113 protein-coding genes and 1 tRNA gene (1 of these 114 running past the window's edge) are annotated in these 110,227 nt (G+C 70.9%); 56 read left to right on the top strand and 58 right to left on the bottom strand.

Going from position 1 to position 110,227, the window contains the following annotated elements; genetic code table 11:
* The 6 genes from ASG28_RS13735 to ASG28_RS13710 all read left to right on the top strand — a co-directional run.
* Nucleotides 1–1,053: the 3' portion of an ABC transporter substrate-binding protein gene (locus ASG28_RS13735; RefSeq protein ID WP_055976180.1), read on the top strand. The gene continues 84 nt to the left of window position 1, outside the view; only the last 1,053 of its 1,137 coding nucleotides appear in the window; its start codon lies off the left edge, out of view; its stop codon occupies nucleotides 1,051–1,053.
* Nucleotides 1,053–2,027 carry an ABC transporter permease gene (locus ASG28_RS13730; RefSeq protein ID WP_157485751.1) on the top strand — a complete coding sequence of 325 codons (975 nt, stop codon included), beginning with the start codon at nucleotides 1,053–1,055 and terminating at the stop codon, nucleotides 2,025–2,027. Before ASG28_RS13735 ends, ASG28_RS13730 begins: the two co-directional genes overlap by 1 nt.
* Nucleotides 2,024–2,893: an ABC transporter permease subunit gene (locus ASG28_RS13725; RefSeq protein WP_082454670.1), complete on the top strand. Its 870-nt coding sequence runs from the start codon at nucleotides 2,024–2,026 to the stop codon at nucleotides 2,891–2,893. The genes ASG28_RS13730 and ASG28_RS13725 overlap by 4 nt, the downstream gene beginning before the upstream one ends.
* Nucleotides 2,890–3,975: an ABC transporter ATP-binding protein gene (locus tag ASG28_RS13720; RefSeq protein WP_055976178.1), complete on the top strand. Its 1,086-nt coding sequence runs from the start codon at nucleotides 2,890–2,892 to the stop codon at nucleotides 3,973–3,975. Before ASG28_RS13725 ends, ASG28_RS13720 begins: the two co-directional genes overlap by 4 nt.
* A 67-nt stretch (nucleotides 3,976–4,042) precedes the next feature.
* Nucleotides 4,043–4,360, top strand: coding sequence for a hypothetical protein (locus ASG28_RS13715; protein WP_055976175.1), 318 nt, complete (start codon nucleotides 4,043–4,045; stop codon nucleotides 4,358–4,360).
* Between the two features lie 80 nt (nucleotides 4,361–4,440).
* The gene (locus ASG28_RS13710) at nucleotides 4,441–5,460 is read left to right on the top strand and encodes a DUF418 domain-containing protein (RefSeq protein WP_055976172.1); all 1,020 of its coding nucleotides are present in this window, start codon (nucleotides 4,441–4,443) and stop codon (nucleotides 5,458–5,460) included.
* A gap of 127 nt (nucleotides 5,461–5,587) precedes the next feature.
* Here ASG28_RS13710 and ASG28_RS13705 read toward each other — a convergent pair whose 3' ends face one another.
* Complete coding sequence (locus ASG28_RS13705) at nucleotides 5,588–5,872, bottom strand: hypothetical protein (RefSeq protein ID WP_055976169.1); 285 nt, start codon at nucleotides 5,870–5,872, stop codon at nucleotides 5,588–5,590.
* Between the two features lie 201 nt (nucleotides 5,873–6,073).
* Here ASG28_RS13705 and glsA point away from each other — a divergent pair, with 201 nt between their 5' ends.
* Entirely contained in the window at nucleotides 6,074–7,012 is a 939-nt protein-coding gene (gene glsA, locus ASG28_RS13700) for a glutaminase A (protein WP_055976165.1), read from the top strand.
* Between the two features lie 73 nt (nucleotides 7,013–7,085).
* Here glsA and ASG28_RS13695 read toward each other — a convergent pair whose 3' ends face one another.
* The 15 genes from ASG28_RS13695 to ASG28_RS13625 all read right to left on the bottom strand — a co-directional run bounded on the left by ASG28_RS13695 (nucleotide 7,086) and on the right by ASG28_RS13625 (nucleotide 16,769).
* Nucleotides 7,086–7,541, bottom strand: coding sequence for an SRPBCC family protein (locus ASG28_RS13695; RefSeq protein WP_055976162.1), 456 nt, complete (start codon nucleotides 7,539–7,541; stop codon nucleotides 7,086–7,088).
* 313 nt (nucleotides 7,542–7,854) lie between these two features.
* Nucleotides 7,855–8,310 carry an Hsp20/alpha crystallin family protein gene (locus tag ASG28_RS13690; protein WP_055976158.1) on the bottom strand — a complete coding sequence of 152 codons (456 nt, stop codon included), beginning with the start codon at nucleotides 8,308–8,310 and terminating at the stop codon, nucleotides 7,855–7,857.
* 126 nt (nucleotides 8,311–8,436) lie between these two features.
* Nucleotides 8,437–8,748 carry a hypothetical protein gene (locus ASG28_RS13685; protein ID WP_157485750.1) on the bottom strand — a complete coding sequence of 104 codons (312 nt, stop codon included), beginning with the start codon at nucleotides 8,746–8,748 and terminating at the stop codon, nucleotides 8,437–8,439.
* Nucleotides 8,745–9,341 (bottom strand): hypothetical protein, encoded by a 597-nt coding sequence (locus tag ASG28_RS13680; protein ID WP_055976152.1) that lies wholly within the window; start codon nucleotides 9,339–9,341, stop codon nucleotides 8,745–8,747. The genes ASG28_RS13685 and ASG28_RS13680 overlap by 4 nt, the downstream gene beginning before the upstream one ends.
* 1 nt (nucleotide 9,342) lies before the next feature.
* A complete protein-coding gene (locus ASG28_RS13675) occupies nucleotides 9,343–9,678 on the bottom strand; it encodes a hypothetical protein (RefSeq protein ID WP_055976149.1) in 336 nt (111 codons plus the stop codon).
* 145 nt (nucleotides 9,679–9,823) lie between these two features.
* A complete protein-coding gene (locus ASG28_RS13670; protein WP_157485748.1) occupies nucleotides 9,824–10,108 on the bottom strand; it encodes a hypothetical protein in 285 nt (94 codons plus the stop codon).
* A gap of 103 nt (nucleotides 10,109–10,211) precedes the next feature.
* Nucleotides 10,212–10,511, bottom strand: a complete 300-nt coding sequence (locus tag ASG28_RS13665; RefSeq protein ID WP_055976142.1) for a hypothetical protein — start codon at nucleotides 10,509–10,511, stop codon at nucleotides 10,212–10,214.
* Nucleotides 10,508–12,700: a glycohydrolase toxin TNT-related protein gene (locus tag ASG28_RS13660; protein WP_055976138.1), complete on the bottom strand. Its 2,193-nt coding sequence runs from the start codon at nucleotides 12,698–12,700 to the stop codon at nucleotides 10,508–10,510. The genes ASG28_RS13665 and ASG28_RS13660 overlap by 4 nt, the downstream gene beginning before the upstream one ends.
* Entirely contained in the window at nucleotides 12,697–13,089 is a 393-nt protein-coding gene (locus ASG28_RS13655; RefSeq protein ID WP_055976135.1) for a DUF6507 family protein, read from the bottom strand. The genes ASG28_RS13660 and ASG28_RS13655 overlap by 4 nt, the downstream gene beginning before the upstream one ends.
* A complete protein-coding gene (locus tag ASG28_RS16535; RefSeq protein WP_055976132.1) occupies nucleotides 13,086–13,538 on the bottom strand; it encodes a hypothetical protein in 453 nt (150 codons plus the stop codon). The genes ASG28_RS13655 and ASG28_RS16535 overlap by 4 nt, the downstream gene beginning before the upstream one ends.
* Nucleotides 13,528–14,670, bottom strand: a complete 1,143-nt coding sequence (locus ASG28_RS13645; RefSeq protein WP_055976129.1) for a DUF6177 family protein — start codon at nucleotides 14,668–14,670, stop codon at nucleotides 13,528–13,530. Before ASG28_RS13645 ends, ASG28_RS16535 begins: the two co-directional genes overlap by 11 nt.
* A gap of 157 nt (nucleotides 14,671–14,827) precedes the next feature.
* A tRNA-Gly gene (locus tag ASG28_RS13640) sits at nucleotides 14,828–14,898 on the bottom strand.
* 166 nt (nucleotides 14,899–15,064) lie between these two features.
* The gene (locus ASG28_RS13635) at nucleotides 15,065–15,568 is read right to left on the bottom strand and encodes a hypothetical protein (RefSeq protein WP_055976126.1); all 504 of its coding nucleotides are present in this window, start codon (nucleotides 15,566–15,568) and stop codon (nucleotides 15,065–15,067) included.
* Nucleotides 15,565–16,218, bottom strand: coding sequence for a hypothetical protein (locus tag ASG28_RS13630; RefSeq protein WP_055976123.1), 654 nt, complete (start codon nucleotides 16,216–16,218; stop codon nucleotides 15,565–15,567). The genes ASG28_RS13635 and ASG28_RS13630 overlap by 4 nt, the downstream gene beginning before the upstream one ends.
* Complete coding sequence (locus tag ASG28_RS13625) at nucleotides 16,215–16,769, bottom strand: RNA polymerase sigma factor (RefSeq protein WP_055976120.1); 555 nt, start codon at nucleotides 16,767–16,769, stop codon at nucleotides 16,215–16,217. The genes ASG28_RS13630 and ASG28_RS13625 overlap by 4 nt, the downstream gene beginning before the upstream one ends.
* A 241-nt stretch (nucleotides 16,770–17,010) precedes the next feature.
* Between ASG28_RS13625 and ASG28_RS13620 the strand changes: the two genes are divergently transcribed.
* From ASG28_RS13620 to ASG28_RS13600, 5 genes are read left to right on the top strand one after another with little or no spacing between them, the layout of a single operon-like run.
* Nucleotides 17,011–17,520, top strand: a complete 510-nt coding sequence (locus tag ASG28_RS13620) for an Asp23/Gls24 family envelope stress response protein (protein WP_055976117.1) — start codon at nucleotides 17,011–17,013, stop codon at nucleotides 17,518–17,520.
* The gene (locus tag ASG28_RS13615) at nucleotides 17,517–17,708 is read left to right on the top strand and encodes a DUF2273 domain-containing protein (RefSeq protein ID WP_055976113.1); all 192 of its coding nucleotides are present in this window, start codon (nucleotides 17,517–17,519) and stop codon (nucleotides 17,706–17,708) included. Before ASG28_RS13620 ends, ASG28_RS13615 begins: the two co-directional genes overlap by 4 nt.
* Entirely contained in the window at nucleotides 17,705–18,112 is a 408-nt protein-coding gene (locus ASG28_RS13610) for a hypothetical protein (protein WP_055976110.1), read from the top strand. The genes ASG28_RS13615 and ASG28_RS13610 overlap by 4 nt, the downstream gene beginning before the upstream one ends.
* Nucleotides 18,109–18,699 carry a hypothetical protein gene (locus tag ASG28_RS13605; protein ID WP_055976107.1) on the top strand — a complete coding sequence of 197 codons (591 nt, stop codon included), beginning with the start codon at nucleotides 18,109–18,111 and terminating at the stop codon, nucleotides 18,697–18,699. Before ASG28_RS13610 ends, ASG28_RS13605 begins: the two co-directional genes overlap by 4 nt.
* Complete coding sequence (locus ASG28_RS13600) at nucleotides 18,696–19,313, top strand: hypothetical protein (RefSeq protein WP_055976104.1); 618 nt, start codon at nucleotides 18,696–18,698, stop codon at nucleotides 19,311–19,313. Before ASG28_RS13605 ends, ASG28_RS13600 begins: the two co-directional genes overlap by 4 nt.
* A 98-nt stretch (nucleotides 19,314–19,411) precedes the next feature.
* Here the strand turns inward: ASG28_RS13600 and ASG28_RS13595 are convergent, their stop codons facing one another.
* Nucleotides 19,412–20,392 carry an NAD(P)H-quinone oxidoreductase gene (locus tag ASG28_RS13595; protein WP_055976101.1) on the bottom strand — a complete coding sequence of 327 codons (981 nt, stop codon included), beginning with the start codon at nucleotides 20,390–20,392 and terminating at the stop codon, nucleotides 19,412–19,414.
* Between the two features lie 49 nt (nucleotides 20,393–20,441).
* Here ASG28_RS13595 and dcd point away from each other — a divergent pair, with 49 nt between their 5' ends.
* Complete coding sequence (gene dcd, locus ASG28_RS13590) at nucleotides 20,442–21,029, top strand: dCTP deaminase (protein WP_055976097.1); 588 nt, start codon at nucleotides 20,442–20,444, stop codon at nucleotides 21,027–21,029.
* 347 nt (nucleotides 21,030–21,376) lie between these two features.
* Here dcd and ASG28_RS13585 read toward each other — a convergent pair whose 3' ends face one another.
* Nucleotides 21,377–22,426 (bottom strand): helix-turn-helix transcriptional regulator, encoded by a 1,050-nt coding sequence (locus ASG28_RS13585; protein ID WP_157485747.1) that lies wholly within the window; start codon nucleotides 22,424–22,426, stop codon nucleotides 21,377–21,379.
* 179 nt (nucleotides 22,427–22,605) lie between these two features.
* Here ASG28_RS13585 and ASG28_RS13580 point away from each other — a divergent pair, with 179 nt between their 5' ends.
* Nucleotides 22,606–23,643: an aldo/keto reductase gene (locus tag ASG28_RS13580; protein WP_055976092.1), complete on the top strand. Its 1,038-nt coding sequence runs from the start codon at nucleotides 22,606–22,608 to the stop codon at nucleotides 23,641–23,643.
* A 242-nt stretch (nucleotides 23,644–23,885) separates the two neighbouring features.
* Here ASG28_RS13580 and ASG28_RS13575 read toward each other — a convergent pair whose 3' ends face one another.
* Nucleotides 23,886–24,731: a tryptophan-rich sensory protein gene (locus ASG28_RS13575; protein ID WP_055976089.1), complete on the bottom strand. Its 846-nt coding sequence runs from the start codon at nucleotides 24,729–24,731 to the stop codon at nucleotides 23,886–23,888.
* 138 nt (nucleotides 24,732–24,869) lie between these two features.
* Nucleotides 24,870–25,331 (bottom strand): DUF3817 domain-containing protein, encoded by a 462-nt coding sequence (locus ASG28_RS13570; protein WP_235452366.1) that lies wholly within the window; start codon nucleotides 25,329–25,331, stop codon nucleotides 24,870–24,872.
* Between the two features lie 280 nt (nucleotides 25,332–25,611).
* Here ASG28_RS13570 and ASG28_RS13565 point away from each other — a divergent pair, with 280 nt between their 5' ends.
* Nucleotides 25,612–26,289 (top strand): SDR family NAD(P)-dependent oxidoreductase, encoded by a 678-nt coding sequence (locus ASG28_RS13565; RefSeq protein WP_055976084.1) that lies wholly within the window; start codon nucleotides 25,612–25,614, stop codon nucleotides 26,287–26,289.
* 237 nt (nucleotides 26,290–26,526) lie between these two features.
* Here the strand turns inward: ASG28_RS13565 and ASG28_RS13560 are convergent, their stop codons facing one another.
* Nucleotides 26,527–27,462 (bottom strand): FAD-binding oxidoreductase, encoded by a 936-nt coding sequence (locus ASG28_RS13560; RefSeq protein WP_235477803.1) that lies wholly within the window; start codon nucleotides 27,460–27,462, stop codon nucleotides 26,527–26,529.
* Nucleotides 27,459–28,037: a molybdopterin-dependent oxidoreductase gene (locus tag ASG28_RS13555; protein WP_054145060.1), complete on the bottom strand. Its 579-nt coding sequence runs from the start codon at nucleotides 28,035–28,037 to the stop codon at nucleotides 27,459–27,461. The genes ASG28_RS13560 and ASG28_RS13555 overlap by 4 nt, the downstream gene beginning before the upstream one ends.
* A 175-nt stretch (nucleotides 28,038–28,212) precedes the next feature.
* On the opposite strand from ASG28_RS13555, the gene ASG28_RS13550 reads away from it, so the two are divergent.
* From ASG28_RS13550 to ASG28_RS13535, 4 genes are all read left to right on the top strand, one after another.
* Nucleotides 28,213–28,833, top strand: a complete 621-nt coding sequence (locus ASG28_RS13550) for a superoxide dismutase (protein WP_055976080.1) — start codon at nucleotides 28,213–28,215, stop codon at nucleotides 28,831–28,833.
* 167 nt (nucleotides 28,834–29,000) lie between these two features.
* Nucleotides 29,001–30,260, top strand: a complete 1,260-nt coding sequence (locus ASG28_RS13545) for a sensor histidine kinase (RefSeq protein ID WP_055976078.1) — start codon at nucleotides 29,001–29,003, stop codon at nucleotides 30,258–30,260.
* Nucleotides 30,257–30,994: a response regulator gene (locus tag ASG28_RS13540; RefSeq protein ID WP_055976076.1), complete on the top strand. Its 738-nt coding sequence runs from the start codon at nucleotides 30,257–30,259 to the stop codon at nucleotides 30,992–30,994. The genes ASG28_RS13545 and ASG28_RS13540 overlap by 4 nt, the downstream gene beginning before the upstream one ends.
* Entirely contained in the window at nucleotides 30,991–31,986 is a 996-nt protein-coding gene (locus ASG28_RS13535; protein WP_055976073.1) for a hypothetical protein, read from the top strand. The genes ASG28_RS13540 and ASG28_RS13535 overlap by 4 nt, the downstream gene beginning before the upstream one ends.
* A gap of 44 nt (nucleotides 31,987–32,030) precedes the next feature.
* Here ASG28_RS13535 and ASG28_RS13530 read toward each other — a convergent pair whose 3' ends face one another.
* Both ASG28_RS13530 and ASG28_RS13525 read right to left on the bottom strand, forming a co-directional pair.
* Nucleotides 32,031–32,708 (bottom strand): ScbR family autoregulator-binding transcription factor, encoded by a 678-nt coding sequence (locus ASG28_RS13530; RefSeq protein ID WP_055976070.1) that lies wholly within the window; start codon nucleotides 32,706–32,708, stop codon nucleotides 32,031–32,033.
* A 316-nt stretch (nucleotides 32,709–33,024) separates the two neighbouring features.
* Nucleotides 33,025–33,975, bottom strand: a complete 951-nt coding sequence (locus ASG28_RS13525; RefSeq protein WP_055976067.1) for an EamA family transporter — start codon at nucleotides 33,973–33,975, stop codon at nucleotides 33,025–33,027.
* Between the two features lie 71 nt (nucleotides 33,976–34,046).
* On the opposite strand from ASG28_RS13525, the gene ASG28_RS13520 reads away from it, so the two are divergent.
* A complete protein-coding gene (locus ASG28_RS13520) occupies nucleotides 34,047–34,979 on the top strand; it encodes a LysR family transcriptional regulator (RefSeq protein WP_055976064.1) in 933 nt (310 codons plus the stop codon).
* 96 nt (nucleotides 34,980–35,075) lie between these two features.
* On the opposite strand, the gene ASG28_RS13515 is transcribed toward ASG28_RS13520, so the two are convergent.
* A complete protein-coding gene (locus ASG28_RS13515; protein WP_055976060.1) occupies nucleotides 35,076–36,386 on the bottom strand; it encodes a peptidoglycan DD-metalloendopeptidase family protein in 1,311 nt (436 codons plus the stop codon).
* A gap of 347 nt (nucleotides 36,387–36,733) precedes the next feature.
* On the opposite strand from ASG28_RS13515, the gene ASG28_RS13510 reads away from it, so the two are divergent.
* Complete coding sequence (locus ASG28_RS13510; RefSeq protein WP_055976058.1) at nucleotides 36,734–37,804, top strand: glycoside hydrolase family 6 protein; 1,071 nt, start codon at nucleotides 36,734–36,736, stop codon at nucleotides 37,802–37,804.
* A 10-nt stretch (nucleotides 37,805–37,814) separates the two neighbouring features.
* Here ASG28_RS13510 and ASG28_RS13505 read toward each other — a convergent pair whose 3' ends face one another.
* Nucleotides 37,815–38,321 carry a MerR family transcriptional regulator gene (locus ASG28_RS13505; RefSeq protein WP_157485745.1) on the bottom strand — a complete coding sequence of 169 codons (507 nt, stop codon included), beginning with the start codon at nucleotides 38,319–38,321 and terminating at the stop codon, nucleotides 37,815–37,817.
* A 100-nt stretch (nucleotides 38,322–38,421) separates the two neighbouring features.
* Between ASG28_RS13505 and ASG28_RS13500 the strand changes: the two genes are divergently transcribed.
* Nucleotides 38,422–40,071, top strand: coding sequence for a SulP family inorganic anion transporter (locus ASG28_RS13500; RefSeq protein WP_055976051.1), 1,650 nt, complete (start codon nucleotides 38,422–38,424; stop codon nucleotides 40,069–40,071).
* A 658-nt stretch (nucleotides 40,072–40,729) separates the two neighbouring features.
* On the opposite strand, the gene ASG28_RS13495 is transcribed toward ASG28_RS13500, so the two are convergent.
* The gene (locus ASG28_RS13495) at nucleotides 40,730–41,911 is read right to left on the bottom strand and encodes a C40 family peptidase (protein WP_157485743.1); all 1,182 of its coding nucleotides are present in this window, start codon (nucleotides 41,909–41,911) and stop codon (nucleotides 40,730–40,732) included.
* Between the two features lie 105 nt (nucleotides 41,912–42,016).
* Nucleotides 42,017–42,670 (bottom strand): J-domain-containing protein, encoded by a 654-nt coding sequence (locus ASG28_RS13490; RefSeq protein WP_082454669.1) that lies wholly within the window; start codon nucleotides 42,668–42,670, stop codon nucleotides 42,017–42,019.
* A gap of 219 nt (nucleotides 42,671–42,889) precedes the next feature.
* On the opposite strand from ASG28_RS13490, the gene ASG28_RS13485 reads away from it, so the two are divergent.
* Nucleotides 42,890–43,306, top strand: coding sequence for a hypothetical protein (locus ASG28_RS13485; RefSeq protein WP_055976045.1), 417 nt, complete (start codon nucleotides 42,890–42,892; stop codon nucleotides 43,304–43,306).
* 197 nt (nucleotides 43,307–43,503) lie between these two features.
* Here the strand turns inward: ASG28_RS13485 and ASG28_RS13480 are convergent, their stop codons facing one another.
* Nucleotides 43,504–43,995, bottom strand: coding sequence for a hypothetical protein (locus tag ASG28_RS13480; RefSeq protein ID WP_055976042.1), 492 nt, complete (start codon nucleotides 43,993–43,995; stop codon nucleotides 43,504–43,506).
* A 506-nt stretch (nucleotides 43,996–44,501) separates the two neighbouring features.
* On the opposite strand from ASG28_RS13480, the gene ASG28_RS13475 reads away from it, so the two are divergent.
* On the top strand, nucleotides 44,502–46,160 hold the full coding sequence (locus ASG28_RS13475) for an ATP-binding cassette domain-containing protein (RefSeq protein WP_055977670.1): 1,659 nt from the start codon (nucleotides 44,502–44,504) through the stop codon (nucleotides 46,158–46,160).
* 579 nt (nucleotides 46,161–46,739) lie between these two features.
* Nucleotides 46,740–48,017 carry a BMP family lipoprotein gene (locus tag ASG28_RS13470; protein WP_082454668.1) on the top strand — a complete coding sequence of 426 codons (1,278 nt, stop codon included), beginning with the start codon at nucleotides 46,740–46,742 and terminating at the stop codon, nucleotides 48,015–48,017.
* Nucleotides 48,018–48,158: 141 nt separating this feature from the next.
* On the opposite strand, the gene ASG28_RS13465 is transcribed toward ASG28_RS13470, so the two are convergent.
* Entirely contained in the window at nucleotides 48,159–50,246 is a 2,088-nt protein-coding gene (locus ASG28_RS13465; RefSeq protein ID WP_055976040.1) for a transketolase family protein, read from the bottom strand.
* A 244-nt stretch (nucleotides 50,247–50,490) separates the two neighbouring features.
* Here ASG28_RS13465 and ASG28_RS13460 point away from each other — a divergent pair, with 244 nt between their 5' ends.
* The 4 genes from ASG28_RS13460 (at nucleotide 50,491) to ASG28_RS13445 (ending at nucleotide 53,546) form a co-directional block, all read left to right on the top strand.
* Entirely contained in the window at nucleotides 50,491–51,222 is a 732-nt protein-coding gene (locus ASG28_RS13460) for a GntR family transcriptional regulator (RefSeq protein WP_043596597.1), read from the top strand.
* Between the two features lie 109 nt (nucleotides 51,223–51,331).
* Nucleotides 51,332–51,787 carry a PTS sugar transporter subunit IIA gene (locus ASG28_RS13455; RefSeq protein ID WP_152970100.1) on the top strand — a complete coding sequence of 152 codons (456 nt, stop codon included), beginning with the start codon at nucleotides 51,332–51,334 and terminating at the stop codon, nucleotides 51,785–51,787.
* On the top strand, nucleotides 51,784–52,086 hold the full coding sequence (locus ASG28_RS13450) for a PTS sugar transporter subunit IIB (protein ID WP_054145253.1): 303 nt from the start codon (nucleotides 51,784–51,786) through the stop codon (nucleotides 52,084–52,086). Before ASG28_RS13455 ends, ASG28_RS13450 begins: the two co-directional genes overlap by 4 nt.
* On the top strand, nucleotides 52,086–53,546 hold the full coding sequence (locus ASG28_RS13445) for a PTS ascorbate transporter subunit IIC (protein WP_082454665.1): 1,461 nt from the start codon (nucleotides 52,086–52,088) through the stop codon (nucleotides 53,544–53,546). Before ASG28_RS13450 ends, ASG28_RS13445 begins: the two co-directional genes overlap by 1 nt.
* A 219-nt stretch (nucleotides 53,547–53,765) precedes the next feature.
* On the opposite strand, the gene ASG28_RS16965 is transcribed toward ASG28_RS13445, so the two are convergent.
* Nucleotides 53,766–55,109, bottom strand: a complete 1,344-nt coding sequence (locus tag ASG28_RS16965; RefSeq protein WP_235477801.1) for an FAD-dependent monooxygenase — start codon at nucleotides 55,107–55,109, stop codon at nucleotides 53,766–53,768.
* Nucleotides 55,110–55,169: 60 nt separating this feature from the next.
* Between ASG28_RS16965 and ASG28_RS13435 the strand changes: the two genes are divergently transcribed.
* From ASG28_RS13435 to ASG28_RS13420, 4 genes are all read left to right on the top strand, one after another.
* Nucleotides 55,170–55,670: a MarR family winged helix-turn-helix transcriptional regulator gene (locus ASG28_RS13435; RefSeq protein ID WP_235477799.1), complete on the top strand. Its 501-nt coding sequence runs from the start codon at nucleotides 55,170–55,172 to the stop codon at nucleotides 55,668–55,670.
* A 138-nt stretch (nucleotides 55,671–55,808) separates the two neighbouring features.
* Complete coding sequence (locus ASG28_RS13430; protein WP_055976037.1) at nucleotides 55,809–56,450, top strand: GNAT family N-acetyltransferase; 642 nt, start codon at nucleotides 55,809–55,811, stop codon at nucleotides 56,448–56,450.
* 214 nt (nucleotides 56,451–56,664) lie between these two features.
* Nucleotides 56,665–57,930: a chromate efflux transporter gene (chrA, locus tag ASG28_RS13425; protein ID WP_055976034.1), complete on the top strand. Its 1,266-nt coding sequence runs from the start codon at nucleotides 56,665–56,667 to the stop codon at nucleotides 57,928–57,930.
* A gap of 205 nt (nucleotides 57,931–58,135) precedes the next feature.
* Nucleotides 58,136–59,227, top strand: coding sequence for a nuclease-related domain-containing protein (locus ASG28_RS13420; RefSeq protein WP_055976030.1), 1,092 nt, complete (start codon nucleotides 58,136–58,138; stop codon nucleotides 59,225–59,227).
* Between the two features lie 72 nt (nucleotides 59,228–59,299).
* Here ASG28_RS13420 and ASG28_RS13415 read toward each other — a convergent pair whose 3' ends face one another.
* Nucleotides 59,300–60,349, bottom strand: coding sequence for a sugar kinase (locus tag ASG28_RS13415; RefSeq protein WP_055976027.1), 1,050 nt, complete (start codon nucleotides 60,347–60,349; stop codon nucleotides 59,300–59,302).
* Entirely contained in the window at nucleotides 60,346–60,975 is a 630-nt protein-coding gene (locus ASG28_RS13410) for a bifunctional 4-hydroxy-2-oxoglutarate aldolase/2-dehydro-3-deoxy-phosphogluconate aldolase (RefSeq protein ID WP_055976024.1), read from the bottom strand. Before ASG28_RS13410 ends, ASG28_RS13415 begins: the two co-directional genes overlap by 4 nt.
* A gap of 212 nt (nucleotides 60,976–61,187) precedes the next feature.
* On the opposite strand from ASG28_RS13410, the gene ASG28_RS13405 reads away from it, so the two are divergent.
* From ASG28_RS13405 to ASG28_RS13395, 3 genes are all read left to right on the top strand, one after another.
* Nucleotides 61,188–62,492: a PP2C family protein-serine/threonine phosphatase gene (locus tag ASG28_RS13405; protein ID WP_055976021.1), complete on the top strand. Its 1,305-nt coding sequence runs from the start codon at nucleotides 61,188–61,190 to the stop codon at nucleotides 62,490–62,492.
* Between the two features lie 314 nt (nucleotides 62,493–62,806).
* Nucleotides 62,807–63,352, top strand: a complete 546-nt coding sequence (locus ASG28_RS13400) for a cysteine hydrolase family protein (RefSeq protein ID WP_055976017.1) — start codon at nucleotides 62,807–62,809, stop codon at nucleotides 63,350–63,352.
* A gap of 174 nt (nucleotides 63,353–63,526) precedes the next feature.
* Entirely contained in the window at nucleotides 63,527–64,210 is a 684-nt protein-coding gene (locus tag ASG28_RS13395; RefSeq protein ID WP_157485740.1) for a hypothetical protein, read from the top strand.
* 178 nt (nucleotides 64,211–64,388) lie between these two features.
* Here ASG28_RS13395 and ASG28_RS13390 read toward each other — a convergent pair whose 3' ends face one another.
* Entirely contained in the window at nucleotides 64,389–64,769 is a 381-nt protein-coding gene (locus tag ASG28_RS13390; protein WP_055976011.1) for a hypothetical protein, read from the bottom strand.
* Nucleotides 64,770–65,205: 436 nt separating this feature from the next.
* Between ASG28_RS13390 and ASG28_RS13385 the strand changes: the two genes are divergently transcribed.
* The gene (locus tag ASG28_RS13385; RefSeq protein WP_055976008.1) at nucleotides 65,206–66,129 is read left to right on the top strand and encodes an NmrA family NAD(P)-binding protein; all 924 of its coding nucleotides are present in this window, start codon (nucleotides 65,206–65,208) and stop codon (nucleotides 66,127–66,129) included.
* A 51-nt stretch (nucleotides 66,130–66,180) separates the two neighbouring features.
* Here ASG28_RS13385 and ASG28_RS13380 read toward each other — a convergent pair whose 3' ends face one another.
* The 5 genes from ASG28_RS13380 to ASG28_RS13360 all read right to left on the bottom strand — a co-directional run bounded on the left by ASG28_RS13380 (nucleotide 66,181) and on the right by ASG28_RS13360 (nucleotide 71,114).
* Nucleotides 66,181–66,879, bottom strand: a complete 699-nt coding sequence (locus ASG28_RS13380; RefSeq protein WP_056051197.1) for a GntR family transcriptional regulator — start codon at nucleotides 66,877–66,879, stop codon at nucleotides 66,181–66,183.
* Nucleotides 66,880–66,907: 28 nt separating this feature from the next.
* Nucleotides 66,908–67,666 (bottom strand): aspartate/glutamate racemase family protein, encoded by a 759-nt coding sequence (locus ASG28_RS13375; RefSeq protein WP_235477797.1) that lies wholly within the window; start codon nucleotides 67,664–67,666, stop codon nucleotides 66,908–66,910.
* Nucleotides 67,663–68,676 carry an ornithine cyclodeaminase family protein gene (locus tag ASG28_RS13370; protein ID WP_055976003.1) on the bottom strand — a complete coding sequence of 338 codons (1,014 nt, stop codon included), beginning with the start codon at nucleotides 68,674–68,676 and terminating at the stop codon, nucleotides 67,663–67,665. Before ASG28_RS13370 ends, ASG28_RS13375 begins: the two co-directional genes overlap by 4 nt.
* Nucleotides 68,673–69,584, bottom strand: a complete 912-nt coding sequence (locus ASG28_RS13365) for an ABC transporter substrate-binding protein (RefSeq protein WP_055976001.1) — start codon at nucleotides 69,582–69,584, stop codon at nucleotides 68,673–68,675. The genes ASG28_RS13370 and ASG28_RS13365 overlap by 4 nt, the downstream gene beginning before the upstream one ends.
* A 66-nt stretch (nucleotides 69,585–69,650) precedes the next feature.
* On the bottom strand, nucleotides 69,651–71,114 hold the full coding sequence (locus ASG28_RS13360; RefSeq protein ID WP_235477794.1) for an MFS transporter: 1,464 nt from the start codon (nucleotides 71,112–71,114) through the stop codon (nucleotides 69,651–69,653).
* A gap of 283 nt (nucleotides 71,115–71,397) precedes the next feature.
* On the opposite strand from ASG28_RS13360, the gene ASG28_RS13355 reads away from it, so the two are divergent.
* Complete coding sequence (locus tag ASG28_RS13355) at nucleotides 71,398–72,231, top strand: DUF4184 family protein (protein ID WP_055975998.1); 834 nt, start codon at nucleotides 71,398–71,400, stop codon at nucleotides 72,229–72,231.
* A 153-nt stretch (nucleotides 72,232–72,384) separates the two neighbouring features.
* Here the strand turns inward: ASG28_RS13355 and ASG28_RS13350 are convergent, their stop codons facing one another.
* From ASG28_RS13350 to ASG28_RS13340, 3 genes are all read right to left on the bottom strand, one after another.
* Complete coding sequence (locus ASG28_RS13350; RefSeq protein ID WP_055975995.1) at nucleotides 72,385–73,851, bottom strand: HAMP domain-containing sensor histidine kinase; 1,467 nt, start codon at nucleotides 73,849–73,851, stop codon at nucleotides 72,385–72,387.
* On the bottom strand, nucleotides 73,841–74,509 hold the full coding sequence (locus tag ASG28_RS13345; protein ID WP_304437830.1) for a response regulator transcription factor: 669 nt from the start codon (nucleotides 74,507–74,509) through the stop codon (nucleotides 73,841–73,843). Before ASG28_RS13345 ends, ASG28_RS13350 begins: the two co-directional genes overlap by 11 nt.
* An 89-nt stretch (nucleotides 74,510–74,598) precedes the next feature.
* A complete protein-coding gene (locus ASG28_RS13340) occupies nucleotides 74,599–75,126 on the bottom strand; it encodes an SgcJ/EcaC family oxidoreductase (protein ID WP_082454662.1) in 528 nt (175 codons plus the stop codon).
* A gap of 192 nt (nucleotides 75,127–75,318) precedes the next feature.
* Here ASG28_RS13340 and ASG28_RS13335 point away from each other — a divergent pair, with 192 nt between their 5' ends.
* Nucleotides 75,319–75,804, top strand: a complete 486-nt coding sequence (locus tag ASG28_RS13335) for a tetratricopeptide repeat protein (RefSeq protein ID WP_055975989.1) — start codon at nucleotides 75,319–75,321, stop codon at nucleotides 75,802–75,804.
* A gap of 103 nt (nucleotides 75,805–75,907) precedes the next feature.
* The gene (locus tag ASG28_RS13330; RefSeq protein ID WP_055975986.1) at nucleotides 75,908–76,663 is read left to right on the top strand and encodes a GntR family transcriptional regulator; all 756 of its coding nucleotides are present in this window, start codon (nucleotides 75,908–75,910) and stop codon (nucleotides 76,661–76,663) included.
* A gap of 66 nt (nucleotides 76,664–76,729) precedes the next feature.
* Here ASG28_RS13330 and ASG28_RS13325 read toward each other — a convergent pair whose 3' ends face one another.
* The 10 genes from ASG28_RS13325 to ASG28_RS13280 all read right to left on the bottom strand — a co-directional run bounded on the left by ASG28_RS13325 (nucleotide 76,730) and on the right by ASG28_RS13280 (nucleotide 88,049).
* Nucleotides 76,730–77,149 (bottom strand): tautomerase family protein, encoded by a 420-nt coding sequence (locus ASG28_RS13325; protein ID WP_055975982.1) that lies wholly within the window; start codon nucleotides 77,147–77,149, stop codon nucleotides 76,730–76,732.
* A gap of 125 nt (nucleotides 77,150–77,274) precedes the next feature.
* The gene (locus ASG28_RS13320; protein WP_055977653.1) at nucleotides 77,275–78,153 is read right to left on the bottom strand and encodes a sugar phosphate isomerase/epimerase family protein; all 879 of its coding nucleotides are present in this window, start codon (nucleotides 78,151–78,153) and stop codon (nucleotides 77,275–77,277) included.
* Between the two features lie 6 nt (nucleotides 78,154–78,159).
* Nucleotides 78,160–79,209 carry a Gfo/Idh/MocA family protein gene (locus ASG28_RS13315; protein ID WP_082454661.1) on the bottom strand — a complete coding sequence of 350 codons (1,050 nt, stop codon included), beginning with the start codon at nucleotides 79,207–79,209 and terminating at the stop codon, nucleotides 78,160–78,162.
* A gap of 40 nt (nucleotides 79,210–79,249) precedes the next feature.
* On the bottom strand, nucleotides 79,250–80,206 hold the full coding sequence (locus ASG28_RS13310) for a sugar phosphate isomerase/epimerase family protein (protein ID WP_055975979.1): 957 nt from the start codon (nucleotides 80,204–80,206) through the stop codon (nucleotides 79,250–79,252).
* A 44-nt stretch (nucleotides 80,207–80,250) separates the two neighbouring features.
* Nucleotides 80,251–82,149, bottom strand: a complete 1,899-nt coding sequence (iolD, locus tag ASG28_RS13305; protein WP_055975977.1) for a 3D-(3,5/4)-trihydroxycyclohexane-1,2-dione acylhydrolase (decyclizing) — start codon at nucleotides 82,147–82,149, stop codon at nucleotides 80,251–80,253.
* A complete protein-coding gene (gene iolB / locus ASG28_RS13300; RefSeq protein WP_055977647.1) occupies nucleotides 82,146–83,072 on the bottom strand; it encodes a 5-deoxy-glucuronate isomerase in 927 nt (308 codons plus the stop codon). The genes iolD and iolB overlap by 4 nt, the downstream gene beginning before the upstream one ends.
* A 74-nt stretch (nucleotides 83,073–83,146) precedes the next feature.
* Entirely contained in the window at nucleotides 83,147–84,679 is a 1,533-nt protein-coding gene (locus ASG28_RS13295; protein WP_055975974.1) for a CoA-acylating methylmalonate-semialdehyde dehydrogenase, read from the bottom strand.
* The gene (locus tag ASG28_RS13290) at nucleotides 84,676–85,599 is read right to left on the bottom strand and encodes a Cgl0159 family (beta/alpha)8-fold protein (RefSeq protein ID WP_055975971.1); all 924 of its coding nucleotides are present in this window, start codon (nucleotides 85,597–85,599) and stop codon (nucleotides 84,676–84,678) included. The genes ASG28_RS13295 and ASG28_RS13290 overlap by 4 nt, the downstream gene beginning before the upstream one ends.
* Nucleotides 85,592–86,560, bottom strand: coding sequence for a 5-dehydro-2-deoxygluconokinase (iolC, locus tag ASG28_RS13285; RefSeq protein ID WP_055975968.1), 969 nt, complete (start codon nucleotides 86,558–86,560; stop codon nucleotides 85,592–85,594). Before iolC ends, ASG28_RS13290 begins: the two co-directional genes overlap by 8 nt.
* 40 nt (nucleotides 86,561–86,600) lie before the next feature.
* Entirely contained in the window at nucleotides 86,601–88,049 is a 1,449-nt protein-coding gene (locus ASG28_RS13280; protein ID WP_255351268.1) for a sugar porter family MFS transporter, read from the bottom strand.
* Nucleotides 88,050–88,243: 194 nt separating this feature from the next.
* Here ASG28_RS13280 and ASG28_RS13275 point away from each other — a divergent pair, with 194 nt between their 5' ends.
* The gene (locus ASG28_RS13275) at nucleotides 88,244–88,879 is read left to right on the top strand and encodes a hypothetical protein (RefSeq protein ID WP_055975966.1); all 636 of its coding nucleotides are present in this window, start codon (nucleotides 88,244–88,246) and stop codon (nucleotides 88,877–88,879) included.
* 5 nt (nucleotides 88,880–88,884) lie between these two features.
* Nucleotides 88,885–90,735, top strand: coding sequence for a cation:proton antiporter (locus tag ASG28_RS13270; RefSeq protein ID WP_082454788.1), 1,851 nt, complete (start codon nucleotides 88,885–88,887; stop codon nucleotides 90,733–90,735).
* Nucleotides 90,736–90,823: 88 nt separating this feature from the next.
* On the opposite strand, the gene ASG28_RS13265 is transcribed toward ASG28_RS13270, so the two are convergent.
* Nucleotides 90,824–91,306, bottom strand: a complete 483-nt coding sequence (locus ASG28_RS13265; protein ID WP_055975961.1) for a hypothetical protein — start codon at nucleotides 91,304–91,306, stop codon at nucleotides 90,824–90,826.
* Between the two features lie 293 nt (nucleotides 91,307–91,599).
* Here ASG28_RS13265 and ASG28_RS13260 point away from each other — a divergent pair, with 293 nt between their 5' ends.
* From ASG28_RS13260 to ASG28_RS13240, 5 genes are all read left to right on the top strand, one after another.
* A complete protein-coding gene (locus ASG28_RS13260; RefSeq protein ID WP_055975958.1) occupies nucleotides 91,600–91,998 on the top strand; it encodes a phage holin family protein in 399 nt (132 codons plus the stop codon).
* 80 nt (nucleotides 91,999–92,078) lie between these two features.
* Nucleotides 92,079–92,861, top strand: a complete 783-nt coding sequence (aqpZ, locus tag ASG28_RS13255) for an aquaporin Z (RefSeq protein WP_082454659.1) — start codon at nucleotides 92,079–92,081, stop codon at nucleotides 92,859–92,861.
* 126 nt (nucleotides 92,862–92,987) lie between these two features.
* Nucleotides 92,988–93,200 (top strand): hypothetical protein, encoded by a 213-nt coding sequence (locus ASG28_RS13250; protein ID WP_055975954.1) that lies wholly within the window; start codon nucleotides 92,988–92,990, stop codon nucleotides 93,198–93,200.
* Between the two features lie 96 nt (nucleotides 93,201–93,296).
* Entirely contained in the window at nucleotides 93,297–93,608 is a 312-nt protein-coding gene (locus ASG28_RS13245; protein WP_055975951.1) for a Dabb family protein, read from the top strand.
* A 64-nt stretch (nucleotides 93,609–93,672) separates the two neighbouring features.
* Nucleotides 93,673–94,041 carry a hypothetical protein gene (locus ASG28_RS13240; RefSeq protein ID WP_157485738.1) on the top strand — a complete coding sequence of 123 codons (369 nt, stop codon included), beginning with the start codon at nucleotides 93,673–93,675 and terminating at the stop codon, nucleotides 94,039–94,041.
* Nucleotides 94,042–94,209: 168 nt separating this feature from the next.
* On the opposite strand, the gene ASG28_RS13235 is transcribed toward ASG28_RS13240, so the two are convergent.
* Nucleotides 94,210–94,479 (bottom strand): hypothetical protein, encoded by a 270-nt coding sequence (locus ASG28_RS13235; RefSeq protein ID WP_055975942.1) that lies wholly within the window; start codon nucleotides 94,477–94,479, stop codon nucleotides 94,210–94,212.
* Between the two features lie 150 nt (nucleotides 94,480–94,629).
* On the opposite strand from ASG28_RS13235, the gene ASG28_RS13230 reads away from it, so the two are divergent.
* Nucleotides 94,630–95,064 carry a hypothetical protein gene (locus ASG28_RS13230; RefSeq protein WP_055975939.1) on the top strand — a complete coding sequence of 145 codons (435 nt, stop codon included), beginning with the start codon at nucleotides 94,630–94,632 and terminating at the stop codon, nucleotides 95,062–95,064.
* 62 nt (nucleotides 95,065–95,126) lie between these two features.
* Here the strand turns inward: ASG28_RS13230 and ASG28_RS13225 are convergent, their stop codons facing one another.
* A complete protein-coding gene (locus ASG28_RS13225) occupies nucleotides 95,127–96,182 on the bottom strand; it encodes a zinc-dependent alcohol dehydrogenase (protein ID WP_055975936.1) in 1,056 nt (351 codons plus the stop codon).
* 175 nt (nucleotides 96,183–96,357) lie between these two features.
* Here ASG28_RS13225 and ASG28_RS13220 point away from each other — a divergent pair, with 175 nt between their 5' ends.
* Together ASG28_RS13220 and ASG28_RS13215 are read left to right on the top strand one after the other, a co-directional pair.
* Nucleotides 96,358–96,621: a hypothetical protein gene (locus ASG28_RS13220; protein WP_055975932.1), complete on the top strand. Its 264-nt coding sequence runs from the start codon at nucleotides 96,358–96,360 to the stop codon at nucleotides 96,619–96,621.
* A gap of 37 nt (nucleotides 96,622–96,658) precedes the next feature.
* Nucleotides 96,659–97,174, top strand: coding sequence for a PH domain-containing protein (locus tag ASG28_RS13215; protein WP_055975929.1), 516 nt, complete (start codon nucleotides 96,659–96,661; stop codon nucleotides 97,172–97,174).
* A gap of 24 nt (nucleotides 97,175–97,198) precedes the next feature.
* On the opposite strand, the gene ASG28_RS13210 is transcribed toward ASG28_RS13215, so the two are convergent.
* Nucleotides 97,199–97,552, bottom strand: coding sequence for a hypothetical protein (locus ASG28_RS13210; protein WP_055975928.1), 354 nt, complete (start codon nucleotides 97,550–97,552; stop codon nucleotides 97,199–97,201).
* 239 nt (nucleotides 97,553–97,791) lie between these two features.
* On the opposite strand from ASG28_RS13210, the gene ASG28_RS13205 reads away from it, so the two are divergent.
* From ASG28_RS13205 to ASG28_RS13185, 5 genes are all read left to right on the top strand, one after another.
* Nucleotides 97,792–99,039, top strand: a complete 1,248-nt coding sequence (locus ASG28_RS13205) for a hypothetical protein (RefSeq protein WP_200925297.1) — start codon at nucleotides 97,792–97,794, stop codon at nucleotides 99,037–99,039.
* Nucleotides 99,040–99,416: 377 nt separating this feature from the next.
* Nucleotides 99,417–100,484, top strand: coding sequence for a DUF4041 domain-containing protein (locus tag ASG28_RS13200; protein ID WP_235477792.1), 1,068 nt, complete (start codon nucleotides 99,417–99,419; stop codon nucleotides 100,482–100,484).
* Between the two features lie 242 nt (nucleotides 100,485–100,726).
* Nucleotides 100,727–101,923, top strand: coding sequence for an SAVED domain-containing protein (locus tag ASG28_RS13195; protein ID WP_157485737.1), 1,197 nt, complete (start codon nucleotides 100,727–100,729; stop codon nucleotides 101,921–101,923).
* Nucleotides 101,920–103,275, top strand: coding sequence for an SMODS domain-containing nucleotidyltransferase (locus ASG28_RS13190; protein ID WP_055975913.1), 1,356 nt, complete (start codon nucleotides 101,920–101,922; stop codon nucleotides 103,273–103,275). The genes ASG28_RS13195 and ASG28_RS13190 overlap by 4 nt, the downstream gene beginning before the upstream one ends.
* Before the next feature lie 81 nt (nucleotides 103,276–103,356).
* Nucleotides 103,357–103,761: a hypothetical protein gene (locus ASG28_RS13185; protein WP_055975910.1), complete on the top strand. Its 405-nt coding sequence runs from the start codon at nucleotides 103,357–103,359 to the stop codon at nucleotides 103,759–103,761.
* Nucleotides 103,762–104,716: 955 nt separating this feature from the next.
* Here the strand turns inward: ASG28_RS13185 and ASG28_RS16530 are convergent.
* Nucleotides 104,717–107,035, bottom strand: a complete 2,319-nt coding sequence (locus tag ASG28_RS16530) for a P-loop NTPase (protein ID WP_157485736.1) — start codon at nucleotides 107,033–107,035, stop codon at nucleotides 104,717–104,719.
* A gap of 229 nt (nucleotides 107,036–107,264) precedes the next feature.
* Here ASG28_RS16530 and ASG28_RS13180 point away from each other — a divergent pair, with 229 nt between their 5' ends.
* Nucleotides 107,265–108,203 carry an abortive infection family protein gene (locus ASG28_RS13180; RefSeq protein ID WP_162235711.1) on the top strand — a complete coding sequence of 313 codons (939 nt, stop codon included), beginning with the start codon at nucleotides 107,265–107,267 and terminating at the stop codon, nucleotides 108,201–108,203.
* A 580-nt stretch (nucleotides 108,204–108,783) separates the two neighbouring features.
* On the opposite strand, the gene ASG28_RS16525 is transcribed toward ASG28_RS13180, so the two are convergent.
* On the bottom strand, nucleotides 108,784–110,181 hold the full coding sequence (locus ASG28_RS16525; protein WP_157485735.1) for a hypothetical protein: 1,398 nt from the start codon (nucleotides 110,179–110,181) through the stop codon (nucleotides 108,784–108,786).
* Nucleotides 110,182–110,227 lie beyond the last annotated feature (46 nt).

The raw sequence follows: 110,227 nt of genomic DNA, 5'->3' as shown, positions 1-110,227 counted from the left end.
GCCGACAGCGCAGGAGGCGCGGCGAACGGCACCGACGCCGCCACCGCCACCAGCGCCGAGGCCTTCGGCGGCATGGACGCCCTCGTCAGTGCCGCCCAGGCCGAGGGAGAGCTCAACGTCATCGCCCTGCCCGACACGTGGGCGAACTACGGGAAGATCATCGACGGGTTCGAGAAGAAGTACGACATCACCGTCAACTCGGACAGCCCCGACATCTCGAGCGCCGAGGAGATCACCGCCGCCCAGAACCTGAAGGGGCAGGACACCGCCCCCGACGTGTTCGACCTCGGCTCGGCCGTGACGCTCGACAACCTCGACCAGTTCGCGCCGTACAAGGTGTCGACCTGGGACGACATCGCCGACGACCACAAGGACGCCGACGGCAAGTGGGTCTACGACTACACCGGCCTGATGTCGGTCGGCTACGACGCCGACGCCGTGCCCGCCCCCGAGAGCCTCGACGACCTGCTCGGTGGCGACTACGAGGGCAAGGTCGCGATCAACGGCGACCCGACCCAGGCCGGTGCCGCCGCCGCGGCCGTCGAGTGGGCCGCGCTGCAGTCCGGCGGCAGCGCCGACGACGTCAGCACGGGCGTCGACTACTTCTCGAAGCTGGCCGACGCGGGCAACTTCCTGCCCACCGACCCGACCCCGGCGACCATCGCCTCGGGCGAGACCCCGGTCGTCTTCGACTGGAGCTACAACAACCTGGCCGCCGCGGCCGACGCCGGCGGACGCGACTGGAAGACGGCCGTGCTGCCCGGCACCGCCCTCGGCAGCTACTACAACCAGGCGATCAACGTCGACGCACCGCACCCCGCCGCGGCCCGCCTGTGGCAGGAGTACGTCATGAGCGACGACGCGCAGAACCTGTACCTCGCGGCCGGCGCCTACCCCGTGCGCCTCGCGGCGATGACCGAGGCCGGCACCGTCGACCAGGACGCCCTCGAGAAGGTCGGCGAGCAGCCCGCCGACACCGTGCAGTTCACGGCCGAGCAGACCGAGGCCGCCTCGAAGGTCCTGGCCGACACCTGGGCCACGGCGATCGGCTGATGGTGACGACGTCGACCCGCGCGGCGGACACGACCGCCGACGTGCGGTCGGCACACGAGGGGGACGGCGGCGACCCGTCGACCCGCGCCTCCTCGTCCTCCGACGGCGTCGGCCCCTCGCGGGGTCGGCGCCGTCCGGCGGCGTGGTGGGGGCTGACCCCGTTCGCCGTCTGGGTGCTCCTCTTCCTGATCGTGCCGTGCCTGCTCGCACTCGGAACGGGCTTCGTCGACGGTGACGGCGCCCCCACGCTCGACAACCTCGCCGCACTCGGCGACCCGCTGATCGTGCGGGCCTTCGCCAGCTCGGCGGCCGTCTCGGCCGTCACGGCGGTGGCCGGGGCCGTCGTCGGAGCCGTCGTCTGCTGGGGCCTCACCTCGCTCCGCCCCGACGGAGCCGTCCGCAGCGCGATCGACGCCGCGTCGAGCGTGCTCGCGCAGTTCGGCGGCGTCATGCTGGCGTTCGCGTTCATCGCGACGATCGGCATCCAGGGCGTCGTCACGCGGCTGCTGATCGACGTCGCCGGCGTCGACCTCTACGCCGACGGGGTCTGGTTCTACCAGGTGCCCGGGCTGCTGCTGCCCTACCTGTACTTCCAGGTGCCCCTGATGGTGATCACGTTCATGCCCGCCGTCAGCGGCCTCCGCCCGCAGTGGAGCGAGGCCGTCGCCACGCTCGGCGGCACCCGGTGGCAGCACCTCGTCCGCGTGGTCGTCCCGGTGCTCGCCCCCGCGTTCGTCGGCAGCCTGCTGCTGCTCTTCGCCAACGCCTTCTCGTCGTACGCGACCGCCGCCGCCCTGATCAGCCAGGGCGCGCAGATCGTGCCGCTGCAGATCCGCGCCGCCCTGATCAGCGAGACCGTGCTCGGCCGCGAGAACGTCGCCGGCGCGCTCGCGCTCGGCATGGTCGTCGTGATGGCCGTGCTGATGATCGGCTACTCGCTGCTGCAGCGCCGCACGGAGCGGTGGCAGCGATGAGCGCCCGGACGACGAGCGCTCCCCGGACGACCAGCGCTCCGCGGTCGACGAGCGCAGGAGGCGCGGGCACGGTCGCGCGCCGCACCGCCCTGGTCGTCGTGGGAGCCCTCTTCGCGGTGCCGATCGCGGCGATGGTCGCGTTCTCGCTGCGCAGCGCCGACGGCACGGGCCACGACCTGAACCACTGGCTGGCGATCGTCGACCCCGAGAACGAGCGGATGTACCGCAACCTCGTCGAGGGAGTCACGAACTCGCTGCTGCTCGCCGTCGTCGCGGCACTGCTCGTGCTCGTGCTGCTGGTGCCGGCGATGGTGCTCGTGCACCTGCGCTACCCGCGCCTCGTGCGGCCGCTCGAGTTCGTCTGCCTCGTGCCGATCACGGTGCCGGCGATCGTGCTCGTGGTCGGCCTCGCACCGGTCTACTCGGTCGTGTCGCGGGTGGCCGGCTCGGGCGCCTGGACGCTCGCGCTCGCGTACGGCGTCACGGTGCTGCCCTACGCCTACCGCGCGGTGCAGTCCGACCTGGCGGCCACCGACCTCCGTACGCTGACCGAGGCCGCGCGCACGCTCGGCTCGAGCTGGCCCCGCACGATGGCCCTCGTCGTCGTGCCGAGCCTGCGCCGGGGCCTGCTCGCGGCGGCTTTCATCACCGTGGCCGTCGTGCTCGGCGAGTTCACCATCGCCTCGCTGCTCAACCGCGTGAACCTGCAGACCGCCCTGGTGCAGGTGTCGCGTTCCGACCCCTACGCCGCCGTGATCCTCGCCCTGATCTCGCTGGCCTTCGCCTTCGTGCTGCTGCTCGTGATCGGCCGGGTCGGAGCCCTCGGGGCCGCCCGTCCGATCCCCACCCGAAAGGCCCTCTCGTGACCGCCACGCTCCCCCGCCCCTCCGTCACGAGTCCGACCGGCGCCGGTGCGGGTGCCGCCGTGGCGTTCCACGACGTCACGAAGCAGTTCGCCGGGCACCGGGCCCTGACCGGGCTCGACCTCGAGTTGCAGCCCGGCGAGCTCGTCGCCGTGCTGGGCCCGTCGGGCTGCGGCAAGACCACCGCACTGCGCAGCCTCGCCGGGCTCGAGGACGTCACGGGCGGTCGCATCACGATCGACGGCCGCGACGTGGTCGGCGTCCCGACGCACCGCCGGGACGTCGGCATGGTGTTCCAGGCGTACTCGCTGTTCCCCCACCTGACCGTGCGGCAGAACGTCGAGTTCGGGCTGCGCATGCGTCGCGTCGACAAGGCCGCCCGGGCCGCCCGGGCGGGCGAGATGCTCGACCTGGTCGGACTCGGCGACCTCGGCGAGCGCTACGCCCACCAGCTCTCGGGCGGCCAGCAGCAGCGCGTCGCCCTGGCCCGGGCGCTGGTCACGCGACCGCGGGTGCTGCTGCTCGACGAGCCGCTCAGCGCCCTCGACGCGAAGGTGCGGGTGCAACTGCGGGACGAGATCCGCCGCATCCAGCGCGAGCTGTCGATCACGACCCTGTTCGTCACCCACGACCAGGAAGAGGCCCTGGCCGTGGCCGACCGCGTCGCCGTCATGCGTGCCGGGTCGATCGAGCAGGTGGGCACCCCGGAAGAGCTCTACTCGGCCCCCGCGACGGCGTTCGTCGCCGAGTTCGTCGGGACGAGCAACCGGGTGTCCGGCGAGGTCATCGGTGCGCTCGTCCGCCTGGCGGGCTGCCCCGAGGTGCCGGTCGTGGGCACGCCGGCCGAGGGGCCGGTCTGGGCCTACGTGCGACCCGAGGACGTGTCGTTCGTGGAGCAGGGCGGACTCGCGGGCGTCGTCGAGTCGGTGTCGTTCCTGGGGGCCGTGTGCCGCACCCGCGTGCGCGTGGACCGCGAGACCCTGCTGGTGCTCGACCACCGGGCCGACGAACGACGCGAGCCGGGGTCGTCGGTGCGCGTCTCGTTCACGCCCGCCCGCGTGGCCGTGACGACCCGCGCCTCCTGACGCGGTCGTCCGACGGTCAGCCGGGCGACGGAGGGGGCACGCCCGACCCCGCCGCTAGCCTCGGGGGATGCCCTCGGTGACCGACCCTGACGACGCGCCCCGCGCCTCCTCGGTGTGGCAGGCCGAGATCGTCACCACCCGGCGGCCGCGGCTGCTCGTTGCCGGACGGTGGCTCGTCTCGGTCCTCGCCGCGTTCTTCGTCGGCTCGTTCGACGGCGAGTGGCCGGGCTTCGACGTCGTGGTGCGCGAGCGCTCGACCGGTCGCGAGATCCACCGGCTGGCTCCCCAGGGCCTCACCGGCGCCGACGAGTCGAAGGTCGACATCGAGGCGGACCTCGACCGACTCACGTGCGACGAGTACCGCGCCGAGTGGACGCTCGTCTGACCCACATCTGATACTTCAGACGGATGCGGGCCATCACCGCGGGGGATGACCAGGAGGCGCGGGTCGGCTTGGCTGGGCACATGACCTCTGCTGCGCCCGCCGTCGACTCCCCACCCACCCCCGGCACCCGCTGGAGGTTCGTCGACTCGCTGCGCGGCTTCGCGCTGTTCGGCATCCTGCTGGTCAACACGCTCGACATCACCCACCTCGGCATCGACTACGTGATCGAGACCGCCGACCCGGTCGACGACCCGGTGCGCGACCTGCTGTACCTCACGGTGCAGACCCGGTTCGTGCCGATCTTCGTGTTCCTCTTCGGCATGAGCCTGTGGTTCGTGCTCGCCGGCGCCCGGTCGCGCTCGCCCCGACCCGGGCTCGTCATGGTGCGCCGCCTGGTCGGGCTCGTCGCGATCGGCGGGCTGCTCATGCTCGTCTACCCCGGCAACGTGCTGCTCGAGTACGGCGTCGTGGGCCTCGTCATGCTGCCGATCGTCGTCTTCGCCCCGCGCTGGGCGACCCTGGCCCTCGGTGCCGTGCTGACCGTCGCGGCCTACGCCCTGACCGGTGGCGGCCTCGTCTCGACCCCCGGCCTCATGCTGCTCGGTGCGGGCGCCGCGGCGTACGGCCTGCCCCGCGTGCTCGAGTCGGCCGGGCGCGGCGTCGCCCTGGTCTTCGCCGCGGCCGCGGTGCTCACGGTGCCGGCCCTGCTCTGGCAGACCACGACCCCGGGCGACCCGCGCTTCTCGACGCCGGGCGGCATCGCCGGGCTGGTCATGGCCGTCGCCTACGCCACCGCTCTCGCCCTGCTCTGGCGCACCCCCGCTCGCCGCGTCGTCGCCGCCGTGTTCGAGCCGCTGGGCCGCATGGCGCTGACCAACTACGTCGTCGCGGCGATCGTCGTGGCAGGCCTCGCCCTCGTGATCGACTTCGGGCACATGACGAGCGTCGTGCCGGGGGTGGGCATCAGCGTCGGGCTCATCGCCCTGCAGTCCGTGCTCAGTCGCCTCTGGCTCGCCCGGTTCGTCTACGGTCCGGTCGAGTGGGCCTGGCGGAGCGTCACCTGGTGGCGGCCGGCCGCGCTGGTGCGCCGGGCGTCCTGACCAGCGCGACCCGCGCCTCCTCGGGTCCGGCGGTCGACTGGTCGACTGGTCGACTGGTCGACTGGTCGCGGATCGTCCTTCACGCGCGCCCGGACCACGATCCGGGACCACTCGACGACCGAGACGACTAGCGGAGGCTCCACGAGGCGCGCACGACGGTGTCGAGGGCACTCGAGAGGTCGGTGCACCACCAGCGACGTCCGGGGGCCGCGGCGAGGCTGAGCTCGTAGCCCGCCTCGGTCTGGGCGACCGTGCCGAGGACAACGAGGGCGCCTCGCTCCGACCGGCGCACGTCGACGACCCGCCAGCGGCCGCGACCGACCACGTCGAGCCTCAGGTCGAGCGCGCTCGCCAGGGGGCCCCGCCCGGGCCAGGCCGTACCCGACCGGCCGCTGCCACCCTCGAAGAGCATCGTCGCCTCTCTCGCGGCCCGCCCCGATGCGGCCCGACGAGATGCACGGTAGACACGCGACCTGACAACGGGCGGGGTTGACGTCGGGAACATGACGTGCTCCTCGTCCCCCCGGCGCGTACCCCGGCCCGTACCCCGTCCTTTCGTGGGTGACTCGGCACGAGCCCGGACGCACGGGCCCCCGCCTGTCAGGGTGGAGCGATGCCGTCCCCCACCCCGTCGCCCGAAGCCGCGTCCCTCGAGGCCCTGCGCGCCTCCGTCCTGTCGACCCGAGGAGGCGCGGTGGACGACAGCATCCCCCAGCTCGCCGAAACCGACCCCGAGCTGTTCGGGGTCGCCGTGGTGCGGCCGACCGGCGAGGTGGTCGCGGCCGGCGACTCGGGTCACGCGTTCTCGATCCAGTCGGCGGTCAAGCCGTTCCTCTTCGCGCTCGCCCTCGCCGACACCGGCGGAGCGGCGCTCGACGCGGTCGGCATCGAGCCGACCGGCGAGGCGTTCGACGCGATCAAGCTCGAGGGCGGCACCGGGCGACCGCCGAACCCGATGGTCAACGCCGGAGCCCTGCTCACGGCCGACCTGGTCGACGGCGACACCTGCGACGAGCGCACGGCGCGCATTCTGGCGGGCCTGGGAGCCTTCGCGGGGCGCGAGCTCGACTACGACCGCGAGGTCAGCGAGTCCGAGCAGCTGCACGGCGACCGCAACCATGCGCTGGCACACCTGATGCGGTCGGAGGGCACGCTCGACAGCTCGGCGGACGATGCGGTCGCGCTCTACGCCCGGGCCTGCTCGGTGGTCGTCGACACGGAGGCCCTGGCCGTGATGGGCGCGACGCTCGCGTTCGGCGGTCGCAACCCGGTGACGGGCGAGCAGGTCGTCGACGCCCGCGTCGCCCGCGACGTGGTGTCGGTCATGGCGACCTGCGGCGTCTACGACGGGTCGGGCCGCTGGATGCGCGGCGTCGGCGTGCCGGCGAAGTCGAGCGTCTCGGGCGCGATCGTCCTGTCGGCGCCGAACCGGCTCGGGGCGGCGGTGTTCAGCCCGCCGATCGACGAGCAGGGGACGAGCGTCCGCGGCGCCGAGCTGAGCCGCCGGCTGAGCGAGGAACACGACCTGCACTCGTTCGGCTTCCGCGGCTGACACGATCGAGGCCCCCGGTGGGCGTCCTGGGGACAGGAGCCGACCGGGGGCCTCGACGTGTACGAGCCCGGGCTCAGGCCTGGACGTCTCCGCGCCAGGCGCCGTCGACGTTGCCCTCGCGCTCGATGAACTCCTTGAAGTTCTTGAGGTCCTTCTTGATGGCGTGGTTGTCCGCGCCGAGGGTGTTGCCGATCTTCTCGAGGAAGCCCTCGGGGGTCCAGTCGATCTGCACCGTGAGGCGCGTCACGTCGTCGCTCAGCTTGTGGAACGTGATGACGCCGGCGTGGTCGACCTCGCCGCCCGTGCTGTTCCAGGCGACGCGCTCGTCGGGGTGCTGCTCGGTGATCTCGGCTTCGAAGGTCTTCTCGACCGGTCCGACCTTGACCTTCCACACCGTGAGGGTGGGGGTGGTCTGGGTGATCGACTCGACCTCGTCGAGGAACTTCGGGAACGACTCGAACTGGGTCCACTGGTTGTAGGCGACGCTGACGGGGACGTTGACGTCGATGGTCTCGATGGCCTGTGCCATGGTGCACTCCTTGCTGACGGTGTTCAGAATTCATGGGCGGCGCCGAGTCGGCGTCGTGCCCTGTCGTGAACGGTAGGAGGCGCGGGTCGGCTTCGCCCACGTGCGGAGGCAACGGTCAGGTGGCGGGTGACGCCGCCCACCGCGGGACCGCACAGTACTCGCGTGCCGGCCGAGGAGGGGTGGAGCGGTCGAGCGGTGGTGTCGACGGAACGGGACCACCCCGCCACGACGGATCGTGACGGGGTGGTCGGGGCCGACGGGGTGACTGGGCTCGACCGCGTGGTCGGGGTCGACGGCCAGACCGTCGAGAGGGTCAGCTCGCCGTGTCGCGGGCCAGTTTTGCGTCGATCGCGTCGACGGTCTCGTGCGCCTGGCCCGAGACGACCTCGATCTTGCGCGGCTTCGCCCTCTCGCTGACCGGGATGACGAGTGACAACACGCCGTTGTCGTAGTGGGCCGTGATGCGACTCGAGTCGATGCCCTCACCCACGCTGAACTGGCGGAGGTACGAGCCGTGCGGCCGCTCCTGCGCGAGCCACTTGACGCCGCCGCGGGTGTCGGGCGTGCGGTTGGCCCGGAGGGTCAGCAGCTGACCGTCGACGTCGACGTCGACCGACCCCGGGTCGATGCCCGGCATGTCGGCGTTGAGCACGTAGCGGTCGCCGTCGCGGTAGAGGTCGACCGGCATGACCCTGGGCCCCTGTCGCATGCCCGTGAGGGCGCCGGTGAGACGGTCGAGCTCGGTGAAAGGATCGAAAGACATGGCCATGATGAAGAGTCCCCTTTCGGTTGATCGGTGTGACCCGGGACCCCGTGGCCCCGGCTCGTTGACGACACGAATGTACCTCTGACCAGCGTTTCGTACCTCAAACGCAGCTTGAACGCTGCCGAGAGATCACTGAGGACGCTGCGCCTGCCGGCGGGCGGCCCGTTGGGCGCGGATCTCTTCGATGCGGGCCAGGTTGCGCAGCAGCCGGAGGAAGTCGGCTGCGGCTGCCTCGACGTCGTCGTAGGTGCGGATGCTCTGTTCCTCGACGAGACCTCGCTCGTCGAGGAAGTAGGTGCTCCACACCTCGTCCCGTCGAGCGAGGACGAGCGCGAAGGGCTTCCCCGTCGTCGCGTCCCCGATGACGGCGTTCAGGTGGCCGAGTCCGCCGGCGTCGACCTGGGTTCGGAGGGCGGCCAGGGTGCGAGCGACCATCGTCATGACGGTTCTCCTGCTCGTCGGCGTCGGTCTCGGAGTTCGTCCCGGATCTCGAGCTTGCGATGCTGGGACCTCAGACGGTCGAGGAAGTCGGCCACGGCCGAGACCTCGTCGGGGAACGTGTGCAGGCTCCGTTCCTCCACGGCAGCTCGTTCGTCGACGTAGAAGGTGCTCCACACGCCGTCACGTCGCGCCACGGCGAGACAGTCCTGGCGCCTGAGGTACACGTCACCGAGAGCGACACGGACGCGGTTCAAGCCCTCCGCCTCCATGTGCGCAGGCAGCGACTCGAGGTCGGTCATCGACGCACGTTCGACGCGCTCGAGGTCGCGCTCCCGTTGCAGGTCGCGGAGGAGCTTCTTCAGCCGGAGCAGGACGAGGAAGTCCTCCAGGGCCTCGGACTCGCTCGGGTAGGTTCGCACGCTCCCGTCGACGACCGCCGCGCGTTCGTCGGTGGAAAAGGTCACCCAGGCATCGTCGCGTCGGGTGACGACGAGGCAGTCCGTCCTGTTCGCGTGGTCACCGTCGATGACGTGTCCTAGGTCGTCGAGTCCCTCTGCCGCCATGACAGCCTGCACCGATTCGATCGTCGCCATGTCAGGCCTTCCCCGGCCGGTCGTCTTGTGACGCCCGCCACGTCTCGTGGGCGAGCCTGTTCTTCTCCCTGATGCGCGACATGAGTGCGTCCTCGTCAGCCCTCAGCCTCATGAGACGCAGGAAGTCGTCCAGAGCGTCGGAGAGTTCCTCGTACGTGCGAACGCTGGTCTTCTCGACACCGGCACGTTCGTTGGTCGAGAACGAGGTCCAGACGCCGTCTCGCCGGGTCAGGACCAGGGCGTCCGCCGAACTACCGTGATCGTCTCCGATCACGTAGGCGAACCTGTCGAGCCCCTCGGCCTCGATCGTGGCGACCGTTTCTTGGAGCGTCGTCATCCCCTGGGCCCCTCGGCGGTCGTCGCCGAATGGGGTGAGTCACCCTTGCACTGGCGCTCCTGGAAGGCGAGTTCGTTCTCTTCACGGACGGCCTGGGTCTCGTCAAGCGCCGGCACGACGTCCGCTTCCGTCTCGCCGAGCCCGCTCAGTCAAGAGGCTCCAGGCCTGTGTCGAGGAGGGCCCGCAGCTCCTCCAACCGGGCGACGTTCTGCAACTGGGACATGAACTCCGTCACGGCAGAGCGCTCATCCGGATGCTCGACGAGTGTCAGCTCCTCGACGAGACCTCGTTCGTCGCGCAAGAACGTCACCCACACCCCGTCGATCTGCCCGACCACCTGCGCACCCGGAACGCGCAGCGAGGTGTCGCCGATGAGGAAATTCAGATGCCCGAAATCGGCCGCTTCCACTTCTGCTCGGAGTCCGTTCACGTCGCGCGCTTCGGGGACTCCAGTGTCGTCCGATCTCGTCGACGTCCGGCTTTCCGTCCGACAAACGCATGACGTAGAAAGCTCCGGCCACCGGACCAACTCGTCAACTCTGCCCAGCGGCCCGGCGGCGGGCTGCCAGCTCGGCATCGATCTCTGCGATTCGTGCCATGTTGCGCAAGAGGCGAATGAAATCGGCGCTCGCAGCCTCTTGATCACCGTAAGTCCGAACGCTCTGCTCCTCGACGAGTCCTCGCTCATCGACGAAGAACGTGGTCCAGATCTCAGCTTTCTTGGCGATGACGAGGGCATAAGGCTTGCTCGCCTCAGGATCACCGATCACGTAATTGAGGTGACCGAGCCCGAGGGCCCGCACCTGCGACTCCAGAGATTCCATGCTGCTCATGCGGACGGCACCTTCACTTCTTCGACCAGTCCAAGACGCATGAAGTCCTGGACGCTCATGGGGAGCAGGAGCTGGACCCCGCCACCACTCTGCCCGAACCCGGGAGCAATGGGCCCGCGCATGAGATGCATGTCGTCCCAGGTCTTCCGATGGTTCGACATCGACAGGTCGAACCGCTCGCGGGTCAGGGCATCGCTTCGATCGTAGGCACCGCGGATGTCTCCGAGGTCACCCTTAGTCCTGTAGACGTGCTCGATGGCTGGATCGGGCACCCAAGGCGTCGCCCGCTGCTCGTGCGTGAACGGAACGCCACTGTCAGGGACAGGTGAGACGAAGACGCCATCGGCCGACCCCGCCCTGTCGAACAAGGTGCCGTCAGGGATGTACGGATCGACCTCGACGATGGGGACCTTGTTCTCGTCGACCGCGAATCCTTTCCAAGGGATGTCCGTCCAGTCGACCTTGCCGTCTGTGCCGAGGAATCGGACGTCGGCGGGGACACGCTGGTCGGCGGGCCATGCACCGCCCTCACGGAACTCTCTGGCGGCCTCTCGGTTGATCACGTCCAGGTAGTTCGCGAGTTGCTCCCGGGTCATTCCGCTTCGATCCACTGCGCTCGGTGTGGTTGTGCCACTCGAGCCAGGGGCGTCGCCGCCCGAGCCGCCCGTTCCGGCATCGCCGTCGGCGTGACCGGGCTGGTCGGCCGCGGGGGCGTCGTCGGCGTGACCCGCGCCTCCTGCGTCGTCACGGATGGGAGGGGCGGACGCGTCGTCGGCGTGACCCGCGCCATCTGCGTCGTCACGGACAGGCGGGGCCGACGCGTCGTCGCGAACGGGCGGGGCGGCCGCGTCGTCACCGCGGATGGGCCCGGGCGTCGTGTTGGGGCCGTCGACGCGGGTGGGCGGCGGCGCGAGGCCGTCGGCGCGGACGCCGACGACGTCGTCGAGCCGGGCGACCTGCTCGTCGAAGCGCGAGGGCGCGGCGTCCGGCCCACGACCGGCCGAGCCGTGCCCTCCGGTCAGCAGACGCGTGGTCTCCGACATGGCGTTCAGGGCGTGACCCGCGTGTGTCAGGCCGATCCGCGACAGGGAACCCTCGGGGGCACGGAGCGCAGCTCGTTCCGCGGCGCCACCGAGCCGTGCGAGGCCCGTCGCCGCCTTCGTCCCGCCGACGGCTGCGCCTCCGACCGGGACGAAGAACGAGGCCACGCCGAGGGTGGCGTAGGTGCCGGCCGCGACCGGGTCCTCGTCGTACATCTCGGGCGTGCCCACGATGCCCTGCGTGACGCCCTCGATCGTGGTGCGGTACCAGTCGACGGCCGGCTGGGCGGCCGCCGGCACCGTGCCGGGAGGTGCGTACGCCAGCGCGATCGTCGCCGGACTCGTGATCGCGATGGCCCCGAGCCCCTGGAGCAGGCCGCCCCAGGCCTCGAGGCCGAACTCCTTGGTGACGCCCGTGCCGCCCTGGATGTCCCAACCCACCAGGGCACCGGCGCCGTAGGCCGCCTCGGCGATGAACATGCCGAGACCCGTGCCCATCGACTCGGAACAGGTCTTGTGCGGGTCGCCCGGGGCGCCGTAGGGCAGGTCCTTCATCGAGTCGAGCTGCTCAGCCGACAGGCCGACCTGCTCGGGGAAGCACATCGGGTCGGTGCGCAACGCGTTGATGCCGTTCTCGCACTCGGCTCGGGCCGCATCGATCTTGGCGACCTCGGCGTTCACCTCGCCGAGCAACTCGTCGTTGCGGTTGCGCGAGGGGATGTGGTCGTACCACTCGACCGTGGTCTCGTCGGGCCCGCTCGAGATGTACGAGTTGTAGCTCTCGGTGCTGTAGGTGACGCCGCCGGACACCTCGGCGGTGAAGGCCTCGGCCTCGGTGACGAGCTCCTTGAGCCGGGCGACGGGCGCGGCGACGGCCGTGGCGAGGTCGTCGAGCAACGTCGCGACCTGGCCGAACGTGTCACCGAGGGTCTGCGTGCTCGTGCCGACCGGGTCCATGGCGACGAACAACTGCTCGGCCTCGGGCGCCGCGTAGACGCCCGACAGCCCGGACCAGGAGGTGACGACGCCCGCACCCTTCTCGGCGATGGCGGTCGCCGTGCTGCGGAAGGTGGCGGCGGACGTCGAGATCGCCGCCGGGTCGATGGTGACGCCGGGGATCGCACCGGGGACGATCAGCGAGGGGCTCATCGCGGCACCCCCGGGGTCGAGACGGGCGGGATGCCGGCGGCGCTCTGCTCGCTCGCCAGCGCGGGTGCCTCGGCGGCCGCCGTCACGGCGGCGGACTGGGCGTTCGCCGCCATCTCCTCGTCGCCGGCGACGTAGGCGATGGTCGCCTCGGCGGCACCTGTGCCGCACGACTCGATGCGGTTCACGACCGACGTGAGGGTCGTCGCCTCGGACTCGATCAGCCCCAGCACCGCGTTGGCGACACCGACGAGCAGGTCGCCGACGCCACCGCTCAGCTCCTCGTGACCGGTCGCGAGGCCGCCCGCGGCCGTGCCGAGCTCGCCGGCCGAGACCTGGACGTCGGCCAGGACCGCCTGCACACCGCTGGGTGAGATCGACCACGAGCTCATGAGTGTGCCCCTTCGTTCGTGGTCGCGGGCGCGGCCGTCGCGGGCGCAGCCGTCGCGGGCGCAGCCGTCGCGGGCGCAGCCGTCGCGGGCGCAGCCGTCGCGGGCCTCGGCCCGCCCGGCACCGCCTCGACCACGACCCGCCCCCCGGTGTTGCGGACGAGCGCCTGGACGACCGCGTCCGACACCGGATCGGTGCCCGGCGCGTACGCCTCGGTCAGCCAGCTGCCCGCCTCGACGTCCACCCCGAGCAGGACGGAGGCGTCGGCCGGGTCCTCGACGTAGGTGCTGCGCACGATGGCCAGCACGAGCCCGTCGTCGGTCGCGATCTGCAGCCCGCCGCCGTTCCAGAGCTTGCCGAGGCCGAGGTACGGGTCGATCTCGGCGGCTGCGCGGGCACCGTCGACGGCGGTCACGGGCTCGGGCGTCACCACGGTGTACTCACGAGGCACGGCGCACCCCCGGCGGGGTCATCGCGGCGAGGATCTCGTCGGCACCGACGACCTCGACCGCGTCGGCGAAACGGTGCCAGCGGGCTGCGGCGGCGGCACCGTCGACAGCACCAGCACCAGCACCGGCACCGACCTCGGCGTCACCGGCCGGCCCCTCGTAGAACGACACGAGCACCGACGGCGTCCGCGACGACCCGAGCACCCGTCCACCCACCCGACGGACCAGGCCCTCGACGTCCAGCTGCATGCCCCGAACGCTCCGGGCCCCGATGACGGCGGCGAGCGGCTGCGGTGCCACCCGGTCGTGGGCGGACACCGTCGCGTCGGCTCGGCCGGACATCGACCACGCCGTGGCCAGGAAGACCTGCTGTCGACCGGCCACGTCGGCGAGGGCGTCCGCGACGACGCCCGGCGCGACGGCACCGGTCACGACGATGCGGGTCTCCTCGATCACCCCGTCGTCGCTGCGCGCGATGCGCACCCAGCCCCGGTACCTCGGCCCGGAGGCGTCGCCGCCGGCCACGTGGAACCGCGTCTCGGACGGCATGCGGCTGCGCGCGGCGGCCGTGAAGAAGTCGCGGTCCCAGGCCGTGGTGGCCGGTTCGGTCGTCCCCCACAGGGTTCGTGTGCCGGGCGCGAGCGCCTCGACGAGTCGTTCGAGCGTCCCGCCGAGTCGGGCCTCGGCCCGTGCCCGGTGGTGGGTGACGACGGCGAGCTGCGTCCACGGGACGGCGTCGGGGTCGACGGTGCGCCCCTCGTCGAGCCGGACCGCCGACGGTGCCTCGTCCTGCGGCAGCGGGTAGCCGTCCTCGGTCACGCCGAGCCCGTGCGCCGGCGAGCGCACCGGCTCGAGCGTGATCGCCCGACGCAACGAACCGTCGGAGGCGCGGGTCAGCCAGACCCCGCCGAGCACGTCGAGCAGGTGGAACAGCGAGTACGTGAGCCGTGATTCCGGGGCGGTGACGAGCGCGACGCGGGTGCCCGGCCCGGCACAGTCGACGAAGAGGGCCGAGAGGCCGCTCGACACCCCGACGACGGGCTTGCTCGACCGCGACTCGACCCAGCCGGGCCCGTGCGTGTCGAGCATCGGATGCAGCAACGAGACGGTCGTCGTGGCGTCGTCGTCGGTCATGGCTTCCCCCCGGTAGCGGCGACGTCCATCGTACGGGGACGGTGCACGCGGCCGCCGTCGGCCGAACGCCCCACGAGCGCGTACCCCGATGACGCGGGAAGAGACCTGACGGCGGTGACCAGGCCGTCAGCCCGACCGTCGCGTGAGACGAGAAGAGAGCGAGTGACGGGAATCGAACCCGCGCTATCAGCTTGGGAAGCTGAAGTTCTACCATTGAACTACACTCGCGCGGCGCCTCGAGGGCGCGTCAGACCACTATAGCGGCCCGCGCCTCCGGTGCTCCCTGTGGCCTGCCGAGCGTGTGGCACCGCCGAACGGGCGTCGCACCGCCGAAGTCGACGGTGCGACGTCCATCAGGCGGTGCGACTCCACGCAGCACCGGCAGGAGGCGCGCTCAGGCCCCGGTCGCGACCGAGACGATGCGCAGGTCGACCGAGGCCGGCGGAACGGGCTCCCCGCTCACCCGGTCGAGCAGCGCCTGGGCGACCGCACGGGCCACGAGGGGCCCGGAGCCGCTCTCGTCGACCGCGATGTCGAGGGTGATGCGGGTCTCGAGGTCGGCCACGGCGATGCCGACGAGCGGCACGGGTCGCCCGGGTGCGGCGGCCTCGGCCGAGGCCGGGTCGGCACGCTCGGCATCCGGGACGTCGGACGCGGCCGACGCACCCGCCTCGGCCGCGACCGAGTCGTCGCTCTGCACGGTGGAGCCCACGACCCCTCCGCCCCCGACGACGGTGCTCAGCCCCTGCAGGGCCGACCGCACGACGCTCCCGAAGCCGGGCCGTGCCCGGACGTGCACGACGCCGTCGACCGACGCGGCGATCTCGCCGAGCTCGGCGGCGAGCAGGGACAGGTCGGCCGGGCTGATGGGGGCCCGCAGGCCGTCCTCGTCGCTCATGCCGCGCCTCCTTCGCTCTGCAGGTGGACGTCGTCCACGACGACGTCCACGCTCTCGAGGGTCAGTTCGGTCTGACGGGACAGGCTCGACGACACGGCCGCCTGGACCGCCTCGGCGAGCGCCGGCAGCGGCTCGCCGAACAGGCCGCTGACGACGACCTCGACCCGGACCAACGCCCCGGGAACGCTGACGTCGCCGTGGATCGTGCACGAGATGACCATGGCGCCCTCGACGCCGTCGCCGGCCTCGCGGATGAGCGCCCGCACGGCGCCCTCGGTGATGTGCAGGGTGGAACGCTCGTCGATCGAGGCGAGCGGGATCTGCCGCCCGGCCCGCGACTCGAGGCGCACGCGGTCCATCACGCCCGAGATCCAGCTCGGGTCGGGTGCAGGGGTCGCTGCGGCGTCGGACTCGAGCAGCCGGGCGCCCATCGCCCGGAGGCGCTCGAGGGCGGCGAGCTGGGCCCGGGCCTCGGGCGACTCCTCGATCTCGGGGTCGTAGGGCTGCCGACCGGCGTCGAGGTAGTCGACGAGACGTTCGGGCGAGACGCCGTCGTCGGCACCCTCGACGGCCTCGCCCAGGTCGACGGGCACGTCGGGCGGGGTCGGGTCTTCGTGGGCATGGTCGGTGCCGTGAGGACGGTCACTCATCGCCAGGCCTCCATCTCGCGGGTCAGTGTCTCTCGGGCCCGGGCGAGCTGCCCCCGGACCGCGGTCACGGTGGTGCCGGTCCGTTCGGCGATCTCGGTGTACGACTCGCCTCCGACCTCGCGCAGCGCCCACACCTGCCGTTGGGAGGCAGGCAGTCGAGCCAGTGCCGCACGCAACGCCTCCATGGCGTCGTTCGACGACGCCAGGCGCTCCGGATCGGTCGTCGGCGTCGCCGAGGCCAGCTCGAGGTCGTCGACGTCGTCGGTGAGGCGTCGCGAGCGGATCAGGTCGAAGGCCTTCCGCGACACGATGCGCATCATCCAGCCCTTGGCCGCGGCGGGCGTCTGCAGCGTGGGCAGTTCGCGCCAGATCGTGATGGACGCCTCCTGCACCGCGTCGGTCGCGTCGGCCCGTGAGCCGGTCAACCGGGTGGCGTATGCCGTCATCAGCCCGAGATGGCGTCGCAGCAGCACCTCGAAGGCCCGCTCGTCGCCCTCGGCGGCGCGCGACGCGAGCACGGCGTCGGAAGCCTCGGTCAGGTCTGCCGACATGCCCGCCCCCTCTGCTGCTGCGTCCGCCCGGGCCCCCAGGACGAGGAGGCGCGGGTCGCGACCCGTGGAAAAGTGCCGACGAGTTCCGTGACGTTCGGGCCCCGGAACGCGTCCCATCCATGGATACACCGGAATCAGCGGGAACGGGACGCCCGTTCCCGGACTCGTCGGGTGGCTCGTCGGGTAAGACCGAGGGGTGACGCCGACCCGTCACGCATCATCCGAGCAGAAGGAGACACCGATGGCCCCCACCGACAAGACCCCGAAGAGCACCGTCCCCGGCAGCACCGCTCCCAGCCGCGTCGACAAGGCGCCGGGCACGACCACGGCGGCCAGCGCCTCCTCGTCCCCCGTCGGCGTCTCCGTCACGCCGGGCAAGACGGTCGTCGCCGACGGCGTCGTCGCCAAGGTCGCGGGCATCGCCGCCCGTGAGGTGCCCGGCGTCTTCGCCCTCGGTGGCGGCACGGCCCGGGCGTTCGGCGCCCTGCGCGACGTCATCGGCACGACCGACCTCGGTCAGGGCGTGCGCGTCGAGGTGGGCGAGACCCAGGTCGCCGCCGACGTCACGATCGTCGTCGAGTACCCGGCCCCCATGCACACGGTCGCCGAGCAGGTGCGTGCCGCCGTGGCCCGGACGATCGAGCAGCTCGTGGGCATGGAGGTCGCCGAGGTGAACGTCGCGATCAACGACGTCCACATCCCCGGTGACGACGCCGACGACGACTCCACGCGCGAGAGCCGCGTCTCGTGACCGCCACCACCACGGGCATGGCCGTCGGCGCCGTGCTCGCCGTCTCGGCCCTGGCCTTCGGCTTCTGGGGCCTCGTGCTCGTCGCGGTCTTCATCGCCGTCGGGGCGCTCGTCGGACGCGTGGTCTCGGGTGAGACCGACGTGAAGGGCCTGCTCGACGCCCTGCGCGGACGGCGCTCGTCGTCATGACCGCCGCCGCCACCGCCTCCTCCGCCGTCGAGCGCACGCCGGCTGCCTCCGGCGACGTCCGCGGCACGGGTCCCGTCGTCGCCGGGCACGTCAGCATCCCCGGCAAGGTGCTGCAGAAGGTGGCCACGGCCGTCGTCGCCGAGACCCTGCGCGTCCGTCGGGCCGACGTCCGCGTCGAGGCGGCGGACGATGCCGGGCAGCTCGCCCTGCGCGTCTCGACGCCGGTGCGCGTGCCCATGCTCTCCGAGGCCATGACGATGCCCGAGGGCGGGGTCGTCGCCGTCGTGCGCGACCTGCAGTCCACCCTGACCCGCCGGGTCTCCGACCTCGCGGGGCGGACCGTGTCCCGCGTGGACGTGACGGTCAGCGGCAGCCGCCTCGAGCGGACGGGGCACACCTCGTGAGCGAGATCGACCCCGGCCTGTACCGCCGCGTCCTGCGGCGCGAGCTGCACTCCTCCCGTTCGGGCAGCACCATCGTCGTGCTCGTGCTGCTGACGCTCGTCGTCGGGTACGTCGGCGTCGAGGCCGTCTACGCCGCACTCGGGCGACCGGCTCTGCTCTTCTCCCCGGTCGACGTCCTCGCGACGCTGACCTCGTCCGTCGACGGCGGCGGCACGTCGGGACACGTGCTCGGCGCGGGTGTCGTCGCAGCGCTCGTCGGGCTCGTCCTCGTCGCCCTGGCCGTCACGGCCGGCCGCCGCGGACGCCACACCATCGACGACGACCGCGTGGCGGTCGTGGTCGACGACCGCGTCATCGCCTCGTCCCTCGCCCGGACCGCCCGCACATCGGGTCGCCTGTCCGAGCAGCAGGTCTCGGCCTGGGTCTCGAGACGCCGGGCGCAGATCGACCTCACGCCGTCCTCGGGCCTCACGGTCGACGACGCCGCGGTCGGCTCCGCGGCCCGTGCCGAGCTCGAGTCCGTCGCCTATCGCCCGGCCCTGTCGGCCCGGGTCCGCACCACCGATCAGGGACGGCTCGGCGCATGACCTCCAGCAACCGGTTCGCGAACCGCCTCTTCCTGTTCGTCGTCGGGCTCGTCACCGTGGCCGTGGGCGTGTTCCTCGTGATCGTCGCCCTGCCCGGCGGCGGTGCGCTGCGCGACCTGCTGTCGCCCGCGTCGTCGGCCGTCGACGACGCGGTGGCGACGACGCCGATCGACCCGACCGGCGGGACGGGCGGCAGCTGGCTGCCGCTGGCCCTCGCCCTGCTCTGCCTGCTGCTGGTGATCGTCTTCGTCGTCGCGATCTTCGCCCACGGGCACGGTCGCACCGACAGCGTCGTCGTCCACGATGACCCGACCGGCTCGATCGCCGTGTCGAGCTCGTTCGCCGACACCGCCGTCACCGACGCACTTCGCGACCGACGCGACGTGGCCTCGGTCGGCGTCTCGGCGTGGACGGTCACGGGCCGACCCGCCCTCAAGGTGCGCGTCCGGCTGACGGCGGGGTCGTCCCCGGCTCCCGTGGTCGCGGCGGCGTCCGACGTCGCCCGCGGACTCGACCGCGTGCTGGGCGAGACCGTGCCCGTGCTCGTCGAGATCACCGGAGCCTCGGCGGTGCGCAAGGGAAGGGCGACGACCGCGCGTCCGTCGGAGCGGTAGCGCAGGGTCGCGCGGTACTCCGAGTTGGTCGCGACCTTCCGGCCGGTGATCACTTTCGAAGGTGAGCGGCACGTCGTGACATCTCGGCAGGCCCAGCCTCAGCGGACGGCGAGCAGGATCTTGCCGCTGTGCCCGCCGGACTCCATGCGCTTGTGGGCCGTGGCGACGAACTCGAGCGGGTAGACGCTGTCGAGCACCGGTCGCACCGACCCGGCCTCGACCAGAGGCCAGACGTGCTCGCGCACCTCGGCCATGATCGCGCGGCGTTCGTCGAGGGGGCGGGCGCGCAGCGTGGTGGCCCAGACCCGACCGCGCTTGGCCATCAGGCGCGACAGGTCGATCGTGGCCGACGGGCCGCCCTGCACGGCGATCACCATGACCCGGCCGTTCACGGCGAGGGCCTCGACGTCGCGGGCGATGTAGTCGCCACCGACCAGGTCGAGCACGACGTCGACGCCGCGGCCCTCGGTCAGCTCGTCGACGACCGCGACGAAGTCCTCGGTCTTGTAGTCGATGCCGCGCGCGGCGCCGAGCTGTTCGCAGAACGACGTCTTGTCGGCCGTCCCGGCGGTGGCGTAGACGGTCGAGCCGAGCGCCACGGCCATCTGGATCGCGATCGAGCCGACGCCGCTGGCGCCGCCGTGGACGAGCAGGGTCTCGCCCGGCTTCAGCCCGGCGCTCATGAATACGTTCGACCAGACGGTGGCGACGGCCTCGGGCAGGCCCGCCGCCTCGACGAGGTCGACGCCGCGCGGCAGGGGCAGCACCAGGCCCTCGTCGACCTGCACGCGGTCGGCGTAACCACCGCCCGGCAACAGGGCGACGACGTAGTCGCCGACGGCCGCCGCCGTGACGTGCTCGCCGATCGAGACGACGGTGCCGCTGACCTCGAGCCCGGGCCAGCCGGGCGCCCCGGCGGGCGACGGGTAGTGCCCCTCGCGCTGGTTGACGTCGGCGCGGTTGACGCCCGCGGCGGCGACGTCGATCACGACCTCGCGGGGGCCGGGCACCGGCTCGGCGACCTCGGAGACGACGAGGGCGGAGGGCCCTCCGGGCACGGGGACGGTGATGGCACGCATGCGTCCATCCTCCCCCCGTGGCCCGGCACGCGCTGACTAGTCTTGTCGCGTGCTGCTCTCCGACCGCGACATCAAGCTCGAACTCGACGCCGGCCGAATCGGCCTCGACCCCTACGACCCGACGCTGATCCAGCCGTCGAGCATCGACGTGCGGCTCGACCGGTTGTTCCGGCTCTTCGACAACCACAAGTACCCGTTCATCGACCCGGCCGCGGACCAGCCCGAGCTGACCCGCCTGGTCGAGGCGAAGGCCGACGAGCCGTTCATCCTGCACCCGGGCGAGTTCGTGCTGGGCAGCACCTACGAGTTCGTCACCCTGCCAGACGACGTCGCGGCCCGCCTCGAGGGCAAGAGCTCGCTCGGGCGCCTCGGCCTGCTGACCCACTCGACCGCGGGGTTCATCGACCCCGGCTTCGGCGGGCACGTCACGCTCGAACTGTCGAACGTCGCCACCCTGCCGATCAAGCTCTGGCCCGGCATGAAGATCGGCCAGCTCTGCTTCTTCAAGCTCAGCTCGCCCGCCGAGCACCCCTACGGTTCGTCCGAGTACGGCTCGCGCTACCAGGGCCAGCGCGGCCCGACCGCCAGCCGGTCGTTCCGGGGCTTCGTGCACACGGACGTCTCCGCGCGCGACTGACCGCCGCGGGCTCGCGACTGATCGCGGTGCGTTCCCGCCGCGCTGGCCCCGCGTCGGCGCCGCGCGTTCGCGCCGCGCTCGTCGAGAAGGCAGGAGGCGCGGGCCGCGTCCCCGACGGACGCCCCCTCCGGAGACGAGAAAGGGGTGCGGAAGGAACCCGACTCCCTCCGCACCCCGGCGACACGAGAGAAACCCGACGTCGATCTCGTGCGCTGTGACTCGCGGTCCTGAACCTTTCACCGCGAGGCCATTTCATTCTGCGGCTCTCCGCTCCTCGGGCAAACCCGGCAATGTCCGAAAAACGAAATGAAAGCTCAGCTTGCGAAGCGGTGGCAAAAAGTCACCCGTCACCCTTCGAGGGTGTCGCGGGGTGACCGCCCGAACTCGGCCGTGTACTGGGCCGCGAAGCGGCCCGCGTGGGCGAAACCCCAGCTGAGCGCCACGCCCGCGACGGTGTGGCCGAGGGTCGGATCGGCCATGACGAGGTCCCCGTGCGCGCCGCGCAGCCGCGCCCGCCGCAGTTCGGCCATGGGCGTCGAGTCGAGGTGGCGACGGAACGCCAGCTGCAGGGCGCGGGGGGTCACCCGAGCCGCCTCGGCGATCTCGACGACGCCGATGTCGTCGTGCGCGTGCTGCTCGATGTAGTCGCGAGCCCGACGCACGGTCGACGGGAGGGGCGTGACACCGTCGTCGCCGCCCACGCCGACGACGTTCGTCTCGAACGTCTCGAGGTAGGCCGCGACGAGCGACCGGAACGCCGAGCCCCGCACCAAGGAGCTCGCCATCGCCGCGTCGTTGCGGATCACGTTCTCGTGGACGTGGACCACGAGTTCGGACCAGTAGCGGGCCATCGCCGCGGACACCGCCTCGGTGGCCGTCGACCGGAGGCCCCCCGGGGCCGCGAGCCGCATGGCGCCCAACTCACGCTCGACGGCAGCGCGGTCGAGCAGCACCTGACCGAGCACGAGGTCGAACGACTCCATGACCTTCGCCTCGTGCGAGGGAAAGGCGAAGGGGGCACCGGGGTCGACGCGGATCTCTTGGTCGCGGGTGCGTAGCGACAGCCGGCCCGCCATCACCCCGCCGGCCACGAGGAACCCGGCGGGCTCGCTCTCGGTCAGCAGCCGGCCACGCCGGTACTCGAAGCGACACAGCGCGAACCGCGTCTCGCCCGAGACGGCCCGGCTGTAGACGAACGGCTCGGGACCACTGCCCTCGAGCCGGGTGATCTTGTAGTTCTTGCGGATCAGGGCGTGCGCGACGTCCCGGTCGGTGGTGGTGACGCTGCGGACCCGCGGGTCGACGTGCGCCGCGAGCGGCACCGACGACGAGTCGGGCAGGTGGGTCGAGGCTGATCCGGCGGTTGCTGCCGCCGCCTCGGGTGAGACTGATGACACGGTCGTTCCCCTCGGGTGGGACGGTGACCCGGGGTGGTTGGTCCCGGGCCGGTCGGGCCCGACGTCGGCGTCGGACGACCATCCCGAGATTATCCACCAGGTGGACGGGAGGCACCCCACGAACGGGGGGGCTTGTCAAGGCCCCGCCGGTGTGTTCTGCCCGGGCGTAGCGTCGGGTCATGGACTACAGAACCCTCGGAAATAGTGGAGCCTCGGTGTCGGAGCTGACCCTCGGCACCATGACCTTCGGCGCCGAAGCCGACGAACCGACCTCGCACGACATCCTCGACGCCTTCGTGGCGGGCGGCGGCACACTCGTCGACACCGCCGACGTCTACAGCGCCGGCACCAGCGAGACCATCATCGGCCGGTGGCTGGCGAGCCACCCCACCGACGCCGACCAGGTGGTGCTCGCGACCAAGGGACGCTTCCCCATGGGCGACGGGCCGAACGACGTCGGCCTGTCGCGTCGTCACCTCGCGAAGGCCCTCGACGCCTCGCTGACCCGGCTCGGCGTGGAGCACGTCGACCTCTACCAGATGCACGCCTGGGACCACCTCACCCCGATCGACGAGACCCTGCGATTCCTCGACGACGCGATCAGCGCCGGCAAGATCGGCTACTACGGCTTCTCGAACTACCTCGGCTGGCAGGTGACGAAGGCCGTCGGACGGGCCGAGGCCCTCGGGTTCGCCCCGCCCGTCACGCTGCAGCCGCAGTACAACCTCCTGGTCCGCGACATCGAGCACGAGGTCGTGCCGGCCTCGCTCGACGCGGGCATCGGGCTGCTGCCCTGGTCGCCGCTCGCCGGCGGCTGGCTGAGCGGCAAGTACGTCCGCGACCAGGCACCCACCGGTGCCACCCGCCTCGGCGAGGACCCGAAGCGGGGCATGGAGGCCTGGGAGGCGCGCAACGCGGACGAGCGCACCTGGACCGTCCTCGACGCGGTCACCTCGATCGCCTCGGCGCACGACGCCTCGGCCTCGCAGGTCGCGCTGGCCTGGTTGCTGCGTCAGCCCGCGGTGACCTCGGTGATCCTCGGTGCGCGCACGGTCGAGCAGCTCGACGACAACGTCGGTTCGTCGGCGCTGGCCGCGGTCCTCACCGACGACGAGGTCGCCCGGCTCACCGCGGCGAGCGCACCCCGCGTCGACGACTACCCCTACGGCACGGCAGGCGTCGCCCAGCGCGACCGCAAGATCACCGGCGGCCGCTGACCAGGAGGCGCGCCGCGCCTCCTGCGGGCACCGCGCCTCCTGCAATCCCCACACGACGCCAGGAGATGGTCACCGCGCCAGGCTTTCCCTTGGCGTCGTGACCATCTCGCGGTGCGGTGCGGCGGCACACGTAGCCGAGCATCCCGCCACGAAGTAAAGATCCCGCCACGCGATCCTGTGGCGGGATCTTCACTCCGTGGCGGCGTGGCCTCCCCGAGCAGGGCGGTTCGGCGGACGGGGGCTCAGCGCTGCAGCGACGCGGTGGCGCCGACGCGGCCGCGGGCCGCCCGGACGGCGATCGTGACGACCAGCACGACGACGGCGGCGACGATCGCGGCCACCCCGGCGACGACGTTCTCGGGTTCGCCGGTCAGGCGGCCGACGGCGATCCAGGCGAGTCCCCACGACAGTGACAGGGCCGGAGCGATGCGGCCGCGGCCGGCGAAAGCCAGCACGACGCCGACGAGAGCGGCCACGCCGAGCACCACCGACGACCAGAACCCGGCCGCGAAACCGAAGCCGTCGAAGCCCGCGTCGACCAGGCCGGCGGCGATGTTGGCGACGGTCGCGACGCTGACCCACCCGAGGTAGAGGCCGAGCGTGCCGTCGGTGACGACCGCGTCGACCGATCCGCTCGACGCGGTGTGGAACAGGATGACGAAGATGCGCGCGAGCACGAGCAGCAGCGCGACGATCACGACGGCACCCAGCCAGACGCTGCCGAGCTGGACGGCGGCGAACAGCCACGCCGCGTTGAGCAGCAGCGAGGCCGCGACCCAGTAGCCCAGGCGGCGGTGCCGGGTGACGGCGCGCTGACCGGGGAGGGCCTGGTGGATCGCGTACGCGACGAGGCCGAGGTAGATGACGCTCCAGATGCTGAAGGCCGTGGTCGCGGGGGCGACGGTGGTGGCGGTCGCGCTGAGGGCGCCGCCCGCCGCGTCGGAGACCGAGACGCCGCCGAAGGCGCCCGAACCGTAGGCGGCCAGCACGATCGCGAGCACCGCGGTGACGACCACGACGATCTGGCGGACGACGTCGCGCGACGTCGCGGGGTCGGCAGGGGCTCGGGTGCTGGTGTCCGTGGTCATGCGGTGGACGCTAGTCGCGCCTGCCCCCCGATCTCTTAGTTGCTAAGAGGATTGTCAGGGAGCGACGACCGGCAGACCACGATGTCGGGCACACCCCGATGTCGGGCACACCCGAGGAGGCGCGGTGCGGACGGGCGGTCAGCCCACCTGCACGGGCGGCCCCGCGATCAGCAGCACCACGAAGACGACGACCACGGCGACGACCAGCAGCACGAGGGCGAGGACGAGGTGCCCGAGCATCCAGCGCAACAGGCGGTCGAGGGGACGTCGGTCGCGCGGGTCGTCGGTCGCCGTGCGGCGCCAGGCACCGGCGAGGAGGCCGCGGCGGTCGATCCAGCGCTCGACGGGCAACGAGGCGAACGGCACGACGGCGCTGGCGAGGGCGGCAAGGGTCACGCCGCCCGACCAGCGCTGGTTCACCGCGACGACGACGCCCGCGACGAGGTACGCGAGGAACACGAAGCCGTGGATCGGCCCGGCGACGCTGACCGGCCAGTCGCCGACCCCCACCGCGTACTTGAGGATCATGCCCGCGATGAGCAGCGACCAGGTCACCACCTCGGCGACGGCGAACGAACGGAAGAGGGTGCGAGGCGACACGAGCTGCTCCTGGTGAGGGGCCGACGGGGACCCGTCCATGCTCGCAGCCCCCGCCTGGGCGCCGCCCCTGCCCCTGCTCGGGCTCGGGCTCGGGCTCGGCGAGATGTCACGACTTGCCGCTCACTTTCAGAGGTGAGCGGCAAGTCGTGACATCTCGACGGCCCGGGGGGGCAGGGCGGGCGGGCGCGAGCGAGCAGGAGGCGCGGGGCGAGGCGACCACACGGCCTGCGTACCCCTCTGGCTGGGTGCCGACCCGCGCCTCCTCGGTTGGATGGGGTGCATGACGACACTCGCGATCATCGGAGCAGGCAAGGGGCTCGGCGCTGCCGTGGCCCGACGATTCGGCGCGGAGGGCTTCAGCGTCGCGCTCATCTCACGGCACCAGGGCCGGCTCGACGCCCTCGCGGCCGAGCTCGAGGCCGACGGTGTCACCGCGCAGGGCTTCACCGCCGACGTGCGCGACCCGGCGAGCATCGCGGCCGCGCTCGAGCAGGCGACCGAGCAGCTCGGGCCGATCCAGGTGATGCAGTACAGCCCGCTGCCGCAGAAAGACTTCATGCGCCCGGTGCTCGAGACCATGCCCGCCGACCTGGTCGGTCCGGTCGAGTTCTCGATCTACGGGCCGGTCGCGGCGGTGCACCAGGTGCTGCCCGGCATGCGGTTCCTGCCCGACGGTGGCGGCACCATCCTCTTCGTCAACGGCGGCTCGGCCGTCACGCCCGGCGCGAAGGTCACCGGCACCTCCATCGCCTTCGCGGGGCTCACCGCCTATGCGCAGCTGCTCCACGACGAGCTCGTCGGCGAGGGCATCCACGTCGGTCAGCTGATCATCCCCGGCGGCATCGAGCCCGAGAGCAGCGACAAGAGCCCGGAGGCGCTGGCCGAGCTGCTCTGGCAACAGCACGTCACGCGCGGTGACTTCCGCACCACGGCGCCCGAGAAGGGCACGCCCGCCTGAGATCTGGCGCTCGGGCGGAGGGCTGGCACCTCCGCCGGACGCTCATGAACCCCGTTTCGAACGATGCACCCGTTTTCTTCTGGGTTCATCGTTCGGAACGGGGTTCTTCGCTGATCCGGCACGTACCGGATCAGCGTGGACCCGGATCAGCACAGCGCCGTACCGGATCAGCACAGCGCGGGCCCGGGTCAGTAGAGATCCCGGGTCAGCGCAGGCCCGGGTCAGCAGTGCGCAGGCTCAGACGCCGCCGAAACGCTCGGTGCGGACGCGGGTCGGCGCGTGCCCGAGCTCGACCAGCCACCCGGCGACGACCTCGACGAACGAGTTCGCACCGCAGAGGTAGACGAGCGGGTGCTCGGATGCGGGCAGCACGAGCGACTCGAGCTCGACGCGGGTCAGCCGTCCGGCCGGCCGCTCATGCCCGTCGGGCGCGACCCGGCTGTAGACCCAGTCGATCGTCAGCCCGGCCGTCGGCGGCCCCTCGGTGGCCGAGAACGCTACAACAGGGGACGAGGAGGCGCGTGCGGCTTCGTCGAGCTCCGCCACGTACCACCGCGAACCCGGGTCGCGCACCGAGGCGAGCAGCCGCATCGGGGGTGCGTCCCGGCCTCGTGCCCGCACCATCGCCATCAGAGGTGCGACGCCCGACCCCCCGCCGATCAACTGCACGGGGGCCGACGTCGGCGGAGTCGCCCCCTCGGGCTCGGGCAGCACCGCGTGCACGGCCGACTCGGGTTCGAACTCGGTCGGCGGCCAGACGAACCAACCGCCGATCGGGCCGCGCACCTCGATCGGGTCGCCCGGTTCGGCCGCGTCGACCAGGTAGGGCGAGACCTCGCCGTCGTCGAGGCGCTCGACGGTGACCTCGATCTGCGGGACCGGACCCGCGCCTCCTGCGCCTCGCGCTCCGTCGGAGGCCCGGACGTCGCTCAGCGAGTACGACCGCACGGCCGTGTAGCCGTCGTCGGCGGTCAGGCGCAGGTCGACGTGCTGGCCGGCTCGCGCGGGGCGGAGTCCGGGCACCGCGAGGGTCAGCGAGCGGGCTCGGGGCGTCTGCGCGACCGACGACACGATCGTGGCGGGCAGCCAGGCGTACGGGTCACCCGCGGGGTCGGCCCGGTCGGAGCCACCGGCCCCGTCGGACCCACCGGCCCCGGCGACGGGCTCGCTCACGCGTACCGTTCTTCCTTCCACGGGTCGCCGTGGGGGTGGTAGCCCATGCTCTCCCAGAAGCCGCGGCGGTCGGTGGCCATGGTCTGGATGCCCTGCAACCACTTCGCGCTCTTCCAGAAGTAGAGCCCGGGCACGAAGAGTCGCGCGGGCCCGCCGTGCTCGGCGTGCAACGGCTGCCCCTCGTAGGTGTCGACCACCCAGGCCTTGCCTCCCAGCAGCTCGCTGAGCGGCAGGTTGGTCGTGTACCCGCCGTGGCTGGTCGCCATCGCGAACTCGTGCGTGGTCTCGAGGCCGTCGAAGAGGGTGTCGAGCGAGACGCCTCGCCAGTGCGTGCCGAGCTTCGACCAGCTCGTGACGCAGTGGATGTCGGTCTCGATCGCCTCGTGCGGAAGCGCCTGGAAGTCGGCCCAGCTCAGCGAGCGCTGCCCGGTCTCGGTCGCGACCTGGAGCTCCCACCGCTTGATGTTCGGCGTGGGGCCGGCCGAGAGGACCGGGAACCCGCTCTCGAGGTACTGCCCCGGGGGCAGTCGGGGGTCGGCCGCGCGCCGCCTGCCGAAGCCGGTGAATCCTGCCATGGTGCGCCTCCTCGGGGTGGGGCGGGGTCGTTCGCCGGTTCGTCCCGCGCCCGTCAGCCTACGCACGACCCCCGACGTCGCATGGCCCCGAGGCTGCGTCCGCGCTGGGAGAACGTTGACCCCGGCATGGGTGGAGGTCGTACGGTGGATGCAGGTCAATTCGAAAGGACCCCACATGGCTGAGTACACCCTGCCCGATCTGCCCTACGACTACTCCGCTCTGGCGCCGCACATCAGCGCGAAGATCATGGAGCTGCACCACTCGAAGCACCACAACACGTACGTCACCGGCGCGAACACGGCCAACGCCGCCCTCGCCGAAGCCCGCTCGACGGGTGACCTGGCGAACGTCAACAAGCTCGAGAAGGACCTCGCCTTCAACCTCGGCGGCCACGTCAACCACTCGATCTTCTGGACGAACCTGACCCCCGAGACCAGCGAGCCCACCGGCGACCTGCTCGAGGCCATCGGCCGCGACTTCGGCGACCTCGAGAAGTTCAAGGCCCACTTCACCGCCACCGCGCTCGGTGTGCAGGGCTCCGGGTGGTCGGTGCTCGCCTACGACGTGCTCGGTCAGCGCCTCAGCGTCTTCCAGCTCTTCGACCAGCAGGGCAACGTGCCGTTCGGCCTCGTCCCCCTGCTGATGCTCGACGTCTGGGAGCACGCCTACTACCTCGACTACCAGAACGTGCGCGCCGACTACGTCAAGGCCTTCTGGAACATCGTCAACTGGAGCAACGTCGAGGCCCGCCTCGCCGCCGCGACGACCAAGACCGACGGTCTGATCACGCTCTAGTCGCTCCACCCGCACCACGCCGACGGCGCGTCCCCACCCGGGGGCGCGCCGTCGCTGCGTGGCCGGGGGCCCGACGGCTCGTCCCCACCGCCGGCGCGTTCGTCCTGAAGGATGAAAACCCGCAGGAGGCGCGCGCGGCCCGACGACGACGCCTTACGGTCGTCGACATGGACACCATCCCCGACGACCTGCGCACCTGGGTGCCGCGCCTCGCGGCCCCCGTCGCCGCCGCGGTCTTCGTGCTGCTGTGGACGATCGCCGAGGCCGGCCGGGGCGACCTCGTCGAGAACGTCGTCGTGTTCGGCCTCTTCGGCCTCGCCGTCGGCCTCGCGGTCTGGATGCCGTGGACCTCGATCGGCCTGACGGTGGCGATCCCGGCCCTGCAGCTCGCCGGCTGGGTGCAGCCCCCGACGGACACCACGTGGCCCACGTACCTGGCCATCGCGTTCGTGGCGTTCTTCGCCGCGTTCGCCCGGTCGGTCGCCGTGCGGCTGGTCGCGCTGGCCGCCGCCGGCCTGGCCTCAGGGCTCGCCGCGATCGCGATGGCCGTGCCCACCCTCGCACGGCCGTACGTCTGGTCGTCGTGGGTGGGCGGCGGCCAGGGCACGAAGACCGACGTGATCACCCTGGCGGCCTCGCTCTTCGGTGCCGCGGCCGCGGCCTGGGCCGTCGGCATCTTCCTGTCGAGCGTGCTGCGGGTGCGCCGCATCGGGCAGGTGCTCGAGCGCACCGAGACGCGCTTCCACGAGACGGACTTCGAGTTGCGCCTCGCCCACGACCGAGCCCGCATCTCGCGGGACGTGCACGACGCCCTCGCCCACTCGCTCGCGGTGGTCGTGTCGCAGGCGCAGGGCGCCCTCGCCCTGTCGGCGACCCGTCCCGAGGTCGTCGAGCAGGCGCTACGCACGATCGCCGACGTCGGCCGCACCTCCTTGGTCGACGTGCGACACCTGGTCGAGCGCATCCAGCAGGACGCCGACGACGCGACGCCCCGCGAGACCCTCGCCGACCTCGACCGGCTGGCGACGACGATGCGCGACGTCGGCATGACCGTGACCCTGCGGCACCTCGGTGACGCCGCCGAGCTGTTGCCCTCGCAGGAGTTGGCGGTCTTCCGCATCGTGCAGGAGAGCCTGACCAACGCACTCAAGCACTCAGGCTCGTCGAGCACCGTCGACGTCGCGCTCGACTGGCGCGGCCCCGGGCTCGCGCTGCTCGTGACGTCGTCGGGTGACGACCCGCTCGTCGCCTCACGCCGCGGCACGGGCCGAGGCACCGGCATCGCCAGCATGACCGAACGGGCCCGGCTCGCCGGTGGCTGGCTGACGGCCGAGCTCGGCGACGACGGTGTCTTCGTCGTCACCGCGTTCCTGCCCACTCCCGAACCGATCGGACTCCTGCAGTCCTGGACGGAGCAACCCGCATGACCGACGTGACGACCGCGACGACGCGCACCGCGCCTCCTGCCCTCGTGCGGGTGGTCGTCGTCGACGACCAGCCGCTCTTCGCTTCGGGGCTGCAGATGCTGATCGAGGCGCAGTCCGACCTCGTCTGTGTGGGCACGGCCGTCGACGGGGCCGCCGGCGTCGCCCTGGTCGAGCGCGAGCGACCCGACGTCGTGCTGATGGACCTCCGCATGCCCGTGATGAACGGCCTCGAAGCCACCACGCGCATCGTCGCGGCGGCCGGCACCGACCCCGACTCGACCCCGCGCGTCGTGGCCCTGACCACGATCCAGCGCGACGAGGCCGTGTTCAGCGCGTTGAAGGCCGGGGCCTACGCGTTCCTGACGAAGGACGCGACGCCCGACGAGGTGTTGACGACGATCCGCGCGGCGGCGGCCGGCGAACCGGTGCCGACCGCGGCCGCCGCGCTCGACGTCGTGCACGCGTTCGCCGTGCCGACCCCGTCACCGAAGCGGCGGAGCGAACCGCTCGAGGTGCTCTCACCCCGCGAGCGCGAGATCTTCCTGCTCGTGGCGCGGGGCCTGAGCAACGCCGAGATCGCCGAGAGCGCGTGGCTGAGCGAGGCGACGGTCAAGAGCCACGTCCGGGCGGTGCTGCAGAAGCTCGGCATGCGCAACCGGGTCCAGATCGTCGTCTTCGCCTACGAGAACGACCTCGTGGGCCCGGCCCGCGACGACGAGGGGGGATCGCGATGACCGACGAGAAGAGCTCTCCGACCCGCAGCGTTCCGTCCGGCAGCGTTCCGCCCGGCAGCGTTCCGTCCGGCAGCGTCTCGCCCCGACAGCGGCGGGCGAAGCGCATCACGCTGGTCGCCGTGGTCGCGGTGGTCGCCGGCGTCGTCGCCTACGGCATCCCCGCCAATGCCGCGTACGCCCTGCCCGACCTACCGGCGAAGGACGTCGACGCGTGGACGATGCCGCTCGACCGGTACGTGCCGGTCGGCGAGACCTCGTCGGCCTACGCGTTGCTCCTCGTGGCCCAGCAGTGCATGGTGGGCGCGGGCTACGACGACTACGTGGTGCCCTGGCGGGACGTCGCGGCGGGCGACCGGGCGGGCGAGCTGTCGACGAACGGTTCGCTCCGCCTGCGGGCCTTCGACCTGGCGACGGCCGAGACCCGGGGCTACCACGCCGCCTCGGTGATCGACGCGGGGGCCGCGGCCTGGTCGGAGTTCTCGGCGCAGCCCTGGACCACCGGCAGATCCGACCGGTTCGACACCTGCGTCCAGCGCGCCCGCAAGACCGTGCCGTCCATGGACGACTACTACGACCGGACCCAGTCACTCGTGCGCCTCAACAACGCGGCGTTCGACGGGGCTCGCGACGACCCGACGGTGACCGCGACCTGGGACGACTGGCGCGGGTGCATGCAGGACGCCCGGGTGGGCGACGTGGCCTCCGACCCGTCGGGCATGCCGACCCTCGAGATGGTCGACCGGTTCGAGACGCTCGACTCGAGCACGTCGCCGACCGACGACGAGATCGAGATCGCGACGGCCGACGCCCGCTGCCGCGAGTCCTCCGGCTACCGCGACGCCCTCTACGAGGCCGAGTGGCAGCGCCAGCTCACCGTGCCCCATGACGACGGTGAGCTCCTGGCCCAGATCGACACCGCGGCCCTCGCGGCCGACAACGCCACGATCCGGCAGGTGCTGACGGAGCTCACCCCGCCGCGGCCGTCGTCCTGACCGGCCCCCTCCTTGAGGGGACTGGAAAACCGGTCGGCCAGTATCTAATCTGGATGCACAGAGGACACGTCGAGGGACGGGGGCACGACCGACGGCCTGATCAGCGGGGGCAACGAGCTGGTCAGGCCTTCGTGCCCGGGGGCCACGACGGTGGGCAGCACGAACGCCCACATGTCGCGCAGCCGGTCGAAGAGGTCGGCGCGGCCGGTCAGTGCCTGCGACACGATGTGCACGCCGGCGTACGACCCGACGACGAACCGGGCGACGCTCTCGACGTCGGTGTCGGCACGGAAGTCCCCGTCGGCGACCGCCCGCTCGACGAGTCCCGAGATCTGGGCCTGCCAGTCGAGGTACGGGTGCTCGACCCGGAGCTCGCGGCTCGGCGACTGGGTGGTCAGGCGGATGCCCGCCGTCACGAGCACCTCGGTGGTCAGCTGCGTCGCGAGCGACGCGCACGAGAGCATGAGCGCCTCGGCACCGCTGCCCGCGGTCTCGGACACCTGGTCGGCGTAGGCCCGCGAGAGGGCGTGCTGCTCGGCGATGACCGCGTTCGCGAGGTCGGCCTTCGAGCGGAAGTGGAAATAGAGCGCACCCTTGGTCACCTTGGCGGTCTCGGCGACGAGGTCGAGCGAGGCGTCGCTGTAGCCGTGCTCGTCGAAGACGACGGCGGCCCCTCGGATGATGGCGGCGCGGGTCGCCTGGGCGCGTTTCTGCTGGGGCATCGGGTGGGTCTCTCCTGCGGGTCGACACGGCGCCCTGCGAGGCACCGCACGGCCGTCCCCCGTCGACCGCTGCACACGTTACCGGGACGACCTGCGCCCTCCGACAGCTGCCGGGGTACGCGTGGTGAAGCGTTTCGGGGTACGACTGACCGGTCCGCCTGCCGCCCAGCCTGCGCCGAGGTGTTCCCACTGGTCGAGATGTCACGACTTGCCGCTCACGTTCGAACGTGAGCGGCAAGTCGTGACATCTCGACCCCCAGCCGGGCAGGAGGGGCGGGGCAGGAGCGGCGGGGCGGGGCAGGAGGGGCGGGTCGAGTCAGCGGGGAGGGGTGGCCTCGGGGACGGGGGCCGGTGCGGGCGGGGCGACCCGCGCCTCCTCGGGGTCGCCGTCGCCGGCGCGGGCCCTCGGCACGCGGCTGGCGTAGAGCACACCGCCGACCACCGCGACGCCGGCGACGAGCTCGACCAGGTCGGGCACCTCGCCGAACGCCAGCCACGAGGCCAGCACGCCGACCACGGGCACGAGCATCGAGAACGGTGCGACGGTGGCCGAGGGGTAGACCGAGAGCAGGCGCGTCCAGATGCCGTAGCCCACGACCGAGGCGATCAGCACGAGGTAGAGCAGGCAGAGCACCGACGGCAGCGCCTCGAGCGTGAAGACCGTGCCGAGGCTCTCACCGATGCGCTCGGGGCCCTCGACGACGAACGACAGGGCGAGCATCGGCACCGGCGCGACGATCGACATCCACAGCGTCAGGTGCATCGGGTTCGGTGGGGCGGCCCGTCGCACGGCCACGTTGCCGATCGCCCAGCCGAGCGCACCGCACAGCGTCAGCACGACGGGCAGCAGCGCCGCGACCTGCGACCGGTGCCCCGCGATGACGACGAGCCCCACGACGGCGATGCCGATGCCGATCGCCTGCCGACGGGTGATGCGTTCCCGGAGCCAGAAGCCGGCGATCACGACCGTGAACGGCGCCGACGCCTGTAACACGAGCGAGGCGAGACCCGAGGGCATGCCCGCCGCGATGCCGAGGTAGAGGAAGGCGAACTGCAGCATGCCGAGGGTGGCCCCCACGAGCAGGAGGCGCGACCACGGGATCGCCGGACGCGGCACCAGCAGCACGGTCGGCACCGCGAGCAACGTGAAGCGCAGCGCCACGAGCAGGAACGGCGGGAAGTGCTCGAGGGCGATCGCCGTCACGGGGAAGTTGATGCCCCAGCAGACGGCGACGACGAGGGCGAGGAGGCGGTCACGGACGGTCACGTCTCCATCGTGGCGTGCCGGACCGTTCAGGACCAGCGCAGATCGCCGCGTGCACTTTGTAGGCTGCCTTCATGGACCTGTCCCATCTCGACCTGCTGCGGGAACTCGCCGACCGCGGCAGCGTCACCGCCGTCGCGGCCGCCACCCACCGCTCGCCCAGCGCCGTGTCGCAGCAGCTGAAGACGCTCCAGCGCCAGCTCGGGGTCGAGCTCGTCAGTCGCGCCGGCCGGGGCGTCGTGCTGACCGACGAGGGCCACGCGCTGGCCCGGGCGTCGGTCGGGGTCGCGACCGCGGTGGCCGAGGCCGAGGCGGCGTTCGACGCCGTCCGCGGAGGCACGGGCGGCGTGGTGCGGGTGTCGATGTTCGCCTCGGCGGCCGAACTGTTGCTGCCCGGGCTGTTGCACCGCATGAGGTCGCACCCGGGCGTCGAGCTCGACGTGGCCGACCGGGACGTCTCGGAGGACGAGTTCGCCCCGCTGACGGCCGACTTCGACGTGGTGCTCGCCCACCGTTCGGACGGCGTGCTGCCGCCGGGCCGGGGGTCGACGACCGTCGTGTCGTTGCTGCGCGAACCGCTCGAGGTCGCCCTGCCCCTCGGTCACCGCCTGGCCGACCGCGGACGCGTGGCCGTCGACGACGTCATCCGCGAGCCGTGGATCGGGGTGCCCGAGGGCTACCCGATCGACCGCGTGCTGGTGTCGATGGCCCTGCAGTCGGGCGTCGCGCCCGAGGTCGTCCACCGCACGGTGCACCTGCCGCTGATCGAGAACCTCGTCGCCGCCGGGCACGGGGTGGCACTCGTGCCCCGCCACACGTCGGCCTCGCGGGCGCCCGGCCGGTTCCACCTGGCGACGCTCGAGAACGTGCGGGCCGGGCGGCACCTCGAGGCGCTGATGCGACCCGACCGCGCGGCCCGCCCGGCCGTCCGCACCGTGGTCGACGAGATCCGGGCCGAAGCCGCCTCGATCCAGGTGCACGACGACCTGGCGGGCGCGTCCGACTAGCGCGCGACGGCGGGCGAGTTCGGCGGAGACGGTCGGATGCGGACGCCCGGAACCGCCGAACACGCCCGCCTCACGGCAGCCGACGCCCGACAGTCGTCAGCGCACGCCCTTCGTCGCGAGGAAGGCCACGGGGTCGGTCGCGACCCCACCCTGCCGCACCTCGAGGTGCAGGTGGCAGCCGGTCGAGCCGCCCGAGGTGCCGACCCCGGCGATGTTCTGGCCGGCCTGGACCTGCTGGCCGACCGAGACGTAGATGCCGTTGCGCTCCATGTGGGCGTAGGCGCTGCTGACACCGCCGCCGTGATCGACGACGATCAGGTTGCCGTAGCCGCTCGACGGCCCCGCGTAGCTGACGCGACCGGCCGAGACCGAGTAGATCGGCGTGCCGCAGGCCGCACCGAAGTCGGCGCCCGCGTGCAACTTGTACTCGCCCGTGATCGGGTGGACGCGGTAGCCGTAGGGCTGGTACGAGCTGTACGAGCGGATGGCCGTGACCCACCCGGTGCCCGGGTCGGGCACCGTGACGCCCGGTCCCGGGCCGCCCGTGCCGGGTGCCACGGGACCCGTGCCGCCACCCGCGGCCGGGGCGGGGCGGGCTGCCGCGGAGGCGGCGGCCGCAGCGGCCGCCTGCGCCTGGGCGTAGGCCTGCTCGAGCGTCATGCGGTCGTCTTCGAGCAGGGCGACCTGCGCGGCGAGGGTGGCCTTCTCGTCGTCGACGGCGGCCAGGTCGGCCTCGGCCGTCACGCTGGCCGCGGCCGCGTCGTCGAGCGCGGTCTGGGCGTCGGCCGCGAGCCGGTCGCGCTCGGCGAGTGCCACGGCGGCCTGGTCGGCCAACGAGGTCGCGAGATTGTCGGCGGCCTGGGCCCGTTCGCGGAGCCGCCCGATGTTCTCGCCGAGCTTGCTCGACAGGCTCAGCCCCTTGAGCACCTCTTGCGCGCCGTCGCCGGCCGCGAGGAGGTCGCCCACCATGCCCCCGCTGCCGGGGCGGGCCATCAACGCGGCGGCCTGGCCGACGACCTGACGTGCGGAGTCGGCGGTCTCGCGGGCCTCGGCCCGACGCGTCTCGAGCTGCTCGTGCCGGGCCGTGGCCTCGTCAACGGCCGCCTGGGCCTCGCCCAGCACGCGACCGGCCTCGTCGGCCGCGGTGCGGGCGGCGTCGGCACGGGCCGACGCGGCCTCGAGCGCGGTCTGCAGGTCGGCGAGGGCCTTCTTCTTGGCCGACTCGTCGTCGCGAGCGGCGAGGACGGCCTGCCAGGTCGGGGCGGCCGCGGTCGCCCGCTCGGGGAGGAGGAGCGCTGCCAGCAGGGCCAGCGTGAGGAGGCCGGCGACGACCGGCGTGCGACGGAGCTGACCGGAGGAGGGAACGGGGCGGAGCGAGGAGGGAACGGGGCGGACCGAGTGGTGCATGACTCTCTGTCTGTCTGGTGCGCACGACCCGTCCGGTGAGGCCGGGGGTGCGCCGTGGTGCAGGGGCGTCCGCGCTCGGGCCTCGCGGACCACCCACACTACCGAGTGGGCCGGGTCGGAACCGGCGCGGTCACGCGGCACCGCGCCTCCTCGGGGTGGTCGACGCCGTGGGGAGGAGACGTCGACGCGGCGGCGACCCGGGCGCCGGTCCCGGCGGCGATCCCGGCGCCCGCGAGGTACGGCCGTGTCCCCCTTTCGGCCCCTGTGCCCGCCGCCGCATCCGTGGTCGACTGGTCCCTTCCACCACCGTCGGGGCAGCATCCCCGCTTGCGCCGAGAGAGGCGCAGATGGCATCGTCCCGACCGGCCCGGACCACCCTCGGCCTGCTCGCCGCGGCCACCGTCGTCCTGCTGACCGCGTGCTCGTCGGGTGACACCACCCGTCCGACGCCGACCGACGGGTCGGCCACGCCGAGTCCGACCCCGACGTCGCAGGCGACCCGGGTGACGCCCGAGACGATCCGCACGGCTCCGTCCGGCACGGTCTTCCACGGCGGCATCGCGCTCGAACCGAACTCGCTGGCGGTGCGGGCCGAGGCGACGCTGAGCGCCGACGGCGAGACGGACGCCGCCCGGGCCGCGGCCCTGATCGCCGAGCGTCCCGTCGCGATGTGGATCGGCGACGGCTACGACGACGCGCAGCTCGTGAAGGTCATCACCGACTACCTCGCCGCCGCCGAGGAGCAGGGTGCGACGCCGGTGTTCGTCACGTACGCGATCCCCGACCGGGACTGCGGCAACTACTCGGCCGGCGGCCTGTCCGTCGAGCGCTATCCCGCCTGGAACGCGACCGTCGCGGCCACCCTCGCCGGGCACCGGGCCGTCGTCATCGTCGAGCCCGACTCGCTCGGCATGCTGAGCCGGTGCCCGCAGGTGGCCGACACGCGCCTCCCGTTGCTGAGGCAGGCCGTCGCCGACTTCGCGGCGGCCGGCGTGCCCGCCTACCTCGACGGCGGCAACTCGCACTGGGTGCAGCCCGAGGTGATGGCGGAGCGGCTGGAGGCGGCGGGCATCGACCAGGCCCGGGGCTTCTTCACCAACGTCGCGGGCTTCTACCCCGTGGGCGACGAACAGCCCTACGCCGAGGAGGTCGCCGCGATGACGGGCGGCAGCCGCTACGTGATCGACGTGTCACGCAACGGCCGCGGCTGGAAGGGGACCTGGTGCAACCCGGAGGACGTCGGCCTCGGCCAAGACCCTCGCGTGGTGTCCGACGACGGCCGCCTCGACGCCCTGCTCTGGGTCAAGACGCCGGGCATCAGCGACGGCACCTGCAACGACGGACCCCCGGCCGGCGAGTGGTACCCGTCGTACGCCGAGATGCTCGTCGACCGCCGCCCCGAGTGGGCGCGCGACTGACCCGCGGCGCTCAGCGCAGGCGGGCGCGCAGCAGCTCGAGGAACTCGTCGGCCATCGCGAGCTGACGCTCGAGCTTCGCGCGACGCTCGACGGTCTCGTCGACGAACGCCGCCAAGGAGGCGCGGGTCGCCTGGTCGCGCCCGTCACCCTCGTCGCCCGCTCCGGCCTCGCCCGCCGGCCCGGCGTCGTCACCCGCCCCGGCCGCGTCACCCGCCCCGGCCGCGTCACCCGCCCCGGCCGCGTCACCCGCCCCGGCCGCGTTGCCCGCCCCGCGGTCGAGCGCGTCGACGACCCGCAGCAGCTCGGCCATCTCGTCGAGGCTGAACCCCAGCGGCTTCATGCGCCGGATCACCATGAGCCGCAGATAGTCGTCGTGGGTGTAGAGCCGGAACCCGCCCTCGCTCCGGCCCGACGGCGTCAGCAGACCGACCTCGTCGTAGTGGCGGATCGTGCGCAGCGACATCTCGGTGCGGTCGGCGAGCTCGCCGATCTGCATCGTGGCGGTCTCGTCGGGCATGGGGTCTCGTTTCATCTCTACCCTCACGTAAGGGTAGGGTTGCATCGTACGGCAGTGTCGCCGACTCCCCCATTCTTCCGCACACCCCCAGGAGTCCCCCGTGACCACTGCCCCCGACTCCGACCGCGCGCGCCCTGAACCCGCCGCGCGGTCGGTCCGCCCCGCCCGCCCCGCCGACACGGTGCTGTCCGTGTTGCGCGACCCGCGCCTCCTGACCCGCGAGGCCCTGGCCGGCGTCGTCACGACGCTCGCCCTCGTGCCCGAGGTCATCTCGTTCTCGGTGATCGCCGGGGTCGACCCGATGGTCAGCCTCGTCGCGTCGATCGTGCTGGCGCTCGTCATGTCGGTGCTCGGCGGCCGGCCGGCGATGGTCACCGCTGCCGCCGGGTCGGTCGCCCTCGTGATCGCGCCGCTGGTGCGCGAGCACGGCACCGACTACGTGCTGCCGACGGTCGTCCTGGCCGGGCTCGTGCAGCTCGCCTTCGGGCTCGCCGGTCTCGCCCGGCTGATGCGGTTCATCCCCCGCTCGGTCATGATCGGCTTCGTCAACGCGCTCGGCGTGCTGATCTTCGTGGCGCAGGTGCCGCACATCATCGACCAGCCGTGGGTCGTGTACCCGCTGTTCGCCCTGACCATCGCGATCGTCGTGCTGTTGCCGAAGGTGACGAAGGCCGTGCCGGCGCCGCTGGTCGCCATCGTCGTCGTGACGGTCATCGCCGTGGCCGCCCGCCTCGACGTGCACACCGTCGGCGACGAGGGACCGATGGGCGGCGGCCTGCCCGGCCTGACCCCGTGGCTCGCCCCGTTCACGCTCGAGACGCTGCAGATCATCTGGCCCACCGCCCTCAGCGTCGCCTTCGTCGGCCTGATGGAGACCCTGCTGACCGCCAAGCTCGTCGACGACCTCACCGAGACCCCGTCGCACAAGGGCAAGGAGTCCTGGGCGCTCGGCGTCGCGAACATCGCGGCCGGCTTCTACGGCGGCATCGCCGGCTGCGCCATGATCGGTCAGACGGTCGTCAACGTGAAGATCGGACGGGCCCGCACCCGGGTCTCGACGATCGCGGCCGGGCTCTTCCTGCTGCTGCTCGTCACCGGGCTGAGCGCCGTGATGTCGGCGATCCCGATGGTGGCGCTGGCCGCCGTCATGATGATCGTCGCGATCACCACGGTCGACTGGCACTCGCTGAAGCCGTCGACCCTGCGGCGCATGCCGGTGCCCGAGACACTCGTCATGGTGGTCACGGTGGCCGTGGTCGTCGCCACGAACAACCTCGCCCTCGGCGTCGCGGTCGGCGTGCTGCTCGCGATGGTGCTGTTCGCGCGTCGGGTGGCCCACGTGATCACGGTCGAGCGGCACGTGACGCCGGGCGCCGTGGCAGGCACCGGCACCGGCACCGGCGCCCTCGGCGAGACGTCGGACGCCTCGGACGTCTCGAACGTCTCTTACGCAGGAGGCGCGGGTGCGGTCGCCGGGTCTGCCCCGGCCCCCGAGACGGTGCGGTACGACGTCATCGGCCCCCTCTTCTTCGGCAGCAGCAACGACCTCGTCGAGCACTTCTCCTACGGAGACGACCCCGAGGCCGTCACCGTCGACCTGTCCCGCGCCCAGGTGTGGGACGCGTCGAGCGTCGCGGCCCTCGACTCGGTCGACGAGAAGTTCCGGGCGCACGGCGTGACGGCGACGTTCGTCGGGCTGGACGACCGCAGCGAGGCGTTCCACGGCCGCCTCACCGGCCGCCTCGGGTAGCGCGTCGTCCCGGAGTCGCGACCCGCGCCTCCTGGTCCTGCCCCCCACCCGCCTGCCTGCCTGCCTGCCTGCCGTCCCCGCCCCCGCCCCGGTGTGCAAATCGCGACAACCGGGGCCGGACGAACGGCCCCGGACGAACATGAGCGGCGCGGCGCCGGCCGGTGGTCGGGTTCGGCACGCGAGATGGCTCGTCACAGGTCGCGAATTGCACACGCGGCGCGGTGCCGACGCGCCGGAAGGCGGACCTGCCAGAAGGCGGACCCCGGGAGGCGCGGATCACCACCCGAGGACGACGACACCCCGGAGGCGCGGGTCACCACATCAGGACGACCACACCCCGGAGGCGCGGGTCACCACATCAGGACGACCACACCCCGGAGGCGCAGGTCACCACCGCAGGATGACCACACCTCGGAGGCGCGAGTCACCACCGCAGGACGACGACACCCGGAGGCGCGGATCACCACCGCAGAATGACCGCACCCCGGAGGCGCAGGTCACCACCCGAGGACGGCGACCCCTGAGGTGAGGATCGTCAACGCAGGACGACGACCCCTGAAGTGAGGATCATCAACGCAGCACGATGACCCCCCGGAGGCGCAGGTCGTCAGCTCAGGGCGCGCGTCGTCCTGACGCGACCGAACCCCGAGGCCCCGGCTCAGCCGTCGATGCGGACGAAGTGGTGCGCCTGGTTCCAGATCGGGCGGACGTCGACGAAGCCGCCGGGCTTCGGGGCGTCGAGGATCATCCCGTTGCCGGCGTAGATGCCGTCGTGGGCCAGGTTGTCGAACACGACGAGGTCGCCGGGCACCGCCTCGGACTCGGGGATGGTGCGCCCCTCGGTGTTCTGCGTCGGCACGTAGTGGGTCAGCTTGATGCCGAACTGCGCGTAGACGAAGGTGATCAGGCCCGAGCAGTCGAACTTCGAGGGGTCTTCGCCGCCGTGCACGTACGGCGTGCCGATGTACTGCAGCGCGACGGCGAGCACCTGGTCGCGGTCGAGTTCGGGGTAGAGCGGGTTCGCGAGGTAGTCGGCCGTGGTCGGCCCCTCGTAGGTCGTGTTCGCCGCGGCCTTGCGGTTCTGGAGGTTCTGCGTCACGACGTCGATCATCGACGTGGCCGAGTAGGCGTCGCGGGCGGTCTCGTCGGACTCGTCGGTCAGCGACGCGGTGTCGACCGACAGCGTCTGCGATCCGAGCGACGACCGCGCCGACTCACCCGCGGCGACGGCCTGGGCCTCGTCACCGGTAGTCGCGAGCAGAGGCAGCACGCCGCTGGCGGCGAAGCCGACGATCGCGGTGACGATGGAGAGCTTCTTCACGGCGGTGCCGACGCTGCGCGCCGCTCCGGCACGACCGGCGACACCACGGGTCGGCGACACGGGACGAGCGGCCACGACCGCGGCACGGCGGGCCCGACGCGAGGGACGGGCAGGCGCGGGGTGAGCGGCGACCGAGGAGGCGCGGGCGGCGACCGCAGGACGAGCGGCCTCGGTCGCGGCGGACTCCTCGAGACCGAGCAGCGGGCTGGTCTGGACCGGAGCCTCGGCGCGGCGGGGACGGACGCGCGGGGCGACCGCGGCCTCGGCGGCACCGACGAGGGCGGCGCACTCGACGAAGGACTCGCGGTGCGAGGTGGGCAACACGTCGCGGCGGGCACGGCGTTCGCGACGCTCGAGGGCCAGTCGGGCCGAACGCTCACCGAGCGGACGAACGCCGTCGTGACCAGCGGGGTTCTGACCAACACGGTCGTGACCAGCGGGGTTCTGACCAACACCGTCGGCGTGACCAGCCGTCGCGCCACCCTGATCCGGAGAGGTCGGGGAGGCGGGCTTCGTCACGCGTGCGGTCCTCTCGTCTGGGGGTGGTGCGAACACTCGACCCTAGCGCGCATCATCCTCGAGGTGTAGTTGTCGTCGGAAAAAGATCACGAATCGGTCACGGGATCATGCGGGTGATCGATCGTCGGGTGAGTGCGGGTCACCCTGCCCGGACGGTGGGCCCGGCACCCCGCGACGCCGCTTGAGCTCGCGCCGCAGCGCACGTCTCTCACGCCAACTCGGGGGCGGGGGTGGCACGGCCGCGGCCTCGGCGGCTCGTCGCGCCTGACGCCGCTCGTGCCAGAGCAGCACCTCGCCGTCGACGTCCCGCGTGGGTGTCACGACCGGCGGGCCGCCGGACAGCTGGCGCCTCGCCTCGACGATGCGCGCGTTGAAGTCCTCGAGGTGAGACCGCACGGCGGCCTCGGAGCGCAGCCGGTCGAGCTCGGCGTGCAGCCCGGTGCTCTCGGCCCGCAACGACAGGGCCGGAGGCGCGAGCCCGGTGAGTCCTTCGCGCTCGATCAGACCGCGCAGCCACCAGTCGGGGTCGACCGTGCCCCCGGCCAGGCCGGGCAGCGGCTTGCCGGCGAGCGGCAGGTCGTCGAACTCGCCGCGGGCGATCGCCAGGTCGATGGCGGTGCGGGCCCAGGCCCGCATCTCGGCGGCCGTGCGGGTGTCGCGGGGCGCGTCGTCGCTCGGCACGTCGCCGTCGACCCGGTAGCGGGCCGCGTCGACGCGGTGGTCGCGACCCTGCGGTCGTCGTTCGGGTTCTCGGTCCATGCGCCGCGCCTCCTGCGCTCGTCGTCGGACGGCGGGCGGTGCCCGGCCGTCGCCCCTGCTCGTTCGTGCTCTGCTCGCCCGGGCACTGCTCGTCCGGGCACTGCTCGTCCGGGCACTGCTCGTTCGTGCTCTGCGGGTTCGTGGCGTCGAGGGTACGCCGCACCACCGACGGTGGCCGGGCCTACCCTGGAGGCCCCGCCCGCCGCTCGAGGAGGCCCGATGCGCGACGCCGCCCCACCCGCCCCCCGCACGATCTCGGCGGCGTACGTCCTGTGGATCGTCGTCGTCGTCCTGGGTGTCGTCGGCGCCGTCCTGCTGATGCTTTTCGGCGGGCCGGCGCGGGTGTCGACGTCCGGTGGGGCCCTGGCGAACCCGCGCGGGGCCGACATCGCCGGCGGGGTGTTCGCGATCGTGGTCGCCCTGGTGCAGCTCGCGGTCGTGCGGTCGATGCGCGACGGGCGCCGCTGGGCGCGCACCGTGCTGCTCGTGCTGACCATCCTGCAGGTGCTGGGCGGTGTGAGCGGGGCGAGCGGCGGCGGGGTGCTCGAGTGGGCGTCCGTGATCTGCGCGCTGATCGCCACCTTGCTGATGCTGGTGCCGTCGTCGACGGCGTTCTTCGAGCGGCACACCCGCTAGTCGCTCGCCCGGCGCGCACGCTGGCGACGTCCGCGCTGCGGGACACCCCGAGAAGGCGCGGATCGCGAGGCCGGGAGGCGCCGATCGCGAGGTCAGGAGGCGCGGGTCGCCGGGCCAAGGGGCCTGGGTCGCCAGGTCAGGAGGCGCGGGTCGCCAGGCCAGGAGGCGCGGGTCGCCGGGCCGGGAGGCGCGGGCCGTCAGACCGAGCGGCCCCGTCCCCGGGCGCGCAGCACGTCGACGACGACCGCGCCGACGACGGCCCCGGCACCGAGCAGGGCGAGCACGGAGCTCGACCGGACGAAGTCCGAGCGGCGACCGCGGGGCAGGCGCCCGGCGGCGAGGTCGTGGAGCAACTGGCCGGACGCCGCGAGGCAGGCCGACTCGGCCTCGGCGTCGTGCAGGGACCAGTCGGGCACCGACACGTCACCGATCACGCTGACGTCACCGTCGTCGGCGTCGAACCAGACGTCAACGGGTGCCCGCCGCGGGCCCGTGACCGTCAGGACGCGCGTCTGCCAGCCGACGCGGCGCAGGGTCGTGCCCGGCACCTCGTCGCCGACCCACGAGTGGACGACCCGCAGGCGCCCGCTCTCCTCGGCGGCGGCCAGGTCGAGCGCCCGTCGCAGCCGATCGACGAACGGCGGACGCTCGGGTTCGGGCAACGAGATGGTCGGCAGGCCTCGGTACATGCCGACAGTGTGCCCCGCCCGCCTGGACGCCGCCGCACCCGTCGGCCCGTCGCACGACGCCAGGATGTGGGCACGACGCCATGACTAGTTCTGGCGCCATGTCCATCTCCTGGCGCCGTGTCCATCTCCTGGCGGCGAGCGCAGGAGGCGCGGGTCGGCCGGCACCCGCCCCTTGCGGACCGGCGTGGGCACGACCTACCGTGGCGGGGTACCCCGTCGCGAGAGCAGGCACCGGTGCGGCCGACACACCGGCCGGTCGACGGCCTTCGCGGACACGGGGGCCCACCGCACAGAAGGCAGAGCGTTGCGTCTCATCACCGGTACTGCGCCCCTCGCGCAGCAGTCGCCCTCGCACTGACGCCACACCCTCCCGCCCCGTGAACCGGGCGCCGCCTCGCTCGAGGCGCCGCGCCTCCTGCCGGGTCGTTCCCCCGTCGCAGCCGACCTCCGTCGCCGGCGAGGGACGGGTGGTCGTCGTGCTCCGACACCATCCACCGGGAGCCCTCGTGCCCACCATCACCACGCCCTCCATCGTCCTGTCCGACCTCTCGTTCTCCTGGCCCGACGGCTCGGGGGTGATCGACCACCTGTCGACCGCGTTCGGCCGTGGCCGCACCGGCCTCGTCGGCGCGAACGGCGCGGGCAAGTCCACGCTCGTCCGGCTCGTCACCGGCGACCTCGTCCCCACCGGCGGACGTCTCACGACCACCGGCGAGGTCGACCTGCTGCCGCAACGGCTGCGGTCCCGCGCCGACGACACCGTGGCCGACCTGCTGGGGGTCGGCCCGCGCCTCCTCGCCTTGCGGGCGATCCTCGCCGGCGACGCGACCGAACGGCAGTTCGAGCTGCTCGCCGACGTCTGGGACGTCGAGTCGCGCGCCGCCGCGGCCCTCGCCGACGTCGGGCTGGGCCACCTCGACGGCGGCGGCAGCAGCCGCAGCCGCACCAGCACCGGCACCGGCACCGGCAGCGGCAGCGGCAGCGGCAGCGGCAGCACCGTCCTCGACCGCCCGGTGTCGACGTTGTCCGGAGGGCAGGCCGTGCTCGTCGCGATCGCCGGCGTGCGCTTGCGGGGTCGGCCGATCGCCGTGTTCGACGAGCCCTCGAACGACCTCGACCGACGATCGCGCGGCCTGCTGCTCGACGTGGTCGACCGCTGGCGGGGGACGCTCGTCGTCGTCAGCCACGACCGCGAGCTGCTCGAGCACGTCGACGAGATCGCCGAGCTGCGCGGCGGTTCGATGACCGTGTTCGGCGGGACCTGGTCGGCCTACGAGCAGCAGCTCGCGGTGCTGCAGGCCGCGGCCGAGCGCGACGTCCGGGCCGCCGAGCAGGTGTTCAAGGCCGAGCGGAGGCAGCGCATCGAGGCCGAGACGACCATCGCGCGGCGGGCCAAGGCGGGAGCCAAGGCCGGCGAGTCGATGCCGAAGATCATGGCGAACCAGCTGCGCGGCCAGGCCGAGGCGACGGCTGGCTCGCTGCGCAAGGCGCACGCGTCGTCCGAGCAGGAGGCGCGGGTCGCGGTCGACACCGCCGAACGCCGTCTGCGTCGTGACGACACGATCGTGGTCGACCTGCCGGACCCGGCGGTCCCGGCGTCCCGGCGCCTCGCCGAGCTGACGGTGCGGGGACGCACCGTGGTCGTCCAGGGGGTGGAGCGCATCGCCGTCGTCGGCGACAACGGTTCGGGCAAGACGACGCTGCTCGAGCAGCTCGTCGGTGCGCCGGACGCGCGGCCGCATCCGCTGCCCGACACGCACGCCGTCGCCCTGACCGGTCGCGTCGCCCACCTCGGGCAGAAGAAGGACTCGCTCGACGACGGACTCACGGTGCTCGACAACGTCCGGAGGGCTGCACCGGCCGTTCCTCCGCGCGAGGTGCGTAACCGTCTCGCGCGGTTCCTCATCCGGGGAGACATCGTGGACCGGCTCGGCGGGACACTCTCGGGCGGTGAGCGGTTCCGGGTCGCGCTGGCCGGGCTGCTGCTCGCCGACCCGCCGCCCGAACTGCTGGTGCTCGACGAGCCGACGAACGACCTCGACATGGCGAGCACCGACCACCTGCTCCAGGCGTTGCGCGGCTACCGCGGGGCGCTCGTGATCGTCAGCCACGACGAGGCCTTCCTCGAGCGGCTCGGGCTCGACGCCCGGGTCGAGGTCCGCTGAGGCGGCGCCGCCGCCGGGCCGGGCGCCCGCCAGTCCGCCAGCCCGCCAGTCCGCCACGAACTAAACACCCCGCCACGAGAATAAGTGGCGGCATGTCTACTTCGTGGCGGCGAGAGCAGGAGGCGCGGGTCGGGGCGCCGACGGAGCCCGCCCCCGTCACACGGCGCCAGGAAGTGGTCACGACACCACGACTAGTCCTGGCGCTGTGACCATCTCCTGGCGGGGAGCGCGGGAGGCGCGGCCAGCGGGGAACGCAGGAAGCGCGGCGCGGGCCGGACGGGCGAACGCAGGAGGCGCGGGTCGGGCCGCCGACGGAGCCCGCCAGCCCGCCGCACGACGCCAGGAAGTGGTCATGACGCCACGACTAGTCCTGGCGCTGTGACCATCTCCTGGCGGGGAACACAGGAGGCGCGGCGCGAGCCGGACGGGCGAGCACAGGAGGAGCGGGTCGGGCCGCCGACGCAGCCCGACCCCGTCACACGCTTGGCACGGAGGCCCGCAGGCAGTTGACTGTGTCCACCCGCCCGGCCCGCACCGCCGGCAACCCCACAGCACACCCGTTCCCGGAGGTCCCGCCTCATGTCCGTCCACCCCTCGCGCCCCGCCACACCCGCACGCCTCGCCGACCCCGCTCACCCCGCCGCGTCCGCGCGCCTCGCCGACCCCGCGCGCCCCGCCGCGTCCGCGCGCCCCGCCGCGTCCGCGCGCTCCGCAGCACCCGCAGCACCCGCACCCCGCCCGAGCACCCGCCTCGGGGCCGCCCGCGCCGGGAGCCGCTCGTCGTCCCGACTTCGCCACCCGCGCCTCCTCGGGGTCGCCGGCGGCCTCGCCGGTCTCGCGCTGCTGGCCGGCTGTGCCAGCGCCCCGTCCGACACGGCCGCCTCGGGCAGCGCCGGCGCGGGCGAGAACTGCGCCCGCATGGTGACGAACTCCGGCGGGCTCGACGACCGCTCGTTCAACCAGTCGAGCTGGGCCGGGCTGCAGAAGGCCGAGAAAGACGACGGCATCCAGGCCCGCGTCCTCGTCTCGACGACCGAGAACGACCTGGCCCCGAACGTCGCGCAGGCCGTCGACTCGGGCTGCGGCTTCGTGCTGACGGTCGGCTACGAGCTCGCCCCCGCCACCGAGGAGCAGGCGAAGGCCAACCCCGACATCGACTTCGCCATCGTCGACGAGACCGTCGAGGCCCCGAACGTCAAGCCGATCCTGTTCGACACGGCGCAGGCCTCGTACCTCGCCGGCTACCTCGCGGCGGGCGTGAGCAAGACGGGCAAGGTCGCGACCTTCGGCGGCGGCAACCAGCCCCCGGTCACCCTGTTCATGGACGGCTTCGCGGACGGCGTCGACGCCTACAACGCCGCGCACGGCACGAGCGTGCAGCTGCTCGGCTGGTCGAAGGAGGCGCAGGACGGCTCGTTCACCGGCGACTTCGAGGACGTCAACAAGGGCAAGCAGCTCGCCCAGGCGTTGATCGACCAGGGTGCCGACGTGATCATGCCGGTCGCCGGGCAGGTCGGCGAGGGGGCGGCGTCGGCGGCACTCGCCACGGGCGACGTCGACGTGATCTGGGTCGACAACGACGGCTACGACACGTTGCCGGCCGAGTACCGCCCGATCGTGCTGACCAGCGTCATCAAGGACACCGAGAAGGCCGTCCAGCAGATCGCGGTCTCGTCGACCGACGACTCGTTCACCAACGAGCCCTACGTCGGCACGCTCGACAACGGCGGCGTCGGCCTCGCACCGTTCCACGACCTGGCGTCGTCGGTCAGCCCCGAGCTGTCGGCCGAGCTCGACGCCCTGCGCGACCAGATCGCCAGCGGCGCCGTCACGGTCACCTCGCCCAGCCAGCCGTAGGCCGAAAGACAGCCCAGGCCCCGGGAGGCGCGGTGCGCGAGATGCCGCGCCGCGCCTCCTGAAGGCGGGCGAGTTCGCGGGACCCGGGCGTTCCTGAGCGCCCGTCGACGCCGAACTCGCCCGTTCCGGCGTCGGACCAGCTCAGGCCGTCGCGGCCCGGGAGGCAGCGGCGCGGCCGACCCCGGCCCGGGCGGTCGCAGCGCGCACCGCGGCGACGACACGGTCGGTCGTCATGCCGCGCTCGCGCAGCGCGTCCGCCGCGGGGGCCGACAGGCCGAACTCGTCGATGCCGACGATGACCCCGTCGGGACCGGCGACGCCCTCCCAGCCGAAGCTCGCGGCGGCCTCGACGACGACCCGGGCCGACACGGCGCGGGGCAGCACCTGCTCGCGGTACTCGGCGGACTCGGCGTCGAACCACTCGCGGCAGGGCATCGACACGACGCGCACGGCGAGGTCGTCGATCTGCGCGACGGCCTCGAGCACGAGGGCGACCTCGCTGCCCGTGGCGACGACGACCACGTCGGGCGTGCCGCCGTCTGCGCCGTCCTGCACGACGTAGGCCCCGCGGCGCACGCCCGCCGCCACCACGTCGGCCGGGGTCGCCGCGACCGGCAGCGGCTGGCGGGCCAGCACGAGACCCGCCGGACCGTCCTTCTCGAGGATCGCCAGCCACGCCGCAGCGGTCTCGGCGCCGTCGGCCGGGCGCACCACCGAGAACCCGGGCATCGCCCGCAGGCTCGCCAGGTGCTCGATCGGCTGGTGGGTCGGCCCGTCGGCGCCGAGGGCGACCGAGTCGTGCGACCAGAGGTAGGTGACCGGCAGCTGCATGAGCGCGGCCAGCCGGATCGCCGGGCGCTGGTAGTCGCTGAAGACGAGGAACGTCCCGGCGAAGAACCGTGAGCCCTCGACGAGGGCGATGCCGTTCATGGCCGAGGCCATCGCACCCTCGCGCACGCCCCAGTGGACGTTGCGACCGGCGCGGCCGGTGCCGGGGGCCTCCTCGGGGAGGTACGACGCGCCTCCTGCGATCGCCGTGCGGTTGGGCTCGGCGAGGTCGGCCGAGCCGCCCCACAGCTCGGGCAGCGCCTCGGCGAGCGCCTGGATGACCTTGCCCGACGCGTCGCGGGTGGCGAGCGTGTCGCCGGGAGAGAAGACGGGGAGGCGCGACCCGAGGTCCGCGGGCAGGGTGCATGACCGCGAGCGGCGCAGTTCGGTGGCGGCCGCGGGGTGGGCGAGCTCCCAGGCGTCGGCGGCGACCTGCCAGGCCTCGCGGGCGGCCCGGCCGCGCTCGAGCACGGAACGGGTGTGGGCGAGCACGGCGTCGTCGACGATGAAGGGCTCGGAGTCGACGCCGAGCTCGACCCGGGTGGCGGCGACCTCGGCGGCTCCGAGCGGGGCGCCGTGCGAGGCCGAGGTGTTGCGGGCGTTCGGGGCGGGCCAGGCGATCTGCGACTTGAGCACGACGAGGTGGGGGCGGTCGCCGCGGCGGTCGGTGGTCGAGAGCACCTCGTCGAGGGCCTCGACGTCGACGTCGCCGTCCGAGGCGAGTCCGACGTGGTCGACGCGCCAGCCCTGCGCGGCGAACCGGGCGCCGACGTTCTCGCTCGAGGTGAGGCTCGTGTCGCCCTCGATCTGGATGTCATTGTCGTCGTAGATCACCGTGAGGTTGCCGAGCCGGTGCCGCCCGGCGAGCGCGCCGGCCTCGTACGAGAGGCCCTCCTGCAGGTCGCCGTCGGACGCGAGCACGAAGACCCGGCGGTCGAAGACTGACTCGCCGGGGGCGGCGTCGGGATCGTTGACGGCCCGCTCGTGCAGCATCGCCATCGCCATGCCGACGGCCGTGGCGAGGCCCTGCCCGAGCGGCCCGGTCGTGGTCTCGACGCCGGGGGTGTGGCCGAGCTCGGGGTGGCCGGGGGTGCGCGACCCGAACGACCGGAACGCCCGGAGGTCGTCGAGCGACACGTCGTAGCCGGTGAGGAAGAGCTGCGTGTAGAGCAGGACGCTCGCGTGCCCGCAGCTCAGGACGAACCGGTCGCGGCCGGCCCAGTCGGGTGCCTGCGGGTCGTGCCGCAGGTGCTTCTGGAAGAGGAGGTGCGCGACGGGGGCCAGCGCGGCCGCCGTCCCCGGGTGGCCGGACCCGGCACGCTCGACGGCGTCGAGGGCGAGCAGGCGGGCGGTGGTGACGGCGGCGTGGTCGAGAGGGGCCTGGTTGAGAGCATGGGTCACGTGTGGGGCTCCGGTTCGAGGAGGGGCGGGCTGGTCTCCGACGACCGTAGCGTGAGTCATCAGGACGTCATGATGAATCAAGACGACTGTCGACTTGCACCGGCGGTCGCCGAGACGTAATCTCGTCGAAGTCATCATGACGACTTGACGACTTGACGACCTGATGACTCGACGATGTGTCGACTTCGGTCGGGCACCACCCACTTCAGCACCACCCACTTCAGCAACGGCGCGGAGGCACCAGATGAGCACCACGAGCGGCACGAGCAAGTACGTGGCCGTGCGCGAGCACCTGCTGTCCCGAATCCAGAAGCTCGAGCCCGGGTCGCAGCTGCCCGCCGAGCCCGTGCTCTGCGACGAGTACGGCGTCAGCCGCATCACGTTGCGGCACGCGGTCGACGGCCTGATCGCCGACGGCCACCTGGTGCGCGAGCACGGCCGGGGCACCTTCGTCACCGAGCCGCAGTACCGCCTGCACTACCGCGAGCGCTTCGCCGACGAGGTCAAGGGCTTCCACGCACAGCAGACGGGTGAGGGCTTCGCGGTCAGCACCCGTGTGCTCGACCAGAAGGTCGTCCGGGCCGGCGAGACCGTGGCGAGCCACCTCGACATCAACTCGGCCGACGAGGTCGTCGAGCTCACCCGCCTGCGCTTCGTCAACGGCTCGCTGCACCACCTCGTCGTGACCTGGCTGCCGTACGCGCTGTTCCCCGAGACGGCGACCGTCGACTTCACCGACGGCTCGCTCTACGGGCACCTCGACCGCGAGCACGGCGTGACGCTCGCCCGGCAGGACCTGCTGGTCTCGCTCGACGGCGCGAGCACCCTCCACGCCGACGAGCTCGACGTCCCCCTCGGGACGACCCTGCTGAAGATCGCCTCGACCGTGTTCGACGGCGACGAGCGGGCCGTCGCCTACGGGACCAGCCACTTCACCCCGCAGAACAGCGAGATCTTCTTCGGCCTGCACGGCTGACCGACCGGACGCTCCTCGTCCGCCGAGCCGCGCCTCCTGAACCCCGCCCCACCACCGCAACCGACGCCCGTCCCGACGCCGACGTCACCGACCCCCACCAGGAACGACAGTGCTGACCGACCTCCTCACCCCCGAGACCATCCTCTTCGCCGACCGCGTCGACGGCTGGCGCGACGCCGTCGAACGCGTCGCGCAGCCCCTGCTCGACAGCGGCGCCATCAGCAGCCACTACGTCGCGGCCATGACCGACTCGATCGCCGCGGGCGGCACCTACATCGACCTCGGCTTCGGCATCGCCCTGGCGCACAGCCGGCCCGAGAACGGCGTCGAGCGCACCGGGCTCTCGAGCCTGCGGGTCGGCGAGACCGTCCTGCTGAACGACGAGCCCGCGCACCCGATCGACCTCTTCTTCTGCCTCGCCGCGACCGACCCGCAGAGCCACCTCGACACGATGATGGCCCTCGCCACCCTGCTCTCCGACGAGACGCTCCGCGCCGAGCTGCTCGCCTCCTCCACCCCCGCCGACACCCTGGCGGTCCTCACCAAGATCGGACAGAACGCATGAAATTCCTCGCCGTCTGCAGCTCGGGCCTCGGTTCGAGCTTCATGGTCCACATGAACATCGAGAAGGTCCTCAAAGAGCAGGGCATCACCGGGGTCGACGTCGACCACGCCGACCTCGGCTCGGTCGGCCCGGGTGCCGCCGACGTGATCTTCGTCGGCGCCGACCTGGCCGACTCGGTCGGCGGCCTCGGCGACGTCGTGGTGCTCGACAGCATCATCGACCTGGCCGAGCTGCGTACCAAGGTGCGCGAGACCGCGATCCGCAAGGGCGTGACCGTGCCCGACGCCGAGGCCAACTGATGGAGGGCGTGCTCTCCGTCCTGCTGGACGTCTTCCGCCAGCCCGCGATCATCGTCGCGCTGATCTCGCTCGTCGGCCTGCTGCTGCAGCGCAAGGCGTTCAGCGACGTGCTCAAGGGCACCGTGCGCACCCTCGTCGGGTTCCTGGTGCTGGCCGCCGGTGCCGGCGTGGTCGTCGCCTCGCTCGACCCGTTCGGCGCCATGTTCCAGGAGGCGTTCAACGTGCAGGGCGTCGTGCCGAACAACGAGGCCATCGTCGGCCAGGTGCTGCTCGACTACGGCTCGGCCGCCGCGCTGATCTTCTTCTTCGGGTTCATCGTCAACGTGCTGCTGGCCGCGACGACGCACTTCAAGTACATCTACCTCTCGGGTCACGTCGCCTTCTACATGGCCGCGATGATCGCCGTGATCCTCGGCGTCGCCGGGTTCCCGGTCTGGGGCGTCGTGCTCTGGGGCGCGCTGCTGCAGGGTCTCGTCACGACGCTGTCGCCGGCGATCGTGCAGCCCTTCATGCGGAAGGTCACCGGCTCGAACGACGTCGCCCTCGGCCACACCGGCGGTGCCGGCGTCGCCCTGAGCGGCCTGGTCGCCACGCTGACCCGGGGCAAGGGCACCCCGTCGAAGTCGACCGAGGACATCACGTTCCCGAAGGGCCTCGGGTTCCTCCGCGACACCACGGTGATCGTGGCACTGTCGATGGCCGTGATCTACGTGATCGTCGCGCTGTTCGCCGGGGCCTCGTTCGTCGAGACCGAGCTGAGCGACGGCCAGAACTACATCGTCTACGTCGTCATGCAGGCCGCGACCTTCTCGGCGGGCGTCTTCGTGATCCTCGCCGGCGTGCGCGTCGTGCTGGCCGAGATCGTGCCCGCGTTCAAGGGCATCAGCGAGCGCCTCGTCAAGAACGCGATCCCTGCGCTCGACGTGCCGATCACCTTCACCTTCGCCCCGAACGCCGTGCTGATCGGGTTCCTCGCGAGCTTCGTCGGCGGCATCGTCGGCATGTCGGTGATGATCTTCGCCGGCACCGCCATCGTGATCCCGGGCGTCGTCGCCCACTTCATGACCGGAGCCGCCTCGGGCGTCATCGGCAACGCCGCGGGCGGTCGACGCGGTGCCGTGCTCGGTGCCTTCGCCAACGGTCTCGCGATCACCTTCCTGCCGCTGTTCCTGCTGCCGGTGCTCGGCGACATCGGACTGTCGAACTCGACCTTCTCCGACTCGGACTACGGCGTGGTCGGCATCCTGTTCGGCCAGATCAGCCTGGCCGGCGGTCAGATCGCCGTGATCGTCGCGATCCTCGCGTCGCTCGTGCTGGTGTACGCGTCGAGCCTGTTCGTGCGGGCTCGTGCCCGCCGCGCCGGTGGCCGCGACGGTGGTGCCGACGGCGACGCCGGCTCGGGCGATGCGGCGACGGCCGCCGACGGCACGCGCGTCGGCCAGACCGCCTCGGCGCGCTAGGTCGGTCGGCCTCCCCGGCTGACGACGGGCGGGTTCGGCGGGAACGGGCGTCTTCGGACGCCCGCCTCCCCCGGGCCCGCCCGTTCTGCGTGTCCGGGCCCTCCGTCGGACACCCGCGCCGCGCCTCCTCGTCCCGGCTGCTCGGTCGAGTGGTCCGAGATCGTCCTTCCCGGCGGGGTGGAGGACGATTCGGGACCACTCGACGGGAGCGTCAGGGCGTCAGGGCTCGAGGTGTGCGTAGTCCGGCAACTCGAGCGCGTCGGCCGGCGGGGTGGAGAAGCGCGCCCCGAGCCGACGCGCGACCCGGGTCGACGCGAGCCGCACTCCGGCGTGGAACAGCGCGACGCCGGCGCGGGACGTCGGGTTGGCGACCCGCGGCACCCCCGGTGGCAGCTGCTGTGCCTGCTCGACGTAGGGCCGCATGAGCCGCTCGTACCCGGCGATGGCGTCACGGTGGTGACGGTGGGAGGCGAGCTCGCCGGCCAAGACGTAGGCCCCGGCCAGCGACAGGCTCGTGCCCATGCCGCTCACCGGCGAGGCGCAGTACGCGGCGTCGCCGAGCAGCACGACCCGTCCCGTCGACCATCGCGGCGCCCGCACCTGCCCGATCGACTCGAAGTAGAGGTCGTCGGCCTGATCGAAGCCGGCGAGCACGCGTCGGGCCTCCCAGCCCGCGTCGTCGAAGATCTCGTGCAGTCGGGCCCGCTGTTCCGCGACGGTGCGGCGCTCGGCCCCGCCCCGCTCACGGGTGCGGTCGGTGACGAACGACATCGCGGCGCGGATCGTCCCGTGGGCGTCGGGCCGCAGGGTGATCGAGCGACCCCCGGCGGCGTTGTACCAGCGCCACCAGTCGTCGTCGTCGGCCGTCCGCGGGATCGTCGCGTACGAGGTCTCGAGCCCCAGCGACCGGATCGTCGGCTCGTCGCCGAACACGAGGCGCCGTGTCGACGAGCCGATGCCGTCGGCAGCGACCACGAGGTCGAAGCGCTCGTCGGGGGCGTGCTCGAACGAGACGACGACGCCCTGCGAGACGGACCCGGGAGGCGCGTTGCCGGCGGGCGTGGAGGCCACGGTGGTCATCGGGTCGCCTCCCGTGGCGGCATCGGCTGCGGCGCCGGCGGCCCCGCCCCCGTCGTCCTCCCGGATGCCGGTGATGCGGTCGCCGAACCGGTACGTGGTGCCACGACCCTGGCCGTCGCCCGTGGTGCGCCCGACGAGGAGCCGCGCGAGGTCCCCCCGCAGGATCTCGAGTTCGGCGGTCGCGCCTCCTGAATCGGAGGTTCCGGCGGGGAACTCGGCGACCGTGCCGCCCGTCGGCCCGACGAACCGGGTGCCGACCTCGCCCGTGGTGGCGGCGCGGACGTCGTCCTCGAGGCCCATGCGACGCACGACTTCACGGCCTGCACCGCGGACGTCGACGTTCTGCCCGCCGGTCCGCAGCTCGGGGGCCCGTTCGACGATCGTCGTCTCGAAGCCGTAGCGGTCGAGCCAGTAGGCGAGGGCAGGCCCCGCGATGCTGGCGCCCGAGATGAGGACGCGGGTGCGCGTGGTGGGAATGGTCACGAGTTGCTCCCTGGATTGATTATCAACGATATTGGCAATCTACACGGCTATCGTTGAGTGGTGACCGACATCGACCTCCACGACCGCCCAGATCGCGACGACCGCACCCGGGCCCGGCGTGACGGTCGCGAGCTGCCCGCGGACGACATCCGTGCCCGCGTGCAGCAGGTGGCCGTCCGGCAGCAGCGCTTCGAGCGGCACCTGGCCGAGCGTCTCGGCGTCGACCGGGCCGGGCTCGACGCCATGGACCACCTGATCACGACCGGCCCGGCGACCCCGAGCGAGCTGGCGCGCCGCGTCGAGGTGTCGACGGCCGCGATGACCCTCGTGTTGAACCGCCTCGAGTCGGCCGGTCACGTGCGGCGCGAGCGACACCCCTCCGACGGCCGCAAGCTGATCGTCACGGCCGAGCAGGCGTCGGCCGACCGGGCCTACGAGCAGGTGCTGCCGATGATCGACGGCATCGAGCGCCTCGTCGACGGCATGGACGAGGCCGAGCGGGCGGTCGTGCAGGGCTTCCTCGACCGACTGATCGCCGTGTACGACGACGCGACGCCCTGAGGCGAGGCGGACGATGCCGCCGGGTGGGCACGACGCCAGGCTGTGGTCACCCCGCCAGGATGTGGTCACCACGCCAGGACCAGTGATGGCGCTGTGCCCACATCCTGGCGTCGTGACGACCCGACCTAGGCTCAGGGGGTGACCAAGACGACGGACGACCTCATCCCGCTCGTCGACCGGTGGGTCAAGGGCTGGGCGCTCTCGCGTGGCGCCGCCCGTCACCGCGACGGCGACGCCTGGCGGGTCGAGGTGGCGGCCGCGACCCGGTCGCTGGAACGCATCGTGGCTCAGCCGACGCCGGCCGAGCTGACCCGCCTCGTCGACGAGACGATCACGCCCGACGTCTGGCTGTCGGTGGTCGGCCCCCTCGACGACGTCGCCCGCACGACCCTGGCCCGACTCGAGGCGGTGACCCACGCCGAGCGCATGATGACGGCCCCCGTGTCGGCGACGCCGTCGCCCCCGGGGATCGTCGTCGTCGACGACGACGACCAGGTCGTGCACGTCAGGGTCGAGGTCGACGGCGTCGTCGCCGCCCGCGGCCAGGCGGCGATCGTCGGCGACCACGTCGTCTTCGACCGCATCGCGACCGAACCCGACTTCCGGAGGCGCGGGCTGGGTCGCCGCGTCATGTCCGGTCTCGAGCACGGGGCCGCCGCCCGAGGAGCGACGACGGGCATGCTCTTCGCGAGCGTCGACGGTCGCCGCCTCTACGAGAGCCTCGGCTGGCGCGAGGTCGCCGAGCTGGGCACGTGGCGGGGCCGCGGCCTCCCGGGGTGACGACCCGCGCCTCCTGGGGCACCGAGATGTCAGGACTTGCCGCTCACCTTCGTAGATGAGCGGCAAGTCGTGACATCTCGCGGCGGCGCGGGCGGCCACCTGCCACGATGACCTCGTGACCGAGCGCGCACCCGACCCCGGCGGCCGACCCGCCCGTGGCCAGACCCGTGGCCCGGCTCGTGGCCCGGCTCGCAGTCCGAGCCGCGTCCGCGAGGTGCTGTCCGCGTTCTCGGTGCTCGGGGTGACGTCGTTCGGCGGTCCGATCGCCCACCTCGGGTACTTCCGGGCCGAGGCCGTGACGCGTCGGCGCTGGCTGGGCGACGGGCCGTACGGCGACCTGGTCGCGATCGCGCAGTTCCTTCCGGGGCCGGCCTCGAGCCAGGTCGGGTTCGGGCTGGGTCTGCTGCGGGCGGGTCCGATCGGGGCGCTCGTCGCCTTCGTCGCGTTCACCCTGCCGTCCGCGGTGATCATGTTCGCCGTGGCGACGGGGGTCGGGCTGCTCGACGGCGTCGTCGGGTCGGCGATCGTCACGGGGCTGAAGATCGGCGCGGTCGCGATCGTGGCACATGCCGTCATGGGCATGTGCCGATTCCTCGCCCCGGATCGAACTCGAGCGAGCATCGCGGCCGCCGCCGCCGTCCTCGCACTGACCCTGGCGGGACCGGCCGGGCAGCTCTCGGCGATCGCGCTGGGGGTGCTGGCCGGGCTCGTCTTCTGCAGGACGGCCGAGCCGACGGCCGAGCCGTCTTCCGGGCTGACCGCCGGGCCGTCATCCGGGCCGTCCGCCGGGCCTCCTGCCGGGCCGTCCGCCGGGCCGTCTGCCGGTACGACCCCGGCCACGCCCCTCCGCTTCCCTGTGACGCGTGCCGCCGGCGTCACCTGCCTCGCGGTGTTCGCGGCGTTGCTCGTCGGCCTGCCCGCCCTGGCCTCCGCCACCGGCTCGGGCACCGTCGCGCTCGTCGACGTCTTCTACCGCGCCGGAGCCCTCGTCTTCGGCGGCGGCCACGTCGTCCTGCCGCTGCTGCACGCCGGCCTGGTCGAGCCCGGCTTCGTCGACGACGACACCTTCTTGACCGGTTATGCCGCCGCCCAGGCGGTCCCGGGCCCGCTCTTCACCTTCGCCACCTACCTCGGTGCCGTGGCCGACATCGGACCAGGAGGCGCGCTCGGGGCTGCGCTCGCGACCCTCGCGATCTTCGCGCCGGGGCTCCTGCTGCTGGTCGGGGTGCTGCCGTTCTGGAACACCCTCGGCGGCCGCGCGCCGGTCCGAGCCCTGATGCGCGGAGCGAACGCCGCCGTCGTCGGCCTGCTCGCCGCCGCCCTCTACGACCCGGTCGTCACGACGGCGATCACCGGTGTGGGGCCGTTCTGTCTCGCCCTCGTCTGCTTCGTGCTGCTGGTCGCGTGGCGGACTCCGCCGTGGGCCGTCGTCGCAGTGGCGGCGGCCGGCGGTCTGCTGCTCGCGGTGCTGCCCGGCTGACCCGGGCCGGGCCGAGCCCGGCCCGCCCGGCCCCTCGAGATGTCACGACTTGCCGCTCACGTTCGAACCTGAGCGGCAAGTCGTGACATCTCGCCACCCCGCCACCCCGCCGCCCCGGCACCCCGTCGCGGCATCTCGGCGAGCACCGACCGCCCGCCCGGCGAGGCACCCGCGCCCCACCGGCACCCCGTGTTCTGCTGGAGGCATGCCGTTCGACCAGAGCCTCGTCCCGTGGATCATCGCCGCCGTCCTGCTCGTCGCCCTGGTCGTGGTCGCCGTCGTGCTGCGTGCCCGGGCCCGTCGGGCCGTGGCCGCCGCGAAGGCCGCCGCCGACGAGCAGGCCCGGGCCGCCCGCGAGCAGCACGAGGCCCTCGCCACGGCCCACGACGACGCCCTCGCCCAGGCAGCCGCCGACCACGCCCGCGAGCGCGACGCCCTGGGTGCCGAGCGCCAGGCCGCCCTCACCGAGGCGAAGCAGGCCCGCGACCTCGTCGCCGCCGGGCTCAAGTGGGAGGCCACCTCGCGCGACGACATCGCCGACGCCTGCCGTCAGCTGGGAGTGGACGCGGTGTTGCTGACCAACGTGGTCTTCGTGCCCGTGGCGACCAGCGCCTCCTCGCGGTTCGTCGCGCAGGTCGACCACGTCCTGCTCGGCGAGACCGGCGTGATGGTGATCGAGAACAAGGGCTGGAACGGCATCGTCTTCGACGGGCTCACGCCGAGCAGCGTGTTCCCGGCGTTCGCGGGCCTGTTCGACGAGAGCACGATGACGCCGCCGTTCGCGCTGCAGGTCGTCAAGGACTCCCCCACCGTGCTCACCGTGCGGACCCACCTCGGCCGCGAGGCCCCCGCGTCGCAGGTGCGGCGGCAGGCCCAGCGGCTGTCCGACCGGGTGCAGGCCGAGACCGGCGTCCGGCTCTGGTTCGACACCTGCGTGTTCTACTCGCACCGCGACGCGACGGTCTTCGCGACCGAGCGCGACGCCACCGACGGAGGCGCGGCGACCGCGATCGTGTCGCACCGGTCCCAGCTCGCGGGCGTCGTCCGCGAACTGACCTCGCGTCCGACGAAGAAGCTGTCCCGGGCCCGGGTCGACGACCTGGCCCGGCTGTTCGCGTCCTACGGCGCCGACGTGCTGCGCTTCGGCGCGTACGCCCAGGAGGCGCGGGTCGCGTCGACGCCCGAGGTCGCAGAAGCCCAGGAGGCGCGGGTCGCGTCGGCCCCCCAGGTGCCGGAGGCGCGGGTCGCGCCGGCCTCGGAGGCCGCGGACCCCCAGCGGCCCGACCCGACCGAGTGAGGTCGGCGAGATGTCACGACGTGCCGCTCGTCTTCGGAGGTGAGCGGCCAGTCGTGACATCTCGACGCACCGTCACCGGATGACGGGGTCGCCGCCGGCCCCCAACCCCGGCCCGGGGCCCTCGCCGAGCCCGTCGAGGTCGAGCGCTCCCTCCCAGTCGCCCGCGTGCCGACACGCCGCGGCACCCGACAGACTCGCGAGCCGCAGGCGTCCGGTCAGCACCTCGCCGCGGGCCCATCCCGCGAGGTAGCCCCCGACGAACGCGTCCCCGGCGCCGACGGTGTCGACAACGTCGATCTCGTGCGCGACGACCGGGGCCCGATCACCGCCGTCGACCGCGAACGCGCCGGCTGCTCCCGCCGTGACGACGACGTGCTGGTGGCCCGCCCCGACCAACGTGTCGGCAGCGAGCTCGGCCTGCTCGAGGCCGGACGCCCGGGTGTCGAACTCGAACGAGGACCCGACGAGGAACGGCACCTCGTCGACGCTCGCGACGACGAGGTCGGCCGCCGCGGCGAGCTCCCGGTGCGCCTCGGCGGCGGGCCGGTCGCCCCACAGGCGCGGCCGGTGGTTGACGTCGAACGAGACGAGGGCGCCAGCCTCGCGGGCCCGCGTGACGAGATGCCGGACGGCCTGGGAGGCCGAATCCGAGAGGCAGCCGGTGATGCCGGTGACGTGCACCAGGGTGCCGGGGGCGAGGTCGAGGTCGAGCGCGTCGACGTCCGCGGCGGTGAGGGCGCTGCCCGCGCTGCCGGCGCGATGGTACGAGACAGCGGTGCGACCGTCGGCGCGGACGTCCTTGACGAGCAGACCGGTGGGGCGGTCCGGGTCGACGACGGTGCGGGCCGTCACCCCCTCGGCCCGCAGCTCGCGGACGATGCGGCGGGCGAGCGAGTCGGCGGCCACCCGGCCGGCCCAGACGACCGGGACGCCCAGGTGGGCGAGGGTCATGGCGACGTTGGCCTCGGCGCCGCCCGTGCCGACGGCCACCTGCTCGGCCCGCCAGAGCTGCTCGTCGGGTCCCGACCGGAAGACGGCGAGGCCTTCGCCCACGGTGACGACGCGCTCGAACGAGCCCCGGGCGCGACCCCGGCCCTCGAACCCGCTCGGGACGCCGCTCACGCCGACGCCTCCTCACGGAACGCCCGGGCACGGTCGGTGACCAGGTCGAAGCGGCCGGCGGCGACGGCGTCGCGCGGGGTGATCCAGCTCGTGCTGATCGAGTGCACGGCGTCCCCGCGATAGGACGCGGCCTCGGCGAGGCCCACCCCTCCGCTCGGCACGAACCGGAGGTCGGGGAACGGCCCGGCGAGCGCCGAGATCGCCGCAGCGCCACCGAGCTGGGCCGCCGGGAAGAACTTCTGCACCGTGAACCCCGCCGCGCGTGCCCGCATCACCTCGGTGGCCGTGGCCACGCCCGGGACGTGCGACACCCCGAGCGCCCGGCACCGATCGGCCACCGACTCGTCGAGCCCGGGGCTGATCACGAACGTCGCCCCGGCATCGACGGACGCGTCGACCTGCTCGGCCGACAGCGCCGTGCCGCACCCGACGACGAAGTCGGGCACCCCCGCCATGGCCCGGAGCGCCTTGATCGCGCCCGGGGTGCGGAGGGTCACCTCGGCGCACGGCACGCCGCCCGCGACGAGGGCGCGGGCGAGCGGAACGGCCTGCCCCGGGTCGTCGATCACGACCACGGGCAGCACGTGGATCTCGGAGAGGCGGCTGAGGACGTCGACGGCGCTCATGCCACCACCCAACCATCGCCCGCCCACACCACACAACGACCCCGCGTCGCCTGTGGACGACGCCTCGCCCCCAGGAGGCGCGGTGCGCGTCGTGCCCACACCGCGCCTCCTCGGGTCCTCGGTTCCGTCGGCCGCACCCTGTAGCGTCAGGGGGACGACGAGGCAAGACGACACCTGTGGTCGACGGACCATCCAGGGGCGAGGGGATCGGCATGGGACGCGTGACGGAGGGTGCCGACGCCGTCGGGCGAGCACTCAACACGGCCCTGCGGCGCGTGCCTCTCGAGAAGGTGCCGCTGTTCCGACAGTCGTTCATCGCCCTGCTGATCGTGCTGGCCGCGGTGCTCAGTGCGACCCTGCCGTGGCTGATCGTCACCGACGCGATCACGATGTGGCTCGGCGTCGCGGTGGCCGTCGCCGCGCTGGTGTTCGCCGCCCTGATGGCCCGCCACGCCGAGTTGCGCCGGTGGGAGATGCTCGTCCCCGCGGCCGACTTCGTCGCCGTGGGGCTGCTGCGCTACGGCACGGGCGACCAGCGGTCGGTCTTCCTGCCGATCGTGCTGCTGGCGGTCATCTGGGTCGCGTCCTGGCCCGGCCGGCGCAACGTGCTGCTGCCCCTGGTCGGAACGTGTGTCACCTTGCTGCTGCCGTACCTGTTCAGTTCGGAGGGTCGTGGCCCGAGCGAACTGATCCGCCTGGCGTTCGCCCTGATCGTCTACGCGACGGTGGCCGCGGCGGTCAACGAGCTGGCCCGCCAGGCGAAGGCGCGCCTCGAACGGGCGCGGGCCCAGCAGCACGCCGTCGAGCGCGAACTGAATCGGGCGGCCGTGGTGCAGCAGTCGCTGCTGCCTCCGGACGCCTCGACCCTGCCCGACGCGTTCGCGGTGTTCGGGGCCTGTGTGCCGGCCCGCGAGGTCGGCGGCGACTTCTTCGACTGGTACCCGACCTCGTCCGGCATCGCCGTGACCGTCGGCGACGTGATGGGCAAGGGCGTCGGCGCGGGCATGATCGCGGCCGCGGTGCGCTCGGTGATCCGCAGCAGCGTCGACGACGGCGACCCGGCCGAGGCCTTCCACCGCGCCTCCGTCGGGTTGACGACGAGCGCCTACGACACCGAGACGCAGTTCACGACGTCGTTCCACGCCCGCATCGACGCCGACGGCGGGGTGCTCTGGGCCGACGCGGGGCACGGGCTGGCGTTCATCCGGCGCGCGGCGGGCGGCGTCGACCGTCTCAACTCGGCCGACCTGCCGATCGGCGTGGGCACCGCCTGGCATCGGCACCGCTCGCAGCTCGACGATGGCGACGTGTTCGTCTGCGTCAGCGACGGGGTGCTCGACCTGTTCCCGGTCGAGCTCGAGGCGCTGCACGACCTCGAGCAACTGCTCGCCGCGACCCCCGAACCGGCCCGCATCGTCGAGGTCGTCGAGGGTCTGGCCCGCGAGCGCGAGCGCAGCGACGACGTGACGGTCGTCGCGACGACGCTCGTGCCGACGTCGGTGCCGGTGCGCCCCTGAGCTGGGCCGCCCCGCCCCGCCCCGGCCGCCGCCACCCCGCACGTCGCCCTATCCCCCCGCCGCGCTGCGCTCCGCGACCCCGCAACCGACCACGCCGCCACGAAGTAAACAATCCGCCACCTCATGTCGTGGCGGAATGTTCACTTCGTGGCGGGTTGGTGGCCACGGACGGGCGGAGCTGACCGGGGCGGGGCGGGGCGACGGGACCACGAGGCGCGGGCCGGCGACCGGATCGCGGGAGGCGCGATGCCTGACGGCCGCACACCGCGCCTCCTCGTCCCCGCCCCGGGCGTGCTGCCTGGCATGCTTGCACGATGACCCGCGCGCTGCTCATCGTCGACATCCAGCTGGACTATTTTCCCGGGGGCGCGTTCCCCCTCGTCGAGCCCGAGGCGGCGGCAGCAGCCGCCGGCGAGGTGCTCGAGGCATTCCGGGCGTCGGGTGAGCCCGTCGTGCACGTCTTCCATGTCTCGACCGGTGACGGCGCGACGTTCTTCCGCCCGGGGACGGCCGGCCTCGCGTTCCACCCGTCGGTCGAGCCCCGCGACGGCGAGCTGGTCGTCGAGAAGCACGTGCCGAACAGTTTCGTGGGCACGGGACTCGAGGCGAGCCTCCGCGAGCGCGACGTGACCGAACTCGTGATCGTCGGGATGATGAGCAGCATGTGCGTCGACTCGACCACGCGGGCCGCGCACGAGCTCGGTTTCGCCTGCACCGTCGTCGCCGACGCCTGCGCGGCCCCCGACCTCGTGCACGGCGGGACGACCATCGCCGGCCGCGACGTCCACGCGGCGTTCATGGCCGCCCTCGACGGGAGCTTCGCGACCGTCGTCACGAGCGAGTCCTTGCTCGCGGCCTGACTACTCGGCGCGCAGGGCTGCGTCGCGTTGGCTCCACCTCTTCCCGCCACGAAGTGAACATGCCGCCACCTTTTCGCGTGGCGGTATGTTCACTTCGTGGTGGGCTGGCGGGCTGGCGGGCTGGCTGGCTGGCTGGCTGGCGCAGCGTGCGACCGGACTGGATAGGGTTTCGTCATGTTATGGATATCCGTCGTCGGGGTGTTGGCCGGAGTCTGGTGCCTGGTCGCGCCGCCCCGGGCCATGTTGTTCGGCTCGCGCTGGCAGGTGCGCGACGGCGACCGGGCCGAGCCGAGCGACCTCTTGATCCGCTACACCCGGGTCTCGGGCGTGATCCTGATCGTGCTCTCGGTCGGCTTCGGGTTCTGGGGCTTCACCGCGCAACGACAAGCGGAGGCACGCGAGTCGTTGCAGGACGCCTGGGACATCGGCGTCTTCTCGTCCTACAGCGACCTGCAGATCGACCTCGACCCCGACGTCGAGCAGACCACGAGCGTGGCCGGTGTGATGTCGCGGTCCACGGGCGAGCAGCAGGGGCTGCCGGTGTGGCAGGCGAAGGTCGTCGGGCGTGACGACCTCGGCGAACTGGGCGGAGACCTGGCCGACGGTGACGTCGTCGTCGCCGTGCGGCAGGGCAGCTGTCAGCCCGGGACGGTCTTCGTCGAAGAGAGCGCCGACGAGGTCTCGGTGGCGGTGACCGGCACCTCGAAGATCCGGTTCCAGGGCGCGCCGTTGCGCTGCGGCACATCGAACCCGTTGACGAGGCCCGACGCGGCTGAACTCCGCATCGTGCACGTGCCCCTGTCGGCGCCACTCGGCGACCGCGAGCTCGTGCTGCCCGACCCGCCGGCGCGCGACTGACCCCTCGCACCGCGCCTCCTCACCCTCGGACCGCGTCCACGCCGCCACCCCGCCACGAAGTAAACATCCCGCCACCTTTTCTCGTGGCGGGATGTTTACTTCGTGGCGGGGTGGCAGGGTGGCAGGTCAGCAGGGCGGCGGGCCGGTAGGTCGGCGGGCCGGCAGGCCAGCGGCGGCGCTACTGCCGACGCCTGCTCGCGACCAGCGCCACGACCAGCCCCGAGATGACGGTGGCACCCACGGCGTTGGTGACGCGGGAGCGGCGGCGGTAGCGCTGGTGGGCCTGGTCGGTGGCCTCCATGGCGGCGATCGTGACGGTCTCGGCGACGTCGCGCACGGTCTTCTCCGCCCGGTCGGCGATCACCTCCGCGCGGTCGACCAGGTCGTGGGCCGACGACCCGGCCCGGTCGGTGACGTCGCGCACCACGGTCTCGGCCCGGCCCGCGAGGTCGTGCAGGGCACCCCGGGCGACGGGCGGCACGACGTCCTGGGTGTCGATGAGTTCACGGGCCCGTCGTGCGGCGCGGGTGACGAAGTCGTCGGGGTCGGTGGTGCTCATGGTCGGCTCTCTCCGTTCGCCCGCGCACGGGTGCGACGGGTCCCCGCCATCGTGCTCCTCCCGCACGAGGAACGGGCCCACGACGCCAGACGATGGGCACAGCGCCAGCCCTTGTCCTGGCGCTGTGTCCACATCCTGGCGTCGAGTCCACGTCCCGGTACCGTGGCGACGCCACGAGCCCCGAGGAGGCGCGGGTCGCGTCCCCGGGGACGCCCCGTCCCCAGCACACTGCGCCAGGAAGTGGGCACAGCGCCAGCCCTCGTCCTGGCGCTGTGCCCACATCCTGGCGTCGTGCGCCCCACACCCGACCCGCACCGCCACCCAGCCCACCCCACCCGCACCCGCACCCGCACCCCCACCCCACCCCCGCCGCACCGCACCGCCCCCGAGCGCGCAGACTGGCCTCTGACCCCCCGACGGAACGAGCCACTCCCCCATGACCACCACCGTCCTCCTCGCCGGCGCGACCGGCGACCTCGGCCAGCGCATCTCCCGCGAGCTGCTCCGCGACACCACGAGCGACGTGCGCCTGCGCGTCCTGACCCGCCCCGGCAGCACCGGCGCGACCACGCTGTTCGGTGACGACGACCGGGTCGAGGTGACCCGCGCCTCCTACACGGACGTGCCCGCCCTGACCGAGGCCGCCCGCGGAGCCGACGTCGTCGTGTCGGCCGTGAGCGGCGTCCGTCCCGTGATCGTCGACGCGCAGCGTGCTCTGCTGAAGGCCGCCGTCGCGGCGGGCGTGCCGCGGTTCGTGCCCTCGGACTACTCGGCCGACTACCGCAGCATCCCGCCGGGCAGCAACCGCAACTTCGAGCTGCGGCGTGAGTTCGCGGCCGACGTCGACGCGGCTCCGATCCGGGCGACGTCGGTGCTCAACGGCATGTTCACCGACCTGCTGACCGGGGACGCGCCGATGGTCCTGTTCGACCGGAAGCGGGTGCTGTTCTGGTCGTCGGCCGACCAGGTGCTCGACTTCACGACGAAGGACGACGTCGCCCACGTCGTCGCCCGGGTCGCGCTCGACCCCGAGGCTCCGCGCGTCGTCGAGGTCGCCGGCGACCGGGTCACCGCCCGCCAGGTCGCTCGCACGATGAGCGAGCTCACCGGCACGCCCTTCAAGCCGCAGTGGGCCGGCACGACCGGCACCCTCTCGGCGATGGCGGCCGTCATGCGTCGCACGTCGAAGGGCGACGACACCTTCCCCGCTTGGCAGGGCATGCAGTACTTCGTCAACATGTTCAGCGGCGACGCGCAGCTGCGCCACGTCGACAACGACCGCTACGGCCCAGCACGCTGGACGACCGTGCGCGACGTCCTCGCGACGCGGACCGGACCGGCGGCGGGGTCCACCGCCTGACGACCCCAGGAGGCGCGGGTCGGTGACGGACGTCGGCCCGCCTCGAGCGCCTCAGGGCCGGGCGAGCCGCCCGCTGCCGGTGTCGCCCTCGGCGGTCGTCGCCTGCGTCAGCAAGCTCAGGGACGGTGCCCGCCCCTTCTCGATGTGCGTGAACGCGATCGACTCGGCGAGCCGCTCGTTGCCCGCACCGATGGCCTCGAGCATCTCGTGGTGCTCGTCGGACTGTTGGCGTTGGTCGCGGGCCGACGTCAGGTAGAAGAGCCACGTCATCCGACCGGTCACGGCCCTCATCAGCGAGGTGAGCAGGGCGCTGCCACCGATCTGGACGACGACCTCGTGCACGACCGTCGACGTCTCGGCGACCTCGAGCCAGTCGTTGCCGTCGAGCGCCCGGTGCTCGTCGGCGATCGCCTTCCGCAGGGGGTCGAGCGAGGCACCCGCCGCCGCCGCGCGGGCCGCCAACCGGGCGGCGAGGGTCTCGAGGCTCAGACGGGCGTCGAACAGCTCGGTGATGTCGGCCTCGGTCCACTCGACGACACGGGACGACCGACGGGGCAGTGTGCGGACGAAGCCCTCGTTCTCGAGCTGCGGCAACGCCTCGCGGATGGGCAGCCGCGACACGTTGAGCTCGGCCGCGAGGGTCGCCTCCACGAGCCGGGCGCCCTGCGTGTACTCGCCGAGGATGATCCGTCGGCGGAGCGTCCGGTAGGTCTGCTCGGCGAGGGAGGACTCGGGGGTGACGGCGGTCATGACGTGGTCCGTTCGGAGGGGGATCACCTCATTCAACACGAGCCGCCGCCCGCTCCGGCCCGGGCCAGCTGCGAGCCTTGGCGAGCGGGGTGGCGTAGCTGTCGATCTTGCTCGTCGTCAGCCCCTGCCGGGCGAGCGTCTCGACGAGCGAGGCGGCGGCCGCGACACCGTCGACGACCGGGACGGGGAGGCGCTCCCCGACGTGTTCCTCGAGTCCGGCCATGCCCGCGCAGCCGAGGCAGACCACCTCCGCCCCGCGGGCGACGGCGCGCAGGCCCGCGGCGACGAAGGCCTCGGCGGTGGCCGCGGGGTCGGCCTCGAGCTCGAGGACGCCGAGCCCGGTGTCCTCGACGGCGACGCAGTGCTCCATCAGCCCCGCGGTGGTGAGGCTGTCGGTGATCTGGCCGACCGCGCGACGCACCGTCGTCACCACGCCGAACCGCCTGCCGAGCAGCATGGCGACGTGGGCCGCGGCCTCGGTGATGTCGACCACCGGGATGTCGAGCAACTCACGGGCGCCCTCGCGGCCGTGTTCGCCGAACCCGGCCAGGACGACCCCGTCGACGTCGTCCGGCAAGCTGCCCAGGGTGTCGAGCACGGCCGCCGCGCTGACGAAGCTGTCATACCACCCCTCGGCCGAGGCCACGCCCCAGCTCGGCGTGATGCCGACGACCGTCGTGCCGGGCGCGACGGCGAGACGCGCCCGGGCGACGGCCGTCTCGGTCATCGACTCGGTCGTGTTGCAGTTGACGACGGCGATGCGGAGCCCGCCGGCACCGTCCGTCACGCCGGCACCGCCACGGGCGCGAGGTGACGTTCGTCGCCCACGCCGCGGGCCCGGGCGAGGTCGACGACGGCGGCCGCCACCGCGAGGTCCTGCGCCGCGAGGCCGACCGAGTCGAACACGGTCACCTCGTCGGCCGACGCGCGTCCGGGCGCGATGCCCGCGACGATCTCGCCGAGCTCACGGAGGCGCGTGTCGGCCGGCAAGGACCCCTCACGCAGGGCCTCGAGCAGGTCGCCGGACTTGGCCCGGGCGGTCGCGGCGCCGTCGACCACGAGGGTGCCGCGGGCCATGGCCGCCCCGTCCAGCTCTCGGTGGGTCGGTCTCGGGCGGGCCCCGACGGCGTTGACATGCTGGCCCGCGCGCAACCACGCCCCTCGGACGATGGGGTCGACCGACGGCGTCAGGGTGCAGAGCACGTCGGACGACTCGACGACGGCCCGGACGTCGTCCGCCACCGTCACCGCGAGCCCGGGGGCGCACTCGCCCACGGCGTCGACGAACCGATCGACGGTCGACGACGAGCGGGACCACACCACGACGTGGTCCAGCTGCGGAGGGACCCGGGCCACCCGCAGGGCACGGACGTGCTCGACGGCCAGGTTGCCGGCCCCCACCAATCCGAGCACGCGCGAGTCAGGGCGTGCGAGGTGCCGGGTGGCGACGGCCGACGCGGCGGCCGTCCTGGCCCGCGTGATCATGGCCCCGTCGAGCACGGCCACGCACTCGCCGGTCTCGACGGACGAGACGACGATGGTCGAACGCTGGGACGGCAGGCCCCGGGCGGTGTTGCCCGGGACGTCGGCCATCAGCTTGACGGCGGCCAGGCCGAGGCGATCCGAGCGCACGGCCATGGGCAGGAACACCGTGTCGTCCGACCCGGACAGCGTCACCGGGGCCGGCTGCGTCATGGCCCCCGTGCCGAGGTCGGCGTGCACCGCCTCGACGACGCCGAACACGTCGACCCCGGACAGCAGATCGGTGATCTCGGTCGAGGCGAGGACGAGCGTCACGAGGCGGCGCCCACCGTGCGGACCGCGTGGCCGCCCGTGAGCTCGTCCAGCGACGGCGCGCGTCCGACCAGGCCTCCGTCGACGAGGATGCGCATCCACCGGTCCGAGGCGTCGGCGTCGATCTCGGTCGTGTCCCACACGCCGCCCTGGGTCATCTGCTCGACGGCCGAGCGGAGCAGTGCGGGGTCCTTCTCGGGCCAGCGGGCGGCGAGGACGGTGGCGATCTCGGCGTCGGCGTCGTCCGAGGTGATCTTCCGCATGCCCTGCTCGACGGCGCCGACGAACCGCTCGACCCTGTCGGCGAGTTCCTCGACCCGGTCGGTGCGCACGTAGTACACGCTGTTGGGCATGACGCCGCCCTCGGCGAGGTGGCTGAAGACGATCGTGCCGTGACCGGCCGCGACGAGCTCGGACGCCGAGAGCAGGTCGAGCACGATGGCGTCGCCGAGACCGCCCCGATAGAGCTCGATCATCATGGCGGTCGACAGGTCGCGCACCCAGCGGGTGGCCGCCGGGTCGAGGCCGGCCTCGCGGATCAGGCCCGCCGTGAACTCGTACGGTGCGCTGCCGCCGGCCCCCGGGGCGAGGGCGACCTTGCCGGCCAGCCAGTCGAGGCCGACGGGCCCGGTGGCGTCCCGGGCCACGATCGTCATCGGGAACCGGTGGTTGAGCTGTCCGACGACCGTGACGCGGCGGTCCATGCCGGCGTACATGCCGGGCACCCAGAGACCGCCCAACGCCACGTCGGCCTCGCCCGACTCGAGGTCGTCGAGCACTCCGGTCCACGGGTCGCGCGCCGTGGCCGTGACCTCGAGGCCGGCGGCGGCGAAGAGTCCGCCCGCGTCGGCGACGTACTCGGGCAGGTAGTTCAAGCCGTTCGCCGTGGCGGTGACGTTGAGCTGGTCCATGGGGTTCCTCCTGGGATGGTGGTGGTCGGTGCTGGTGGTGTCGTCGACCCGCGACACCGTCGGGGGTCAGTCGGTCGCGCGGGTGGCGGCCGGGGTCGGTGCGGGGGTCGCGGCCATCAGGGCGTTCTCGTTGACGTCCTCGAGCGAGCGCCCCCTGGTCTCGGGAGCGAAGCGGGCGGCGACCACGAGCACGGCGTACATGGCGGCGGCGAGACCGAAGACCCCGGCGAAGGCGTACGAGCCGTAGAGGGCCACGGCCAGGAACGGCATGATCGCGCCGGCGATGTTGCCGATCCCGTTGACGATCGAGGCTCCGGAGGCGCGGATGGCGGTCGGGAAGACCTCTGCGGTCCACGTCGCGAGGGTCGTGTTGGTGACCATGGTGAAGTACTGGAACAAGGCGCCCAGCACCAGGATGGCCCCGGTCCCGTTGCCGAGCGCCGCGAAGGCGAGGGCGGTGAGGCAGCCGAGCACCCCGGCGGTGGTGACCGCCGTGCGACGGCCGACCCGGCCGGCGATCAGGGCGGCCGTGGTGGCGCCGAGCAACGAACCGATGTTCATGATCATCGTGTAGAGCAGGCTCTGGGTGACGCTGTAGCCGCGCTCGACGAGCAGGGTGGGCATCAGGAAGTTGAGCGTCACCTGCGACCCGAAGGCCATCCACGACGCCACGCCGAGCGCCACGGTGCGGCGCAGGACGAACCGGTGGAACACGGCGGCGGGGTTGGCGTGGACGGGCATGGGCGGCAAGTCGTCCGGCGACAGCTGCACGGGCGGCTTCGCATCCGTCGGGCGCAGCGAGTTCGACGCGAGGATCGCGAGGGACCGGTTGGCCTCGTCGACCCGGCCCTTCGAGAGCAGGAACCGCGGGGTCTCGGGCAGCCGCCGCCGGTAGAGGACGACCAACAGGGCGGGCACGGCCAAGATGACGAAGGTCCAGCGCCAGACGACGTCGGGGCCGCCGAGGCTGATCTCGAGCGGGCCGAGCAGCAGCAGGAACAGGCCGTACGAGATGAAGTTGCCGAGGCCGCCCGCGCCTACGTTGATCATGCCGATGGCCGTGCCCCGGAACTTCGTGGCGACCATCTCGGACAACATGACGATGCCGATCATGAACTCACCACCGATGCCGATTCCCACGATCAGCCGGCTGACCAGCAGCCACTCGTAGTTCATGGCGACCGCGCTGAGCAGCCCACCCAGCGTGTAGATCAGCAGGTTCAGGCTGAGCGAGAAGCGTCGGCCGTACTTGTCGGCCAGGTAGCCGGCGAGCAGCCGACCGATGAGGCCGCCGATGACGGTCGCCGTGTTGATGCCGGTGAGCTGGACGTCGCCGATCTGCAGCGAGTCCTTGAGGTGGCTGCCCATGGCGCCGACCGAGTTCTGTTCGAGGGTGTTGAAGAACTCGCCGGCGAGGATCAGCAGGAAGATCCAGAACTGGGCGCGGGTGAACCCGATCGAGTCGAGGACGGAGGCGACGGATGCGCCGGACGAAGACGGGGGTGCGGTGGTGCGGGATACAGCAGTCATGAGCGACTCCACGGCAGGTGAGGGTTGAGTGGCGACTGGCGACGAGGTCAGTTGCACGAAGTCCTCACTTTGTATCCCGGAATCGATTTCGGACAGGTTACGTCGACAATACGCTTTGTTTCAGGTCACCAAAAGCAGGGTTGTCGATCGGGCGCTGTGGCGATGTTGTGACGTTCGGTATCCCAAATGGGTCGATGTGTCTCGAGGGAACTCGCGACGGGGCTCGCCGCTTCTCAACCCGGGGGTGGATGCCGACCCCGGCCCCCGTTCGCCACGATGGCGTGTGCCGTTCACCCCCAGCCATGCCGTCGTCGCCCTGCCGTTCGTCCGCACGCCCCTGCCGTTCGGGGCGGTCGCGGTCGGCTCGATGGCGCCGGACGTGCCGCTGTTCTTCCCCGTCGGCGTGACCTACGAGCAGACCCACGGGTTCCCGAGCCTGCTGGTGTTCTCGGTGCCGGTCGCGATGCTGCTCTACCTCGTCTGGCGCGTGCTGCTGCGGCCGGCGGCCCGCGCCCTGCTGCCGACGTCGATCGGGTCGCGCCTGCCGACGTCGTGGGACTCCCGTGGGCACGGGTACGGGCCTGAGGCCGGGCAAGGGCCCGGCGTCGACACCGGCTCGGGGCCCGGCCTCGCCCGCACGGCCCCGTGGGCCCTCCTCGCACTCGTCCTCGGCGTGGTCACCCACGTGTTCTGGGACGCGTTCACGCACCCGGACCGGTTCGGCAGCATGCTCATCCCGGCGCTGGCCGAGCAGTGGGGGCCGCTGGTCGGCACGCAGTGGGCGCAGTACGTCTCGTCGGTGGGCGGGCTCGTCGTGCTCGGCATCGCGGCCGTCCGGTACCTGCGGCGCACTCCCCCGACCACGTCGCCCCAGACTGCGGCCCTCGTCCCGGCTGCACGCATCCGCCTCGTCTTCTGGGCCTCGCTGGCCGCCGCCCTCGTCGCCGGCGTCGTGATCGTGGCCGCGACCCGGGGACTGCCGACCGACGTCCACACGGCGAAGTCGTTCACGTTCTTCGCCGGCACCCTCGCGGGCGCACTCGTCCTGGTCGCGACGGCCGTCGCGGCGGTGGCCGTGCAGCTGATCCGCGCTCGCGCACACCCCCGGCGAGCCTGACGCGGACGGCCGCCGCCGCCTCGTCGGCCGCCGCCGCCGCCTCCGACCCCGAGGAGGCGCGGCTCGCCCCGATCGTGCACTGGCCGCCGCGACGGCACCGAGCAGGGACGCAGGAGGCGCGGGGCGGCCGACCCGCGCCTCCTGCGTCCCTGCTCACCTCGCCCGGTCGCCCGCGGTCGACGCGGTGTCGCGCGGCAGCACGAGCCGGGCGGTCAGCCCGCCGCCGGGAGTGTCGACCAGGTCGACCGACCCGCCGTCGTGCTGGACGAGTTCTCGAGCGATGGCGAGTCCGAGGCCGGAGCCGCCCGGCGTGGTGCTCCAGAAGCGGTCGAACGCGCGGGCCCGGTCGCCCTCCGACATGCCGGGCCCGCGGTCGATCACCTCGACGAGGACTGCGTCCGACTCCGGGGGCGCCGTCGCTCGCAGGGTCACCGCCTCGCCGGTCGGGCACACCCGCAACGCGTTGTCGATGAGGTTGTCGAGCGCCTGCTCGAGCTGCCCCGGCGAGGCCAGCGCGACCAACCCCGGCCCGCCCGACCCCGGTCCGCCCGACCCCGACCCGCCGAGCCCCGACCTGCCGAACCCCGGTCCCCCGAGCTCCACCACGATCCGCGCCCCGACGTCCTCGGCCGACGACGACCAGACCTCGGCCCGCGCCTCCAGGACCGCCCCGACGTCGACGGGTACCGGCGTGGCCGAGGCGCCCTGGCTGCGAGCGAGCACGAGCAGGTCCGAGACGAGCCGGCTGAGCCGACCGGACTCGCTCAGGGCACGATCGACGGCGGCCACGTCGGCGGGGTCGTCGAGCCGGTCCTGCAGGTTCTCGAGGCCGAGGCGCAGGGCGGTGAGGGGCGTGCGCAGCTGGTGCGACGCGTCCGCGGTGAAGGCCCGCTGGGCCGAGAGCAGCACCTCGATCCGTCGGGTGCCGTCGTTCAGGGTGCTCGCGAGGCGGCGCATCTCGGGCGGGCCCATCGCGTCGAGGTCGGCGCGGGCGGTGAGGTCGCCGCGCGAGATGCGGTCGGCCATCGCGTCGAGCAACCGCAGCGGGCGCAGCAGCGACGTGGCGACGACGGCGCTGGCGACCACCGAGAGCACCAGGACGACCGCACCGGCCGCGAGCCGGAAGATCCAGATGCCCCGCACCTCCTCGTCCACCGGGGCCGTGGGCACCGTGACCCGGACGGCGCCGTCCACCCGGCCGTCGTCGGTCGTCGCGGGCACCGTCACCTGCAGGCCCCGCTCGCCGAGCACGGAGTCGTCGAGTGAACGCACACGCTCCTGCCCCGACAGGGCGTCGTCGAAGTCGCCGTCGTCCGCGCCGACGACCGGCCGGCCGAGGGCGGGTGACCGGTCGACGCCGATCAGCTCGACACGGCCGTCGGTCTGCTCCTCCATCTCGTCACGCAACTGCAGCAGCGCCACCCGGGCACCGCGGGCCGTGGCGTCGTCCGCTTGGGTGGCGGTGGCGAGCAGGACGGCGATGGTGCGTGCCTCGCGCAGGGCCACCTCGCGTTGATCGCTGCGCAACAGGTCGGTCAGCTGCAGGCCGACCGGCACGGTGAAGGCGACGAGGGCGAGCCCGACGATCACGAGGTACGAGGCGACGAGCCTACGGCGCATCGGCGTGCTCCAACCGGAACCCGACCCCGCGCACGGTCGTGATGGCGATCTCGGGCCCGAGCTTCTGCCGAAGGGCCGACACGTGGACGTCGAGGGTGCGCGTCGACCCGAACCAGTGACTGTCCCAGACCTCGTCGATCAGCGCCTCCCGGGTGACGACCGAGCCGACGCGACGGGCCAGGGCGACGAGCAGGTCGAACTCCTTCGGCGCGAGGGCGACCTCGGCGTCGTGTCGGCGCACCCGCCTCGCCGCGACGTCGACGCTCACGGCGCCGAGTGCCACGGCAGGAGGCGCGGGCTCGGTGGCCTCGCCCGTCGCGTCGCCCCCGTGGCGCCGGGTCACCGCGCGGATGCGTGCCACGATCTCGCGGACGCCGAACGGTTTCGCGACGTAGTCGTCGGCACCGACCTCGAGCCCGGCGACGGTGTCGACCTCGTCGCCTCGGGCGGTGATGACGATGATCGGCACGTTCGACCTTGCTCGCAGGCGTCGGCAGACGTCGAGGCCGTCCATGTCGGGCAGGCCGAGGTCGAGCAGGACGACGCCGGGCGGGTCGGCGTCGAGCGCCTCGCCTCCGGTCGTCACCCACTCGACGTCGTAGCCGAAGCGCGCGAGGCCCTCGCGCAGCGAGGCGGCGATGGCGGGATCGTCTTCCACGAGCAGAACGAGCACGGTCGACGATCTCACCCTCGACTGGACGGACGGCGAACCCAGGAGGCGCGCCCCGGTCGACGGGGCACGGTCGCCTAGCCCTTCACCGGCTCCTTCGACGAGTGGTGCTCGACGATCTGCCACTCGCCGTCGTCCTCGGCGTAGACGAACGTGAACCGGGCCGGCACGACGTCGCCGCTCGCCCCCATCGTGAACGTGTACAGGCCGGAGTGCGAGACGTACCCGTCGCCGAGGTCGCGGACGACGCTCTCGGTGATCTCGCCCTGCGGTTCGTTGAGCAGGAAGCCCTCGAAGTACTCGAGGCGCTCGGCGGGGGTGTCGTGGATGCCGGGCGAGACCGTCGGCAGCAGGACGGCGTCCTCGGCGTAGTGCTCGGCGACCCGGGTGGGGTCACCGGTGGCGAGCGAAGCGTTCCAGTCCTCGAAGAGGGCCTTGACCTCGGCCTCGGTCGGGGCGTCCGCCGTCGGGGGCGTCTTCTCGGCCGTCGAGGAGTCGCGGGCCGGGTCGGGGGCGGCGGCGGTCGCGGCCGTGAAGCCGGTGATGCCGAGGACGGCGGCGGCGGAGACGGCGATGACGGGGAGGGCGATTCGACGGCGGGTCATGTGCGTGTTCCTTCGCTAGGGGGCCGGTGTGCCGGCCCGGGGTGTGCGGTGGATCAAGCCTCTCGGGAGGCGCGTCAGCACTCGGTCAGCAGGAGGTCAACGCGGGGACAAGATCCCGGTCGGGTGTCGCTGGGGAGGAGGCGAGCCTCACCCCGAGGAGGCGCGCCTCACCCCGCCCGCTACCGTGGCCGGATGAGCACCGAGGCCTGGGAAGACCGCGTCGCCGCCCTCTGGGCCGACGAGACCGTCGACGACGAGCAGCGCATCGAGCGCATGACGGCCCTGGCCGCCGATGCACCTCACCCCGCGCTGGGCGAGTTCGAGCTCGGTGGCGCCCACGACTCGGGCGGCCGTGAGGTCGAGGCCCACGTCCACTACGCCGCGGCGACCGAGGCCGGCCTCGATGCCGTCGACCCGGCCCGTGCCGCGCAGATGGTCGTGCAGCACGCCTCGACCCTGCGCAACCTCGGCCGCGTCGACGAGGCCATCGCCATGCTGCGTGACGCCCCCGAGCACCCTGCCACCGGAGCGGCGCCGAAGGTCTTCCTCGCGCTCGCCCTGCACAGCGCCGGCCGGGTCGACGAAGCCCTGCGGGTCGCGATCGAGGCCGTCGAGCCGACCCTCCCCCGCTACCACCGCTCGGTCCGCGCCTACGCGGCCGCGCTCACCGAGCGCTGACCCGGCCGTTGCCCGTGCGAGGCGCCGACCCGTCCGTCGGGATGGCCACCGCCCCGTGCCGCCCGTAAGGTTGTCACGACATACGTTCGGCTGAGGGGACCACATGACCGACGCGACGCTTCCGGCCGATCTCTTCGCCGACCTCGACCGCGGCAGCCCGATCCCTTTGTGGTTCCAGATGTCCACGCGACTCGAGGCGGCCATCCTGGGTGGGCAGCTGCCCGCGGGCGCTCGACTCGAGAACGAGGTCGGACTCGGCGAACGTCTCGGCCTGTCGAGACCCACCGTCCGCCGAGCCATCCAAGAGCTGGTCGACAAGGGGCTCGTCGTCCGGCGGCGAGGCATCGGCACCCAGGTCGTCCACGGGCCCGTGACTCGCAACGTCGAGCTGACCAGCCTGTTCGAAGACCTGACCGACAGCGGCAAGGCCCCGACGACACGTCTGCTCGCCCACCAGGTCGTCGCGGCCGACGAGAAGACCGCCTTGGCGCTCGGCATCGAGGCCGGCGACCAGGTCAGCCACGTGCGGCGCCTTCGCCTGGCGGACGGGGTCCCCGTGGCGGTGCTCGAGAACTACCTGCCGCTCGACCTCGCCCCGTTCTCGGACGCCGACCTCGCCGCCCAGGGTCTGTACCAACTGCTCCGAGCCCTCGGCGTCACGATCCGGGTGGCGAAGCAGCGGATCGGGGCCCGGGCCGCTCACGCCGACGAGGCTCAGCTGCTCGAGATCGAGCCGCGCGGGGCCGTGCTGACCATGACCCGCACGGCCTACGACGCGTCGGGGCGTGCGGTCGAGGTCGGGCACCACTGCTACCGGCCCGACCTCTACTCGTTCTCGATCACCCTCGTCGACAAGTAGTCGACGAGGGACGCCGGGCCCCGGGCGGCGGCGGCCAGCGTCAGGCGCCGACGCCCGACCGGCGGGTCAGCCGGCCTGTCCGGCGGCGGAGGGCACCTGCAGTTCACCCGTCAGGTACTGCGCCACCCCGAGGCCGAACGACCAGTCCTGCGGACCGTTCTCGACGTAGCCGATGAAGACGTCCTCTCCGGCCACGCCGACAATCTCGAGGCCCGAGGCGATCCGCGCGTAGAGGGCCTGCTTGGCTTCGTCGGTGCGCCCCCTCTGGGTGAAGATCTGGATCATGACGACTCCGCCGGAGCGTTCGAAACCGAGCCCGGCGTCTTGCGCGATGATGCGACCGGCCGGCAGTTCGCTGATCACCTGGAAACGGTCGCGAGGCGGGATGCCGTAGACCTCGACGATCGCGTCGTGGACGGCGTCGGCGATCGCGGTGATCTGTTCGGGGGTGCGACCGGGCAGGAGGTCGATGCGGACGAGGGGCATGGTCTCTTCTTTCGTCGGGAGTGGTCAGGTGTCGCCGGGTGTCGGCAAGTCGGCGGCTCAGGCGGGTCGGCGGCTCAGGTGTGACAGCGGCTCAGGTGGGACAGCGGCTCAGGTGGGACGGCGGCTCAGGCGTGTGACGCGGCGTCGATGCGCGCCGTGATCTGTTCGCGTTGGTAGCGGCTGACGCTGTCGACGGCTTCGTCCTCGGCGAAGACGCTCGAGACGGCGACGGTGTCGTCGCGATCGAAGAAGCCGAGCCGGTGCAGGCCGCCGAAGAAGCCGTCCCAGTCGACGTCACCGTCGCCGATCTTGAGGTGCTGGTGCACACGGGCCGCGTTGCCGGGCGGGTTGGAGATGTACCGCAGCCCGTGCGACCGGCGGTGGTCGAACGTGTCGGCGATGTGGACGAGCCCGAGCGACTGCCCGGCCGCGGCCATGATCCCGTCCATGTCGCCGCCGTAGTGGAAGGTGTGGCACGCGACGTAGGCGAGACCGACGTGCTTCGTGTTGAGGCCCCGGATGACCCGGAGGGCCTCCAGGCCGTCCTCGACGAAGTCGTCGGGGTGCGGGTCGATGAAGACGCGGATGCCCTCACGTTCGAGGACGGGCAGCAACTCTTCCATCGACCAGTAGAACTGGCGCTCGGACTCCTCCGACAGCTCGGGCCGACCACTGAACTCGGTGTTGATCACCTCGACGCCGAGGCGGGCGGTGATCTCGATGACGCGCTTCCACTGCTTGACGGCGGCCCGACGGGACTCCTCGTCGGGACCGGACCAGCGCAGGACGGGCAGGACGGACGCGATCTCGACCCGCGCCTCCTTGCAGGCCGCCGCGAAGGCGTCGACGAGGTCGTCGTCGGCCTTCGGGTGCCGGAAGAACGGGATGAAGTCGCGGTGCGGCGTCAGCTGCAGGTGGTCGTACCCCAGCTCGGCGACCTTGGCGGGCAGCTCGAGCAGGGAGTGGCTGTGGTGCAGCGGGGTGGGGTCGAGGGCGATCTTCACCACCGGTCATTCCCCCGTCGCGGTGGCACGGGGCAGGTCGTAGAACGACGGCTTGGCCATCGCGTAGTCGACCTCGACGCGGCGGCCGGTCTTCTGCGCCTCGACGCCGGCGGTGGCGACGACGCTCGCGAGGTAGCCGTCCCAGGCGCTCGGACCGTCGATGGTGCCGCGGTGCGCGGCGTCGACCCAGCGCTGCACCTGGGTGTCGTAGGCGGCGCCGAAGCGCTCTTTGAACGTCGGCGGCACGGCCACGCCCGACCGGGCGGCCGTGGTGAGCTGGAGTCCGGTCTCGCGCCCGATGGAGGCGACGCCGCTCTCGAAGACGGCGTCCGTGGTGACCTGATAGCCGAACTGGATGTTGACGTTGATCTCGACGATCGCCATCGTGCCCGACTCGGTCTCGAGGATCACGAACTGCGGCTCGCGGAGCCCCTCGGGTGCCAGCGAGTTGCGGCGGGGCTTCTTGACCTCGACCGCGACGATCGGCTCGCCGGCGATGAAGGGGACGGCGTCGATCTCGTGGATGACCGAGTCGAGGATGAGCATCTCTTCGGAGTAGCTCGGCGGGGTCGTGGCGTTGCGGTGGGCGCAGTGCAGGGCGAGCAGGGCTCCGTGCTCGCCGGACGCGACGAGGGCCCGGAGGTCTTGGTACCCCTGGTCGAAGCGGCGCATGAAGCCGACCTGGATGTGCGGCCGGTCGAGCTTCTGCTCGGCCTCGAGCACGCGGAGCGACGCGGCCTCGTCGGTCGTGAGGGGCTTCTCGCAGAGGATGGCCAGACCGCCGTCCAGGGCGGGCAGGAGGACGGCCTCGTGCAGGAACCCGGGGGTGGCGATGATCACGGCGTCGATCTCGGTGGCGGCGAGCGCCTCGTCGAAGTCGGCCGCGGTGATCGCGCCGGGGGCGGTGGCCGCCGCGGCGTCGGCCCGAGCGGTGTCGGGGTCGACGACGGCGACGACCGTGGCCCCGCTGATGGTGGACGTGATGCGGGCGACGTGGTCGGCGCCCATCATGCCGGCGCCGACGACGGCGACGCGGAGGTCGGGGGTGGTGGTCACGGGTGTTCTCCTTCGGGGCGGGGGATCGTCGGCGGGGACGTCAGACGAGGCGGGAGCGGGGCGAGCAGCTCATGATGTGCTCGCGCGTGCGGGTCGCGATGCCGAGCGGCAGGTCGATCGATTCGACGGGGAACATGTCCTGCTCGACGATCGCGAAGATCTCGGGGTCGATGCGGCTGACCGCGTCGAGCACCGGTGCCAGTTCGGGCACGCCCTTCGGCGGCTCGACCATGACGCCCTGGGCGACGGCGTCACCGAACGGCACGTCGTTCTTGAGCACGGTGAAGCGCAGGTCGGAGTCGACCTGCTTGAGGTGCAGGTAGCCGATGCGGTCGGGGTACTGCTCGACGAGGCGCACGGAGTCGCCGCCGTAGTACGCGAAGTGCCCGGTGTCGAGGCAGAGGTTGGTGTAGCGGGCGTCGGTCTCGGCCAGGAAACGCTCGGTCTCTCGGTACGTGCCGACGTGGCTGTCGGCGTGGGTGTGGAACTGCTGCTGGACGCCGAATTCTTCGAGGAGCGCCTTGCCGAGCTTGTCGTGGCCGGCGCCGAGTTTCGCCCACTGGTCGTCGGTGAGGGTGCGGGCCTCGAGCACCTCGCTCGTGGCGTCGCTGCGCCAGAGGTCGGGGATGACGACGAGGTGCTCGGCACCGAGCGTCGAGGCGAGCCCTGCGACGGCGAGCGCTTGGTCCCAGGCGCGTCGCCATTGGTCGTCGCCCTTGTGGAACCCGGTGAAGACCGTGCCGGCCGAGAGCTTCAGGTCGCGCCGCGCGAGCTCGTCCTCGAGCTGGTGGGGGTCGGTCGGCAGGTACCCGTAGGGGCCCAGTTCTATCCAGTGGTAGCCGGCCTGTTGCACCTCGTCGAGGAAACGCGGCCAGGGGATCTGGCCGGGGTGCTCGGGGAACCAGACGCCCCACGAGTCGGGTGCGGTCCCGATGCGGAGTCCGCGCCCACCCGGGCCGGTGGGCGTGGCGTCGGGGTCGGTGACGGTGTCGGTCATGGCGGCGGTGCCTTTCGAGAGGGTGCGGGTGAGGTTCGGCGGTGTCAGCCGAGCAGCGGGCGCTGTGCGGCCTGCTGCTCGCGGTAGTCGGCCAGGGCGGCCGTGGTGCTGTCGAGGGTCGAGACCTGCGCGACCGGGACGTCCCACCAGCCCTCGCCGTCCGGGGCGTAGACGAGCGGGTCGCTGTTCACGTGGATGAGCGTGCTCGTCGACGAGGCCTTGGCCGCGGCGAGGGCTGCGGAGAGGTCGGCCACGGCGTCGGTCGTCGGTTGCACCTCGACGACGTCGAGCCCGTAGCTGCGGGCGTTCATCGCGAGGTCGACCGGGAGCACCTCGGTGCCCTGGAAGTCGAGGGACTCGGGATCGAGCCTGCGGTAGAGGGTGCCGAAGCGCTCGGCGCCGACGGTCTCGGAGAGGTGGCCGATCGAGGCGTAGCCGTGGTTCTGGATCAGGACCACGATGATCTTGATGCCCTCGGCGACGGCGGTGACCAGTTCGGTGTGCAGCATGAGGTACGAGCCGTCACCGACCATGACGATGACGTCGCGGTCGGGGGCGCCCCTCTTGACGCCGAGGCCGCCGGCGATCTCGTAGCCCATGCACGAGAACGCGTACTCGACGTGGTACCCGAGCGGGTCGCGGACCCGCCACAGCTTGTGCAGGTCGCCGGGCAGCGACCCGGCCGCCTGGACCACGACGTCGGTGGGGTCGCTGGCGGCCTGGACGGCGCCGATGATCTCGGGTTGGCCGGGCAACGCGAGCCCGGACGGCTGGAAGGCCTCGTCGACGAGGGCGTCCCAGGTCGCCTTCTCGGCGGCCACGCGGGTGGCGTGCTCGTCGGGTACCCGGTGCTCGGCGAGCGCCGCGCCGAGGGCGTCGAGCGTCTCGCGGGCATCGGCCACGACGGGCAGTTGCGAGCCGTGCTTGTAGGCGTCGAACGACGTGATGTTGACGTTGACGAACCGCACGCCGGAATCCTGGAAGGCCGTCCGCGAGGCGGTGGTGAAGTCGCTGTACCGGGTGCCGATGCCGATGACGAGGTCGGCCTCGGCGGCGATGCGGTTCGCGGCGGTCGTGCCGGTGGCGCCGATGCCCCCGAGGTACTGGGGGTGGTCCCAGGCGAGGGAACCGCCGCCGGCCTGCGTGGTGCCGACGGGGATGCCGGTCGCCCGGGCGAGGGCGTCGAGCTGCTGCTCGGCGCCCGAGTAGAGGACTCCGCCACCGGCGACGATGACGGGACGCTTCGCGGCCTGGATGGCGGCGACGGCGCGCTCGAGCGGCCCGCGCTCGGGCACGGGTCGGCGGATGTGCCACTCGCGGGGTCGCAGGAACTCGTCGGGGACGTCGAGCCACTCGGCCTGGACGTCCTCGGGCAGGGCGATCGTGACGGCACCGGTCTCGGCCGGGTCGGTCAGCACGCGCATCGCGGCGAGCACGATCGAGAAGAGCTGCTCGGGCCGGTCGACTCGGTCGAAGAACCGCGACAGCGGCCGGAACGCGTCGGTCACCTGCAGGGACGTGTCGTGCGGCATCTCGATCTGCTGCAGCACGGGATCGCTGACCCGCGTGGCGAAGGTGTCGCTCGGCAGCAGCAGGGCCGGCAGGCGGTTCGTCGTCGCGAGCGCGGCGGCGGTGAGCATGTTGGCGGCACCCGGACCGACGGAGGCGGTGCTCGCGTAGGTCGCGCGCCTCCGGTGCATGCGGGCGTAGCCCACGGCCTGGTGCACCATCGCCTGCTCGTTGCGGGCCTGCAGGTACGGCATGAGGCCCGGTCGGTCGACGTGGTACTGCTTGAGCGCCTGGCCGACGCCCGCGACGTTGCCGTGGCCGAAGATGCCGAACATGCCGGGGATCGTGCGTTCTCGCACGTCACCGTCGACCGTCCACTGGTTGGCGAGGAACTCGACGAGTGCCTGGCCGACGGTGAGTCTCTTCGTCGTCATCGACGCGGTCCTTTCGAGGGTGCGGTGGGGAGGTAGGGCAGCCGGGGGTCGGGAGCCTGGGACTCCCAACCGGCACGGACCCAACCGTGGGCCGGGTCGTCGGTGATCAGCCAGGCGCGCTCGGGGTCGGGCCCCGCCATGACGTTGAGGTAGTAGAGGTCGTAGCCCGGGGCGGCGACGGCGGGGCCGTGGTAGCCGAACGGGACGAGGGCGACGTCACCGGTGCGGACGAGGGCGTTCACGTCGATCTGCCCCGCAGCTGAGCTGTAGGTGGCGAACATGCCGAACGGGTCGGCCTGCGAGGGGGCGTCGAGGCCGCGGCTGACGGCGGATTCGAAGTAGTAGATCTCTTCGAGGCGGGACTCGGTGCCGGGCACCCCCTCGTCGTGCTTGTGCGGAGGGTACGACGACCAGTTCTCGGCGGGCGTCACGACCTCGCAGACGATGAGCTTCTGGGCGTGCAGCCCGTCCGGGGTGCCGAAGTTGTGCACCTGGCGGGTCGATCGACCGGCTCCGCGGATCTCGACGGGGATGTCGTCACGACGGAGCACCTGCACGTCGAGCACCTGGTCGGCGGGTGCCTCGGCGACCGCGACCCGACCGTGCCCGGTGACCACCGCCTCCGTCCGGACGCCCAGGTAGGCGACGTCGGCCGGCCCGTCGAAGACGGACGCCCGCCCGGCGAGCTCGAGGGTGCCCGACCCACCTCGGGCGTCGCTCCACTCGACCACGACGTCACCGGTCAGCGGCACCACCATGCGCTCGAGCCCACCGGCGGCGAGGTGCAAGGAGACACCGTCACCGAGCTCGCCGACGCGCAGGCCGGTGTGCTGCCAACCGTCGAGGTCGCCGTCGACGACGGTCTGCCAGCCGTCGCGGGTCAGGTCGCCGCGGGGGAAGAACCAGCGGGGGTCGTCGTTCATGTCGTCCACCTCATCATCGAGCGGAGCGGCCCGGGGGCCGCGGGGTCCTGCCTGGGGACAGATCGGGCCGGCGGTCAGTTCTGGGGGAAGCCCAGGTCGACGCCGCCGTGGCTCGGGTCCAGCCAGCGCGACGTGATCGCCTTCTCGCGGGTGTAGAACTCGAAGCCCTGCAGGCCGTAGGCCTTGTCCGAACCGAAGATGCTGTCTTTGAAGCCGCCGAACGAGTAGTACGCGACGGGCACCGGGATGGGCACGTTGATGCCGATCATGCCGACCTCGATCTCGGCCTGGAATCGCCGCGCCGCGCCTCCGTCGTTGGTGAAGATCGCCGTTCCGTTGCCGTAGGCACCGGCGTTGATGAGGGCGACGCCCTCGTCGTACGACGCGACGCGCACGATCGACAGCACCGGCCCGAAGATCTCTTCGGTGTAGACGCGGCTGGTGAGCGGCACCTTGTCGATCAGGGTGGGCCCGAGCCAGAAGCCGTCGGCCTCACCGTCGACCTCGACGCCCCGGCCGTCGACGACGACGTCGGCTCCGTCGGCGAGGGCGATGTCGATGTAGCTCGCGACCTTGTCCCGGTGCTGCTCGGTGACGAGAGGGCCCATGTCGCAGCTGCGGCGGCCGTCGCCGACGGTGAGGCCGGCCATGCGTGAGGTGATCTTCTCGATCAGTTCGTCGGCCACGGGTTCGACCGCGACGACCACGCTGATGGCCATGCAGCGCTCGCCCGCCGAGCCGAATCCGGCGTTGATCGCGCTGTCGGCCACCAGGTCGAGGTCGGCGTCGGGCAGCACGAGCATGTGGTTCTTGGCACCGCCGAGGGCCTGGACGCGCTTGCCGTGCCGGGCGGCGGTCTCGTAGATGTACCGGGCGATGGGCGTCGACCCGACGAACGAGATGGCCTTCACGTCGGGGTGCTCGAGCAGGCCGTCGACGGCCTCCTTGTCGCCGTGGAGGACGTTGAACACACCCTCGGGCAAACCGGCCTCGGCGAAGAGACGGGCGAGGAACATGGCGCTGGACGGGTCTTTCTCGGACGGCTTCAACACGACGGTGTTCCCGACCGCGATCGCGATCGGGAAGAACCACATCGGCACCATGGCCGGGAAGTTGAAGGGACTGATGACGCCGACCACGCCGAGGGGAGCCTTGGTCGAGTAGACGTCCACCCCGGTGGAGACCTGCTGCGAGAACTCGCCCTTGATCAGGTGGGGGAACCCGGTCGCCAGTTCGACGACCTCGAGGCCGCGGGTGATCTCGCCGAGGGCGTCGCTCAGCACCTTGCCGTGTTCGCTCGTGAGGATCTCGGCAAGTTCGCCCTTGCGCTCGTTCAGCAGCTCACGGAAGCGGAACATGATCTGCTGACGCTTCGTGATCGAGAGGTCGCGCCAGGCGGGGAACGCCCGTCGTGCCGAGGCGACGGCGGCCTCGATCTCGGAGGCGTCGGCAAGCGAGACGTCCTTGGTCGCGACCCCGAGGGCCGGGTCGTAGACGGGGGCGGTGCGGCCGCTCGTGCCGGGCACCTCGGCGTTGTCGATCCAGTGCGCGACCAGGGGGCGATCGGTGGCGGCGTTGCCGGTGTGCGTGCTGGTGGTGCTGGTCATCGTTCTGCCGATCCGTTCGTGGTCGAGGGTGGGTGGACGAGCCCGGCCGCGTGGTCCACGGCTGCGGCGACGTCGTCGTCGCTCGGGTAGAGCAGGGTGCGCCCGACGACGAGCCCGCGGACGCCGGGGAGGGCCAGGGCCGCGGCCCAGCGGGCGTAGGTGTCGGCCGGGTCGACGGCGGGGTCGCCCCCCAGCAGCAGCGTGGGCAGGGTCGTCGCCGCCATCACGCGTTCCATGTCGTCGACGACGGGCAGCTTGAGCCAGCTGTAGGCCGACGATTCGCCGAGACCGGACGCGATGGCGACCGACTTGATGACGGCGTCGGCCGTGAGGTCGTTCGTCACGCGCCCGTCGACCCACGAGCTCATGAAGGGCTCGAGCATGATCGGGAGGCGCAGCCTGGCCGACTCGGTCACCGCGCGTGCCGTCGCGGCGAGGGTCGAAGCCGTGCCGGGGTCGTCGAGGGCGACGCGGACGAGCAGTTTCGCGAAGTCGAACCGGGAGTCGGCGATCGACGCGGCCGAGTACGCGGTGAAGCGGTCGTCCAGCTCGAACGTGGCGCCCTGGAGCCCGCCGCGGTTCATGCTTCCGACGACGACCTTGCCGTCGAGGGCACCGAGCAGGGCGAGGTCCTCGAGGATGTCGGGGGTGCCGAGCACGCCGTCGACGCCGGGTCGGTCGAGGGCGACGACGAGTCGACGGAGGAGGTCGTAGCGGTCGGCCATGGCGGTCGCGTCTCCGCGGACGCCGAGAGCACCACGGGCGGGGTGGTCCGCCGCGACGATGAAGAGGCGTCCGTCGGCCGCCAGGGGGGCGGGCCGCGTGCGGGCGGCGAGGGCCTCGGCCACCCGGTGCGGTTCGGCGGCCCGGAGGGTGCGGAGGCGCTCGAAGTCGAGAACCGGGGCGGTGCGATCAGACATGGTGCGCCTCCTCGAGGACGGCCTCGACCTCGTCGGTGGTGGGCATGGCGGTGGAGCACTCGAACCGGGTGGCGACGATGCCGCCGGCCGCGTTGGCGAAGCGCAGGGTGCGGTCGAGCGACCATCCTTCGATCAGGCCGTGGCAGAGCGCCCCGCCGAACCCGTCGCCCGACCCCAGGCCGTTGATGACCTGGACGAGGTGCGCGGGCACCTCGATCCGTTCGTCTCGCGTCTTGGCGAGGACGCCCTTGGGGCCCTGCTTGACGACGGCGAGTTCGACGCCTCGTTCGAGGAGGGCGTCGGCCGCCCGCTCGGGCTCGGTCTCGCCGACGGCGATCTCGCACTCTTCGCGGTTGCCGACGGCGACGGTGACGTGCTCGAGGGCGCGCCCGACCTCGCGGGTGGCGACCTCGGGGCTCTTCCAGAACATGGGGCGGTAGTCGAGGTCGAGGATCGTCAGGGGACGACGACCCCGGGCCTGCCAGGCCACGTGATGCGCCTGCCTGCTCGGTTCTTCGCTGAGGCCGGTGACCGTGGCCCAGAAGACCGTGGCCTGCTCGACGGCGGCGAGGTCGAGCGAGCCCGCGGTGATCATGAGGTCGGGTGCCTTCGGCTGCCGGTAGAAGTAGAGCGGGAAGTCGTCGGGCGGGAAGATCTCGCAGAACGTGACCGGGGTGTTCAGCCCGTCGACGGTCGAGACGAGCCGGGTCGAGACGCCGAGCCGCTCGAGCTCTCGGACGATGTAGCGGCCGAAGGGGTCGTCGCCGGTGCGGGTGACCACGGCGGACCGGCGACCGTGCCGAGCCGCGGCGATGGCGACGTTGGTCGCGCTGCCCCCGACGGATTTGCTGAAGGTCTCGACCTCTTCGAGGGGAACACCCGACTGCTGCGGGTAGATGTCGACGCCGACGCGACCCATGGTCAGGACCTCGTAGGGGGCGGTGTCGTTGCGATCGGTCATGACGTGGTCGTCCTTTCGAGAGCCGGGCGTGCGGTCGTGGTCACTTCTTGCCGTTCTTCACGACGTAGATGGCACCGGTGCTGAAGTCCTCTTCGAGTTGCTCGAGCGAACGCCCGTTCGTCTCGGGGACCTTCTTCACGGCGAAGAGGAACGACCCGGCGTTGAGCACCGCGAAGATGAAGAACGTCGTCGAGATGCCGATGCCGGCGACGAGGATCGGGAAGAGCAGGCTGACGGCGAAGTTGGTCAGCCAGAGGATCAGCACCGTGAGCCCCATGCCGACGCCGCGCAGCTTGAGGGGGAAGATCTCGCTGAGCATCAGCCAGACGAGGGGGCCGATGGTGCCCTGCATGGTGCCGACGAAGCCGATGACGAAGATCAGGACGACGATGGCGCGGCCGAGACCCTCGGGGATCAGCAACGACGACAGGCCGATCAGCAGGTGGAAGATCGTGACGCCGGCGAAGCCGACCATGAGCATGGTGCGCCGTCCGACCTTGTTGATGATGCGCAGGGCGACGAGCATGGCGACGACGGCGATGACGCCGGCCCCGACGTTGGCGATCAGGGCCCCGCTCTGCGAGAAGCCGGACTGCTGCAGCACCTGGGTGCCGTAGTACATGATCGAGTTGATGCCCGTCAGCTGCTGCGCGACGGCCAGGCCGATGCCGATGAACAAGATCTTGCGGAGCCAGGGCTCGGCGATGAGGTCGGCGAGGCGGGCGCTCTTGGCCTCTTTCTCTTCGTCGGCGAGGAGGCGCACCTCGGCCATCTCGGCCACCGCCCGGTCGTCGGCGCGGATCTGCTTGAGCACGGCGAGCGCGTCGTCGTCGCGGCCCTTGGCGATCAGCCAGCGAGGGCTCTCGGGGACGCGGAACATGCCGATGAAGAGGGCGATCGCGGGCAGCACCGCGACCGACAGCATGTAGCGCCACACGTTGTCGTGCTCGCCCCAGACGCTGCCGATGACGGCGTTGATCGTGAAGGCGGCGAGCTGCCCCGAGACGATCATGAGCTCGTTGCGGCTGACGAGGCCGCCGCGCTGCTCGGTGGGGGCGAGCTCGGCGAGGAACACCGGAACGGTGACCGAGGCACCGCCGACCGCGATGCCGAGGAAGAACCGTGCCCCGGTGAGGAACTCCCAGGTGGGGGCGAGCACGCAGGCGAGGGCGGCGAAGAAGAACAGGATGGCGAGGGTGTTGATGGTGGGCTTGCGCCCGAAGGCGTCCGAGATGCGCCCGATGAAGAACGCCCCGACCGCTGCCCCGATGAGGATGGCCGAGACCATGATGCCCTCGCTGGCCGGCGTGAGCCCGAGGCTCTCCTCCATCGAGTCGAGCGCGCCGTTGATCACGCCCGTGTCGTAGCCGAAGAGCAGCCCACCGAAGGTGGCGATGACCGCGACGGTGCCGAGGCGCTTGGTGTGCGGGCCCGAGACCAGGGCGGGAAGAGCTACTCGGGGCGAACTGCCCGATGTGTCGGTGACCACGATTCCTCCATTGGTTGTGGTTACAGCTTCCCGCGTCGGTGCGGGTCGTCGCCCCAGCAACGGCGACAAGACGAGGCTAGCCATGTCTGTATGTCCTGTCAATCCGTCATGGACTCCGTGAGTCGACGGAGGCGATGAGGCGCGGCTCGGGTGACCCGCGCCTCCTGCGGTTCCCTGCTCCCTAGAATCGGAGCATGCCTTTCGACGAGTGGTACGACGACGAGACGCGAGAGGCCGCGACGGCCCGCGTGCTGCAGCGTCGGATGACCAACCCGACCGACCGCAACGTCCTCACCGTCGTCGCGGAAGAGTTCAACGTCCCGCGGCAGACCCTCAGCGACTGGGTCGACGAGGCCTCGCCCGAGTCCGCGAAGCCGAAGCGGAAGCCCCGCCCCAAGTTCTCGCAGGTCGTCAAGACCACCAAGGAGGCGCGGGTCGAGTCCCCCACGGACGACGAAGCGATCGAGGCTCCGCAGCCCGCCGCACCTCCGGAGCCCGCGAGCGAGCCCGAGCCCGACGTCGAGGCCGTGTCGCAGACCGAGTCCGTACCGCAGACAGACATCGCGTCCGACCCGGAGCCGGAGCCGGAGCAGGACCCCTGGGCGGCGTCAGATCCTGCCCCCGATCCCGAGCCGACACCTGAGAGCGAACCCGAGCCGCAGTCCGCACCCGCACCCACACCCACTCCGGACCCCGAGCCCGCACCCGCTCCGGGCCCCGCACCCGCACCCGCCGACAGCCGCCTCACCGCCCTCGAGGCCGAGGTCGCCGCCCTCCGCGCCGGCAACCGGGCGCTCGTCGAGGCCCTCCGCGTCCTGGTCGACGACTGATGGAGATGGCCGACCTGCTGGTCGTGCTGGTCACCGGTTTCGTGGTGATCGCCGCTGCGACCCTCGTCGGCCCCCGCCTCGGAGTCGCCGCCCCGCTGTTGCTGGTCGCCGTCGGGGTCGCCGCGAGCTTCCTGCCGGTGTTCGCGGCGATCGAGATCGACCCCGAGCTGATCCTCGCCGGCGTCCTGCCGCCGCTGCTCTACTCGTCGGCCGTGTCGATGCCGGCGATGAACTTCCGTCGCGAGTTCGGGGCGATCAGCGGCCTGTCGGTCGTGCTGGTCGTGGCGACCGCCCTGCTGCTCGGCGTGTTCTTCCAGCTCGTCCTGCCCGACCTCGGCTTCGCCTGGGGTGTCGCGCTCGGCGCCGTGATCAGCCCGACGGACGCGGTCGCGACGTCGATCGTCAAGCAGACGTCGGTGTCGAAGCGGGTCGTCGCCATGCTCGACGGCGAGAGCCTGCTCAACGACGCGACCGCGCTGGTGCTGTTGCGCACCGCGATCGTGGCGACCGCCGCCTCCTTCTCGTTCTGGGGTGCGCTGGGCACGTTCGCCTACTCGGTCGTCGTGGCCCTCGTGATCGGTCTGGTCGTCGGCTGGGCCAACCTCGCCGTGCGGAGGCGCGTCACCGACTCGACCGTCAACACGGTGATCTCGTTCGCGGTGCCGTTCGTCGCGTCGCTCCCGGCGAGCGCCGTCGGGGCGTCCGGGCTCGTCGCGGCGGTGGTGGCGGGCCTCGTCACGGGGGTCCGGGCGCCTCGGGTGCTCTCGCCTCAGAACCGCCTGTCGGACACGCAGAACTGGCGCACGGTCGAGCTCGTGCTCGAGGGGGCCGTCTTCCTCACCATGGGCCTGCAGATCAAGTCGATCGTCACGGACGTGCAAGAGGACCACTCCGGCGTGGTGCCGGCGCTGCTGATCGCGCTCGGTGCGTTGGCGCTGACGATCGTCGTGCGGGCGGCGTACGTGGCCCCGCTGCTGCGCTTCCTGTCGGCCAGGGCGCGTCACGCCGAGGCGATGCAGCCGCGGGTGCAGAGCATGCAAGACCGCATCGAGTCCGAGGGCGCCGGCGGCTCGTTCGCCGAGATGAACCGGCGGGCGCGCAGCGACCCGCGGCAGCTCGAGGCCGGTGTCCGTGCCGGCTCCGGTTCCGGCGACACCGCAGGAGGCGCGGTGGGCGACCCCGCGGACGTCGCGTCGACCGGTCGGTCACCCCGTGCCCGCACGCCGCGCAGCCCGAGGCGCGTCGAGCCGCGCACCCGATCGGGCCGCGACCGATCGCCGCGCACCCCGTCGCAACGCACGCTCGACCAGTTCACGAGGCGCGTCACGCAGGGCCTGGCCGACATCGAGTACTTCCTGCGTCAGCCGCTCGGCTGGCGAGACGGCACGGCCGTCGTCTGGGCGGGCATGCGCGGGGCGGTGACGGTCGCGGCGGCGCAGACGCTGCCCGAGGACACCCCGCAGCGTCCGGTGCTGGTGTTGATCGCGTTCGCGGTGGCGGCGCTGTCGCTGCTGCTGCAGGGCGGGACGATCGGGCCCCTGTTGCGGCGTCTGTCGCCGCCGGTCGACGAGGCCGCGGAGCACGCGCAGAACGAGTCCGAGCGCACCAAGATCTTCGAGCTGATGCGGACGAGCGCCGACACCGTCCCGGGCCCCGACCCCCGCACGGTCGACCGCTCGAAGGAGGGCTTCGACGCGTCGGTGGCCCACACCCTGGCGATGCTGGCCGCGCAGCGGGAGGCCCTGCTCGACGCCCGCGACAACGGCCTGTTCGACGCCGACGTCCTCGCGGACGCCCTCACCAACCTCGACGCCTCCGAGATCGCGATCGAGCTCCGCGGCCGCCTCGCCGACTGACCCCGGCCGATAGCCCGGTGCCTCGTATGTAGGCGAAAAAGCAACACATGTGGCTAGCACGTCACCCCGGACGCCTCGGTGACCGGGACTAGCGCCGGTCGGCCGCGCGCGCCTCCCGGGGGAGGCGGTAGCCGTCGCGGTAGACGCCGACGACGTCGAGGGCGACGCCCACGAGGGAGCGGACTGCGGTACGCCGCTCGCGCGAGCCGTACCAGTTGCGGCGGAGGCGACGCAGCTCGACGATCCCCCGTACGAGCAGTCCCCCGCCGAAGAAGAGGGCGGCGATCCAGGCGATGCCGGTCGAGCCGAAGGCGACGACGGCACCGCTGCAGACGACCAGCGTCACCACGAAGGTGATCGTCAGCGTGCGGGGGCTCGGCAGCTGTCGGCCGTTCTCGCCGGTCCAGTACGACGACAGCAGGTAGAGGGCGTCCTCGCGGGAGCGTCCGCCCTCGCGCAGTCGGTCGACGGCGGCGTCGGTGCGCGCGAACCGGTCGGGCCCGTCGGCCTGGCGCACCGCGGCGCTGGTCAACGCGACGATGCGGAGGACGGGAGGTTCGCGTCGAGCCACCAGGCCATCCTGCCGGACGCCGGTCGCCCGACGCCGCACACCGCACGCCGGATGCACGCCACCCGCCACCCTCCACCCGCACACCCTCCACCGGACGGGCCCGCACTGTCCCCCGCCTGGCCGCTTCGCGAGTGCGTCGCGACCCGAGCCTGGAAGCTCGCTGGAGGTCGATGACGGGTGGGCTGCCGCTCGCGTCCGAATGGTGTGTCACCGAGACACAGCGTGTCCGCACCGCGGCACAGCGATCCCCGGCCACCGACCCGAGTGGCCTCGCCGAGAGAAGGACCACCACCATGAGCGCAGACGACGAGAAGCAGGCCGACGCAGGCTTCGCCGGCAGGTTCCGCGACCAGCTCGGCAGCCGGGCGATCGAGCCCATCATCAAGGCCGTTCGCACCGAACTGCGGTCGGCGCGCGACGAGATCGCCGGCCGGGCACGGGATGCGCGATCCGGCGCCGTGATGCTCGCCGTCGGGGCCGTCCTCGCGATCGTGACCGTGATCCTCCTCGCCGGCACCGCCGTCGCCCTGCTGGCCCTGGCCCTGCCGCTCTGGGCCGCCGCGCTGATCACGTTCGCGTTCTTCGCCGTCGTTACCGCGGTGCTCGTCGCCGTCGGCCTGAAGGGCGTCAAGCGAGGCATCCCGCCGGTGCCCTCCGACACGGTGAAGAACCTCACCTCGTCGGCCGACTAGCTGCCGCTCCGCCGACACCCCTCCGAACCCGACCCACTCCCCACCCGACACCGTCCCCACCCGACACCAGAGAGTCCCCCATGCCTCGCAACGCACCCGCCAGCCGGTCCACGAAAGAACAGCGCACCCAGCACGCCGAGACCTACACGCCGCTCGCGCGGTACGCCTCCGAGGCGTTCGGCGCGTTCCTCCTGGTCGTCGGAGGCGTCGGCACGGCCGTGTTCGCGTCGTCGTTCCCGGACGACGGCAACACGCTCGGTGTCGGCTTTCTCGGCGTGGCCCTGGCGTTCGGACTCAGCGTGATGGCCGGCATCTACGCCGTCGGCCACATCTCGGGTGGCCACTTCAACCCGGCCGTGACGGTCGGCTTCGCCCTGGCCGGCCGAACCACCTGGGCGAGCGTGCCCGGCTACGTCGTGGCGCAACTCGTCGGTGCGGCCGCCGGAGCGAGCGTCGTGGCTCTCGTCGCCGCCGACGGCCCGGCCGGCTACTTCACCGCGGCCCGTGAGTCGGGCTTCGCGTCGAACGGCTTCGGGGCGGCGTCGCCCGGCGGCTTCGGGCTCGGAGCCGTGCTCGTGACCGAGATCGTGCTCACCGCCGTGTTCGTCGGCGTCATCCTCTCGGTGACCGCCAAGAACGAGTACAAGGCCCTGGCACCCTTGGCGATCGGCCTGACCCTGACGCTGATCCACCTGATCAGCATCCCGGTGAGCAACACGTCGGTGAACCCCGCCCGCTCGCTGGCGGCGGCCCTCTACGGCGGCCCCGACGCGCTGGCGCAGCTCTGGGTCTTCTTCGTGGCGCCCTTGGTCGGCGCCGCCCTCGCGGGCCTCGCCCACCGCGTCCTGCGTCGTCGCGCCTGACCGGCCCGAGCGGCAGGGAACCGCAGGAGGCGCGGGTCGGGTGACCCGCGCCTCCTTCGGTTCCCTGCTCCCCCGCGCTCGCATCTCGGGCCGGACGGTGCCGTCTGCGGGCCGTAGGCTCCGGGCATGGTGATGCGCTGGCTTCAGAACCCGTCGGTGCAGGCGATGCTGCACGCGTTGGCATTCGCCTGTGGAGTCGTCCTCGCCGTGAACGGCTCGTTCTTGGGTGTGCTCATGGCGACGTTCGCGCTGGTGTCGCTGGTCGCGGACTTCCTGCAGTACCGCCGTCGCCAGGCCCTTCGTAGGGAGTCCCTGCAGGACGTCGACCTCACCTCCTGACGCCCTTGCGGTCGCGCCCCGGGCGGGCGGCGGTCGTGAGTGTGAGGATCGGGTGGCGTGCCACGTCCGGCGGCGTGCGGACGAGGGGATGCGCGGATGACCGATACGAACGAGATCGTGCACGTGGTGTTGGTCGAGTGGGCCGAGGGGGCCCCGGCCGACGTGGCCGAGCAGGCGTCGCGGTTGTCGGCCGAGCACCTGACCGGCATCGACGGTGTGCTGTCGGTGTCGAGCGGCGGCAGCGTCAGCCCCGAGCAGCTCGAGGTCGGCTTCGACTGGATGCTCGTGGTGCGCTTCCGTGACCCCGCGGCGCGGGACGGCTACCTGCCCCACCCCTCCCACCAGCCGGTCGCCAGCTACCTCGGCGACGCGTCCGCCCGCGTCGTCGTCTTCGACGTCCAGGCGTAGCGAAGGAGGTCGCCGTCGCTGACATCGCGGAAGCGCGATGGACGATCTCGGGCACACTGTCCCGATGAGGAGACGACGCCCGACACCCGTGCCCAGCCACGAGGTCGAGCCGCGCGTCCCGGCGCTCCCGACGTGGCCCCCGGACGGAATCGTCGGCACGATCGGTTCCGGCCCGTCGGCCGGAGCCGAGATCGCCGCCTCCGTCGAACGAGATGTGCACGGGTCGTACGTGGCCTACGTCCTCGATCTCCCCGTCGACCGCCTGCTCGACGCGGCCGGTGAGTTCGTGATCGACGACTGGGTCTCGGACACTCGTGTGCCCGGCCAGGAGGGCGGCTTGATCGACTTCGTGACGCGCGCCGTCGACGTCCGCTGGTCGACGGAGCCGGGCCTGATCGACGACTACTTCCGTGCCCGAAAGTCGAGCTGGTGAGCGCGTCCGTCTGACCGTCGGCGGCCCCGCCGAACTCCACCGAGAACGTCTGGAGGCGCGGCGCAGCGGACGCGCCGATCGTCACCTGTCCTGCGCGACGAGTCCCAGTCAACGACGACGAGCCTCACCCTGCTCGGATGCGGCTCGTCGTCGTATCGGTGTCGATGGTCAGCGTCGAGCAGGGCCCCCGACGGCGCTGACGGCATCACCGATGGTGCTGCCCGGGTGGGCTTGGCGGTAGGCGCGGACCTCGGCGGGGTCGACGTCCCGCTCAGGGCGCCTTGACGGACGGCCGAGGATGCTATTGCCGGCGAGGAACGCCGAGGCGAGAGCGGCCACGATCAACAGCATCCCGACGGTGCGATCGGCCGTGAAGAAGACGACCAGGGCGATGGCGGTCAGGGCGAGCGGGGCGAGGGCGCGGAGCCAGTTCGTCATGAGAAGCACTGCTCCTTCATCTCGGTCCTGATGGGTCGGGAAAACGCTAAGACGCTCGCACCGGTCGATGCCAGTCGATTCACGTGATGCCCAGGGACGTGCGCCACTCCCCCGCGATCGCATCACGTCGCCCGGCGGTAGGTTCACCTCATGAAGGTCCTGGCCGGCATCGTCACCGCGCTGCTCGTGGTGTCGGTGCTGCTGGTGCTCGCGGTGCGGGCCGATCCGGACGTGCCTCTGTCGTTGTCTGGGGCCGACGCACGCATCCCGTACTGCACGACCTACGAGCCGGTGGTCGCCGTCGACCTGTCGACCGAGACGCTGCCGGCCTGTGCACCACACGGGGGCGAACTGCGCTTCCCCGACGGAGCCGTCTTCGACCTGCCCGACGAGCCCGGCACCGGCGCCATGTCCTCCGGAGGCCACGACTACACCTACGTCGACGTCGGAGCCTTCGGCCTGTACGCCTCACGGGCCGACCACGCCTGCGAACACATCGAGCAGTGGGGAACCCCCGAGGCCATCCGTCGCGTCACCGAAGCCTTCGGCGACGACGACGCCGCCTGCGTCCCCGAACTCCACTGATCCGAGGAGGCGCGGGTCGCCTCCTCGAGACACGATCGGTATGACGCTTCAGCCGCTACCCCTCACCCGTTCGGCGCGACCAGCACCTTCGCGTACTCCGTCTTCCCGCTGTCCAGCTCCACGAGCAACCCCGGCAGTTCGTCGAGCCCGACCGTCCCCGTGATCAGCGGCCCCGCGTCGACCGAGCCGTCGGCGAGCGCCCGCATCGCGCCGACGAAGTCGGAGTGCGTGTAGGCCAGGCTGCCGATGACCGTCAGCTCGCGGCTCTGCCAGTCGCCGTACGACACCTCCGAGGTGGTCATCGGGTAGCCGAGCAGCGCGAGCGTGCCGCCGCGGCGGACCAGCTCGGCGCTCGACTGGAACAACGAGGAGGCGCCGGTGCACTCGTAGAGGACGTCCGCCCCGAGTCCGTCGGTCAGCTCGAGCACCCGAGCCGTGAAACCCTCGCCGGGAGCGTGGACGTCGGTGAAGCCGAGGCGGCGGGCGGTCTCGCGCCGCGCCTCCATCGGTTCGACGATGACGACGGCTCCGGCGCCGGCGTGACGGGCGTGCTGGGCGGTGAGCAGGCCGATGGGGCCGGCGCCCTGCACCACGACGACCGAGCCGAGGCGCTGGCCGGCGCGGCGGACGGCGTGGAACGTGACGGCGGTGGGTTCGACGAGGCCGAGCTGTTCGTCCGTGAGGCCGTCGAAGGCGCGCTGGACGCGACGTTCGTGGACGGTGACGTGCTGGGCGAAGGCTCCGTGGGAGGGGGCGTCGGGCGAGATGCCGTTGGCCTCGGCGAAAGCCGTGTCGCAGTGGTCGGGGTGTCCGGCGCGGCACATGGCGCAGGCGCCGCAGGGCGGGCCGACGCTGGCGACGACGCGGTCTCCCACGGCGACCGTCGTGACCCCGCTGCCGGCGGCGACGACGGTGCCGGTCCACTCGTGGCCGAACACCGCGGCGGGGATGAGGCCGCCGGACGCCCACCCGTGCGTGTCCGTCGCGCACACGCCCGTGTACCGGATGCGCACCACGACCTGCGACTCCCCCGGAGCCTCGAGGTCGACCTCGGCGAAGGCCACCGAGCGCTCGGCGTCGACGGTGGCGAAACGGGTGCGGGCAGGCAGATCGGTCATGCCCACCAGGGTAGACGTGGGCGACAGGTGTTGCCCTTCCGCCCTTGTCGGCGGACGACGAACCAGCCCTGGGGAAACCACCCCGAGGAGGCGCGGTGCCCCCACGCGAGCCCCCTTCTCCCCCAGCCCGGTCACCCCCACGTCGCGCAGGCGGACACCGAGGCCGACGACGGCCGTGCAGCCCGTCGCCTCCCCCACCGCCGTCACCAGCACGCAGGGAGCCGCGCAGACCCTGCCCGTCGTGGCCACCGCGGGTGACCCGCTCGTGCCGCTCGACCCCGCGGCCACCCGTCTCGAGGCTCCCGCCGGGGCGACGGCGGATGCCGACGGCACGGTCGTCGCGGTCCCCGGTGAGGGACGCTACGAGATCGACCGCGCGACGGCGGGCATCGAAGCTCCACCCGCGAAACTTATGACGCTGACAACCGCGATATGTTGATCTCAGCCAGCCAGGCTCAAGGACATTGGGGTCAAAGATGGGTAAAGCCGACAAGCTTCTCGAACAAGCATCACCGCACCTTGAGCAAGGCGAATTGGTCCGAGCTGCGGTTATGGGAGCCTACGAAACGAAGGTCATGGGCTCGGACACCGTTCGAAACGGTGTGTTGATCGCGACCGATCGACGCGTCGTCTTCTACGCGAAGAAACTAGGCGGATTCGATCTGGAGTCATTTCCCTTCGGCAACATTTCATCCTTCGAGCACGGCAAATCGATGATGGGCCATCACGTTGCCTTTCACGCGTCGGGTAACGCGGTCCAGGTGAAATGGCTCCAGCCCGCATCTGACTTCGCAGCATTCATCGATGTCGTCAAGGAAGCCATGAACGCCAAGCACCGTGCCGTAGAACCAGCAGCGACCCCGGCTGCCACGTCTGCTCCGACCGTTGACGTCATTGAATTGCTCAAGCAGCTGGGGGGCCTTAGGGATGCAGGCGTCATCACGGACGAGGACTTCGAGGCCAAGAAGACCGAACTGCTCTCTCGGCTCTGAAGTGAATCTTCCTGCGGGCGTCCGTCAGGGATGGAATCGCGGCTCAGTCGTATAAAGCCCGAAGGTCGCGTCCGTAAGCGTCATTGTGGGGATGATGCAGACGTTGGTGACGCCGGCCTGGAACTCACTGGTCAGCGCGTCAGGTGGAAGACCAACGCCTCCATCGATCTTGTTGCGAGCCGACGTGAGGATGTCGGCTGCGGCAGCGAACTGCTGCGCCGAAGTCATCTCGAGGTTCCATTCGTCACAACTCGTCTCGGCGTAGCTCTGGCTCCAGGTCTGCGTATAGCGGGACGACGCGACCTCCGCGTCGCCTGCCTTTCCGTCATCATCGCCACCGAGCGTCGAGAGAACACTGATGAGAACGATGACGCCCACGACCCCCAGGCAACCGAGTCCTGAGAGCGCGCCACACCCTAGGCACTTCTTCGTTCCCCCAGGACCAGAGAGGTTGGGAGCGGGGGGGAAGCTTGTCCGTCATGACCGGACTCTATGGCTCCCCCGGACCAGATCGTGATTGCACCTCAGCCTCACCCGCCTTCGCCCACCGATTCACTCTCGACGACCACTCACGTTCACTACAGTGAGATTCGTTCAATTAGCGATGGGGAAAGAACATGGCGAGCCGACGCGGATTCCTGGCAGAAGTGCAGCACCAACAACGTCTGGCGCAGGCTCGTGCCAACGCGGCCGCTCGAGCACAGACGCAGGCTCGCGCGCAGGCAGTCCGTGCGCGAGCTCAGCAAGAGCGGGCGAATGCCGCGATGGCGCGGGCCGACGAGGCAGAACGCAAGCGGTATGAGCGCGAGGCGAAGGCCGCGTACGTCGAGATGCGACAAGCCGAGGTCGACGAGCTCAACGAGGACTTGGCGCTCGAGTACGGCGAGATCGACGGATTGCTCGCCCTGACCCTCGACTTGGACGACTACGTCGACCTGGAGGGCCTCAAGGTTCGAGCGATGCACCCGCCCTTCCCTCGCTGGGACCTCGAGACCCCTCGCCCGGCGCCGCTCCCGACCCCGGTCCCCGAGGCTCCGGTGTTCATCGAACCGCCGGCACCTACGGGCCTCTTCGGCAAGAAGAAGAAGTTCGAGGAGGCGCAGCAGCGGGCTCGGGCGGAGTACGAGCAGGCTTGGGGCCAGTGGGCCGCCTACCGTGACTGGATTCCTACCCAGGACGCTCAACAGGCTCAGGAACACGCCACCCTCGAAGAGGGACGCATCAAGCTCCTGGCGGCGGAGCGGGAACGCTACGACGCGGCCTGCGCGGTCCGAGAGGCCGAGGTTGCCGAGCAGAACTCGTCGATCGACACCTTGATCGCCGGCCTCGGCTACGGCGCCGTGGACGCAGTGCAGGAGTACGTCGGCATCGTGCTGGCGAACTCGCTCTACCCGGATGCCTTCCCCGTCGAGCACGAGGCCGAGTTCGATCCCGCGACCGCCGAGTTGACGCTGCGTGTGACCGTGCCCGCCCCGGACGCCCTGCGGACCATCAAGGGATTCCGCTACGTCAAGGCCAGTGATGAGGTGGTCGAGACCCAGCTGTCCAAAACGGCCGCCAACGAGCGTTACGCGAGCGCGTTGCACCAAGTGGCCCTCCGATCCCTTCACGAGATCTTCGAGGCTGACCGGAGGGGGCTGATCAAGGCCATCTCCGCCCAGATCGGCCCTGAGGCGAACGACCCGGCCACCGGCCGCCAGAAGTTCATCCCGCTGGTCGCTGTTGCTGCACCCCGTGACACGTTCATGGAGATCGACCTCAGCGGCGTCGTCCCTCTCGCCACCTTGCAGCACCTCGGTGCCGCTGTGGCGAAGAACCCGTCGGCGCTCACCGCCATCGACACGGCGGGCGTGCGTCGGTCGTGAGGGGAGACGAGCGTAGGTTCAACCCTCCCCCGGGCTGGCCGCCCGTACCGTCGGGCTGGAAGCCCCCCGCCGGATGGGTGCCTCCTGTTGACTGGCCTCCGGTCCCCGACGGCTGGCAACTCTGGCTCGACGAGGTGACACCGGCGTCAGAACCCGTCGGTGTGGGCCCGGTCGCGCCCAGCCCGATCTTCGAGAGTCTCGCTCCTGAACGGCTGAGTGAACCCGAGACACCCAACGACCCGCCTGCCCCGAATGACCCAGCCCCATCGGACCTCGTCGCGACGTTGCTCGCGGAAAAGGCTGATCTGGCTCGGCAGCTGGCCGAAAGCAGGCAGGCCGCCGACCCGCGAGTGGCTGAGCAAGCCGCAGGAAAGTCCGTGACTTCAACCACTGTTGAGCTCGACGACGAGCAGGTCCTTCAGGAAGTCGGCATCTATAGGTACCACCACCCGCTTGAGGATGCGACGGCCTACCTGCCGAGATTGAAGGACGTCGAAGCAAGGTCGGCAGCCCTCGTCCGCGACGGGCATGCCATCGAGAAGTCGAACCTCTTTACCTTCGACAACTCCCTCGCCAAGGGTCGCAAGATGAGCGACGACCTTGCCAAGCTCATGTTGCGTGCGTACAACGCCGAGGCGGAGAACAGCATCCGTACCCTCAAGTTGGGCAACGTGCACACGGCCAAGAAGCGGCTGGAGGCATCGCGAGCGGCGATCGCCAAGCTCGGCAGCATGATGGCGATGCACATCAGCGACGCCTATCACGGCCTCAGGATCGAGGAGATCGAGCTGACGGCCGACTGGCTGATGAAGAAGCAGGAAGAAAAAGAGGAGCAGCGCGAAGAGCGGGCACGCCTCCGTGAGGAGGCGCGGGTCGAGAGGGAACTGAAAGAGCAGCGTGCCCAGCTCGACAAGGAGCGCACCCTGCTGATGCAGACGATCGGCCAGCTGCAGGCCAGTGGCACGCCCGACGCCGACCTCGAGCTACGGCTCGCCGCCATCGATCAGGCCATCGTCGACAACGACTACCGAGCAGCGAACATCCGCGCAGGCTACGTCTACGTCATCTCGAACCGAGGAGCCTTCGGCGAAGGTGTCGTCAAGATCGGTCTCACGCGCCGCCTCGAACCCGCCGACCGAGTGCACGAGCTCGGCGGAGCCTCGGTCCCTTTCCGCTTCGACATCCACACGATCTATTTCTCCGAGGACGCGGTCACACTCGAGACCGAACTCCACCGCCACTTCGCAACTCACGCTCTGAATCAGGCGAATAGCCGAAAGGAGTTCTTCTTCGCGACGCCGGCCGAGGTACGAGACGTCCTCGCCAGCAAGGTCGGCAACCTGCTCGAGTTCAAGGACACGGCGGACGCTACGGAATTCTTCCAGTCAGTCGGTCGCTGGCCTGCGAGCCTCCAGACACCCAGCGGCAGAAGTCCTGCCACCTGACAAGGATAAAAGTCCCGGACTCTGGCCGGATACTCACAGCACAGCAGTCAACCCAACTTACAGCAGCCCCGTCCCTATCGAATGTCGGTACCCATAAGTACTGTAGTTCCCGAAGCAGGACCATCTCGAGATTCGGGGTGGATAGCAGCCGTCGAGTGCGCAGCTGGGATGATGATGCACTCGCTCTGTCACTCAAAGGCGACACATCCGGCTGCTTCGGTTCGCACGGGGAGCGGCGCACGATGACGACACAGTCGACGAAGGAGCCCATCGAGGGCACAGAACGCGACACCGCCGTGCTTCGAAAGGATGTACCGGAGAGCACACGGCTGCGCCTTTGGGCCAAAGCTGCCGGACGGTGCGTCCTCTGCGCAACCTATCTCTTGGACGGCACCGATTGGTCCTGGCACGCAATCCCCAACGGGCAGATCGCACACATCGTCGGAGCAGGCTCGGGCAAGGCGTCCCCTCGAGGTGATTCTGCACTGGCCGCCGACGAGCGCGCGTTTGAAGAGAATCTGATGCTTCTCTGCTACTCGTGCCACAAGAGGATCGACGACAAGGCCTACTGCAACCAGTACACGGTTGCGTTCCTGACCGCCAAGAAGCTTCTCCATGAGAAGCGGGTGCGGCAGGTCACCGACTTCGCAACACTTCGGCCGACATCCGTTGTGACGGTGAGCGCTGACGTCCGCGGGACGAGAGCACCGATATCGCTTCCGCAGGTTGCGGAGGCGCTACGAAACGACGGCTATACGGGCATGGGGGAAGACACACGCAACGGGGCCTTCACCGTCCACCTCCCTGGGAACGACGAAGACGGATGGGCGTGGGACGCCCACCGAACGGAAATCGACCGATTCGCGGCGCGCATCGCGGAGGCGGTGACCGCCGGCGACGTCGAGTCGCTCAGCGTCTTCGCTCTCGCCCCAATCCCGTCGCTCGTCTACCTGGGCTCCAAGCTCGACGACAAAACGGAGACGCGGCTCTTCACTCGGAAGCGCACCGATGAGGTGACAGCCTGGGCATGGAGTACTGAAGACGGTGACGTCCCCGCATTCGACACCGTCATGTTTGCCGGCGACTCGAACGAGGCTGCAGTTCTTGTCGAGCTGAGCGCACCTGTTAGAGAAGAGCGTCTCCCCGACCGCCTGAGTAAGCTCCCCAGGGTCACGATCACGCCGAAGGACCAGCAGCCCCGTCCGGACCTGCTGAGCAGCCGTGCGGCCATGGAGTCGTTCGCGCTTGCATGGAGGGACGCGCTCGCGCGCATCGAGAGCGAGCTTCCGAGCGTGCGCGTCCTGCACCTGGTCGCGGCCGTACCCACGCCGGCGGCCATCACAATGGGCCGTCATCGGATGCGCGCGGCGCAGCCGAACATCGTTGTCTACCAGCTCCGACACGACGCATACGAGGCCGCGATTGAGGTCGGCGAATGACCGCGCGCATCAAGGAGTTCAACCTCTTCCTCCGCGACTACGTCAACCTCAACCAGACTCGTCTCGACCTCCTCCACACCCGGACGTCCTCACTGGACACGGCACTGGAGGAGAGCACGCTGATCGGGGACAAGCTCGACGGAAGCCTCATCCCGCAGGGCTCGTTCGCTCACGGCACCATCATCAAGCCGCTCTCCGGCAACGACTTCGACGCCGACGTCCTACTGCCGATGATCGAGCAGGTGGACTGGGAACCGAAGAAGTACACCGTCGAACTCAAGAAGGCGCTCGACGCGGTGCCGCGCTACGCCGACAAGACCGTTCTTGGTAAGCGGTGCGTGACGATCCAGTTTGCGAGCAGTTTCCACATCGACGTCGTACCGTTTGTGGAGCGCGCCGACGGCAAGACGTACATCACTCATCGCACGAAGAACGAGTTCCTGCTTCAAGACCCGACGGAGTTCACCCGCTGGCTTAAGGACCAGAACAGCACAACTAACGGCCATCTCATTCGCGTCATTCGCCTTGCTAAATGGCTTCGCGACCGCAGTTCCATCGACTGCCCCTCCGTTGTGCTCGGTGCGCTGCTGGCCGAGCGGGTGAAGAGCTTCGCAGGAGTCGATGACTACGGCAACGTAGCGACGACCTTTACTGCCCTCCTCGAAGACCTTCGCGACTACCTCGACATGCACTCCGCCCCGCCGTGGGTGGATGACCGCATCGGCCAGAACCTCGCGGACCGTCTGACCCAGACAGGGTTCGACAACCTCAAGAGCCAGCTGAGGCGGTGGGCTCGGCTCGCTCGCGAAGCCCTCGACGCTGGAGCATCCGACAGCGTCGAGAAGTGGCAGAAGCTGTTCGGGGTCTCGTTCGGTGCGAGCACGACGTCGTCTCTCGCCCTTTCCGCTTCGGCCACCACAGCCACTCTGCCCACGTATGAGCGTCAGATGGTTCCCGGAGAGAAAACGCTGACCGAGCAGTACAACTTCCCGGAGCGGCGGGATCCCACGTCGACGTTCCGAATCGTCGGGAGGATGTCGCCGACGAAGGGGGGCCGGGGTCGTTTCCGTCCACTGGCGACGAATGGAAACCTTGTCCCCATCGGCCGGGCCCTCGAGTTCCAGATCACGGACTGCACGGTGGACGGTCCGTACGACGTGTACTGGAAGGTGCGCAACGCCGGAACTGAGGCCGCCAGCAGGAAGGCGTTCCGTGGCGAGATCCTTAGGAGAGGCGAGCTCATCCGTGAGACCAGCGACTTCCCTGGCGCTCACTGGGTACAGGCGTGGATCGTAAAGGACGGAGTCGCCGTCGCCACCGCCACGCAGGACGTCATCATCATGTCCCGCTGACCCGATGCCGCGCTCGTGGGCCGACGTGGCGGTGGCGCGAACAAGCACGAAGCCATCTGGCCGTTATGTAAAGGTAGATAGTTGAAGCAGACAAAAGATCAGCAGGTCAAGAGGGTCGTGACCGGCATGGCGCTCGGGGTGCTTGCCCAGGGCGTCGAGGCAGTGACGAGCGGCAAGATGGCGTTAGAGTCTGCGTTCAACCACGCCTGGCGCAGCTGGCCGCAGACCTACCAGTTCCCCAGCATCGGCGGCCATGATCCTGGCAACCTGTTCTGGATCGGTATGGGCAAATCCGAGAGACGGCAGGGAGTGGTCGCGGCATGGGAAAGCGGTCGGTGGGCCGCGCCGTACGTCGCGTATCCAGGGTGGAGCGTAGACGAAGCTCTCGACCTTTACGCGGACTCGGAGTTGTCGGCCGAGGACTGGAGACAGCTGGGCGCGCTGTTCGTCGAATACTTCAAGCCTGAGGAAGTCCGGCGCGCTTGACGCCGGCATGCGTCTCCTCATTCAGCGTCAGGTCCGTCGCCGTGAAAAGGTCAAACGGTATAGGACAAGCACGCCGCAGCCAGGGGAGGTCGTCGCAGATGGACGCGTCGACCGCGAGAAGCTCATCAAGCTGCTGGTGCTCAGTGCAGAGCAGGAGGCGCTCGACCTGTGCTTGCAAGCACCCTGGACGCCTACGGCCCTACTCCGGGGCAAGCCTTTTCTCACTTAGGTGGTCCGCGAACTATCTCAGTTAACGCACGCCACACGGACGCCTTACGATGCACGGGGACCTAGCAGACCTTTAGTCGACGTCGCCCATCCGTACCGCTAAACAACGTGTCCGCGTCCGTGTTCGAACACATTGCGTGTCAGTCAGACAAGTTAGCTGGCGGACGACAGAAGGCGAGTCGTGCGGACGCGTCTCGCGAGGTGCCAGGTCCTGGCCTTTCACGCAGCATCGTGTCGACGCCCGCCCGCCCGCGCGGACAGCGACAAGTTACGTGCGAAGGAGACACGTTGTGTGCGCGGCGACACAAGATGTCGTCGGTGGCACAGATTGTCACTTACTGGGCCCAGCGGTGAGGTTGTTGTCTCTTTTTTGTCCCAGCGCCGCCAATTACTTTGTCGCCGCCAGCGAAGTAGACCAAGCCTGCCTGACGGCCATCAGGGGCACCGGTGTGCGCCAAATGACCTGAGACTAGGTTCCAGGTCCACGCCGCCGCGATCTCCCATACAGCAGGGACTGGGTGGGCCAGTGTTAACTCTCCGATATTCGCGTTCTGCACAAGTAATACGCGCAGTCCGACTGCAACCTCGCGCCACCACCCCTGCAGCCACGGAAGATGATATGTATGCACGTGCCGTATCTGAGCACTATTTTGCCGGCAGAACACCAGCCTTAAGGGAGTTGAAAGGCCACCGAATGACCGAGTCTATTTGGACAGATCGCAACAGGCTACGAACGAGGCAGCGGATTGGTCTCGATCCACCGGCGCGCCGTCCCCCAGCTTTCTTGGACATCCTCAACTCGCGGATGCAACAGTCGACCCTTCTCGCCGAAACGAAGAATGTCTTCTCGGAGCTTCCGCTTCTCTTCGGTGCGCAGCGGTCCTTTCTTGAGCCATTGCAGACCAAAGATGAGGAAGGTCGCGAAGGTGTGAGGCGACCTGCTGGAAGGGTTCTGCATGATCGAAGACAAAATTCTTAGGCCTTCCTGAGCGCGAACGGCCGATTTGGGCGCCGTGACATCGAGGAGCGCCCGTTTCAGCTGCAAGTGCGCCCACGCTGTTTCAACCAGAGCGTCATCACTGACTAGGCCGCGGGCCTGCCGGAGAAAGTTATCCGCCAATATGAGTTCGCCGAAGTCAATCTCATAGCTTCCACGTTGGAGCCAAAAATGGAAGTCACCGTCTAGCCATTCCTCAGCAGCGCCGTAGATGCGTGCGACGTCATCGCCATCACCAACAAGGTCGTGAAGGTTCTTGTGGCTGATCAACCGGATGAGCATCCTTCCTAACCGTGTCCCACTCGCCTTTCCTGGTTCATAGTGAGACGCAGCCAGGAAGATCAGATCCGTGATCCATTTGTGGAGCAAACCCTCGTCTCGGAAGAAATCGACCGCAGACTCCGCTACAACTCGGTGGCGAACGAGATATCCATCGTCTGTTCGAACGAGAAGCTGAGCGCTTACGAGGCGACGTACCGCCAGCAAGGCCTCGTTGCGGTTTTGCTGATTGGCGGCGAAAAGCAGATCCTGAATTGACAGCGGCTTGTTGTCAGCCCAGGCGGCCGTACAAGCAATTCCATAGAGAGCTTGCTCAGACGGCTGGAGATCGCGGCACTCTCCAGCGATTCGGTCATGAAACTTTTCTCCGGATGTTGCCTCGATAAGGGTGACAAGCAATTGCCGGTCGTTGTGCCGTGTCAGTTGTCTAATCCGTTGCTCTGGAGAAAGACGACGCAACTCACCCAGACGTTTACCCTGTTCAAGTTTCACTAGGAGAGCGTCGGCGTCCGAGTCGGTGAGCCTGTCCTGGGTTAGCTGCGCGTCGCTTCGAAGTATCGAGTCATACCGAAGCCCGAAGAATCGCGTGCTGCGGGCAGCGACAACTACGACAAGCCCCTGCTCGGCCCGCTGCAAACCACTTAGCAATACGGAGGCGTCATTCCCAAAACGGTCGACATCGTCGATGAAGACGAAGTCAGGCTCGAGCTCGTGAACCTGCTTGCGAATATCCGCTACACGAAGTTCGGTCTCTCGACCCAGCCAGAGGACCTTATTATTCTGCGCAGCAAGTTTGGCCGCTGCCTTCATTAGGGACGTAGTTTTCCCCGAACCAGCGCTGCCAATGACACTGATGGCGCCTGCTGAGAGCCCCTCGATGCTGTCGTCCAGATTTTTATCAAAGGTGAAGTCGGCCGCGTAGCCGTTGGTCACGTCTCCCCAAGTCGGTGCGACCCCTAGTAGGTAATCAGCCGTTCCAGGAGACGCAGAACGAACGCATTCCGCTACGTCAAGCAGGTCTCCACTTCCAGCGGCTGATGAGATGCGACCGAGAGCCTCTAGCCGGCTGGCGTGCGGGGCAATCGTTGTTTCATAGAACTCAGCTTCAGTTTGTGCGAGATGTTCAAAGTTGAGCTCATGAAGCATGTTCTTGCGCCCCAAATCGATTCGGGGCGTGATCAGCCACGAGCGCGGCCGCTGTTCCTTGACCCCTCCTCGCATTTCACGAAGCCTCATGAAATGCCAAAGCGGCGGCTCATCAACGATCGAACCAATGACTACAACAGGGCGAGTTGCAATGTCGGTAGCAAATTCTTGATACCAAGGATCAAGACCAGCCGTGCGATCCGCAAATTCCCAGGGGCTGAAAGTGAGGTTCGGGAAGTCCCGAAGGCGCCCATTGACGTGAACGACTGGCAACGCATCCGATCGAACGTCGCCGGGCCTGGAGTTTAGAGCGGAGAGAATCTGGAGGCGGGGCTCTATGCCGTTTTCAGCTACGGCCTCGTCGCTGTCGTCGATGTTCAGCGTGTAGACGCGATGCCAAGGCAAGGAGAGCCAGGATCTATACCGGGCTGGGAGTTGATCCCGATCGACGGTGAAATGCCGCTCGAGTTGCTCTCGCAACAGTGTGGGGGATCTGCCGAAAGCAGACTGATACACATCGGACAAGGCAGTGTCATCGTAGTCTTCTTCTCCGAAAGCGATGGGCCAAATACTTTGTGCCAGCTGCTTGCCGACGGGCAACTGGTCACCGTATTGGTCAAGCATTTCGTGAGAAAATCCTGCACCCGTCAGCAGGATTGCCTCGCCCCGCTGGATCGCATTAACTATGGGGATATCATATGTAGACAACGCGCCCCCCATCCTCTCAAGGCCTGTGACCTCGCTTGTCAGGAAGCGTATAGGCAAGAACGATCGGCTGTGGCTCGGCTCGGCTCGGCTCCAGTTAGGACCTGGGCTCTACCGCACTCGATGGTCGACCAATACCATCTGTCGTATGGCGACATCTCGACATCGAATTTCCCTGGTCACCCGCCAGAAGGTAGCTGACTCGATCGCGCTCTCCGGAGTGCCGTGGGCTGGACGTCTTGACGAGCCTGACTTTTTGGCCCGGATCTACGATCTCATGCAAATGCCAAGCACGGACTCCAGGTATTTAAACGCTCGTGACGATATTTATCAGCATCAGGTCCGGAACTATGATTATGGTTCCGGCTGGATCTTCACTGATTCGCGCTTCAACCTGCTGCATGCCGACGACGACGAGTTCCTTGGGCTGCTCACCGAGATGCTTCATCCCGTAGTCCGCCCTGACGAAGCCGAGGTGGCTGAACTCCTCGCCAATTTCAACGAGATGCTGCGGGTTGATGGTTTCGCGCTCTACGCGAAAGACTGGATCAGCGGGCACGCCGTCTACGGCTGGCAACGAATCGACGCATTTCACGGGTCCTCGCCCGACCTTCGGCTTGAGGCGCGACCTCTGACTGATCCAGTCGTCCTGCACGAGCACCTCACCCGTATTCGCAACGGGCTGACTACCGATCCCGCTGCCACGATCTCCTCGTGTAAGAGCCTGCTAGAGAGCTTGTTCAAGATCGTCCTGGACCAAAGCTCGGTCGAGTACCCGAGGGCTGATGACGTGCCGCAGCTGTACAGAAAGGTCGCCGATCTCCTTGCATTGAGCGCGGAAGCGGTCCCTGGTTCCGCGCGTGGAAGCGAGGCCTCGCAGAAAATCTTGCGCACTCTGGTCACGACGGTTGGAACACTCGCCGAGCTGCGAAATGAACTTGGTATTGATCATGGCCAGTCTGAACGAAGTGCTGCCTTGGCTCGCCATGCCAGGCTGGCGCTCAATGCAACCGTCACTGTCGCTGAATTCATCCTTGACACTTGGCAGGATCGAATCGACTCTGGTCGACTCAAGCGGCCCGTTTGACAGGGTCCGGCGGTAGCCGGCTCAAAATCTTGTCCTCCCAGGTGTCCGAATCAAGCACGAGCTGTCATCGAGCCAGGCGAGGAGGCGGTGGCCAATCGAGTCGAAACCATTAGGCCCGTGCCATCCTGTCGCACCAGCCACGGCGTCGGCGATTCCCGGCGGACCTACATGGTCATACGATCGCGATACCGATCAGGACTCTCCCAAGTCATAGGCGCGCGCTGTCGCGCAGTCAACAATTCGGTCCGCAACCCTCGGCCCTCATCGTGCCCGGGGTGTGTTGGCGTCACGGCCACTTGCAACCGGCCGCCCCTCCGTTCGCATGTCAAGATGCCGACGTGGCACCTAATCAGGCTTGGCACTAAACGACGGCGGCCAGGCTTCTAAGAATTCTCAGCCTGAACCTTCCTTCAATGGTCCTGGATTCCTTCTTGAACTAGGACGTCGGCGCTTCGTGCTTGCGTACGACGAACACGACGTCGCGGCGAAACTCTCCCGGATGGGGCTTAGGCACTATGGCCATCCTTCCAGAAGGATAGAATCTTCATAGGCTAGATAATAACCAGGCCCTCGTCCGCCCCTATGACTTTTTACGCCTCAAGGTCGTCGGAGTCCGCTCGAGTCTGTGGCCAGTCATGCTTGTAAACAGATCTTCGTAGATTCCTGGAAGATCTAAGGTTGCAACTGCTTTGCCCGCGACTGACGAAGGCCAAATCCTTGACATCCCGTCCGCCGCTAGATCCTTATTGTACCTGAGAACTATAAACGCTAGGTTTGGTATAGCGAAGGAAAATAAAAAGTGCCCGTCATCCCGAGCTGCACGCGAGAATTGCGTCACCGAGAAAGTGTACCCGGGCTCACTATTCACGCCCGTGACGACGAAGACCTGAAAGCCCGGCGGCGTCAGTCCGCTTCGGAGACTCCTCATCCATTCGTCGGCGATTCGGACGTCCGACGCGGCCGAGAGCGTAAGGCTTGTCTTGATGGCCCACCGAACAAACGTCTCAGAGCACACGTAGTCCGCGAACCTTTCGTCGCGGTATGACGCGGAGACCGGGACTTCCAGTTCGTTGCCGAAGTATGCATTGCAGTCTATACAAAACAACGGGGCGATGACAGGCTCGACCCCCTGATCCTTAGCGATCCACTTGGGTAGGCAATGTTCACGGCTATCACCCACCGCACCGCAGGCGATGCAGGTATTGCCCTTCGAGATTCGATTCGGGATATCTTCGTAATCCCTGCGTGCCACATAGGTTCGCTCGTGATGGTCAGCATAGGCTGCCTCTCCGGCGAGCAAACTCATGTTTCCTACGTGCGTTGGAACCCATTTATCCGACTTGCCAATCACATTGATTAGAGTCGACATGTGCACACCACCATCATGCACCGAGACTCTCGGCAGTCCATTGTTAGTAATAGTTGCGACGTAGGAGGTCTTGGGGGTTGAAACGACTACGGAAAGAGTCTCGCTAAGACTGAGGAAATAAGCGAGCCTCCTGTCAATTGGAAACTCGAACGCACCTAGCAGCCCCAAGTTTTTCGTGTGCGACACCAGGCGGATGGCTTCCCGGTTTACGTGGAACCCAATGCCATCTACCCGATCCCCCGTCATCGGAAAAGCTTCGTCTTCTAGTTCTGTAGCCCCTAGCGCGACACTTTGCAGGTAACCGGCACCTGACATCACATGGACGTCGTGCCCGCGAGTTTCATCTGTTTCCATTTGCCAGTGGAGTACAGGCAGTCCGACGATGACATCTCGAACACCGATCGTCTGACCGAGCGTTCCAGGCTTTAGCGAGTCAGACGTAGAGGCGCTAATCAAGAAAAGTGTTGTCGTAATGTCACCAAGGCCTTGCACCCTAGTGGTCTCAGACAGCGCGTGTTCTTGGGTTGGTTTTTTACCAGCATCCTGAGGGCCAGATGTTGCCCCGGATCGAGAATCAGTACTCCTTTTTGCGCCGTCTCCGAGCTCCATTGTCAGCCCCTCCCCTAGTCGCCCCACTCCTGGCACGGTTTACACA

Source organism: Frigoribacterium sp. Leaf415 (assembly GCF_001424645.1).
Lineage (GTDB): Bacteria > Actinomycetota > Actinomycetes > Actinomycetales > Microbacteriaceae > Frigoribacterium.
This window is presented reverse-complemented; position numbering and strand designations above follow the sequence as displayed.

Bases quoted from the DNA above. Each gene is read 5' to 3' on its own strand.
- ASG28_RS13730 (WP_157485751.1), top strand. From the start codon at position 1,053: ATGGTGACGACGTCGACCCGCGCGGCGGACACGACCGCCGACGTGCGG.
- ASG28_RS13725 (WP_082454670.1), top strand. From the start codon at position 2,024: ATGAGCGCCCGGACGACGAGCGCTCCCCGGACGACCAGCGCTCCGCGG.
- ASG28_RS13715 (WP_055976175.1), top strand. From the start codon at position 4,043: ATGCCCTCGGTGACCGACCCTGACGACGCGCCCCGCGCCTCCTCGGTG.
- ASG28_RS13710 (WP_055976172.1), top strand. From the start codon at position 4,441: ATGACCTCTGCTGCGCCCGCCGTCGACTCCCCACCCACCCCCGGCACC.
- ASG28_RS13705 (WP_055976169.1), bottom strand. From the start codon at position 5,872: ATGCTCTTCGAGGGTGGCAGCGGCCGGTCGGGTACGGCCTGGCCCGGG.
- glsA (WP_055976165.1), top strand. From the start codon at position 6,074: ATGCCGTCCCCCACCCCGTCGCCCGAAGCCGCGTCCCTCGAGGCCCTG.
- ASG28_RS13695 (WP_055976162.1), bottom strand. From the start codon at position 7,541: ATGGCACAGGCCATCGAGACCATCGACGTCAACGTCCCCGTCAGCGTC.
- ASG28_RS13690 (WP_055976158.1), bottom strand. From the start codon at position 8,310: ATGGCCATGTCTTTCGATCCTTTCACCGAGCTCGACCGTCTCACCGGC.
- ASG28_RS13685 (WP_157485750.1), bottom strand. From the start codon at position 8,748: ATGACGATGGTCGCTCGCACCCTGGCCGCCCTCCGAACCCAGGTCGAC.
- ASG28_RS13680 (WP_055976152.1), bottom strand. From the start codon at position 9,341: ATGGCGACGATCGAATCGGTGCAGGCTGTCATGGCGGCAGAGGGACTC.
- ASG28_RS13675 (WP_055976149.1), bottom strand. From the start codon at position 9,678: ATGACGACGCTCCAAGAAACGGTCGCCACGATCGAGGCCGAGGGGCTC.
- ASG28_RS13665 (WP_055976142.1), bottom strand. From the start codon at position 10,511: ATGAGCAGCATGGAATCTCTGGAGTCGCAGGTGCGGGCCCTCGGGCTC.
- ASG28_RS13660 (WP_055976138.1), bottom strand. From the start codon at position 12,700: ATGAGCCCCTCGCTGATCGTCCCCGGTGCGATCCCCGGCGTCACCATC.
- ASG28_RS13655 (WP_055976135.1), bottom strand. From the start codon at position 13,089: ATGAGCTCGTGGTCGATCTCACCCAGCGGTGTGCAGGCGGTCCTGGCC.
- ASG28_RS13645 (WP_055976129.1), bottom strand. From the start codon at position 14,670: ATGACCGACGACGACGCCACGACGACCGTCTCGTTGCTGCATCCGATG.
- ASG28_RS13635 (WP_055976126.1), bottom strand. From the start codon at position 15,568: ATGAGCGACGAGGACGGCCTGCGGGCCCCCATCAGCCCGGCCGACCTG.
- ASG28_RS13630 (WP_055976123.1), bottom strand. From the start codon at position 16,218: ATGAGTGACCGTCCTCACGGCACCGACCATGCCCACGAAGACCCGACC.
- ASG28_RS13625 (WP_055976120.1), bottom strand. From the start codon at position 16,769: ATGTCGGCAGACCTGACCGAGGCTTCCGACGCCGTGCTCGCGTCGCGC.
- ASG28_RS13620 (WP_055976117.1), top strand. From the start codon at position 17,011: ATGGCCCCCACCGACAAGACCCCGAAGAGCACCGTCCCCGGCAGCACC.
- ASG28_RS13610 (WP_055976110.1), top strand. From the start codon at position 17,705: ATGACCGCCGCCGCCACCGCCTCCTCCGCCGTCGAGCGCACGCCGGCT.
- ASG28_RS13600 (WP_055976104.1), top strand. From the start codon at position 18,696: ATGACCTCCAGCAACCGGTTCGCGAACCGCCTCTTCCTGTTCGTCGTC.
- ASG28_RS13595 (WP_055976101.1), bottom strand. From the start codon at position 20,392: ATGCGTGCCATCACCGTCCCCGTGCCCGGAGGGCCCTCCGCCCTCGTC.
- ASG28_RS13580 (WP_055976092.1), top strand. From the start codon at position 22,606: ATGGACTACAGAACCCTCGGAAATAGTGGAGCCTCGGTGTCGGAGCTG.
- ASG28_RS13575 (WP_055976089.1), bottom strand. From the start codon at position 24,731: ATGACCACGGACACCAGCACCCGAGCCCCTGCCGACCCCGCGACGTCG.
- ASG28_RS13565 (WP_055976084.1), top strand. From the start codon at position 25,612: ATGACGACACTCGCGATCATCGGAGCAGGCAAGGGGCTCGGCGCTGCC.
- ASG28_RS13555 (WP_054145060.1), bottom strand. From the start codon at position 28,037: ATGGCAGGATTCACCGGCTTCGGCAGGCGGCGCGCGGCCGACCCCCGA.
- ASG28_RS13550 (WP_055976080.1), top strand. From the start codon at position 28,213: ATGGCTGAGTACACCCTGCCCGATCTGCCCTACGACTACTCCGCTCTG.
- ASG28_RS13545 (WP_055976078.1), top strand. From the start codon at position 29,001: ATGGACACCATCCCCGACGACCTGCGCACCTGGGTGCCGCGCCTCGCG.
- ASG28_RS13540 (WP_055976076.1), top strand. From the start codon at position 30,257: ATGACCGACGTGACGACCGCGACGACGCGCACCGCGCCTCCTGCCCTC.
- ASG28_RS13535 (WP_055976073.1), top strand. From the start codon at position 30,991: ATGACCGACGAGAAGAGCTCTCCGACCCGCAGCGTTCCGTCCGGCAGC.
- ASG28_RS13530 (WP_055976070.1), bottom strand. From the start codon at position 32,708: ATGCCCCAGCAGAAACGCGCCCAGGCGACCCGCGCCGCCATCATCCGA.
- ASG28_RS13520 (WP_055976064.1), top strand. From the start codon at position 34,047: ATGGACCTGTCCCATCTCGACCTGCTGCGGGAACTCGCCGACCGCGGC.
- ASG28_RS13515 (WP_055976060.1), bottom strand. From the start codon at position 36,386: ATGCACCACTCGGTCCGCCCCGTTCCCTCCTCGCTCCGCCCCGTTCCC.
- ASG28_RS13510 (WP_055976058.1), top strand. From the start codon at position 36,734: ATGGCATCGTCCCGACCGGCCCGGACCACCCTCGGCCTGCTCGCCGCG.
- ASG28_RS13505 (WP_157485745.1), bottom strand. From the start codon at position 38,321: ATGCCCGACGAGACCGCCACGATGCAGATCGGCGAGCTCGCCGACCGC.
- ASG28_RS13490 (WP_082454669.1), bottom strand. From the start codon at position 42,670: ATGGACCGAGAACCCGAACGACGACCGCAGGGTCGCGACCACCGCGTC.
- ASG28_RS13485 (WP_055976045.1), top strand. From the start codon at position 42,890: ATGCGCGACGCCGCCCCACCCGCCCCCCGCACGATCTCGGCGGCGTAC.
- ASG28_RS13480 (WP_055976042.1), bottom strand. From the start codon at position 43,995: ATGTACCGAGGCCTGCCGACCATCTCGTTGCCCGAACCCGAGCGTCCG.
- ASG28_RS13470 (WP_082454668.1), top strand. From the start codon at position 46,740: ATGTCCGTCCACCCCTCGCGCCCCGCCACACCCGCACGCCTCGCCGAC.
- ASG28_RS13460 (WP_043596597.1), top strand. From the start codon at position 50,491: ATGAGCACCACGAGCGGCACGAGCAAGTACGTGGCCGTGCGCGAGCAC.
- ASG28_RS13450 (WP_054145253.1), top strand. From the start codon at position 51,784: ATGAAATTCCTCGCCGTCTGCAGCTCGGGCCTCGGTTCGAGCTTCATG.
- ASG28_RS13445 (WP_082454665.1), top strand. From the start codon at position 52,086: ATGGAGGGCGTGCTCTCCGTCCTGCTGGACGTCTTCCGCCAGCCCGCG.
- ASG28_RS13420 (WP_055976030.1), top strand. From the start codon at position 58,136: ATGCCGTTCGACCAGAGCCTCGTCCCGTGGATCATCGCCGCCGTCCTG.
- ASG28_RS13410 (WP_055976024.1), bottom strand. From the start codon at position 60,975: ATGAGCGCCGTCGACGTCCTCAGCCGCCTCTCCGAGATCCACGTGCTG.
- ASG28_RS13405 (WP_055976021.1), top strand. From the start codon at position 61,188: ATGGGACGCGTGACGGAGGGTGCCGACGCCGTCGGGCGAGCACTCAAC.
- ASG28_RS13400 (WP_055976017.1), top strand. From the start codon at position 62,807: ATGACCCGCGCGCTGCTCATCGTCGACATCCAGCTGGACTATTTTCCC.
- ASG28_RS13395 (WP_157485740.1), top strand. From the start codon at position 63,527: ATGTTATGGATATCCGTCGTCGGGGTGTTGGCCGGAGTCTGGTGCCTG.
- ASG28_RS13390 (WP_055976011.1), bottom strand. From the start codon at position 64,769: ATGAGCACCACCGACCCCGACGACTTCGTCACCCGCGCCGCACGACGG.
- ASG28_RS13385 (WP_055976008.1), top strand. From the start codon at position 65,206: ATGACCACCACCGTCCTCCTCGCCGGCGCGACCGGCGACCTCGGCCAG.
- ASG28_RS13380 (WP_056051197.1), bottom strand. From the start codon at position 66,879: ATGACCGCCGTCACCCCCGAGTCCTCCCTCGCCGAGCAGACCTACCGG.
- ASG28_RS13365 (WP_055976001.1), bottom strand. From the start codon at position 69,584: ATGGACCAGCTCAACGTCACCGCCACGGCGAACGGCTTGAACTACCTG.
- ASG28_RS13360 (WP_235477794.1), bottom strand. From the start codon at position 71,114: ATGACTGCTGTATCCCGCACCACCGCACCCCCGTCTTCGTCCGGCGCA.
- ASG28_RS13350 (WP_055975995.1), bottom strand. From the start codon at position 73,851: ATGCGCCGTAGGCTCGTCGCCTCGTACCTCGTGATCGTCGGGCTCGCC.
- ASG28_RS13340 (WP_082454662.1), bottom strand. From the start codon at position 75,126: ATGACCCGCCGTCGAATCGCCCTCCCCGTCATCGCCGTCTCCGCCGCC.
- ASG28_RS13335 (WP_055975989.1), top strand. From the start codon at position 75,319: ATGAGCACCGAGGCCTGGGAAGACCGCGTCGCCGCCCTCTGGGCCGAC.
- ASG28_RS13330 (WP_055975986.1), top strand. From the start codon at position 75,908: ATGACCGACGCGACGCTTCCGGCCGATCTCTTCGCCGACCTCGACCGC.
- ASG28_RS13325 (WP_055975982.1), bottom strand. From the start codon at position 77,149: ATGCCCCTCGTCCGCATCGACCTCCTGCCCGGTCGCACCCCCGAACAG.
- ASG28_RS13310 (WP_055975979.1), bottom strand. From the start codon at position 80,206: ATGACCGACACCGTCACCGACCCCGACGCCACGCCCACCGGCCCGGGT.
- iolD (WP_055975977.1), bottom strand. From the start codon at position 82,149: ATGACGACGAAGAGACTCACCGTCGGCCAGGCACTCGTCGAGTTCCTC.
- iolB (WP_055977647.1), bottom strand. From the start codon at position 83,072: ATGAACGACGACCCCCGCTGGTTCTTCCCCCGCGGCGACCTGACCCGC.
- ASG28_RS13295 (WP_055975974.1), bottom strand. From the start codon at position 84,679: ATGACCAGCACCACCAGCACGCACACCGGCAACGCCGCCACCGATCGC.
- ASG28_RS13290 (WP_055975971.1), bottom strand. From the start codon at position 85,599: ATGTCTGATCGCACCGCCCCGGTTCTCGACTTCGAGCGCCTCCGCACC.
- iolC (WP_055975968.1), bottom strand. From the start codon at position 86,560: ATGACCGATCGCAACGACACCGCCCCCTACGAGGTCCTGACCATGGGT.
- ASG28_RS13275 (WP_055975966.1), top strand. From the start codon at position 88,244: ATGCCTTTCGACGAGTGGTACGACGACGAGACGCGAGAGGCCGCGACG.
- ASG28_RS13270 (WP_082454788.1), top strand. From the start codon at position 88,885: ATGGCCGACCTGCTGGTCGTGCTGGTCACCGGTTTCGTGGTGATCGCC.
- ASG28_RS13260 (WP_055975958.1), top strand. From the start codon at position 91,600: ATGAGCGCAGACGACGAGAAGCAGGCCGACGCAGGCTTCGCCGGCAGG.
- aqpZ (WP_082454659.1), top strand. From the start codon at position 92,079: ATGCCTCGCAACGCACCCGCCAGCCGGTCCACGAAAGAACAGCGCACC.
- ASG28_RS13250 (WP_055975954.1), top strand. From the start codon at position 92,988: ATGGTGATGCGCTGGCTTCAGAACCCGTCGGTGCAGGCGATGCTGCAC.
- ASG28_RS13245 (WP_055975951.1), top strand. From the start codon at position 93,297: ATGACCGATACGAACGAGATCGTGCACGTGGTGTTGGTCGAGTGGGCC.
- ASG28_RS13240 (WP_157485738.1), top strand. From the start codon at position 93,673: ATGAGGAGACGACGCCCGACACCCGTGCCCAGCCACGAGGTCGAGCCG.
- ASG28_RS13235 (WP_055975942.1), bottom strand. From the start codon at position 94,479: ATGACGAACTGGCTCCGCGCCCTCGCCCCGCTCGCCCTGACCGCCATC.
- ASG28_RS13230 (WP_055975939.1), top strand. From the start codon at position 94,630: ATGAAGGTCCTGGCCGGCATCGTCACCGCGCTGCTCGTGGTGTCGGTG.
- ASG28_RS13225 (WP_055975936.1), bottom strand. From the start codon at position 96,182: ATGACCGATCTGCCTGCCCGCACCCGTTTCGCCACCGTCGACGCCGAG.
- ASG28_RS13215 (WP_055975929.1), top strand. From the start codon at position 96,659: ATGGGTAAAGCCGACAAGCTTCTCGAACAAGCATCACCGCACCTTGAG.
- ASG28_RS13205 (WP_200925297.1), top strand. From the start codon at position 97,792: ATGGCGAGCCGACGCGGATTCCTGGCAGAAGTGCAGCACCAACAACGT.
- ASG28_RS13195 (WP_157485737.1), top strand. From the start codon at position 100,727: ATGACGACACAGTCGACGAAGGAGCCCATCGAGGGCACAGAACGCGAC.
- ASG28_RS13190 (WP_055975913.1), top strand. From the start codon at position 101,920: ATGACCGCGCGCATCAAGGAGTTCAACCTCTTCCTCCGCGACTACGTC.
- ASG28_RS16530 (WP_157485736.1), bottom strand. From the start codon at position 107,035: ATGCTTGACCAATACGGTGACCAGTTGCCCGTCGGCAAGCAGCTGGCA.
- ASG28_RS13180 (WP_162235711.1), top strand. From the start codon at position 107,265: ATGGCGACATCTCGACATCGAATTTCCCTGGTCACCCGCCAGAAGGTA.
- ASG28_RS16525 (WP_157485735.1), bottom strand. From the start codon at position 110,181: ATGGAGCTCGGAGACGGCGCAAAAAGGAGTACTGATTCTCGATCCGGG.